Origin of the sequence: Streptomyces sp. NPDC048560, assembly GCF_040650955.1 — a bacterium.
GTDB lineage: Bacteria > Actinomycetota > Actinomycetes > Streptomycetales > Streptomycetaceae > Streptomyces.
This window is the reverse complement of record NZ_JBEZIJ010000005.1, coordinates 57,672-170,124: the sequence shown is the minus strand read 5'-3', so window position 1 is coordinate 170,124 and position 112,453 is coordinate 57,672. Positions and strand designations below refer to the sequence as shown.

99 protein-coding genes, 1 other RNA gene and 1 riboswitch (2 of these 101 only partly in view) are annotated in these 112,453 nt (G+C 72.3%); of the genes, 44 read left to right on the top strand and 56 right to left on the bottom strand.

Translation table 11 applies throughout. The annotated features are described in order from the left end of the window. The 5 genes from AB0C82_RS15765 to AB0C82_RS15745 form a co-directional block, all read right to left on the bottom strand. Positions 1 to 689, bottom strand: the start of a protein-coding gene (locus AB0C82_RS15765) for a condensation protein (protein WP_362841382.1). The gene continues 790 nt to the left of window position 1, outside the view; the window shows 689 of its 1,479 coding nt (coding positions 1-689); the start codon lies at positions 687 to 689; its stop codon lies beyond the left edge, outside the window. After that, positions 686 to 4,981 (bottom strand): alpha-(1->3)-arabinofuranosyltransferase family protein, encoded by a 4,296-nt coding sequence (locus AB0C82_RS15760; protein WP_362841379.1) that lies wholly within the window; start codon positions 4,979 to 4,981, stop codon positions 686 to 688. The genes AB0C82_RS15765 and AB0C82_RS15760 overlap by 4 nt, the downstream gene beginning before the upstream one ends. 22 nt (positions 4,982 to 5,003) lie before the next feature. After that, complete coding sequence (locus AB0C82_RS15755; protein ID WP_362842064.1) at positions 5,004 to 5,681, bottom strand: class I SAM-dependent methyltransferase; 678 nt, start codon at positions 5,679 to 5,681, stop codon at positions 5,004 to 5,006. A 78-nt stretch (positions 5,682 to 5,759) separates the two neighbouring features. Next, on the bottom strand, positions 5,760 to 6,968 hold the full coding sequence (locus AB0C82_RS15750) for a glycosyltransferase family 4 protein (RefSeq protein ID WP_362841376.1): 1,209 nt from the start codon (positions 6,966 to 6,968) through the stop codon (positions 5,760 to 5,762). A 202-nt stretch (positions 6,969 to 7,170) separates the two neighbouring features. Beyond that, positions 7,171 to 8,127, bottom strand: coding sequence for a DUF3068 domain-containing protein (locus tag AB0C82_RS15745; protein WP_362841373.1), 957 nt, complete (start codon positions 8,125 to 8,127; stop codon positions 7,171 to 7,173). Positions 8,128 to 8,387: 260 nt separating this feature from the next. Here AB0C82_RS15745 and AB0C82_RS15740 point away from each other — a divergent pair, with 260 nt between their 5' ends. Both AB0C82_RS15740 and AB0C82_RS15735 read left to right on the top strand, forming a co-directional pair. Then, positions 8,388 to 8,570: a hypothetical protein gene (locus tag AB0C82_RS15740; protein WP_362841371.1), complete on the top strand. Its 183-nt coding sequence runs from the start codon at positions 8,388 to 8,390 to the stop codon at positions 8,568 to 8,570. A 140-nt stretch (positions 8,571 to 8,710) separates the two neighbouring features. Then, complete coding sequence (locus AB0C82_RS15735) at positions 8,711 to 9,925, top strand: helix-turn-helix domain-containing protein (RefSeq protein ID WP_362841369.1); 1,215 nt, start codon at positions 8,711 to 8,713, stop codon at positions 9,923 to 9,925. Between the two features lie 15 nt (positions 9,926 to 9,940). Here the strand turns inward: AB0C82_RS15735 and AB0C82_RS15730 are convergent, their stop codons facing one another. From AB0C82_RS15730 to AB0C82_RS15705, 6 genes are all read right to left on the bottom strand, one after another. After that, positions 9,941 to 10,825 carry an ECF transporter S component gene (locus tag AB0C82_RS15730; RefSeq protein WP_362841366.1) on the bottom strand — a complete coding sequence of 295 codons (885 nt, stop codon included), beginning with the start codon at positions 10,823 to 10,825 and terminating at the stop codon, positions 9,941 to 9,943. After that, positions 10,822 to 12,561, bottom strand: coding sequence for an ATP-binding cassette domain-containing protein (locus AB0C82_RS15725; RefSeq protein WP_362841364.1), 1,740 nt, complete (start codon positions 12,559 to 12,561; stop codon positions 10,822 to 10,824). Before AB0C82_RS15725 ends, AB0C82_RS15730 begins: the two co-directional genes overlap by 4 nt. Next, positions 12,558 to 13,703, bottom strand: a complete 1,146-nt coding sequence (locus AB0C82_RS15720) for an energy-coupling factor transporter transmembrane protein EcfT (RefSeq protein ID WP_362841362.1) — start codon at positions 13,701 to 13,703, stop codon at positions 12,558 to 12,560. The genes AB0C82_RS15725 and AB0C82_RS15720 overlap by 4 nt, the downstream gene beginning before the upstream one ends. After that, entirely contained in the window at positions 13,700 to 14,383 is a 684-nt protein-coding gene (locus tag AB0C82_RS15715) for an SCO2322 family protein (RefSeq protein WP_362842061.1), read from the bottom strand. The genes AB0C82_RS15720 and AB0C82_RS15715 overlap by 4 nt, the downstream gene beginning before the upstream one ends. A 17-nt stretch (positions 14,384 to 14,400) precedes the next feature. Continuing rightward, positions 14,401 to 15,657: a prenyltransferase/squalene oxidase repeat-containing protein gene (locus AB0C82_RS15710; RefSeq protein WP_362841360.1), complete on the bottom strand. Its 1,257-nt coding sequence runs from the start codon at positions 15,655 to 15,657 to the stop codon at positions 14,401 to 14,403. A 127-nt stretch (positions 15,658 to 15,784) separates the two neighbouring features. Then, positions 15,785 to 15,857, bottom strand: a riboswitch (cobalamin riboswitch). A gap of 69 nt (positions 15,858 to 15,926) precedes the next feature. Further along, a complete protein-coding gene (locus tag AB0C82_RS15705; protein ID WP_362841357.1) occupies positions 15,927 to 16,961 on the bottom strand; it encodes an MBL fold metallo-hydrolase in 1,035 nt (344 codons plus the stop codon). A 159-nt stretch (positions 16,962 to 17,120) separates the two neighbouring features. On the opposite strand from AB0C82_RS15705, the gene AB0C82_RS15700 reads away from it, so the two are divergent. The 3 genes from AB0C82_RS15700 (at position 17,121) to AB0C82_RS15690 (ending at position 19,440) form a co-directional block, all read left to right on the top strand. After that, entirely contained in the window at positions 17,121 to 18,581 is a 1,461-nt protein-coding gene (locus AB0C82_RS15700) for an aldehyde dehydrogenase (RefSeq protein ID WP_362841354.1), read from the top strand. Beyond that, entirely contained in the window at positions 18,581 to 18,814 is a 234-nt protein-coding gene (locus tag AB0C82_RS15695) for a ferredoxin (protein ID WP_362841351.1), read from the top strand. Before AB0C82_RS15700 ends, AB0C82_RS15695 begins: the two co-directional genes overlap by 1 nt. 140 nt (positions 18,815 to 18,954) lie before the next feature. After that, on the top strand, positions 18,955 to 19,440 hold the full coding sequence (locus AB0C82_RS15690) for a hypothetical protein (protein ID WP_362841349.1): 486 nt from the start codon (positions 18,955 to 18,957) through the stop codon (positions 19,438 to 19,440). On the opposite strand, the gene AB0C82_RS15685 is transcribed toward AB0C82_RS15690, so the two are convergent. Further along, positions 19,410 to 20,927: a PHB depolymerase family esterase gene (locus AB0C82_RS15685; RefSeq protein ID WP_362841346.1), complete on the bottom strand. Its 1,518-nt coding sequence runs from the start codon at positions 20,925 to 20,927 to the stop codon at positions 19,410 to 19,412. The two genes, AB0C82_RS15690 and AB0C82_RS15685, sit on opposite strands and share 31 nt — an antisense overlap. A 274-nt stretch (positions 20,928 to 21,201) precedes the next feature. Between AB0C82_RS15685 and AB0C82_RS15680 the strand changes: the two genes are divergently transcribed. Both AB0C82_RS15680 and AB0C82_RS15675 read left to right on the top strand, forming a co-directional pair. Next, positions 21,202 to 22,017, top strand: a complete 816-nt coding sequence (locus tag AB0C82_RS15680) for a 3-hydroxybutyrate dehydrogenase (RefSeq protein WP_362841344.1) — start codon at positions 21,202 to 21,204, stop codon at positions 22,015 to 22,017. 120 nt (positions 22,018 to 22,137) lie between these two features. After that, a complete protein-coding gene (locus tag AB0C82_RS15675; protein ID WP_362841342.1) occupies positions 22,138 to 24,144 on the top strand; it encodes a GAF domain-containing protein in 2,007 nt (668 codons plus the stop codon). An 84-nt stretch (positions 24,145 to 24,228) separates the two neighbouring features. Here AB0C82_RS15675 and AB0C82_RS15670 read toward each other — a convergent pair whose 3' ends face one another. The 7 genes from AB0C82_RS15670 to AB0C82_RS15640 form a co-directional block, all read right to left on the bottom strand. Continuing rightward, on the bottom strand, positions 24,229 to 25,155 hold the full coding sequence (locus AB0C82_RS15670) for an alpha/beta hydrolase (protein ID WP_362841340.1): 927 nt from the start codon (positions 25,153 to 25,155) through the stop codon (positions 24,229 to 24,231). Next, on the bottom strand, positions 25,152 to 26,285 hold the full coding sequence (locus tag AB0C82_RS15665; RefSeq protein WP_362841338.1) for a branched-chain amino acid ABC transporter permease: 1,134 nt from the start codon (positions 26,283 to 26,285) through the stop codon (positions 25,152 to 25,154). The genes AB0C82_RS15670 and AB0C82_RS15665 overlap by 4 nt, the downstream gene beginning before the upstream one ends. Further along, complete coding sequence (locus AB0C82_RS15660) at positions 26,282 to 27,169, bottom strand: branched-chain amino acid ABC transporter permease (RefSeq protein ID WP_362841336.1); 888 nt, start codon at positions 27,167 to 27,169, stop codon at positions 26,282 to 26,284. Before AB0C82_RS15660 ends, AB0C82_RS15665 begins: the two co-directional genes overlap by 4 nt. Further along, positions 27,169 to 27,945: an ABC transporter ATP-binding protein gene (locus AB0C82_RS15655; protein WP_362841334.1), complete on the bottom strand. Its 777-nt coding sequence runs from the start codon at positions 27,943 to 27,945 to the stop codon at positions 27,169 to 27,171. Before AB0C82_RS15655 ends, AB0C82_RS15660 begins: the two co-directional genes overlap by 1 nt. Beyond that, entirely contained in the window at positions 27,942 to 28,733 is a 792-nt protein-coding gene (locus tag AB0C82_RS15650) for an ABC transporter ATP-binding protein (RefSeq protein ID WP_362841332.1), read from the bottom strand. The genes AB0C82_RS15655 and AB0C82_RS15650 overlap by 4 nt, the downstream gene beginning before the upstream one ends. A gap of 3 nt (positions 28,734 to 28,736) precedes the next feature. Then, a complete protein-coding gene (locus AB0C82_RS15645; RefSeq protein ID WP_362841330.1) occupies positions 28,737 to 29,975 on the bottom strand; it encodes a substrate-binding domain-containing protein in 1,239 nt (412 codons plus the stop codon). A gap of 160 nt (positions 29,976 to 30,135) precedes the next feature. Continuing rightward, positions 30,136 to 30,747 carry a TetR family transcriptional regulator gene (locus AB0C82_RS15640; protein WP_362841328.1) on the bottom strand — a complete coding sequence of 204 codons (612 nt, stop codon included), beginning with the start codon at positions 30,745 to 30,747 and terminating at the stop codon, positions 30,136 to 30,138. A gap of 229 nt (positions 30,748 to 30,976) precedes the next feature. Here AB0C82_RS15640 and AB0C82_RS15635 point away from each other — a divergent pair, with 229 nt between their 5' ends. Genes AB0C82_RS15635 through AB0C82_RS15625 form a run of 3 tightly spaced genes read left to right on the top strand, consistent with a single transcriptional unit; the run spans position 30,977 to position 34,144 of the window. Next, positions 30,977 to 32,290, top strand: a complete 1,314-nt coding sequence (locus AB0C82_RS15635; RefSeq protein WP_362841326.1) for a glycosyltransferase family 4 protein — start codon at positions 30,977 to 30,979, stop codon at positions 32,288 to 32,290. A gap of 52 nt (positions 32,291 to 32,342) precedes the next feature. Further along, entirely contained in the window at positions 32,343 to 33,074 is a 732-nt protein-coding gene (locus AB0C82_RS15630) for a class I SAM-dependent methyltransferase (protein ID WP_362841324.1), read from the top strand. Then, a complete protein-coding gene (locus AB0C82_RS15625; protein WP_362841322.1) occupies positions 33,071 to 34,144 on the top strand; it encodes a prenyltransferase in 1,074 nt (357 codons plus the stop codon). The genes AB0C82_RS15630 and AB0C82_RS15625 overlap by 4 nt, the downstream gene beginning before the upstream one ends. A 15-nt stretch (positions 34,145 to 34,159) precedes the next feature. Here AB0C82_RS15625 and AB0C82_RS15620 read toward each other — a convergent pair whose 3' ends face one another. Continuing rightward, positions 34,160 to 34,453 carry a hypothetical protein gene (locus tag AB0C82_RS15620; RefSeq protein ID WP_362841320.1) on the bottom strand — a complete coding sequence of 98 codons (294 nt, stop codon included), beginning with the start codon at positions 34,451 to 34,453 and terminating at the stop codon, positions 34,160 to 34,162. A gap of 139 nt (positions 34,454 to 34,592) precedes the next feature. Here AB0C82_RS15620 and AB0C82_RS15615 point away from each other — a divergent pair, with 139 nt between their 5' ends. Together AB0C82_RS15615 and AB0C82_RS15610 are read left to right on the top strand one after the other, a co-directional pair. Then, positions 34,593 to 35,165 (top strand): hypothetical protein, encoded by a 573-nt coding sequence (locus tag AB0C82_RS15615; protein WP_362841318.1) that lies wholly within the window; start codon positions 34,593 to 34,595, stop codon positions 35,163 to 35,165. Positions 35,166 to 35,205: 40 nt separating this feature from the next. Beyond that, the gene (locus AB0C82_RS15610; RefSeq protein WP_362841316.1) at positions 35,206 to 35,991 is read left to right on the top strand and encodes a maleylpyruvate isomerase family mycothiol-dependent enzyme; all 786 of its coding nucleotides are present in this window, start codon (positions 35,206 to 35,208) and stop codon (positions 35,989 to 35,991) included. Positions 35,992 to 36,014: 23 nt separating this feature from the next. Here AB0C82_RS15610 and AB0C82_RS15605 read toward each other — a convergent pair whose 3' ends face one another. From AB0C82_RS15605 to AB0C82_RS15585, 5 genes are all read right to left on the bottom strand, one after another. After that, complete coding sequence (locus tag AB0C82_RS15605) at positions 36,015 to 37,025, bottom strand: LLM class F420-dependent oxidoreductase (protein WP_362841314.1); 1,011 nt, start codon at positions 37,023 to 37,025, stop codon at positions 36,015 to 36,017. Between the two features lie 109 nt (positions 37,026 to 37,134). Further along, positions 37,135 to 37,986 carry a hypothetical protein gene (locus AB0C82_RS15600; protein ID WP_362841312.1) on the bottom strand — a complete coding sequence of 284 codons (852 nt, stop codon included), beginning with the start codon at positions 37,984 to 37,986 and terminating at the stop codon, positions 37,135 to 37,137. 186 nt (positions 37,987 to 38,172) lie between these two features. After that, on the bottom strand, positions 38,173 to 39,069 hold the full coding sequence (locus tag AB0C82_RS15595; protein ID WP_362841310.1) for an N-acetylmuramoyl-L-alanine amidase: 897 nt from the start codon (positions 39,067 to 39,069) through the stop codon (positions 38,173 to 38,175). Positions 39,070 to 39,091: 22 nt separating this feature from the next. Beyond that, positions 39,092 to 39,679: a class I SAM-dependent methyltransferase gene (locus AB0C82_RS15590; RefSeq protein WP_362842058.1), complete on the bottom strand. Its 588-nt coding sequence runs from the start codon at positions 39,677 to 39,679 to the stop codon at positions 39,092 to 39,094. 178 nt (positions 39,680 to 39,857) lie between these two features. Then, a complete protein-coding gene (locus AB0C82_RS15585) occupies positions 39,858 to 41,369 on the bottom strand; it encodes an MFS transporter (RefSeq protein ID WP_362841308.1) in 1,512 nt (503 codons plus the stop codon). Between the two features lie 202 nt (positions 41,370 to 41,571). Between AB0C82_RS15585 and AB0C82_RS15580 the strand changes: the two genes are divergently transcribed. The 3 genes from AB0C82_RS15580 to AB0C82_RS15570 are packed head-to-tail and all read left to right on the top strand — an operon-like array spanning position 41,572 to position 46,571. Then, positions 41,572 to 43,866: an acyl-CoA dehydrogenase gene (locus tag AB0C82_RS15580; RefSeq protein WP_362841305.1), complete on the top strand. Its 2,295-nt coding sequence runs from the start codon at positions 41,572 to 41,574 to the stop codon at positions 43,864 to 43,866. A gap of 16 nt (positions 43,867 to 43,882) precedes the next feature. Further along, the gene (locus tag AB0C82_RS15575) at positions 43,883 to 45,085 is read left to right on the top strand and encodes a lipid-transfer protein (RefSeq protein ID WP_362841302.1); all 1,203 of its coding nucleotides are present in this window, start codon (positions 43,883 to 43,885) and stop codon (positions 45,083 to 45,085) included. Positions 45,086 to 45,140: 55 nt separating this feature from the next. Then, the gene (locus AB0C82_RS15570; protein ID WP_362841299.1) at positions 45,141 to 46,571 is read left to right on the top strand and encodes an MFS transporter; all 1,431 of its coding nucleotides are present in this window, start codon (positions 45,141 to 45,143) and stop codon (positions 46,569 to 46,571) included. Between the two features lie 10 nt (positions 46,572 to 46,581). On the opposite strand, the gene AB0C82_RS15565 is transcribed toward AB0C82_RS15570, so the two are convergent. Next, positions 46,582 to 47,214: a response regulator transcription factor gene (locus tag AB0C82_RS15565; protein WP_362842056.1), complete on the bottom strand. Its 633-nt coding sequence runs from the start codon at positions 47,212 to 47,214 to the stop codon at positions 46,582 to 46,584. Between the two features lie 156 nt (positions 47,215 to 47,370). Between AB0C82_RS15565 and AB0C82_RS15560 the strand changes: the two genes are divergently transcribed. Beyond that, entirely contained in the window at positions 47,371 to 47,997 is a 627-nt protein-coding gene (locus tag AB0C82_RS15560; protein WP_362841296.1) for a class I SAM-dependent methyltransferase, read from the top strand. Between the two features lie 36 nt (positions 47,998 to 48,033). Here the strand turns inward: AB0C82_RS15560 and AB0C82_RS15555 are convergent, their stop codons facing one another. Genes AB0C82_RS15555 through AB0C82_RS15545 form a run of 3 tightly spaced genes read right to left on the bottom strand, consistent with a single transcriptional unit; the run spans position 48,034 to position 50,928 of the window. Further along, positions 48,034 to 49,254 carry a sensor histidine kinase gene (locus AB0C82_RS15555; protein WP_362841294.1) on the bottom strand — a complete coding sequence of 407 codons (1,221 nt, stop codon included), beginning with the start codon at positions 49,252 to 49,254 and terminating at the stop codon, positions 48,034 to 48,036. 19 nt (positions 49,255 to 49,273) lie between these two features. Beyond that, positions 49,274 to 49,999: an ABC transporter permease gene (locus AB0C82_RS15550; RefSeq protein WP_362841291.1), complete on the bottom strand. Its 726-nt coding sequence runs from the start codon at positions 49,997 to 49,999 to the stop codon at positions 49,274 to 49,276. Continuing rightward, the gene (locus AB0C82_RS15545; protein ID WP_362841288.1) at positions 49,999 to 50,928 is read right to left on the bottom strand and encodes an ABC transporter ATP-binding protein; all 930 of its coding nucleotides are present in this window, start codon (positions 50,926 to 50,928) and stop codon (positions 49,999 to 50,001) included. Before AB0C82_RS15545 ends, AB0C82_RS15550 begins: the two co-directional genes overlap by 1 nt. Positions 50,929 to 51,218: 290 nt before the next feature. Between AB0C82_RS15545 and AB0C82_RS15540 the strand changes: the two genes are divergently transcribed. Genes AB0C82_RS15540 through AB0C82_RS15530 form a run of 3 tightly spaced genes read left to right on the top strand, consistent with a single transcriptional unit; the run spans position 51,219 to position 54,178 of the window. Further along, positions 51,219 to 52,073, top strand: a complete 855-nt coding sequence (locus AB0C82_RS15540; protein ID WP_362841285.1) for a MaoC/PaaZ C-terminal domain-containing protein — start codon at positions 51,219 to 51,221, stop codon at positions 52,071 to 52,073. 25 nt (positions 52,074 to 52,098) lie between these two features. Beyond that, a complete protein-coding gene (locus tag AB0C82_RS15535; protein ID WP_362841282.1) occupies positions 52,099 to 53,175 on the top strand; it encodes a Zn-dependent alcohol dehydrogenase in 1,077 nt (358 codons plus the stop codon). Between the two features lie 55 nt (positions 53,176 to 53,230). Further along, positions 53,231 to 54,178, top strand: coding sequence for a 3-oxoacyl-ACP reductase (locus AB0C82_RS15530; RefSeq protein ID WP_362841279.1), 948 nt, complete (start codon positions 53,231 to 53,233; stop codon positions 54,176 to 54,178). Between the two features lie 371 nt (positions 54,179 to 54,549). Here AB0C82_RS15530 and AB0C82_RS15525 read toward each other — a convergent pair whose 3' ends face one another. Then, the gene (locus AB0C82_RS15525; protein WP_362841276.1) at positions 54,550 to 55,929 is read right to left on the bottom strand and encodes a hypothetical protein; all 1,380 of its coding nucleotides are present in this window, start codon (positions 55,927 to 55,929) and stop codon (positions 54,550 to 54,552) included. Positions 55,930 to 56,334: 405 nt separating this feature from the next. Between AB0C82_RS15525 and AB0C82_RS15520 the strand changes: the two genes are divergently transcribed. The 3 genes from AB0C82_RS15520 to AB0C82_RS15510 are packed head-to-tail and all read left to right on the top strand — an operon-like array spanning position 56,335 to position 59,170. Beyond that, complete coding sequence (locus AB0C82_RS15520) at positions 56,335 to 57,171, top strand: Nif3-like dinuclear metal center hexameric protein (RefSeq protein WP_362841275.1); 837 nt, start codon at positions 56,335 to 56,337, stop codon at positions 57,169 to 57,171. Next, positions 57,168 to 57,911, top strand: a complete 744-nt coding sequence (locus tag AB0C82_RS15515; RefSeq protein WP_362842053.1) for a C4-type zinc ribbon domain-containing protein — start codon at positions 57,168 to 57,170, stop codon at positions 57,909 to 57,911. The genes AB0C82_RS15520 and AB0C82_RS15515 overlap by 4 nt, the downstream gene beginning before the upstream one ends. Beyond that, on the top strand, positions 57,911 to 59,170 hold the full coding sequence (locus tag AB0C82_RS15510; protein WP_362841272.1) for a bifunctional RNase H/acid phosphatase: 1,260 nt from the start codon (positions 57,911 to 57,913) through the stop codon (positions 59,168 to 59,170). The genes AB0C82_RS15515 and AB0C82_RS15510 overlap by 1 nt, the downstream gene beginning before the upstream one ends. 12 nt (positions 59,171 to 59,182) lie before the next feature. On the opposite strand, the gene eda is transcribed toward AB0C82_RS15510, so the two are convergent. Continuing rightward, a complete protein-coding gene (gene eda / locus AB0C82_RS15505) occupies positions 59,183 to 59,821 on the bottom strand; it encodes a bifunctional 4-hydroxy-2-oxoglutarate aldolase/2-dehydro-3-deoxy-phosphogluconate aldolase (RefSeq protein WP_362841269.1) in 639 nt (212 codons plus the stop codon). Between the two features lie 58 nt (positions 59,822 to 59,879). Beyond that, complete coding sequence (gene yaaA / locus AB0C82_RS15500; protein WP_362841267.1) at positions 59,880 to 60,680, bottom strand: peroxide stress protein YaaA; 801 nt, start codon at positions 60,678 to 60,680, stop codon at positions 59,880 to 59,882. Between the two features lie 177 nt (positions 60,681 to 60,857). Between yaaA and AB0C82_RS15495 the strand changes: the two genes are divergently transcribed. The 3 genes from AB0C82_RS15495 (at position 60,858) to rnpB (ending at position 62,993) form a co-directional block, all read left to right on the top strand. Next, on the top strand, positions 60,858 to 62,300 hold the full coding sequence (locus AB0C82_RS15495) for an RNB domain-containing ribonuclease (protein ID WP_362841264.1): 1,443 nt from the start codon (positions 60,858 to 60,860) through the stop codon (positions 62,298 to 62,300). A gap of 31 nt (positions 62,301 to 62,331) precedes the next feature. Further along, positions 62,332 to 62,538 (top strand): hypothetical protein, encoded by a 207-nt coding sequence (locus AB0C82_RS15490; RefSeq protein ID WP_362841262.1) that lies wholly within the window; start codon positions 62,332 to 62,334, stop codon positions 62,536 to 62,538. A gap of 53 nt (positions 62,539 to 62,591) precedes the next feature. Next, an RNA gene (gene rnpB / locus AB0C82_RS15485) (RNase P RNA component class A) lies at positions 62,592 to 62,993 on the top strand. Positions 62,994 to 63,032: 39 nt separating this feature from the next. Here rnpB and AB0C82_RS15480 read toward each other — a convergent pair. After that, entirely contained in the window at positions 63,033 to 63,614 is a 582-nt protein-coding gene (locus tag AB0C82_RS15480; RefSeq protein ID WP_362841259.1) for an MSMEG_1061 family FMN-dependent PPOX-type flavoprotein, read from the bottom strand. Positions 63,615 to 63,725: 111 nt separating this feature from the next. Here AB0C82_RS15480 and AB0C82_RS15475 point away from each other — a divergent pair, with 111 nt between their 5' ends. The 4 genes from AB0C82_RS15475 to AB0C82_RS15460 are packed head-to-tail and all read left to right on the top strand — an operon-like array spanning position 63,726 to position 67,838. Beyond that, positions 63,726 to 64,850, top strand: a complete 1,125-nt coding sequence (locus AB0C82_RS15475) for an iron chelate uptake ABC transporter family permease subunit (protein WP_362841256.1) — start codon at positions 63,726 to 63,728, stop codon at positions 64,848 to 64,850. Further along, a complete protein-coding gene (locus tag AB0C82_RS15470; protein WP_362841254.1) occupies positions 64,847 to 65,920 on the top strand; it encodes an iron chelate uptake ABC transporter family permease subunit in 1,074 nt (357 codons plus the stop codon). The genes AB0C82_RS15475 and AB0C82_RS15470 overlap by 4 nt, the downstream gene beginning before the upstream one ends. Positions 65,921 to 65,966: 46 nt before the next feature. Beyond that, positions 65,967 to 66,767, top strand: coding sequence for an ABC transporter ATP-binding protein (locus AB0C82_RS15465; RefSeq protein ID WP_362841251.1), 801 nt, complete (start codon positions 65,967 to 65,969; stop codon positions 66,765 to 66,767). A 51-nt stretch (positions 66,768 to 66,818) separates the two neighbouring features. After that, positions 66,819 to 67,838, top strand: a complete 1,020-nt coding sequence (locus AB0C82_RS15460; RefSeq protein WP_362841248.1) for an iron-siderophore ABC transporter substrate-binding protein — start codon at positions 66,819 to 66,821, stop codon at positions 67,836 to 67,838. A 71-nt stretch (positions 67,839 to 67,909) separates the two neighbouring features. On the opposite strand, the gene AB0C82_RS15455 is transcribed toward AB0C82_RS15460, so the two are convergent. Next, positions 67,910 to 68,905 (bottom strand): NEW3 domain-containing protein, encoded by a 996-nt coding sequence (locus tag AB0C82_RS15455; RefSeq protein ID WP_362841245.1) that lies wholly within the window; start codon positions 68,903 to 68,905, stop codon positions 67,910 to 67,912. Positions 68,906 to 68,944: 39 nt separating this feature from the next. Next, a complete protein-coding gene (locus AB0C82_RS15450) occupies positions 68,945 to 70,390 on the bottom strand; it encodes a Gfo/Idh/MocA family oxidoreductase (RefSeq protein ID WP_362841243.1) in 1,446 nt (481 codons plus the stop codon). A gap of 369 nt (positions 70,391 to 70,759) precedes the next feature. Here AB0C82_RS15450 and AB0C82_RS15445 point away from each other — a divergent pair, with 369 nt between their 5' ends. Both AB0C82_RS15445 and AB0C82_RS15440 read left to right on the top strand, forming a co-directional pair. Then, positions 70,760 to 74,737, top strand: a complete 3,978-nt coding sequence (locus AB0C82_RS15445; RefSeq protein ID WP_362841240.1) for a hypothetical protein — start codon at positions 70,760 to 70,762, stop codon at positions 74,735 to 74,737. 1 nt (position 74,738) lies between these two features. Next, positions 74,739 to 75,182 carry a hypothetical protein gene (locus AB0C82_RS15440; RefSeq protein WP_362841237.1) on the top strand — a complete coding sequence of 148 codons (444 nt, stop codon included), beginning with the start codon at positions 74,739 to 74,741 and terminating at the stop codon, positions 75,180 to 75,182. Positions 75,183 to 75,210: 28 nt separating this feature from the next. Here the strand turns inward: AB0C82_RS15440 and AB0C82_RS15435 are convergent, their stop codons facing one another. The 3 genes from AB0C82_RS15435 to AB0C82_RS15425 form a co-directional block, all read right to left on the bottom strand. Then, positions 75,211 to 76,113: a glycosyltransferase gene (locus AB0C82_RS15435; RefSeq protein WP_362841234.1), complete on the bottom strand. Its 903-nt coding sequence runs from the start codon at positions 76,111 to 76,113 to the stop codon at positions 75,211 to 75,213. 62 nt (positions 76,114 to 76,175) lie between these two features. Beyond that, positions 76,176 to 76,757, bottom strand: a complete 582-nt coding sequence (locus AB0C82_RS15430) for a GNAT family protein (protein WP_362841232.1) — start codon at positions 76,755 to 76,757, stop codon at positions 76,176 to 76,178. Between the two features lie 73 nt (positions 76,758 to 76,830). Beyond that, positions 76,831 to 78,279, bottom strand: a complete 1,449-nt coding sequence (locus tag AB0C82_RS15425; RefSeq protein ID WP_362841230.1) for an MFS transporter — start codon at positions 78,277 to 78,279, stop codon at positions 76,831 to 76,833. Between the two features lie 103 nt (positions 78,280 to 78,382). On the opposite strand from AB0C82_RS15425, the gene AB0C82_RS15420 reads away from it, so the two are divergent. Continuing rightward, positions 78,383 to 78,994 (top strand): TetR/AcrR family transcriptional regulator, encoded by a 612-nt coding sequence (locus AB0C82_RS15420; protein ID WP_362841227.1) that lies wholly within the window; start codon positions 78,383 to 78,385, stop codon positions 78,992 to 78,994. A 46-nt stretch (positions 78,995 to 79,040) separates the two neighbouring features. Here AB0C82_RS15420 and AB0C82_RS15415 read toward each other — a convergent pair whose 3' ends face one another. After that, positions 79,041 to 79,922: a PhzF family phenazine biosynthesis isomerase gene (locus tag AB0C82_RS15415; RefSeq protein WP_362841225.1), complete on the bottom strand. Its 882-nt coding sequence runs from the start codon at positions 79,920 to 79,922 to the stop codon at positions 79,041 to 79,043. A 76-nt stretch (positions 79,923 to 79,998) separates the two neighbouring features. Further along, complete coding sequence (locus tag AB0C82_RS15410; RefSeq protein ID WP_362841222.1) at positions 79,999 to 80,754, bottom strand: SDR family oxidoreductase; 756 nt, start codon at positions 80,752 to 80,754, stop codon at positions 79,999 to 80,001. 142 nt (positions 80,755 to 80,896) lie between these two features. On the opposite strand from AB0C82_RS15410, the gene AB0C82_RS15405 reads away from it, so the two are divergent. Then, positions 80,897 to 82,564 carry an alkaline phosphatase D family protein gene (locus AB0C82_RS15405; RefSeq protein WP_362841219.1) on the top strand — a complete coding sequence of 556 codons (1,668 nt, stop codon included), beginning with the start codon at positions 80,897 to 80,899 and terminating at the stop codon, positions 82,562 to 82,564. Between the two features lie 3 nt (positions 82,565 to 82,567). Here the strand turns inward: AB0C82_RS15405 and AB0C82_RS15400 are convergent, their stop codons facing one another. After that, positions 82,568 to 83,566, bottom strand: a complete 999-nt coding sequence (locus tag AB0C82_RS15400; protein ID WP_362841216.1) for a Gfo/Idh/MocA family oxidoreductase — start codon at positions 83,564 to 83,566, stop codon at positions 82,568 to 82,570. 82 nt (positions 83,567 to 83,648) lie between these two features. Here AB0C82_RS15400 and AB0C82_RS15395 point away from each other — a divergent pair, with 82 nt between their 5' ends. Next, positions 83,649 to 84,962, top strand: coding sequence for a multidrug effflux MFS transporter (locus tag AB0C82_RS15395; protein ID WP_362842050.1), 1,314 nt, complete (start codon positions 83,649 to 83,651; stop codon positions 84,960 to 84,962). A gap of 52 nt (positions 84,963 to 85,014) precedes the next feature. Here the strand turns inward: AB0C82_RS15395 and AB0C82_RS15390 are convergent, their stop codons facing one another. Continuing rightward, positions 85,015 to 86,325, bottom strand: a complete 1,311-nt coding sequence (locus AB0C82_RS15390) for a hypothetical protein (RefSeq protein WP_362841213.1) — start codon at positions 86,323 to 86,325, stop codon at positions 85,015 to 85,017. 153 nt (positions 86,326 to 86,478) lie between these two features. Between AB0C82_RS15390 and AB0C82_RS15385 the strand changes: the two genes are divergently transcribed. Beyond that, positions 86,479 to 87,477 (top strand): small ribosomal subunit Rsm22 family protein, encoded by a 999-nt coding sequence (locus tag AB0C82_RS15385; protein WP_362841210.1) that lies wholly within the window; start codon positions 86,479 to 86,481, stop codon positions 87,475 to 87,477. Here AB0C82_RS15385 and ddaH read toward each other — a convergent pair. Further along, entirely contained in the window at positions 87,466 to 88,350 is an 885-nt protein-coding gene (gene ddaH / locus AB0C82_RS15380) for a dimethylargininase (RefSeq protein ID WP_362841207.1), read from the bottom strand. The two genes, AB0C82_RS15385 and ddaH, sit on opposite strands and share 12 nt — an antisense overlap. A gap of 136 nt (positions 88,351 to 88,486) precedes the next feature. Between ddaH and AB0C82_RS15375 the strand changes: the two genes are divergently transcribed. Then, on the top strand, positions 88,487 to 89,101 hold the full coding sequence (locus tag AB0C82_RS15375) for a TetR/AcrR family transcriptional regulator (protein ID WP_362841204.1): 615 nt from the start codon (positions 88,487 to 88,489) through the stop codon (positions 89,099 to 89,101). Between the two features lie 140 nt (positions 89,102 to 89,241). Beyond that, positions 89,242 to 89,988, top strand: coding sequence for a bifunctional DNA primase/polymerase (locus tag AB0C82_RS15370; protein ID WP_362841201.1), 747 nt, complete (start codon positions 89,242 to 89,244; stop codon positions 89,986 to 89,988). 27 nt (positions 89,989 to 90,015) lie between these two features. Here AB0C82_RS15370 and AB0C82_RS15365 read toward each other — a convergent pair whose 3' ends face one another. From AB0C82_RS15365 to efeO, 4 genes are read right to left on the bottom strand one after another with little or no spacing between them, the layout of a single operon-like run. After that, on the bottom strand, positions 90,016 to 90,936 hold the full coding sequence (locus tag AB0C82_RS15365; RefSeq protein WP_362841199.1) for a hypothetical protein: 921 nt from the start codon (positions 90,934 to 90,936) through the stop codon (positions 90,016 to 90,018). Next, the gene (efeU, locus tag AB0C82_RS15360; RefSeq protein ID WP_362841197.1) at positions 90,887 to 91,855 is read right to left on the bottom strand and encodes an iron uptake transporter permease EfeU; all 969 of its coding nucleotides are present in this window, start codon (positions 91,853 to 91,855) and stop codon (positions 90,887 to 90,889) included. The genes AB0C82_RS15365 and efeU overlap by 50 nt, the downstream gene beginning before the upstream one ends. A 37-nt stretch (positions 91,856 to 91,892) precedes the next feature. Beyond that, complete coding sequence (gene efeB / locus AB0C82_RS15355) at positions 91,893 to 93,179, bottom strand: iron uptake transporter deferrochelatase/peroxidase subunit (protein WP_362841194.1); 1,287 nt, start codon at positions 93,177 to 93,179, stop codon at positions 91,893 to 91,895. Between the two features lie 23 nt (positions 93,180 to 93,202). Beyond that, positions 93,203 to 94,339, bottom strand: a complete 1,137-nt coding sequence (gene efeO, locus AB0C82_RS15350) for an iron uptake system protein EfeO (RefSeq protein ID WP_362841192.1) — start codon at positions 94,337 to 94,339, stop codon at positions 93,203 to 93,205. A gap of 391 nt (positions 94,340 to 94,730) precedes the next feature. Between efeO and AB0C82_RS15345 the strand changes: the two genes are divergently transcribed. After that, a complete protein-coding gene (locus AB0C82_RS15345; RefSeq protein ID WP_362841189.1) occupies positions 94,731 to 95,414 on the top strand; it encodes a PhzF family phenazine biosynthesis protein in 684 nt (227 codons plus the stop codon). A 15-nt stretch (positions 95,415 to 95,429) separates the two neighbouring features. Here the strand turns inward: AB0C82_RS15345 and AB0C82_RS15340 are convergent, their stop codons facing one another. Both AB0C82_RS15340 and map read right to left on the bottom strand, forming a co-directional pair. Next, positions 95,430 to 96,095, bottom strand: a complete 666-nt coding sequence (locus AB0C82_RS15340) for a biliverdin-producing heme oxygenase (RefSeq protein ID WP_362841186.1) — start codon at positions 96,093 to 96,095, stop codon at positions 95,430 to 95,432. A gap of 181 nt (positions 96,096 to 96,276) precedes the next feature. Further along, complete coding sequence (gene map / locus AB0C82_RS15335; protein WP_362841183.1) at positions 96,277 to 97,134, bottom strand: type I methionyl aminopeptidase; 858 nt, start codon at positions 97,132 to 97,134, stop codon at positions 96,277 to 96,279. Between the two features lie 58 nt (positions 97,135 to 97,192). Here map and AB0C82_RS15330 point away from each other — a divergent pair, with 58 nt between their 5' ends. Continuing rightward, positions 97,193 to 97,423 carry a hypothetical protein gene (locus tag AB0C82_RS15330; protein ID WP_362841180.1) on the top strand — a complete coding sequence of 77 codons (231 nt, stop codon included), beginning with the start codon at positions 97,193 to 97,195 and terminating at the stop codon, positions 97,421 to 97,423. Between the two features lie 52 nt (positions 97,424 to 97,475). Here AB0C82_RS15330 and AB0C82_RS15325 read toward each other — a convergent pair whose 3' ends face one another. Both AB0C82_RS15325 and AB0C82_RS15320 read right to left on the bottom strand, forming a co-directional pair. Beyond that, positions 97,476 to 98,774: an MFS transporter gene (locus AB0C82_RS15325; RefSeq protein ID WP_362841177.1), complete on the bottom strand. Its 1,299-nt coding sequence runs from the start codon at positions 98,772 to 98,774 to the stop codon at positions 97,476 to 97,478. Between the two features lie 65 nt (positions 98,775 to 98,839). Further along, positions 98,840 to 99,442, bottom strand: a complete 603-nt coding sequence (locus AB0C82_RS15320) for a hypothetical protein (RefSeq protein ID WP_362841174.1) — start codon at positions 99,440 to 99,442, stop codon at positions 98,840 to 98,842. 139 nt (positions 99,443 to 99,581) lie between these two features. Between AB0C82_RS15320 and npdG the strand changes: the two genes are divergently transcribed. Together npdG and AB0C82_RS15310 are read left to right on the top strand one after the other, a co-directional pair. Further along, entirely contained in the window at positions 99,582 to 100,292 is a 711-nt protein-coding gene (gene npdG / locus AB0C82_RS15315) for an NADPH-dependent F420 reductase (protein WP_362841171.1), read from the top strand. 146 nt (positions 100,293 to 100,438) lie between these two features. Continuing rightward, the gene (locus tag AB0C82_RS15310; RefSeq protein ID WP_362841168.1) at positions 100,439 to 100,612 is read left to right on the top strand and encodes a hypothetical protein; all 174 of its coding nucleotides are present in this window, start codon (positions 100,439 to 100,441) and stop codon (positions 100,610 to 100,612) included. A 57-nt stretch (positions 100,613 to 100,669) separates the two neighbouring features. Here AB0C82_RS15310 and AB0C82_RS15305 read toward each other — a convergent pair whose 3' ends face one another. Beyond that, positions 100,670 to 101,482, bottom strand: a complete 813-nt coding sequence (locus AB0C82_RS15305) for a site-2 protease family protein (protein WP_362841165.1) — start codon at positions 101,480 to 101,482, stop codon at positions 100,670 to 100,672. 237 nt (positions 101,483 to 101,719) lie between these two features. Between AB0C82_RS15305 and AB0C82_RS15300 the strand changes: the two genes are divergently transcribed. Continuing rightward, positions 101,720 to 105,064, top strand: coding sequence for a BTAD domain-containing putative transcriptional regulator (locus AB0C82_RS15300; protein ID WP_362842047.1), 3,345 nt, complete (start codon positions 101,720 to 101,722; stop codon positions 105,062 to 105,064). Between the two features lie 27 nt (positions 105,065 to 105,091). Here the strand turns inward: AB0C82_RS15300 and AB0C82_RS15295 are convergent, their stop codons facing one another. The 3 genes from AB0C82_RS15295 to panB form a co-directional block, all read right to left on the bottom strand. Continuing rightward, positions 105,092 to 105,940: an ABC transporter permease gene (locus AB0C82_RS15295; RefSeq protein WP_362841162.1), complete on the bottom strand. Its 849-nt coding sequence runs from the start codon at positions 105,938 to 105,940 to the stop codon at positions 105,092 to 105,094. Further along, on the bottom strand, positions 105,937 to 106,950 hold the full coding sequence (locus AB0C82_RS15290; protein WP_362841159.1) for an ATP-binding cassette domain-containing protein: 1,014 nt from the start codon (positions 106,948 to 106,950) through the stop codon (positions 105,937 to 105,939). Before AB0C82_RS15290 ends, AB0C82_RS15295 begins: the two co-directional genes overlap by 4 nt. Before the next feature lie 184 nt (positions 106,951 to 107,134). After that, the gene (gene panB / locus AB0C82_RS15285) at positions 107,135 to 108,022 is read right to left on the bottom strand and encodes a 3-methyl-2-oxobutanoate hydroxymethyltransferase (RefSeq protein WP_362841157.1); all 888 of its coding nucleotides are present in this window, start codon (positions 108,020 to 108,022) and stop codon (positions 107,135 to 107,137) included. Positions 108,023 to 108,354: 332 nt separating this feature from the next. Here panB and AB0C82_RS15280 point away from each other — a divergent pair, with 332 nt between their 5' ends. Then, a complete protein-coding gene (locus AB0C82_RS15280) occupies positions 108,355 to 109,377 on the top strand; it encodes an endonuclease/exonuclease/phosphatase family protein (RefSeq protein WP_362841154.1) in 1,023 nt (340 codons plus the stop codon). A 191-nt stretch (positions 109,378 to 109,568) separates the two neighbouring features. Further along, positions 109,569 to 110,798 (top strand): MFS transporter, encoded by a 1,230-nt coding sequence (locus tag AB0C82_RS15275; RefSeq protein WP_362841152.1) that lies wholly within the window; start codon positions 109,569 to 109,571, stop codon positions 110,796 to 110,798. 284 nt (positions 110,799 to 111,082) lie between these two features. On the opposite strand, the gene AB0C82_RS15270 is transcribed toward AB0C82_RS15275, so the two are convergent. Beyond that, on the bottom strand, positions 111,083 to 112,453 hold the 3' portion of the coding sequence (locus AB0C82_RS15270; protein WP_362841149.1) for an NAD+ synthase. The gene runs 384 nt beyond the window's last position; the window shows 1,371 of its 1,755 coding nt (coding positions 385-1,755); its start codon lies beyond the right edge, outside the window — the gene reads right to left on this strand; it ends in the stop codon at positions 111,083 to 111,085.

Here is a 112,453-nt window from a genome sequence, read left to right as displayed (position 1 = left end):
TTTCCCACGGCGCGGGCGCGCACCGGCCCGGGGCGGGAGTCCGGTGCGACCCGCACGGGCCACGCGCGGCCCGTGCCACCGGTCGCGGCAGGACCCGAGGGGCCCATCCGGACCGGCCCGGCGACGGGCACGGCGGCCGAACCGCTGTACTGTTCGGCGGCCGTGGCGAGCACCCGCAGTCCGGACCCTGCGTCGAGGGCCGTGTGATGCATCGTCAGCAGCAGTACGGTCCGGGTCGCTCCCGGCCCTTCCGCCTCCGGCACCTCACCGACGGCGGATTCCCCGTCCCCCTCGATGACCTCCAGGCGCATCGGTGGCGACAGGGCCAACGACGGGCACTCCTCCAGGGCCCGTGCACGGGCGCGGGCCAGCGCGTCGGGTCCCGGCGGCGGGAATTCCACCGGATCGCAGTCCGGTTCGCCGGTGAGCTCCCACGCGAAGGACTGCCTGAGCCGGCGGCCCGGCACTTCCCGCACCAGTACCCGGGGGTGTGTCAGCAGTGCCTGGCGGAACGCGGTCCGCAACCGTTCCGGGTCCAGCCGTCCGGGCAGATGGACCTCGATGTGTACGGTCTCCGGCTCGTCGTCACCGAGGCAGTGCCGGGACACCTCATCGGTGACCGGAAAGGGAATCCGGACCCCGCCGGGCGGGGGTGAGTCCCCCCGCCCGGCGGTCCGCGACGAGGTCATGACGGGCCACCGCCTCCCTGGTGCCGGGGGAGCGGCTCGGTCCGGTCCCCGGCGTCCGTGTTCCCCGGCCGGGCCGTGACCACCGGTCCGGCTACGGGTGTGAGCGCACCGCCGTCGCCCTCCGGTGCGTCGGCACCGTCCTCGTCCCGGCGCCCGGCTTCCGTGGGCACCGGGCGTACCGCCGTCACCAGGGCGGCGGACAGGGCCACCAGTGCCAGTACCTGGGCGACGGCGCTGAACGCTCCCTGCCCGGCGGCGGCCGGCTCCCCGGCGCCGATGGCCGCGGTGATGCCCGCTCCGGCCATCGCCACCGCCGCGGTCGGTACCAGGACGGCCGGCCGGAACCGGGCCGCCACGGCGAGTACGGGCACCACGAGCGCGAGCGGACCCGCCGCCGCCGCGACCACTGCGGTCAGCGCCAGTGTCCCGAGCAGCATCCCGGGGGCCGCCGGTTCGGGCAGCTCCTTGTCGTTTCCACCGGCGTTGCGCCTGCGGCCCACGAAGGCCAGTGCGGCCAGCGCGGCGAGCGCGATCGCACCGCCGATCAGGGCGGCCCGGTAAGGACCGGAGGGCTCGAACTCCAGGTTCACCGTGCCGGACGCGCCGGCCGGGATCACCCAGGCCTGCTGCCAGCCGTCGAGCCGCACCGACTCCAGTTCCTGGCCGTCCAGAGTGGCCTTCCAGCCGTCGTTGGCGTTCTCGTAGGTCTGGAGGTACGCGGCCTCGCCGGAGCCGGCGGAAACCGAGACGGTCCTGCTGTCGTCGCTCCACTCGGTGACGGTGGCCTCGCGGCCCGCCGCTCCCGCGATCTCCTGCGGGGTGCCCCGGGTCAGCGTGACATCGGTGATCGCCAGCGGGCCCGCGTCGTCCGCCTCCACCTCGTGCTTCCCGGCCGGAAGGTCCAGGGTGCCGTCCGCCTCCTCTCCCGCGCAGAGTGCGACGGTGACGGGGCGGCGCTCGGTGAGGTCCCGGACGGATCCTGAGGCCTTCGTCTTGTGCAGGACACCGCCGACCGCGAGGTCCGGGCCCTCGCCGCACGGCAGCGAGAACCGCGCCGACGGCTTGGCGCGTGGCACCCGCAGTTCGGCCAGCGCGGGAACGTGGACCTCACTGAGGCCGACCGGCAGCTGCAACTCCTCCTCCGCCACCGGGTTGTGGACGGTGAGCGGGACGACCCGGCTGATGGTGATGTCGAGCCGGTCCGTCTCGATCTCCGGGAAACGGGCCCATCCGTTCTCGTCCACGTCTGCCGTCGCGGCGCCGTGCGGCGAGCTGATCAGCACCTGCTCGGGCCGGGTGGACACCCCGCCGGCCGGCGCGAGGACGATCTCGTCGATCTTCTTCTTCTTGGGCCAGCTCAGGTGGACGACCGGCCGGTCGCCGGCGATCCAGGCGGTCGTCAGGTCTCCGTCGACCAGGTTGCGGGCGCTCAGTGACATGCCGGTGCGGCTGGTGGAGTCCACGGATGCCGTCACCCGGTTCCTCGATCCCGGAGCCGAACGGTCCAGCAGTTCGTCCAGACGGCCGCCGGGTACGGCGACGGCCCGCGCCGACACCTCGTACTCCGCAGCTTCCTCGGTGCCGAACTGCCGGTGCAGTCCCACCTCGGCCGATACGGGCGACAGGCCGCCCGCGTCGGTACCGCGGTGCAGGGAGTACACGGTCGCCGCCGCCTCGGTGTTCTGCGCGTCGGCCGGCAGCGCTAGCATGCGCGTCACCTGCACCTCAGGGACCGACACCTCGGAGAAGCCGGCGCCGGCCAGGCCCGGCCGGCCCTCCTGCGCGGCAAGAACGGTGATCTTCATCCAGGAGGCCTCGCCGACGGGTGCCTTGACGGTCTGCGGCTGCCCGTTCGTCTGCAGCGGGCTGTCGGCCGAACCCTGGTCGGTCTCGATTCTCACCCGCGTGGGCGCGGATCGTGTGCCGTCGCCCCGCAGCGGTGTCAGCTGGATGGAGGACGGGATGTCGGTCGGCCCGGAGAAGCCCACCTTGAGCCACTGACCGGCCGGCTCGCCCGGACTGCCCTCGGCCCACGCCGTGTCCGGGTTGCCGTCGAAGGCGTTCACGGGGTCGTACTGCGGCTGGTGGAACAGCCAGTTGCCGCTGCTGGAGGCGGTCACGGACTTCGCGCCGCGCAGTTCGGCCGTCGTCTGGTGACCGGAGCCCTGCGACGGCAGGATCTGCTTGGGCTTCTCACCCGGGTTCTGCAGGCTGCCGGAGTGATTGCGCTCGTTCTCGGTGTACGTGTACGAGGTGTTGTTGTTGACCAGGCCGAAGCGGGTGTCGGCGCGGCGCAGTCCGTCCGCGACGGCCTTCACCGGCGCGGTGACACCCTTGGGAAGACGGTCCCCGGCCAGCACGGCCGGCCTGTCGGCCATGGAGGGATCGGCCGACAGCTGGAGCAGCGACTCCGGTCCGCCACTGACCACGGCCGTGTCGGATGCCGAGGACACACCGACCTTGCCCGGACGGTCGTCCCTGTCCTGCGGACGGTAGATCTCCACGGCCTGGAGCCGCGGAACGAGCCCCTGCACCTGTAGCGGAGTGCCGGCGGCGATGCGCCCGCCGGTCACCAGCGGGCCGAATCCGGCGACCTTGCGGTAGCCGGACGACTCCAGGGTCCGCTTCACCGTCTGCGGGGGGACGTAACCGATCTGGTCCGGGTCGAGGTCGTTGCGTACGACCACCTCGTGCAGACCGGCCCGTGCCAGGAACGCCTGGAGGCCCGGGACCTCGGTGCCGGACAGCAGCGCCTGCTCGACGGCGTCCGTCGCACGGCGTGAGCCGGGCTCACCGAAGGGGACGAAGTCACGCTGCGCCCAGGCCGTTTCGGCCAGCACGTCGAAGGGCTGGTCGATGGGGGAACCCCAGGTGTAGATGCCGTGCGCCGTCGCCGGCACGACCATCGCCCGGCTGTCCTGGGCGTTGTCCTTGAGCCAGCCGGCGGCCTTCTCCCAGTGGGTGGGCAGCTTGGCGAAGGCGCCCGGCTGCAGGATCGAGCCGTTGACGTACGGCAGGGCCAGGCCGGGCAGTACCAGGACCGCCGCCACCGCGGGCACCCAGCGGCGCCCGGGAAGCGCACGCGGAGCGCTGCTCGTGAAGAGCACCGCGGTCAGGTGGGCCAGACCGAGAGCGAGCGCGAGGGCCAGTCCCGGCTGGAACTTGTAGATGTTGCGGAAGGGCTTCAACGGCCCGTTCAGCCAGTCCTGCACGACACCGTGAACCGGACCGCCGAAGGCGCCGCCGTATCCGGCCAGGGCGATCAGGACGACGGCCAGCACGGTCATCAGCAGCCAGCGCCGCTCGGGCAGGTCCCGGCGGGCCAGGCCCGCAAGCCCCAGGGCCGCTGCGAACGCCGAACCCAGGATCGTGAGGACGGAGGCGGCGACGGTCCAGCCGGCCGGCAGCCAGGCCTCACCGAAGTTCAGATAGGCCACCCAGTTGCCGGCGCCGCGCAGCAGCTCGGTCGCGGACATGGTGGCGGTGGTGGTGTCGGCCTGCTCGACGTACGCCATGAAGTTCTCGCCGTGCATGCCGAGCAGGAGCAGCGGCACCACCCACCACAGGGTGGCGAGCAGCACGCCCGGTATCCACCAGCCCAGCAGTGCGCGCCGCCGTGGTCCGGCCGGGCGGCTGAGCAGGTACAGACCCACGGGCAGCAGCGAGGCCAGTGTCGACGCGGCGTTCACGCCACCCATGAAGGGGATGAGCAGGGCCGACCGTGCGGCGGCCATGCGGGGGCTCAGCACCGTCGAGGTCAGCGGCAGCAGCACCCAGGGCAGCAGGGCGCCGGGCAGCGCGGCGGCGGAGGTCGAGCCGATGACGATCGTGAAGGTGGGCCACAGCGCGTACACCACCGCACCGAGCAGCCGGGTCGTGGGCGTACCCACGCGCAGCCGTTCGGCGAGCCTGAGCGCACCCCAGAAGGCGGCGGTCACGATGACGGACAGCCAGAGCCGCTCGGCCAGCCACACCGGGACGTTCAGCACGTCCATGAGCGCGTAGTAGGGGAGCGCCGGGAACGCGTAGCCGACGTACTGGTTGGCGATGCCGCCGAAGCCCGCTTCGCCGTTCCACAGCGAACCGAGGTCGCCGAGGAAGCGCCAGGGGTCCAGGGCGACGCCGAGCTTCGTCTCGAACGTCATCTTCCCCGGTGACACCGCGAGGAAGGACACCAGCACGACGGCCCAGAAGCCGAACATCAGGCGTCGTCCGCGCGGGCCCCCTGGCGCCTCGGCCGGCGTCGGGCCGGGCTGCGGCGCCCGGGTGGGCGCCTGGACCGTACTGGTCATGACCGCTCCTCGCTTCGCTTGCTCATGGGCTTCGCCTGAGAATCAGCAGCAGATTCCAGGTGGCGATCTCGCGGAGTCCCGGCAGCCGGGTGATCGTGCTCGCGAGGAACGGCCAGTAACGGGACCGCGCCGTGACGACGTCCACGTCGTCACGGCCACGGACGTGCCGCAGGGTGGGACCGATATGGACGGGGAACAGGTTCTCGCCGACCGTGTGCTTGGCCTCGCGGCCGGTGCGCCGTTCGTAGCGCTTCCGGGCGCGGCCTGCCCCGAGGTAGTGCCAGGGCGCTGTCTCGTGACCTCCCCAGGGGGAGAGCCAGTTGGTGAACGACAGGTAGATCAGCCCGCCGGGACGGGTGACGCGTGCCATCTCGCTGATGAAGGTCTGCGGGTCCGCCACGTGCTCCAGCACATTGGAGGAGAAGCACACGTCCGCCGCGCCGTCGGCGAGCGGAAGCAGATAACCGTCGGCGAGCACCGCGTCCTCGATCGCCGGGCCGCGGGAGATCAGCTCCCGCGGGTCGGGCTCGAAGAGGTAGCTCTGGGCGCCGCGGCGGCGGAACTCCTGGGTGAAGTAGCCGCTGCCGCCGCCGATGTCGACGACGATCTTGCCCGGCAGGTCGATGTGACGCGCCACCTGTGCGACCGAGTCACGGGCCAGCAGGGTGTAGCACCGCTCGGGGTCGCTCTGTTCGCGCATGAACGCCCGGAAGAGGGTGGCCGATCGCCGGAACGACGGATCCTTGAAGGCGCGTTCGCCGGCCTCAGACACGGCCGCTCACCTGCCGTATCCGGGGGCGGCGGCGCGCGCCGCCGCCTCGGCGGCCACCGCCTGGAACTGCCGGACCGTCGAGCTCCAGCGGAAACGCTCGGCGCGACGCACGGCCGCGCGTCCCATGGCCGTGCGCCGCTCGGCGCTCAGGGACAGCGCGCACCACATGGCGGCGAACGAACTCTCCCCCCTGGCCAGCACGCCGGTCTCCCCGTCCTCGATGGAGTCGCACAGGCCAGGGATGTCGAAACCGACCGCGGGAGTGCCCCGTGCGGCGGCCTCGGTGACGACCAGCCCCCAGCCCTCGACGAGGGAGGGGTGCAACAGCAGCCACGCCTCGCACATCAGCCGGTGCTTCTCGGCCTCCGACACCCGGCCCGCGAACGTCACACCGGGGCCGGCCATGGCTTCCAGCCGCTCCCGTTCGGGGCCGTCGCCGACGATGACGAGCCGGCCGCCGGTGACAGGACGGACCCGCTCCCACAGCCGCAGGAGCAGATCGATGCGCTTGTACTCCACCAGCCGGCCGACGGCCAGGAACAGCGGTTCCTTCGCCTCCGGCAACAGCGGGCCCGGGTCTTCGACCCCGTTGTTCACGATCCGGATACGGTCCGCGGCCACCCCGATGCCTCGCAGCTCGGAGGCGGTCGACTCGGAGACGGCCACCATCAGGTTGTCGCGGTGGGTGCCTGCCAGCGCCCAGTGCTCCAGCCTGCGCCCGAGCCGGGCCGCCGGGCCCGGGTAGCGCAGCTGCCAAAGATCGCTGTGCACATGGTTGACCAGGCACAATGTCGGTCCTCGGTGCCAGAGAGGCGCGAGGTAGGGCATGCCGTTGCACACCTCGACCAGCAGGTCGCAGTCGCCGACCTCGCGGGCGAACGTCCGGCCGGCACGCAGGAAGTGCCCCACGTCTCCGCCCGCGGACACCACCCGGTAGTCGCGTGCGGCGGCAGGGCCGCCGCATACGAGGGTGACTTCATGGCCTTGGGCGGTCAGGCCGTCGGCTATCCGGTCGATGAGGAGTTCCGAACCGCCGGCGGCCTGGTTTCCCAGGTCGCGGCGGGCGAGGAACGTGATCCGGCGCGGCAGAGGTTCCACGGCGGGTGCGCTGTGCGGGTCGACGGCGGGCAAGTCGGTGACCTGGCTGCCGGTTCGGGCTCGAACGAGAACGGAATCCTCCTGGCCGGAGGCCGGGGCGGACGCGTGCTGGGGCATAGAGGTGCTCCAACTCGGTGGCTGCGGGAGCAGTCGGGTGGGGGATTGCCTGGCTTCCGGGGTGAAGCGCTGGGCGACTCGGTGTACGGGTGCTGCGGGTGCGCTGAGGCTTACTCAGGGGTAACCCAAGTGTTCGTACGAGCGATTCATCCCGCTACGCACGTGGGTGACAAGTTCGGGCTCCGCCGGGAGGCCGTTTTCATCACGCACCTGAGTGTTCCGGCTGCCGGCGACCGCGGATCAGAAGCACCACACCGCCCACGGTGAGCAGACCGCCCGCGATCCCGCCCCACAGGGGAACCGTCTCGCCGAGCAGCTCCAGCCGGCCGCCGTCGTCGGAAGCCAGTCCGGCCTGCTCGCGCCGTGTCGACTCGGTGAACTCCAGCCGCTTGCTGGACAGCAGGGTGACGGCGTCCTTCGTCGAACCGGGGGCCCGCAGCGTCTTGGTCGGTGCGATCACCGCGTTCATGATCCGGCCCGTGCGCGGCGCCACCGTCAGCTCGATCAGCGCGTTGGAGTACCACTCCTCGGCGAGTACCTGGCCCGGCTCCTTGCTGCCCACCAGCACGCCCGGCACCTGGCGGGTACCGGTGGCGGTGGCCTCCACGCTGCCGGTGAAGCGGTAGCCCTGCTGCCCGTGGATCTCGGTGGTGTCCTTGAACTCCAGCGGCACACCGGCGCCCAGGGTGCTGTCCCACCAGGTGTAGACGCGCTTCTCGACGTCGAAGGGGAACTTCAGGTAGGCCTCCCCCTCGAATACGGGCTTCTCCTCGCAGCAGTGCACCGGAAGGTTGGTCCGGCGGTCCGTGACCCAGCGTTCCGTGCTCCACTGCAGGGATTTGCGCGGGTCGGCCAGCGGCAGCGTCTTCGGGGTGTCGATCTGCGTTGACACGTCCCAGACCGCGTTCCCGCTCCGCTCGCTCTCCGGGACGTTGCCCAGCACCCGGCGGGTGATCGTGAGGATCTGGTCGTCCTCCGTGGAGACGGTTCCGGTGTCGAAGTAGCTGCCCTTGCCGGTGAAGACCGTCGTGGAGTTCACGTCGGTCGGTGTGCGTTTGGCGCGCGGTTCCACGTACCAGACGAGCAGCTGGGTGAGGACCAGCAGGAACACGCCGGCACCCAGCAGAAGCAGGGGCAGAAGTGATGTCGATCGGCGCATGCGGGTACTCCAATGCAGGCAGGAAGTGTGCGGATTCGTTCGCGGGCTGTGCGGAAGGGGTCGCACGCGCGGCCTTCGGCCTGTCGGGCCGAGAAAGGGGCGCACCGGGCGTGGAATGACGTACCCGGGAGTAACGGCGCTGTGAACCGCGAAATTAAGCGGCGCTTGACCACCTGTCAATGGGCTCGCATACTGACCGCGCCGGACCGGGCCGGCGCGCTGGGTGACAACCTCACACGACCGAGAGGCCGATCATCCTCATGCCCAGACTCCTCGCCGCTCTGCTGACCTGCGCCGCTTCCGCCGCACTGGCCACCGGTGCCGCCTTCGGAATCGTCGCCTCCCTCGATGCCACACCCGAGTCGCAGAACGTGCCGCTCGTCACGTTTCCCGACCCTCCCGCGGACGGTGCGTCCGGCGCACCGAGCCCGAGCGCGGGCTAGGCCTTTCGTCTGGATCACGCCGCGGATGCGCGTGCCGGACCCCGTGCCCCGGCGTAATCCGGACGAGAGACCCTAGGTTGTGAAGATCCATGCCGGCCGATCGAGCGGGCGCAAGGACCGAACGTCCAGGAGCAGGTGCTGTGGCAGCGTCGTCAGCGTGGCACGACGTGCCACGGGAACGGATCCAGCGGTTCGCCGCCCTCGCGCGGGAGCAGGTGCCCGAGCTCGCACAAGACGTACTCGCCGCGATCCGCAAGGAACATCCGCGTCTGACGTTCATCGCGGACGAGTCCGGGGAACCGAAGGCCCTGGTGGCGATCCGGCATTCCCTGGAGCTCTTCGTGGAGCAGATGACCACGGGGTCGGACCGGCCACGCGCCCTCCCCGAGATGTTCCAGGAGTTCGGACGCGGTGAGGTCACGCAGGGGCGCAGCCTGGACTCCTTGCAGGAGATCTACCGGCTGGGCGTACGTCTCTCCTGGCGGCGCATGGCGGCGATCGGCCAGCAGGTCGACATCCCGCCCGCGGCCATGTACGAACTCGCCGAGACCGCGTTCGAGTACCTCGACGTCATAGTGGCGCAGTCGGTACGCGGCTACGCCGAGGCCGTGGCCCGCCAGGCCGGGGAGCGGCTGCGCCTGCAACGGCTGCTTGTCGACCTTCTGCTCGCCGAGCACCGCACCGATCCGTCCGCCCTCCTCGCCGACCGCGCGGCCGGCATCGGCTGGCAGCTGCCCGAGAGGGTGGCGGTGGCCGTGCTGCTCCGCCCCACCGAGGACGCCGTCGCCCCCGCCGTGGGCGACGAGGTACTGCTCGACATGGAGGCCGAGCAGCCGCGCCTCGTGGTCCCGAACCCGGAATCCCCCGGGCGGGCGGAGCTGTTGCACCGGGCGATGGCCAACTGGTCCGGCGCGATCGGCCCGTCGGTTCCCCTGGCCGAGGCCCACACCTCGCTGCGCTGGGCGGAGGCCGCCGTCGGGATGATCGAGCAGAACCTGCTCCCGCAGGGGCGGTTACTGCACTGCGCCGAGCACGTCGAAGCCCTGGTGCTGCTGCCCGCGCGGGAGTTGCTCGACGATCTGGCGCGGCGGCGACTGGCCCAGCTGGGCGGGACCGGCGGCCCCGCCCACGCCCACCGTCTCGCCGAGACCCTGCTGGCCTGGCTGGAAACGCGTGGTGGCGCGCCGGAGGTGGCCGCCCGTCTCGGAGTCCACCCGCAGACGGTCCGTTACCGCCTGAGGCAGCTCCGTGAGGTGTGGGGCGATGACCTGGACGACCCGGACCGCCGGTTCGAGATGGGGCTGGTGCTGCGAGCGCGGCGGCTGCGCGGTGATCTGGTCCCGCCGCCCGACTGACGGGCCCTCACCGCTTCATGCCTTTTCCGGGGCCTCGATTGTGACCGGGTCCTCGAAAGTGACCGGGTCCTCGAAAGTGTCCGGGGCATCGAATGTGACCGGGGCGTCGAAGGCCGCGCGGCGGGTGGCCCGGCGCAGCGCCTTCAGCAGGGTGGGGCCCACGGCCACGGTCAGAGCCACGGTGAGCACGGCCCGTCCCAGGTCCCAGCCCAGTGAGGTGGCCACGCAGTACGCGACGAAGCGGACCAGGTTCTCGTGCACCGGATCGCCGGGGACGAAGGAGATTCCGGAACCGGACGGCGGCACGATGGTCCAGCCGTAGAGGTTCATCACCGTGCCGTACGCGAACGCCGCCGCGCACCCGTACGCAGCGAGCATCAGGATCTCCGCGCGGCCCCGCAGCCCTGCCTGGCCCGGCAGCAGGCCGGCGCCCATGGTGAACCAGGCCATCGACAGCATCTGGAACGGCATCCACGGCCCGACCCCGCCGGTGAGCAGCGCGGACGCGAACATCGTCACCGAACCGAGTACGAAGCCGAAGCCGGGCCCCAGCACCCGGCCGCTCAGCACCATCAGGAAGAACATCGGCTCCAGTCCCGCCGTGCCCGCGCCCAGGGGGCGCAGCGCCGCGCCGACCGCCGCGAGGACCCCCAGCATGGCCACCGCCTTCGCGTCCATCCCGGAGTCGGCGACGGTCGCCACGACCACCGCGACGAGCAGGGGCAGCAGCGCCGCGAACAGCCAGGGCGCGTCCTTCTCGTGGGCGACCCCGAACGACGGGTCCGCGAACAGCGGCCAGCCGAAGGCCGCCACGCCGATCGCGCTGATGAGGACCAGTGCGGCGATCGCCCGGGGGCCGAGGCGGATCGGGCGGGTCCGTCGGGCGGCGGGTTCATTCATGCCGTGGCCTCCAGAGCGGTGCGCACCTGGGACACGGTCAGCCACTGCTGCGGCGCGAGGATCTTCGCGGTCTGCGGGGCGAACGCAGGGGAGGAGACGACGACCTCCGCCGTCGGGCCGTCCGCCACGATCTCCCCGTCCGCGAGGATCACCACCCGGTGGGCCAGCTCCGCCGCCAGTTCCACGTCGTGCGTCGCCAGGACGATGGCGTGGCCCTGGTCGGCGAGCCCGCGCAGGATTCCCACCAGGCGGGTCTTGGCCGCGTAGTCGAGTCCCCGGGTCGGTTCGTCCAGGAGGAGCAGCGGGGGGCGGCCGGTGAGGACGACCGCCAGGGCGAGCGCGAGGCGCTGGCCCTCGGAGAGGTCGCGGGGGTGCGTGCCGTCGTCGATGCCGGGGAGGAGCTCGGCCACCAGGGCACGGCACGTGCCGGGCGCCGCGTGCGCGTCGGAGTCGGCCGCCGCGCATTCGGCGGCGACGGTGTCCGCGTACAGCAGGTCGCGCGGTTCCTGCGGGACCAGGCCGACCTGGCGGATCAGGTCGCGGGGGCTGGTGGCGCGAGGGGTGAGGCCGCCCACCGTGACGGTGCCCGTCGTGGGTTCGATCATGCCGACGAGGGTGGCGAGGAGGGTGGACTTGCCGGCGCCGTTGCGGCCCATGAGGGCGATGGTCTCCCCGGGGGTGACGCGCAGGTCGATGCGGCGGAGCGCCTCGACACGGCCGCGGCGTACTCCCAGGTTGACGGCCCTGGCGGTGTCGGCCCCCCGGGGCTCGGGGCTCGGGGCGCCGGGGCGGCGTCGCAGCAGACGGGCGAGCTGTCCCCCTGCCCGGCCCTTCCCCTGACCGGGGCTCAGCCCCGGATCCGGCTCCTCGATCGCCGGCGGGGCCGGAGTGTCCTCCCGGCCGGGGCAGGACACCGCCACGCCTTCCAGCCTCGCTCGCAGTGCCCCCGCCCCCCGCCTCGCGTCCCGTACGGACAAGGGCAGCGGGGACCAGCCAGCGAGGCGGCCCAGGGCCACCACCGGGGGTTGCACCGGGGAGACCGCCATCACGTCCTGGGGGCTGCCCGTCACCGGCGCCGCGCCGGGTGACGGCAGCAGGACGACCTGGTCCGCGTACTGCACCACGCGCTCCAGGCGGTGCTCGGCCATCAGGACGGTCGTCCCCAGGTCGTGCACGAGCCGCTGGAGCACCGACAGGACCTCTTCGGCTGCCGCCGGGTCCAGTGCGGACGTCGGCTCGTCGAGGACCAGCACCTTCGGGTGCGAGGTCAGGACCGAGCCGATCGCCACCCGCTGCTGCTGGCCGCCCGACAGCGTGGCGATCGGCCGGTCGCGCAGCTCCGCCAGACCCAGCAGGTCGAGCGTCTCCTCGACGCGCCGCCGCATGACGTCGGGTGCGAGGCCCAGCGACTCCATGCCGTACGCGAGCTCGTCCTCGACGGTGTCGGTGACGAAGTGCGCCAGCGGGTCCTGTCCCACCGTGCCGACGAGGTCGGCGAGCTCACGCGGCTTGTGCGTACGGGTGTCGCGGCCGTCGACCGTGACCCGGCCGCTCAGTGTGCCGCCGGTGAAGTGCGGTACGAGCCCGGACACCGCGCCCAGCAAGGTCGACTTCCCCACCCCCGACGGACCGACGAGGAGCACCAGCTCGCCCTCGGGGACGGTCAGGTCGATGCCGGAGAGGGTGGGCCGGTCCGTCCCCTCGTACCGTACCGAGACCTGCTCGAACCGGATCATGCCTGCTCCTTGAAGCCTGTGGGTGAGGGCGGCAGCGGCGCCACGGCCGCGGGCAGCAGTCCGATCAGGACCGCGGCCGCGGGCCACAGCGGCAGCACCGGAGCGGTCAGCGGTACGACTCCGGGGTGCAGGGCACGCGGATCGGCGCCGGACGCCCAGATCATCGCCGCGGCGACCGCCACGCCCGAGCCCGCCACCAGCCAGGCCCTGGCCCCCCACCGGTCGGGCCGGTAGCGGGTACGGACCGAGCGGCGGCCGCCCAGTCGCAGCCCGGCCATCGCGGCGGCCAGCCCGGCCACCAGCAGCGGCAGTCCGTACACCGCGCCCTGGGAGGCGAGCAGCCCGTAGGTGCCCGCGCACACCCCCAGCAGTCCGCCGAGCGTGAGGACGTTCGTGGTGCGCCGGACACCGGGCGGAACCTGCGCCGTGCGCCCGTAGCCGCGCGCGTCCATCGAGGCGGCCACCGCGACCGACCGTTCCAGGGCGCCTTCCAGGACCGGCAGTCCGATCTGGAGGACCGCCCCGATCCCGCCGGTCGGACGCCCCCGCAGCCGCCGGGCCGTACGCAGGCGTACGACGTCGGCCACCATGTTCGGCGCGAAGGTCATCGCCACGACGACGGCGACCCCCGCCTCGTACAGCGCGCCCGGCAGTGACTTCAGCAACCGCGCCGGGTTGGCCAGCGAGTTCGCCGCGCCGACGCAGATCAGGAGGGTGGCCAGCTTCGCCCCGTCGTACAGGGCGAACACCAGTTGTTCGGCCGACACCCGGCCGCCGATCCGCACGCCCTGCGCCCAGTCGGGCACCGGCACTTCGGGAAGCGTGAACAGCACGTGCGTACCGGGAATCGGCGAGCCGAGAAGGACGGAGAACACCAGCCGCACACCGACGACGAACAGCCCGAGCTTCACGAACGCCCCGTAAGAACGGGCCCACGGCGCATCCGTGCGCCGCGCCGCCACCACATAGCCCGCCACGCCGATCAGCAGTCCGAGCACCAGCGGGTTGGAGGTCCGGGAGGCGGCGGTGGCCAGGCCGAGCGCCCACAGCCACCACGCCCCGGCCGGCAGCGCGTTGCTGCGCGTGGCCTCGGGCGCGCGCAGGGCACGGTGGAGCCGGGCGGCACGGCCGGAGCGGGTCATCGGCGCCGGCGGGCCTGGAGGACGGCGGCGATACCCAGCAGGAGGACGGCGCCGAGGCCGACGAGCACACCGGCCGACGGGCCGCTGCCGTCGTCGTCGCCGGCTGCCGGGGAGCGTTCGGCGGGCTCGGAGCCGGCGGTCCCGGAGGGATCGGGCTGGGAGGCGGTGTCATCGGCGACCTGGTCCCCGCAGCCCGAGGCCGGGTAGCCGGAGATCGCGCAGAGCATCGCGTTGCTGTTGTAGCGGAGCGGCGTCGCCACCGAGGCGAGCGCCTCCGCCCCGCTGGCGTCCGGTTCCACCTGCGCGCACGCGGCGCGCGGTGCGGGCGGGGACTCGCCGTCGGGGGCGTCCGCCGCCGTGCCGGGGTCGATGACGACGCCGATCCGCTTCGTGCCCTCCCGGGCGGGCGTGCCCGCGCAGATCTCCTCGAAGTCCGGGGCGCGGCGCGGCTGCGCGGCGTCCTGGGAGTCCTGGCTCACGGCGAAGCGGAAGCCCTCCACCGTTCCGTCGGCGGGCCGGGTCAGGGACGGGCCCTGGGTTGCGTACGTCCAGCTCTTCCCGTCGCTCTCCCAGAACGACCAGTAGCGGTACCCGGCCGCCTGGGCGCTCCCCGCGCCCAGGGCGGCCAGGAGGCCGCCGACGACCAGCAGCAGGACCGCGGTTCCGCTCCGGCCCCGGATGATGCCCCCCGCTCGCTTCACAGCTGCTGGTTCTTCCGGCGGCTGCTGAGCAGGAAGCCGATGCCCGCGCCGAAGGCGAGGCCGACCCCGACGAGCCACCAGACGCCCATGTCGCCGTCGTCGCTGCTCCTGTCCTTCACCGGCTGCTGACCGGTGACGGTCGGGGAGGGGGCGGCCGTGGCGGCGGGCGCCGGGCCCGTCGCGTTGAGCTGCGCGACCAGGTCGACACCACCGAAGTCACGGGCGTCGGTGCCGGTGGCGTGCGCGGCGAGCACCAGCTGCGCGGTGGCCGCGGGCCCGCTCTGCTCGGCCCACGTCCTGGAGTTCTTCTCCAGCCACTTCACGGCTGCGGCCGCCTTGTCCTTGTGGCCGGAGGCGGCGAGCGCGACGACCGCGTCCGCGGTGTTGCCGAAGTCGGGCTGCGGGGCGGTGTCCTCGGCCCCCGGCATCGGCGGCAGGTTCAGGTACGGCTGCTCGGCGAGCGCGCCCGCGAGGTGGTGGGCGCCGTTCTGGGCGGTCTGCTCGGGCGTGAGGTCCGTGCCCTTCTGGCAGACGGGGGCCTTCGCCGCGTTCGAGTTGCCCGCGGCCAGCCCCTTGCCCATGGTGCCGAGCACGCCGGCCGCCGTGGCGTCCGCGTTGGCGACGAGCTTGCCGTCCTTGTCCGGCTGGTACGCGAACGCACCTCCCCCCTCGCCGCCGCACGGGATGGCGAACGTCTGGAGCGCCGCGTACGGCGTCTTCCCGCCGAGCGTGGTGATGTCGCCCAGCTTCTGGCCCGCCCTGGCGAGCGCGCCGATCACGATGGCGGTGGAGTTGGCGTCGCTCGGGCTGCCCGGGTTGTAGCCCCAGCCGCCGTCCTCGTTCTGCACGGTCTTCAGCCAGCGGACCCCGTTGTCGACGGTGTCCCGGCGCATGTCGAGCTCGACGAGCGCCTGGACCGCGGCGGCGGTGGCGTTGGTGTCCGCCACGGTCTTCGGGGTGCAGTTCTTCGTGGCGTCGCGGTACGAGGGGAACGCGCCGCTCGCGCACTGCTGGCCCGCCAGCCAGTCCACCGCCTTCGTGGACGGCGTCACGTACTCGATCTTCTGGGCGAGGAGGGCGAGCGACTGGCGCCAGACGCCGTCGTACGTCGGGTCCGACGTGCCGTACAGGCCGGGCGGCAGGGCGGTGGTCGGGGACGGCGACGGGCTCGGGGCGGCGACCGCGGCGGGAGCGGCGGTGGCACAGAGCACGGCGGTGGTCGCGAGCGCGGCCGCGCTGCGGCGTACGGACATGGCTGGCTGGGCCTCTCCTGCGGGGACCGGGCGCAGGCGCACGGAGGCACCGGGCTCCGGCCCCGTATACCTCGACGGTGCCGGCCACCGGGGTTCCGGTGGCACGAGCCGGTCACGACCGCGTACAGGGCATTCCGACTTCACCGCCGGGGCGGTTCACGGTTGCGTGGTCAGTGCCGGAGTCGCACCGGCTTTCCCCTGTACGGGCATGATGACGACGCGCTCACTGTACCGGCCCGCCCCGCTCCCTCCCCGGGCGGAGGGCCCGGTCACAGAGCGACGTACGTCACCGGATCGGTGCCCGCGGCCTCCGCCCGGCCGAGCTTCACCAGGCGCCGCAGATGGGCCTCGGCCTCGGAGACGGCGATGGACCGGGAGGTGTGGGGGATCTGTTCCCAGGGCCGGTTCCACACCATCCGCTCGGCGAGCTGCCACGGGGTGAGGGGTGCGGCGAGCAGGTCGAGCAGCCCGGTCAGCCGTTCCTCGTGGTGGTCCAGGAGCTCCCGTACGCGCCCGGCGGCGTCCGTGAACGCGTGCTGGTGCGCCGGCAGCACCTCGGCGGCTCCGAGGCGCCCGACGCGTTCCAGCGAGGCGAGGTAGTCGCCGAGCGGGTCCGTGACCGTCGTGTCGTCCGGGTCCTCGTACAGCCCGATGTGCGGGCTGATCCCCGGCAGCAGGTGGTCGCCGGAGAAGAGCCGGCCCCGGCCCGGCAGCCGCGCCGGGTGGTCCTCCTCCAGGTGCAGGCAGACGTGGCCGGGGGTGTGGCCGGGAGTCCATACGGCGCGCAGCCGGCGGCCCGCCAGGTCGAGCAGCTCGCCGGGGACGATCTCCCGGTCCGGGATCGCGGCGCGGAGTCCGGGCAGGGTGCGCATCCGGCCGCCCGCGCGGGCGGCCCTGAGCGGGGCGAGGTGTTCCTCGGGGGCGCCGGCAGCGGCGAGTTTCGCCGTGAGGTAGGCGAGCCAGGCCGCCGGTTCGGACGCGCGGGTGCGGCGGACGACCTCGGTGTCCGCCGCGTGCATCGCGATCCACGCGCCGGATGCCTCGCGGACCTGTCCCGAGAGGCCGTGGTGGTCGGGGTGGTGGTGGGTGATGACCATGCCGTGGATGTCGGTGACGGCCGTCCCGAGGGAGGCGAGTCCCGCGACGAGGGTGTCCCAGGACTCCGGGTCGTCCCAGCCGGTGTCGATGAGGACCGGGCCCCGGTCGGTGTCGAGGAGGTGGACGAGGGTGTGACCGAGCGGGTTGTCGGGGATCGGCACCTTGATGCTGTGGACGCCTCCGCCGTGGTCGGTCACCTGGCTCATGGGTTCCCCGTCTCTGACAAGAACTCGTTCCAGTAGTAGCCCCAGTCAATCACTCCTGGCGCCGCGGATCGATGCCGATGCGTGGACTCCTGCAAGCGGAGCTGGTATCAGTTCTGACACATAGTCAGGTACGTGCCGGGTTCGCGGGAGGCAGCAGCCATGACCGAGCTTGTGGAACACGGAAAACTGTTCATCGGCGGGGAGTTGACCGATCCGCTCGGCGACGCCGTCATCGAGGTGATCTCCCCCCACACCGAACAGGTCATCGGCCGGGTCCCGCACGCCTGCGAGGCCGACGTGGACCGGGCCGTCACCGCCGCCCGCCGCGCCTTCGACGAGGGTCCCTGGCCGCGCATGACCCTGGACGAGCGGATCGTGGTGATCACCAGGATCAAGGACGCCTTCGCCGTACGGTACGAGGAGATCGCCCGCGTCATCAGCTCCCAGAACGGCACCCCGTACACGTCGGGCGTCATGGTGCAGGCGCTCGCCGCGATGATGGTGTGGGACTCGGCGATCACGGTCGCCCGCACCTTCCCGTACGAGGAGCGGCGCGACGGAGTCCTCGGGCCGCTGCTCGTACGCCGTGAACCGGTCGGCGTGGTCGCGGCCGTCGTGCCGTGGAACGTCCCGCAGTTCACCGCGGCGGCCAAGCTGGCACCCGCACTCCTCGCGGGCTGCACCGCCGTCCTGAAGGTCTCGCCCGAAACGCCCCTTGACGCGTACATCCTGGCCGAGATCGCCGCCGAGTCCGGGCTTCCGGAAGGGGTCCTCTCGATCCTGCCCGCCGGGCGCGAGGTCAGCGAGTACCTGGTCGGACACCCGGGCGTCGACAAGGTGTCCTTCACCGGATCCGTCGCCGCGGGCCGCCGGGTCATGGAGGTCGCCTCCCGCAACCTCAGCCGCGTCACCCTCGAACTGGGCGGGAAGTCCGCGGCGGTCATCCTCCCGGACGCCGACCTGGAAGCGGCCGTCGCGGGCATCGTCCCCTTCGCCTGGATGATCAACGGCCAGGCATGCGTGGCCCAGACCCGCATCCTCGCCCCCCGCTCACGCTACGAGGAGACAGCCGAGGCGTTCGCCGCGGCGGCCGGGGCGCTGACTATCGGCGACCCGCTCGATCCCGCGACCGAACTCGGCCCGCTCGTCGCCCGGCGTCAGCAGCAGCGCTCCCTCGACTACATCCGGATCGGCCAGGAGGAAGGCGCCAAGGTCCTCACGGGCGGCGGCCGGCCGGCCTCGCAGGAACGCGGCTGGTACGTCGAGCCGACGCTCTTCGGAGACGTCGACAACTCCATGCGCATCGCCCGCGAGGAGATCTTCGGCCCGGTGATCTGCCTGCTCCCGTACGGGGACGAGGAGGAGGCCGTGAAGATCGCGAACGACTCCGAGTACGGGCTCAGCGGCAGCGTCTGGACGGCCGACACCGAGCGCGGCATCGACATCGCCCGCCGGGTCAGGACGGGCACGTACAGCGTGAACACCTTCAGCCTCGACATGCTCGGCCCCTTCGGCGGCTACAAGAACTCCGGGCTGGGCCGCGAGTTCGGGCCCGAGGGCTACGGGGAGTTCTTCGAGCACAAGATGATCCATCTGCCCGCCGGCTACCAGGGGGCGTGATGGGCGACCGCTGGCAGGTGGAGGTCGACCGGAGCGTCTGCATCGGCTCCGGGATGTGCCTGAACCACGCCCCGGACGGCTTCCGGCTGGACACGGCGAGGCAGTCGCATCCGGCCGCTCCGCAGAGCGACGCCGACGAGAGGATCCTCGCGGCGGCAGAGGGCTGCCCCGTCGAGGCGATCACGCTCACGCTCCTGGCCTCGGGCGACGTGGTGTTCCCGCCGGATGAGTAGCGGAAGAAAGGGCTTCCCGGCAGGTCAGAGCCCGTGCGAGACTCCGGCGGAGAGTCGCGCGGGCGCCCGCCCGTGAGGACGACGACCGGGCGGGGAAGCTACCTGTGGGTACGAGAAGAGCGGCAGCCGTAGCCGTAGCGGTGAGCACGATACTGACCGCCGTCGCCGGCTGCGGCCTCGGCGACGGCGGCACGGCGGACGGCGCGGCGAAGGCATCGCCCACGGCCACCGGCCCCTTCACGAAGGAGACGGTGGCCAACGAGGTGGGAGCCGCCGCGGACGCCTCCGGGCTCCCGCCGGGCGACGACTCGATGGCGGGGACGCCCGAGGGGGAGTGGCGGGACTGCGTCGCGCCGTGGCTGGCGGACGCGCCCGAGGCGGACGCGGCCGACGGGTTCGCCGCCACGGTCGACCGGCTCGAGAAACTGGGCTGGAAGATCACGACGAGCGGCGAGGAGCGGGACGTCACCCTCCGCACCCTCACCAAGCAGGGCTGGAGGGTGTACGCCCGGCACTTCGCGATGGACGGCTTCGGCGACCGGCAGCCGGTCTCCTTCACCGCGGTGAAGGACGGCTGCGCGCTGCCGGAGGAGGTTCAGGGGGACTTCACCGACGATCCCGCCTGACAGCCGGAGTCGGCGATCACGAAGTACCCGGCCGGTGACTCCTTGAGCGTGTGGGTGACGAACACGTTGTAGAGGCCCATGTTCTGATCGGAGCCGTTCGCGTACACGTACCCGCCCGAGGTGCGCGCCCGGCCCGCCGTCACGTGCGCGTAGTTGCTCGCGGTGAAGCACCGGACGGTGGACCCTCCCGTGGTCGTGGCGGTCACCGCCGGAGCCGTGGCACCGGCCACGCCCGCGGAGTCGACCGCCGCCACCGTGTAGCGGTAGGAGGTCCCGGCGGACAGCCCGGCGTCGGTGAACGTGGTCCCGGTGGGGGACGCCACCTTCGTACCGTCGCGGTGGACGACGTACGAGGACGCCCCCGGCACCGGACTCCAGGACAGCGAGGCCGATTCGGCGGTGACGCCCGTGACGCTCAGACCCGCCGGCGCGGGCAGCCCGTCGCCGCCGCCCGGCGCGTCCCGGTCAAGGCCCCAGAAGACGCCCGTGTAGTACGTGGAGCAGATGGTGTCCAGGAAGTACGCGGCCGTCGACCCGCACTGCGAGGAGCCCGTGCCAGGGTCCACGGCCAGACCGTGACCCATGCCGGCCATGGAGTACGTCTCGACGGCGGGCTTCCCGGAGGTGTCGTTGTAGACGGTACGGGTGGTGTTCCCGGGCAGGGTGCTGGTGCCGTCCGGGGTCTGGCCGATGCCCCACACGTCGGTCCACTGGTCGCGCAGCGCGGTGGCGTTGGCCGGGTAGACGGTGTAGTCCGACGTGCCTTGCCAGACGGCCACCCGGGGCCACGGCCCGGTGTAACCCGGGTAGGAGGCGCGGACCTTGTCGCCCCACTGGGCGGGGCTGAGCTTCTGCGGACCGGTCTGACAGCCGGAGGCGGCGGCCTGACTCGTCGCGCACTGTGCCGGCAGCCCGGAGGCCACGGACCCGCCCGCGAACACGTCCGGGTACGCGGCCAGCAGGTTCGCCGTCATACCGCCGCCCGCGGAGAGCCCGGTGACGTACACCCGGCGGCCGTCGGATCCGTACGTCCGCTGCGCGTACTCGGCCATCTGCACGATCGAGGCGGCCTCGCCCCGGCCCCGGGTGCTCTCGGCCGCGTCGAACCAGCCGAAGCAGGACAGCGCGTTGTTGGCCGACGTGGTCTGCGGGAAGACCACGTCGAAGCCCCAGGTGTCGGCCAGCTCCGGCCAGCCGGAGTTGGCGTAGTAGGCGTTCGCGCTCTGGGTGCAGCCGTGCAGGGCGACCACCAGGGGCGCCCCCGCCGGGGTGGTGGAGGGCGTGTACGCGAACATCTGGAGGTTGCCGGGGTTGGAACCGAATCCGGTGACCTGCTGCAGGGTGTCGGCTGCGGCGGTACCTGCGGAGGCTGAGGAGGAAGCGGCCGCGGGGGCGGCCGTCGCGGTGACGGGCATCGCCAGCAGGACGCCGAGGGCTGTTGTGGACACGACGCTCCGGAACAGGCGTCGCAAGGTCGATGGGCGCACGGTGGGGCCTCCCTGATCGGACGTGCGGACTGCTGCCGGAACCTATGAGCGGCGCCGGGGACTGCCCATGTGGCGCGCGGCCACCGGCACCGGCCGGGAGTGTGCGGTACGGCCCTTGCGCAGGTCAGGGGGGTACGCCGGGGCACCGCCGCCCCGTTCCCACGGCCGCCGGGGGCCTCACCCCGCACCATGTACGCCGCCACCATGTACGCGTACGAGGGTGTGTGCACCGGCCCCGTGTGATGCGGGCGGCGACCTCCTTACCGTGACGGCCATGCAGACTTCCCGGACACCGGACCACGCGCCAGCCCCTTCCCCCGCCGCCGTGCCCCAGGCGGCCGCCGACCGGTTCCTGGCCGGGCGCACCGCCCTGGTGACCGGTGCGGCGAGCGGCATCGGAATGGCCTGCGCACGGACGCTCGCCGCGGCCGGCGCGCATGTGCACATCGTCGACAGGACGGCCGAGGCCGCGAAGCGCCTGGCCGACGAGCTCGGCGCGACCGCCTGGGTCGTCGACCTCTCGGACCCGGAGGCCGTCGAGACGCTGCCCGCCGACGCGGACATCGTGGTCAACAACGCGGGGCTCCAGCACATCGCCCCCGTCCACGCCTTCCCGCCCGAGCGCTTCGCGCTGATCCAGCGCGTGATGGTCGAGGCACCGTTCCGCATCTTGCGCCGGACCCTGCCCGGCATGTACGAACGCGGCTGGGGGCGCGTCGTCAACATCTCGTCCGTCCACGGACTGCGCGCCAGTCCCTACAAAGCGGCCTATGTCACGGCCAAGCACGCACTGGAAGGACTCAGCAAGGTGGTCGCGCTCGAAGCGGCGGAGCACGGGGTGACGAGCAACTGCGTGAGCCCCGGCTACGTCCGCACGCCGCTGGTCGAGAACCAGATCGCCGCGCAGGCCCGCACGCACGGCATCTCGGAGGAGGAGGTGGTGGGACAGGTCATGCTGGAACGCAGCGCCGTCAAGAGCCTGATCGAACCGGTGGACGTGGCCGAGGCCGTGCTGTGGCTGTGCGGTCCGCGAACCGGGCACATCACCGGCACCTCGATCTCCATGGACGGAGGCTGGACCGCCAACTGACCCCGCTGCGCCCGCCCGCCGCCGTACCCGCGACCCTGGTTCCGTCCCCGCACACTGTCCCTCGCCCCCGGCGTCCAGCTCCCTGCCGCCTTCCGTACCCCCGACGAACGATGGCCGCCCATGTCTGAACCGTCCTCCTCCGCCGCGCCCCACCTGCGACGCCTCCTGGCGCTGCTGGCCGACGACGCCCCCGCCGAGGCGCTCGGCGCCGTCTCCTCGGCGGCCAGAGCGGCCGGGGTGCCCGCCCAGGACCTGGCCGAGGTGGAAGGGGCGGTCGCCACCGCCCTGCGGATCAGGGGCGCCCTTCGCCAGCACCGGCGCCGGGAGCTCCAGCTCACCGCGCTCTTCGACACGGCGGGCGACCTGGCCGCCTCGCGCGACCTGGACGACGTGCTGAAGGCCATCGTGCGGCGGGCCAGGATGCTGCTCGGCACCGACACCGCCTACCTCACGCTCCCGGACGAGGAGGCGGGCGACACCTACATGCGGGTGACCGACGGCTCCGTCTCCGTACTGTTCCAGCGGCTCCGGCTGGAGCTCGGCGAGGGGCTCGGCGGTCTCGTCGCGCAGACCGCCAGCCCGTACGCGACCCCCGACTACCGCACCGACGAACGCTTCCGCCACACCGAGAACATCAACGCCGGAGTGCTGGCCGAGGGTCTCGTCGCCATCCTCGGCGTCCCCCTCCTGCTCGGATCCAGCCGTGGCGGTACGGGCAAGGTCATCGGCGTCCTCTTCGCGGCCGACCGCTCCCCGCGCGTCTTCAGCCCGGACGAGGTCGCCCTGCTCTGCTCCCTCGCCGCGCACGCCGCCATCGCCATCGACACGGCGCGCGCCCTCGCCGACACCGGCGCGGCGCTGGCCGAGCTCGCCCAGGCCAACGCCGAGCTGGCCGAGGCGAACGCCGCCGTGCGCGAGCACTCCGCCGCCATGCAGCGCGCCGAGGAGGCCCACGACCGGCTCACGGACCTCGTGCTGCGCGGTGGCGACGTCACCGACGTCGCCACCTCGGTCGCCGGTCTCCTGGACAGCCCGCTGACCATCCACGACCCTGGCGGGCGCCCGCTGGCCGCCGTCCGGCCCGACGGGACGGCCTGCGCGGCCGACAGCACGGACGCGGTGTGGCTGGCCGAGACGGCGGAGGAGTCACGGGCCCAGGGACGCGCCGTGCACCGCGACGGGAGGTGGATCTGCGCCGTGCTCGCCGGGCAGGAGCTGCTGGCCAGCCTCGTGCTGCACCAGCGCCGGCGCCTCGACGACTCCGACCGGCGGCTCTTCGAACGGGCCGCCGTGGTCACCGGGTTGTTGCTGCTCCTGCGCAGGACGGTGGCCGAGACGGAGAACCGGATCCGCGGCGAACTGATCAGCGACCTGCTGGGCGACGCGGAACGGGACCCGGCCGGGCTGGCGGAGCGCGGCCGCCGGCTGGGCATCGACCTGGACCGGCCCCGGCTGCTGCTGGTCGCGGAGTCCGGTGCGCGGGAGAGGCTCGGCGCGGCCGCCATGCGGTATCTCTTCGGCGGGGACATCCACGGGGTGAGCGCCGAACACGCCGGGACCGTGGTGCTGTTGGTCGACCACGCCGGAGCCGACGACACCACGGGCGGCGGGCCCCTGTCCGGCCGGTCACCCGGAGAGGTGGCGAGGGCGGCGGCCGTCCAGCTCGGCCACCTCGTCCAGGCGCCCGTCACGGTCGCCGCGGCCGGCCCGGCGGGCGGGCCCCGGGAGCTGGCCGCCGCGTACGCGGAAGCGGCCCGGTGCCTCCGGGCGATGCGGGTGCTCGGGCGTGCCGGTGAGGGTGCCTGTGTGGACGAACTCGGCTTCCTGGGCGTGGTGCTGGGCAACGCGCAGGACGTCGACGGCTTCGTCCTGGCCACGCTGGGGCCGCTGCTGCGGTACGACGAGCGGCGCGGCACCCATCTGGTGCGGACGCTGAGCGCGTACTTCGGGGCGGGTGGCAGCCTGATCCGGGCCAAGGACGAACTGCACGTGCACGTGAACACGGTGGTGCAGCGCCTCGACCGGATCCAGGTGCTGCTGGGGCGGGACTGGAACGAGCCGGCCCGGGCGCTGGAGCTGCAACTCGCCCTGCGGCTGCATCTGCTGGGCGGCGGGCGCGAGGGGTGACCGGGTCCGGGCCGGAGGGGTGACCGGGGTGAGCGGGGTGACCGGGTGCCGCCGCCCCGGTCACGGACCGGCTCGAAGGCGTCCTCAGTCGCCGGAGGGGCCGGCCTCTGCCCGGCTCGGACGTGACGCCTTCAGCAGGTGGTGGGCGATCGCCTCCGCTCCCCTGTCGCCCGTCAGGACCGTGTAGTGGTTGACGTCCGGGACACGTACGGTCTCGACCGTTGCTCCGGGGAGGGCCGCCGCCTCCAGTCGGGACTCGTCGTACAGACCCTGGGGTTCGTTCATCAGGCCGCGCTCGGCCCACAGCAGCGTGGCCGCCATCGGCAGGTTCCGTACCGCCGACAGCACCTGCTCCGCGAAGAGGCCGGTGCCGTCGGCGCGTACCGCTTGGAGCCGGCAGGTGGAGCGCAGTGCCGGTTCCCGCCCCGTCAGGTCACGCTGGACGTAGGCGTCCACCTCCGCCGACCAGGCCCCCGCGAACGCGGGGTGTGCCTGCCAGAACGACCGGTAGGCGGCCCGGTCGGGGAACGTCATCGACAGCCGGTCCATCGCCGGACCGATGACGGCGGTCAGGAGTGCGTCGGGGGAGAGATGGGTGGGCGCGGGGAAACCCACTCCGCCGTCGACGAGGAGCAGTGGCCCGAACCGCTCCGGATGGCGTACGGCGGCCAGCGCCGCCACGAACGCGCCCATCGAGTGACCGGCCAGGACCACGCGGCCCCGCGCCGGGCACAGGGCTTCGGCCAGGGCCGCCGCGTCGTCCGCGTGCGCGGCGATCCCGTACGGGCCGGGCAGCCCCGAACTGGCCGCCCGGCCCCGCAGATCGGGGGCGATCAGCGTGACGCGGCCCGCCAGGGCCCGGGCCACCCTGCCCCAGGACAGGGCGTTGGCCGTGATGCCGTGCAGGGCCACGACGACCGGGGCGCCGGCTTCGTGGGCCGGCCAGCGCAGGGCCGCGAGTCCGCCCCCGGCGACGGGTACCCGCAGTTCTTCGTACGGGACGGTGGTCATGGGTTCCGGTTCTCCTTAGGGTTCCGGGACGCGCGGCTCCCCGCGCCCAGTCGGGCCGGCAGCCGCGCGAGGCCGCCGGGCAGCAGATGCACCACGGCCACGAACAGCACCCCGAGCAGGAACAGCGGCTGGGACAGCGGGACCCGCAGCACCGCCGGCAGATCGGCGACCGCACCGGAACCCGCGAGGTCGCCGAGACGGTGGTCGGCCCAGGTGTAGAGGATGCCGCCGACCATCGGGCCCCACCGGGTGCCCGAGCCGCCCAGGACCACCATCACCAGCAGCGACAGCGTGAAGTCCGACGTCGTCGTCTGCGGGGTGGAACCGCCGGTGAGCAGCAGGTGGACGAGCCCGCCCACCGCGGCCAGCGCTCCCGCCAGCACGAACGCCGTCAGCTTGAATCCGTACGGCTTCAGGCCCAGCACCTCCACCCGGCGCTCGTTCTCCTTGATCCCCTCCCAGACCCGCCCGGTGGGGGAGCGGACAGCCCGGTGGACGACGGCGAGGGTGAGGACGAGATAGGCCAGCGCGATCCAGTACAGATTCGCCGTGTTGTCGATGCCGACGAGTCCGGACGGCAGCAGACCGGCGGGGGCCGCGCGGCCCTCCTCGCCGCCGGTGAGGCCGCCGGGGTTGCGGGAGACGAGGATCGAGCCCGCCTGTGCGAACGCCAGCGTCACCATGGAGAAGCCGATGCCGGTGACCCGCAGGCTCACCGAACCGAGCACCAGGGCCAGGGCGATCCCGGAGCAGAGGCCGAGCACCGCGGCGAGCGCGAAGGGCAGCCCCGCTTCGAGCAGGAACATGTTGGTGGCGTAGCTGCCCGCCGCGAAGTACAGCGCGTGCCCGAAGGACAGCAGGCCGGTGCGGCCGAGCAGCAGGTCGTACCCGGTCGCCAGGGCGCCGAACAACAGGCAGGTGGCCAGGAGTTGCAGCGAGCCCGGACTGCCCACCGGCCCGTCCAGGAGTCCGGGCAGCGGCAGCGCGCTGAACGGGGCGACGACCAGGGCCACCAGCACGGCGGCGGGCCACCAGCGCAGCACCCGGGCCGGTGCCCCGGAGGCGGGCCCCGGCGGCACGGCGGCGGGCGCCCCGCCGGTACGGTCGTGTGTCTCGGTGGCGGTACTCACGCGAGCCTCCCGGTCAGTCCGCGCGGCCGGACGAGCAGCAGCGCGCCGAGCAGGACGACGACGGCCAGGTCGCCGAGGCCCGCTGCGGTGTAGTAGTTGGCGAACTGCTGGACCAGGCCGATGACGACGGCCGCCACGGCGGCCCCGGTCACCGAACCCATGCCGCCGGTGACCACCACCACGAAGGCGAAGATCAGCAGCGAGGTGCCCTGCCGGGGGTCGACCGAGCCGAAGTACAGCCCGCCCAGGGCCCCGCCGAGCGCGGCGACACAGCCGCCGATGGCGAAGACGAGCGTGAACGCCCGGCGGACGTCGATGCCCAGCGCGGTCACCATCGCCCGGTCCTCGACCCCCGCCCGTACGACGAGGCCGTGACGGGTCCTGCCGAGGAACAGCCGCAGCGCCACGAGGACGACGACCGCTGCCGCGATCAGGACCAGCCGGTTGACCGGGACGTGCGCGCCCAGCAGCCCGAAGGTGCCCGACAGTGCCTCGGGACCGGGGAACGTCAGCGCGTCCGGCCCCCAGATCCCCGAGAGGAGCGCGGGAACGGCGAGGCCCACCCCGACCGTGGCGAGCACCTGTTCGCGCGGCCGGGTGTAGAGCGGGCGGACCACGGCGAGTTCGAGCAGGACCGCGGCGGCGGTGCCCACCGCCGTACCGAACAGCACGGCCAGGGCGAAGCCCGCGCCGCCGGGTCCCGCCCCTGGCAGGTTCCCGGACGCCGCCCACCAGGTGCCGTACGCACCGATGGAGAGCAGGGCCCCGTGCGCGAAGTTGAGCACGTCCATCAGGCCGAAGATGAGGGAGAGGCCCGAGGCGATCAGGAAGTAGAGCGCCCCCAGACCGAGCCCGGTCATGGTGAGCAGAACGATCGTGGACATCAGGAATCCGCCTCCGCGGTCGGGGAAGAGGCCTGTGCGGCGGGGGAAGGGGTGCGGGCGGCCGGGCCGTGGCCCACGCCCAGGAGCCTGCGGGCCGCCTCCGCGTCGCCCAGCAGCGCCTCGGTGGGCCCGTGGTGCGCGGTGCGCCCGTCGGCGAGGACGACGCACCGGCCGGCCAGCCGGCGTACGACGGCGAGGTTCTGCTCCACGAGCAGCACCGGCACCGCCTCGGCGGCCCGTTCCAGCACCTGCGCGACCTCGGTGACGACGCGGGGCGCGAGTCCCTTGGTGGGTTCGTCGGCGATGACGAGCCGGTTGGTGTTGAGCAGGGTGCGCCCGATGGCCACCATCTGCTGCTGGCCCCCGGACAGCGTCCCGGCCAACTGCCGCGCCCGCTGCCTCAGTTCGGGAAACAGTTCGTGGACGAGTGCGTACGCGGGCTCGCCCGCCCCGCGCCGCTCGGCCAGCCGCAGGTTCTCCGCCACGGTGAGCCCGGCGAAGATCCCCCGGTCCTCGGGGGCGTAGCCGACGCCCCGCCCGACGACGGCGTGGGTGGGCAGCGCCACGGTCTCCTCCCCGTCGAGCAGCACACTGCCGGCGCGCGGGACCAGGCCGAGGATGCCGCGTACGGTCGTGGTCTTCCCGGCGCCGTTGCGGCCCAGGAGCGCGGTCACCCCGTGCCGGGCGACGTCCAGGTCCACGCCGTGCAGGATGTGCCGCCCGCCGATCAGGACCCGCAGGTCCCGTACGGCGAGCAGGATGTCGGGGTCCGTCACAGCCCCTCCCCGAGGTAGGCCCGCTGGACCTCCGGGTCGGCGGTCACGGCCTGCGGGGTGTCCAGCGCCAGGAGCCGGCCGTGGTGCATCACGGCGAGCCTGTCCGCGAGGCCCAGCAGGACGTCCATGTGGTGCTCGACCATGAGGACGGTGCGGCCCTCGTCACGGTGCAGGGTGCGGATCAGTTCGGTGAGCGCGGGGACCTCCTCCGCACTGACCCCGGCCATCGGCTCGTCGAGCAGCATCAGCCGGGGCTCCCCGACCAGCAGGACCGCCAGTTCGAGCTTGCGCTTCTCCCCGTGGGACAGCTCGGCCGCCGTTGTCCGCGCCCGGTGTCCGAGACCGGTGCGCTCCAGGACCCCGCGCACCTCGGCGGTGTACGGGGAAGCCCGCCGCCACAGCCGGTACGAGCCGCCCTTCGCCGCCTGCGCCGCCAGCCGCACGTGGTCGGCGACGCTCATCCCCGGCCAGAGGCTGGAGGTCTGGAACGTGCGGCCGATGCCCCGGCGGGCGCGGACGTGCGCGGGCTGCGCCGTCATGTCCGTACCGTCCAGCGCCAGCGTGCCGGCCGTGGGCGTGGTCAGCCCGCTGATCAGGTTGAACAGGGAGGTCTTGCCCGCCCCGTTGGGGCCGATGAAGGCCAGGAACTCGCCCTCGCGGACGCCTAGGGTGATGTCCTCGACGATGGTCGCCCCGCCGACGCTCCAGCCGAGCCCGTCGAGGCTCAGCACGGGGGCGCTCGCGCGCAGCCGTCCGTCGTGTTCCGTGGTGGTGCCCGGAGCCGTCATCGCTCAGCCCGCCGAGGGCGCGACCGGCGGGGCCACCGCGTCCATCGGCTCGGTGCTCACCAGCTCGGGGACGGCGCCTGCGCCCTTCCCCTTCAGCCGCGCCACGAACATCGGCTGGATCAGCGCGTGGTCCTCGGCGCGCACCTGCTCCTTGCCCTTCACCCCGTCGAACGTCCAGCCCTCCAGGGCCTTCACCATCCCGTCCGTGTCGGTGGGGCTGCCCTCCTCCACCGCGCGGACGATCATCTGGGCGGCCGTGAAACCGTCCGGGGTGAACAGGTCCGGGGCGCCGCCCGCCTTCTCGACCGTGTCGAGCATGGCCTGCTCGACCGCGTTGCCGCCGCCCGCGCCGGGGAAGTAGTGCGCCAGGAAGGACACCTTGGCGCCGGCCGCCCCGAAGACCGGGTACGAGGCCGTCCCGGCCAGTCCCGTGACCACCTTCCCCGCGTCCAGCACGCCCTGCTGGTCCAGCGCGGTCCACAGGGCCGGGGCGGTGGAACCGGCCCAGGCGACGAAGACCAGGTCGGTTCCCGCGGCCTTCACCTGGCGGGCGAACGGAGTCAGGTCCGTCGCCCCGGGCGGGGCCAGGACCGAGCCGACCTTCGCGCCCCCTGCGCCGAGCACCGCCTTCACGGCGGCCACGTTGGCCTGGCCGAACGTGGAGTCCTGGGCCAGCACCGTGACCTTCTTGCCCCTGGCGTCGCCGAGCATCGTGCCCGCGGTGAGGATGTCCTGGTAGGACTGGCGGCCCGACCGGAAGGTGTACGCGTTGATCCCGGTCACCGCGTCGGTCGCGGCGGGCCCGCTGACGTACAGCACCTTGTTCTGGGCGGCGAGCGGGGCCATCTGGAGGGCGACGCCGGAGTCGGTGGTGCCGGCCAGCACCTTGTAGCCCTTGCCGATCAGGTTCTTCGCCGCGGCGACCGCCTTGCCCGGGTCGCCCGCGTCGTCCTGCTCGGTCACCTCGATGCGGTGACCGCCGGCCTTGCCCGTGCCCTTGGTGGCGTGGTCGAGCCCCGCCATGAAGCCGTCGCGGTACTGCTTGCCGTACGCGGCGAGCAGCCCGGTCCGCGAGTAGACCAGCCCCACCTTGACGGTCTCGTCCTCGCCACCGCCGGCCGGGTCGGAGCCGCCCGCCTGGCCGGCGGCGGTGCAGCCGGCCAGGAGCAGCGCGGCGGCGCCGAGGGCGGCTGCGGTGAGGGATCTGTGCTGGACGGTGCCTACGGCTCTGCGACGGCGCATGGTGACCGGCTCCTCGGCGTGGTTCGGATGATGTCGGCCGAACCGTATGAACACCGTGGCGCCGTCGATATGGTGCAGGAGCCCCCACCTGACGGGGGCCCCATGTGGGTGCCCGACATGGGCACGGGACCTCGCCCAGGGCGTTTCGGAACCTGGGGCCCTAGGGCTTCCCGTCCGGACTCGTCAGGTCGATCAGCCTGCACACCGTCTCGATGTCTATCTTCACCTGTGCGATCGAGGCCCGTCCGGACAGCCAGGTGATCAGCGCGGAGTGCCAGGTGTGCTCGATGACCCGGACCGCCGACAGCTGCTGCGGCGTCGGGTGCTCAAGCCCCATCGCGTCCAGCACGATCTTCGTCGTGATGCGCGAGACGGTGTCCACCTCGGGGCTCACGCTCCGGTCGGCGAAGGTGAGCGCCCGCACCATGGCATCGGCCAGCTGCGGCTCCCGCTGGAGCGCCCTGAAGGCCCGCATCAGCGTCTCGGCGACCCGCTCCGCGGCGCTCTCCCCGGTCGGGGGGCGCTTACGGAGCGTGCCGTGCATGTGCTGGAGCTGGTCCTGCATGGTGGCGACCAGCAGATGGATCTTGGAGGGGAAATAGCGGTAGAGCGTCCCCAGCGCGACACCGGCGGCCTCGGCGACCTCGCGCATCTGCACGGCCTCGAAGCCGCCCCTGCTGGCAAGCTGGGCGCTGGCGTGGAGGATGCGGCGGCGGCGGGCCTCCTGGCGTTCCGTCAGGGGAGGCGATGCGGGTCTGGCTTCCGCTGTCATGTGTCCCAATCCATGGCTTCTGTCCGCAACCGGCGCGAGGGGAGCGTGATTCCGGGCGGGCACAGCATGGCAGGGCGCCTGCCGTGGCGCGAATCACCTGATCCGGCGGTCACGCCGAAGCTACCTGCCGGTAGATTCGATGCTTGTTGAACGATCCGGTCTGAAACTTGTTCTAGATTAGCGCGAGCGGTTACGCTCCGGCGAACACGCAGTGAGAAGGGGGCCGAGTGTGACCGCTGAGGCCATAGAGACGGGCCCCCGGGCGGGCACCGAAGCACCCGCCGCCGCCGACGACCGGCCGTTGCGCATCGCACTCCTCACGTACAAGGGCAATCCGTTCTGCGGAGGCCAGGGCGTCTACGTGCGCCACCTCGGCCGCGAGCTCGCCCGCCTCGGCCACAGCGTCGAGGTGATCGGCGCCCAGCCCTACCCGATGCTCGACGAGGGTGTCCCGCTCACCGAACTGCCGAGCCTGGACCTGTACCGCCAGCCCGACCCGTTCCGTACGCCGGGACGCGGCGAGTTCCGCGACTGGATCGACCTCGCCGAGGTCGCCACCATGTGGACCGGCGGCTTCCCCGAACCGCTCACTTTCAGCCTGCGTGCCCGGCGCCATCTCCAGGCCCGCCGCGGCGAATTCGACGTCATCCACGACAACCAGACCCTCGGCTACGGCCTGCTCGGCGACCTCGGTGCTCCGCTCGTCACCACGATCCACCATCCCATCACCGTCGACCGGCAGCTCGACCTGGACGCCGCGGGCAGCCGGCGCCGCCGGGCCTCCGTGCGCCGCTGGTACGCCTTCACCCGTATGCAGAAGCGGGTCGCCCGCCGCCTGCCGTCCGTCCTCACCGTCTCCGGCTCCTCCCAGCAGGAGATCGTCGAGCACCTCGGCGTACGGCAGGACCGCGTCAGCGTGGTGCACATCGGAGCCGACACCGACCTCTGGTCGCCCGATCCGTCCGTCGCGGAGGTGCCCGGCCGGATCGTCACCACCTCCAGCGCCGACGTCCCGCTCAAGGGGCTCGTCCACCTCGTCGAGGCGCTGGCCAAGCTCCGCACCGAGAAGCCGCAGGCGCACCTCGTGGTCGTCGGCAAGCGGGCCGAGGACGGACCCGTCGCCCAGGCCATCGAGCGGTACGCGCTCCAGGACGCCGTCCAGTTCGTCAAGGGAATCAGCGACATCGAGCTGGTCGACCTCGTGCGCGGAGCCCAGGTCGCCTGCGTCCCCTCGCTGTACGAGGGCTTCTCGCTGCCCGCCGCCGAGGCGATGGCCACCGGGACCCCGCTCGTCGCGACGACCGGCGGCGCGATCCCCGAGGTCACAGGACCTGACGGGGAGACCTGCCTCGCCGTACCGCCTGGCGACGCCGGCGCGCTGGCCGCCGCCCTCGGCCGGCTGCTCGACGACCCGGAGCTGCGGGCCCGCCTGGGCGCGGCCGGCCGCGACCGGGTGCTCGCACGCTTCACCTGGGCCAGGGCGGCCCTCGGTACGGCCGAGCTGTACCGTCAGGCGATGGTCTCCCGGGGAGCCCGCAGGTGACTGCCCCCGCCGCCCACGGAATCCGTACCTCCGACCTCGAAGGCAGGCCCTCGTGCTGACCGTCGACTTCACCCGCTTCCCGCTCGCCGCAGGCGACCGAGTGCTCGATCTGGGCTGCGGCGCCGGCCGGCACGCCTTCGAGTGCTACCGGCGCGGCGCCCAGGTCGTGGCGCTGGATCAGAACGCCGAGGAGATCCGCGAGGTCGCCAAGTGGTTCGCCGCCATGAAGGAGGCCGGTGAGGCCCCCGAGGGCGCCACCGCCACCGCGATGGAGGGCGACGCCCTCAACCTGCCCTTCCCCGACGACTCCTTCGACGTCGTGATCATCTCCGAGGTGATGGAGCACATCCCCGACGACAAGGGCGTGCTCGCGGAGATGGTCCGCGTCCTGCGGCCCGGCGGGCGGATCGCCATCACGGTGCCGCGCTACGGCCCCGAGAAGGTCTGCTGGTCGCTCTCCGACGCGTACCACGAGGTCGAGGGCGGCCACATCCGGATCTACAAGGCCGACGAACTGCTCCGCAAGATCCGCGAGGCCGGACTCAAGCCGTACGGCACGCATCACGCGCACGCGCTGCACAGCCCCTACTGGTGGCTCAAGTGCGCGTTCGGGGTGGACAACGACAAGGCGCTGCCGGTGCGGGCGTACCACAAGCTGCTGGTCTGGGACATCATGAAGAAGCCCGTTGTCACCCGCGTCGCCGAGCAGCTGCTCAACCCGGTCGTCGGCAAGAGCTTCGTGGCGTACGCGACGAAGCCGCACCTCCCCAAGGCCGAGGCGTGAGTACGCCCGAGCGGACCGAACACCTCGTACTGCCCGGGGTCCTCACCGCCGACCAGGCCGCGGAGACCGTCGCGGCGGTGCGCGCCGTCCAGCGCGAGGACGGGGCCCTGCCCTGGTTCCGCGGCCACCACCTCGACCCGTGGGACCACACCGAGGCCGCCATGGCACTCGACGCGTCGGGCGAGCACGAGGCGGCGGAGCGCGCCTACGACTGGCTGGCCCGTCATCAGAACGCGGACGGCTCCTGGTACGCCGCCTACCACGACGGCGACGCCGGACAGCCGACCGACCGCAGCCGCGAGACCAACTTCTGCGCGTACGTCGCGGTCGGCGTCTGGCACCACTACCTCGCCACGGGCGACGACGCGTTCGTCGACCGGATGTGGCCGACGGTCTACGCCGCCGTCGAGTTCGTCCTGCGCCTCCAGCAGCCCGGCGGTCAGATCGGCTGGAAGCGGGAGCCCGACGGCACCCCCGTCACCGACGCCCTGCTCACCGGCTCCTCCTCGATCCACCAGGCCCTGCGCTGCGCTCTCGCCATCGCCGAGGAACGCGAGGAGCCGCAGCCCGACTGGGAGCTGGCGACCGGGGCGCTCGGTCACGCGATTCGCAACCATCCGGAACGCTTCCTGGACAAGGACCGCTACTCGATGGACTGGTACTACCCGGTCCTCGGCGGCGCGGTCACCGGAGTCGCCGCGCAGAAGCGGATCGACAACGGCTGGGACCGGTTCGTGGTGCCCGGGCTCGGGGTGCGCTGCGTGCTCCCCAACCCGTGGGTCACCGGCGGCGAGAGCTGCGAACTGGCCCTGGCGCTCTGGGTGATGGGCGAGTCCGACCGGGCCCTGGAGATCCTCCAGTCCGTCCAGCACCTGCGCGCCGATGGCGGCCTGTACTGGACGGGGTACGTCTTCGAGGGCAACCGGGCTTTCTGGCCCGAGGAGCTGACCACCTGGACGGCGGGTTCCCTGCTGCTGGCGGTGGCCGCGCTCGGGGGGGACGAGGCGACCACCGCGGTCTTCGGCGGCGAGCGGCTGCCCAAGGGGCTGGAGCCCGACTGCTGCCGCTGATCGCTCGCTGATCACTCAGAGGCGGCGGACACGGCCCGCCGCGGCGTGGCCGATGAGGAGGTACACGGCGGCGGCGAGGCCGTATCCGGCGACCACCCGGGCCCACTCGGCGTCGAAGGTGAACAGGTCGTACGACCAGCCGGCCAGCCACCTGGCGGCCTCACGGACGAACTCGACCAGTTCGTTGCCCGGGTTGGCGTCGAGCAGGTACATCAGAATCCACAAGCCGATGATGAAGGCCATGACGTCGGCCACGGCGGCTATGACACGTGCGGCGGTACTGCTTCCTGTGCCGGTTCTGGGAGACATGGACTGCGGATTGCCGTTTTACGCGGGGTGAAACCCGGACGGCCCCTCCGGATGGCGGCCGCGCTCCCGCCGGGCGAACCTGACCTGGAGTGCCGAGCGCCGTGCGCTCCCCGTGGAAGCCCCGGTCAGGAGGCCCGCCGTGCCCCGCCCCCGCCCCCGTTCCGTCCACCGCCTTGCCCTGGCGTTGCTGCTGTCCTGCGCCGTGCTGGTGAGCGCCACCGGGTGCGGGGACGGCGACGACTCCACGAGCACCGCGTCGAGCGGCAGCCCGAGCGCGAGCCCGAGCCCCTCCGCCTCCGTCGCGAAGCAGAAGCTCGCCAAGACCCGGTTCGTGGCCAACGCGGGGCTGGCGGCCGGTGCGACGTACCAGTGGATCGTGAAGCCGTACCGCGCGGGTTCCTTCAAGAAGGGTGCGGACGGCCGCACGTTCGCCCTCGTCAAGGCGGGGCTCGCCGGCGGGTTCGCGTACAACCGGCTGAAGGCGGCGGCCGAGAACGCCAAGGGTGACCCCCTCCTCTCGAAGGCCGTCGCGCCCCTGACGGCCGCCATCGACTCGCTCAAGGGGCTGGGAACCAAGCTCCGCGACGGCGAGGCGGGGGCCGGTGACATCAGCACCTTCGAGAGCGTCATCAACAGCATCAAGGAAGCGGGCGCGAGTGCCGGCGCCGAGGTGCGGAACAAGATCCCCTCCACCTCCGATCTGAGCGGATAACCGCGTGTCACCCCCGCAACGCCCGCACTAAGGTGCGGACATGACCCTCCCCCTGCTCCCGTACGACCGCTACTGCGACGAGATCCTGGTCCAGACCGACGCCCTGCGAGCGGTGCTCAAGGACGCGGACCTCACCGCGCGGGTCCCCACCTGCCCCGAGTGGAGTCTCGGCGACCTGGCCGTCCACGTCGGCGGCGCCCACCGCTGGTGTGCCGAGATCGTCGGCACCCGGGCCACCGAGGACGTCCCCGACGAACGGGTGCCGGGCATCGCGGGACCGGAGGGCGAGGAGCCCGGAGCGCTGGACGCCTGGCTCGCCGAGGGGGCCGAAGGCCTTGTGGCAGCCCTGCGCGAGGCGGGCCCCGACGCGGAGGTCTGGAGCTGGGCGACGGATCAGCGGCCGGCGTTCTGGGCCCGGCGCATGGCGCACGAGACCGTCGTGCACCGTGCGGACGCCGCCCTCGCCGCACAGGCCGCCTACGAGGTGGCCCCCGAGCTGGCGGCCGACACCGTCGAGGAGTGGCTGGAGCTCGTCGCCGCCGCCCAGCGCGACGGTGATCCGGAAGCCGCCGAACTGCGCGGCGCGGGACGCTCCCTGCACCTCCACGCCACCGACGTACCCGGCGCCGAATGGCTGATCACCTTCGGGGACGACGCCTTCACCTGGACCCACGCCCACGCTAAGGCGACGGTCGCCGTGCGCGGCACGCTCACCGACCTCATGCTCGTCTTCCACCGCCGGCTGAGCCCCACCAGCACCCGGGTGGAACTGCTGGGGGACGCGGAGCTGCTCGACTTCTGGCTGGAGCGCGCGTCTTTCGGCTGAGCAGGGCCGCCGGACCCGCCGGGTCAGGAGTTGAGCTCCGCCAGGACCCGGAGCGTGTGCGGGTCCGGTGCTGTGACCAGGAGGTCGGTCACCGGGCCACCGCGCCACAACTCCAGCCGCTCCGCGATCCGTTCGCGCGGGCCGACCAAGGAGATCTCGTCGGCGAAGGCGTCCGGCACCGCGAGCACCGCCTCCTCCCTGCGGCCCTCCTGGAACAGCCGTTGGATGCGGCGGGCCTCCTCCTCGTATCCCATCCTGGCCATCAGGTCCGCGTGGAAGTTGCGGGTCGTGTGCCCCATGCCGCCGATGTAGAACCCCAGCATCGCCTTCACCGGCAACAGGCCGTCGGCCACGTCCTCGCACACCTGGGCCCGTGCCATCGGCGCGACCATGAACCCCTCGGGGAGGTCGGCGGTCCTCACGTCGTACACCTCGGGGCGGGTGGGCGACCAGTACAGCGGGAGCCAGCCGTCCGCGATCCTGGTCGTCTGGGCGACGTTCTTCGGGCCCTCCGCGCCGAGCAGCAGGGGGAGCCGGGCGCGCAGCGGGTGGGTGATCGGCTTCAGGGGTCTGCCCAGCCCGGTGCCGTCCTGGCCGGCGTACGGAAGGGAGTGGAAGCGTCCCGCGAGCCGGACGGGCCCTTCCCGTGCCAGTACCTGCCGGATCACCTCGACGTACTCGCGGGTCGCGGTCAGCGGGCTGCTGGGGAACGGCCGCCCGTACCAGCCCTCCACCACCTGGGGTCCGGACAGGCCGAGCCCCAGCATCATCCGGCCGCCCGAGAGATGGTCGAGGGTCAGCGCGTGCATGGCCGTCGCGGTGGGCGTGCGGGCCGCCATCTGCGCGAGCGCGGTGCCGAGCCGGATACGGGAGGTGTGGGCCGCGATCCACGTCAGCGGGGTGAACGCGTCGGAGCCCCAGGCCTCCGCCGTCCACACGGAGTCGTAGCCGAGGTCCTCGGCGCTGCGGGCCAGGGCGAGGTGGCCGGGATTCGGGCCGCGGCCCCAGTATCCGAGAGCGAGTCCGAGTCGCATGTCCGTCCCTCCGGCCCTATATGACGGTGCGTCAGGTAACGATGCGAGGGACTGTACGACAACGGCCCCCCGCCCGGAAGGGCGAGGGGCCGCGAGGTATGTGTCCGGATCAGCCGCGCTGGATGCCCGTGGTGTCCTGGAGGACTCCACGACGGCCGTCCTGCGTCTGGGCGATGAGGCCCGGACCGCGCTGCTCGACCGCGAGGTACCAGGTGCCCGGAGCCAGTTCGGCGATCGGGTTCGGAGAACCGTCCTCGCCGTACAGGGGACGGGCCACCGGGACGGCGAACCAGAACGGGGTGAAGTCGCCGGCCGGCGCTCCCGCGTCCTGCGGGGACTGCTGCGCCTGCGGGGCCTGCATGGCGTGCGCCTGGGCCGGGTCGGCCTGACCGGGCTGCGCGCCGTACGGCTGGGGCTGACCCTGCTGCGTGCCGTAGGGCTGCTGCTGGGCGCCGGGGTAGCCGTAGCCCTGGCCGGGCTGCTGCTGCTGCGCACCGTACGGCGCCTGCACACCCTGCTGCGCCGGACGCGGGGCGCCCATCAGCGGGGCCTTGAGGGCCGGAACCATCGGGGTGGCGATCGCACCGGCCGCCAGCACGATGGTCGCGAGAAGGCCGAGGATCAGGCCGGCGCCCGCGTCGGTGGCGTCGATGGTCGTCCAGAACGCCGCCCACAGGGAGAAGACGGTGAACGCGACACCGAACTGACCGAGGTCCAGCCCCACGACCTTGCGGCCCGGCATGGAACGGCCCACGACCACCAGCGCCGCGCCGATGACACCGGCGAGGAAGATGCTCATCAGGAACGAGAGCGAGTCCCAGGCGTTCGGGCTGTCGAAGCTGGAACAGTTGACGCCCGCAGGGCAGTCGAAGCCGGAGAGGTCGAGGAAAGAGGCGATGAACAGCACCACCGCTGCTCCGATCACCACCCCGTCGCCTCGAGTGAGGGAGCGGATATTCACGTGAAGGTCCTTAGTCGGTCGTCTCGTCGGGGCGGTCGTCGATGCCGCCTGTTCGGCGGGTACGGCGCGAAGCTCGGGGCGGCTCCCCATCGTACGGATGAATCTATCGTCTGCCCGGCCGGGTTGTGCCCCGCCCCGGACCTTGGGCTGTTATCCGCCCAATTCCTTCGCAGACCCGTGCGTGTCTTACCCGTTGAGGTAGCCGCTGATGCCGTCGGCAATGCCACGGGCCGCCTTCTGGCGCCATTCCGCGCTCGTGAGCAGGGCCGCGTCCTTCGGATCACGCATATTGCCGCATTCGACGAAGACCTTCGGCACGGTCGACAGATTCAGTCCGCCGAGATCCTTGCGGGTGTCGATACCTGTGTTGTCGCCGACGTAATTGGAAGGCGCGCTTCCGGTGACGCGGTGGAACTGTGCGGCGATACGGATGCCGAGTTCGCGCGAGGGTCCGACGATTTTCGTGGTGTCCGCGGCGCCGTCGCTCACCCGTCCGGGGAGGATCACGTGGAACCCGCGGTTGCCGGCCGCCGAACCGTCCGCGTGGACGGAGACGACCGCGTCGGCCCCGGCCGCGTTGCCGGTCCGGGCCCGCTCGTCGATGCACGGGCCGAAGGGGCGGTCGTCGTCGTGCGTCAGTACGACCTTCGCGCCCTGCGACTCCAGCAGGGTGCGCAGCCGGTGCGAGACGTCGCGTGTGAACTGCGCTTCCGCGTAACCGGCGTCGGTCGCGGTCCCGGTGGTGTCGCACTCCTTGAGGCCCGTGCCGATGTCCACCTTGCGGTTGATCTCGCGGGCGTGGTCACGGTTGCGGGGGTTGTGCCCTGGGTCGATCACCACGGTCTTGCCGGTCAGTGGCCCGTCCGCCAGGGGCTTCGCCGACGAGGGGGTGCCCGTCGGTGTCGTGGCGGCCGGCGTGGAAGGCGCGGCTGTCCCCGCGCTGCTGCCGGGACGTGGCTGCGTCACGCCGGCGCTGCCGCCGCCTCCGCACCCCGCGAGGGTCAGGGACAGGGAGACCACGGCGGCGGCGACGAGCACGGGCCGGCCGTGGCGGGTGGGGGGAGTTCTGTCGTCGTACGGCACGCGGCGACCCTATCCGGGCGGCTCAGATTCCCGGCCCCGTGCGCCGCAGGACGCGCAGCGAGTCCGTCACCGAGATCTCGGTGAACGCGCCGGAGGCCAGCGCCCGCTGATGAACGCGGTACGGGGCCTGGCCGCCGTCCGCGGGGTCGGGGAACACGTCGTGGATCACCAGGAGCCCGCCGTCGGCTACGTGCGGCGCCCAGCCCTCGTAGTCGCCGTTCGCGTGCTCGTCGGTGTGGCCGCCGTCGATGAAGACGAAGCCGAGCTTCCCGCCCCAGACCGCCGCCACCTGGGGCGACCTGCCGACGAGCGCCACGACGTGCTCCTCCAGACCGGCCCCGCGCAGGGTGCGCCGGAAGGTGGGGAGCGTGTCCATCAGGCCGACCTCGGGGTCGACGACGCTCGGGTCGTGGTACTCCCAGCCCGGCTGCTGCTCCTCGCTGCCCCGGTGGTGGTCGACGGTGAGCGCGGTGACCCCCGCAGAGCGGGCGGCGTCCGCGAGCAGGATCGTGGAGCGCCCGCAGTAGGTGCCCACCTCCAGGAGCGGGAGCCCGAGCGTGGCGGCGTCGGCCGCCGCCGCGTACAGGGCGAGTCCTTCGCGTACCGGCATGAAGCCCTTGGCCGCCTCGAACGCGGCAAGGATCTCCGGCTCGGGCCGGGCGGCGGGCTCGACGGCGGGCTCGGCGGCCACGGCGTTCCTCCTGGTGGGTCGGGCGATCGACGGCGCCCCATCGTGCCGCACGCCCCGGCCGAGGAGGACGGCGGGGGGCGCGCATCCGCACCCGGTGTCAGGCCCGGGTGGGGGCGGAGGCCGGCTCCGCGGAGGCCGTGGCGAGCGCGTCGTCCGCGCTGCTCGCCAGCAGCACCGGCCGCGGCGGCCGCTGGGCGGGCAGGCACGCGGCCAGCACCAGACCGACCAGCACGGCTCCCGTCGCGATGACGAACGAGATCCGGAACCCCTCCATGCTGGGCACCTGGACCGGCCCCATCGCCACCGAGGTGTTCGCCAGCACCATGCCGATCACCGCGCTCGACACCGAGGTGCCGATCGACCGCATCAGAGTGTTGAGCCCGTTGGCCGCGCCCGTCTCCGACGGATCGACCGCGCCGATGATGAGCGCGGGCAGCGAGGAGTACGCGAGCCCGATACCGGCCCCGAGCACGACCGCGATCACCACGGTCTGCCACGCGGCGCTCATCAGGCCCAGCCCGGCCCCGTACCCGATCGCCATGACCAGCATCCCGAGCATCAGGGTCGCCTTCGGTCCGCGGCGGACCGAGATGCGGGCGTACACCGGGGCCACGAACATCATCGTCAGGCCCAGCGGCGCGACGCACAGCCCCGCCGTGACCATCGACTGTCCCAGCCCGTAGCCGGTCGACGCGGGCAGCTGGAGCAGCTGCGGCAGGACCAGCGAGACGGCGTAGAAGGCGACGCCCAGCATGATCGATGCGAGGTTGGTGAGCAGCACCTCGCGCCGGACCGTGGTGCGCAGATCGACGAGCGGCGCGGGGGTGCGCAGTTCGAACAGGCCCCACAGGACGAGGATCAGCAGGGACGCGCCGATCAGTCCGAGAGTGGTGGGAGAGGTCCAGCCCCAGTCGCTGCCCTTCGTGACGGGGAGCAGCAGGCAGACCAGCCCGAGCGAGAGTCCTAGCGCGCCGATGACGTCGAAGCTTCCGGGCGCGCGCAGCGGAGGCTCGGGCACGACCAGGACGGTGAGCACCATGGCGACCACGCCGAGCCCGGCCGATCCGAGGAAGAGCGCGTGCCAGTCCGTGTGCTGGGCGATCAGCGCGGCGGCGGGCAGGGCGAGTCCTCCGCCCACGCCGATCGACGAACTCATCAGCCCCATCGCCGAGCCGAGGCGCTCGCGCGGCAGCTCGTCGCGCATGATCCCGATGCCGAGCGGTATGGCGCCCATGGCGAAGCCCTGGAGGGCCCGGCCGACGATCATCACGACGAGATCGTCGGTGAAGGCGCAGACCAGCGAACCGAGGACCATCACGGCGAGGCTGGCGAGCAGCATCCGCCTCTTGCCGTAGAGGTCGCCGAGCCGCCCCATGATGGGCGTGGACACGGCCCCCGCCAGCAACGTCGCGGTCATCACCCAGGTGGCGTTCGACGGTGTGGTGTCGAGGAGGGCGGGGAGGTCCTTGATGACGGGGACGAGCAGGGTCTGCATCACCGCGACGGTGATGCCCGCGAAGGCCAGGACGGGGACGATCCCCCGGCCCGCCCTGCTCCTCCCCGGATCGGGGAGGTCCCCGGCGAGCTGTTCGTTCGTCGTCCGTCGCATACGTGCGGCCTCCGGGCAGCGGTCAACCACCCGGGCTCCCCCCAAGTGCGTGCATCGTGAACGCTTCAGTGCGCCCGGGGTATTCCGGTGAACGGACGCGAACCCCTGGCGGATCGGAACGAGCGGCCTTCCGGCCTTCCTTCGGAATGGAACGTGTTCTACTCTTGCGCCGTTCCAGTGGCTGCGACCGGCGAGGAACCGCATGGGTATCGGCATCACCGAAGAGCACCGCGCCCTGGCGCGGGCCGTACGGGGCGGCCTGGCCCGCGCCGTCCCGCCCCAGGAGGCGCGGGCACTCCTGGACGTGCAACACCCGTGGGTCCCGGGCACCCGGCCCGCGCACTGGGACGCGCTGGCCGGGCAGGGGCTCCTGGGCGTCCACCTGCCCGAGGAGTACGGGGGAGGGGGCGGCGCCCTCCTCGACCTCGCCGTGGTCCTGGAAGAGGCGGCGCACGCCTCGCTCCCCGGCCCGTACACGGCCTCCGTCCTGACCTCGGCGATCCTGCACCGGGCGGACATCCGGAGCCGTGGGAACGCCCCGGGCCCGGCGGACGTGGAGGACCGGGCGGACGTCGTGGGCCGGACGGACGCCGAGGACAGGGCGGGCGTCGTGGACCCCGGGGGCCTCGCGGGGCTCGTCGAGGCGCTCGCGGCCGGAGACCTCGTCGGAGCCGCGGCACTCGGCGCCGGAACGCTCGCCGCGGTGGAGACCGAGGGCGGCCATCTCCTCGAAGGCGTGGCCCCGCCCGTCCTCGGCGGCGCCGAGGCCGATCTGCTGCTGCTCGCCGCGACCTCGGCCGCCGGCACCCTGTGGTTCGCCGTGGACGCCACCGCGGACGGGCTGACCGTACGCCCGCACCGCAGCGTCGATCCGACGCGCCCCACCGCCGAGGTGCATGCGACGGGAGTCCGCGTCCCCGCCCACCGGCTCGTCGCCACCGACACGGCATCCGTCCGCGACATCGCGGCCGTCCTCCTGGCCGCCGACGCCTGCGGCACCGCCGCCCTGTCCCTGCGTACGGCCACCGAACACGCCAAGGTCCGCGAACAGTTCGGCCGCCCCATCGGACGGTTCCAGGCCGTCAAGCACCTCTGCGCCGACATGCTCGTCCGGCTCGAACAGGCCCGTGCCCTCACCTGGGACGCCGCCCGGGCCGCCGACGGGACACCGCCCGAGGCCCCCGGCGTACGAGGGCTGACCGCCGCACTCGCGGCCGCCACCGCGCTCGACGCCGCGTACAGCTGCGCCAAGGACTGCATCCAGATCCTCGGCGGCATCGGCTTCACCTGGGAACACGACGCCCACCTCCAGCTGCGCCGCGCCGTGGTCGCCCGCCAGCTGCTCGGTGCCGCGGACGCCCACCGGCTCCGCGCCGTCCGGCTCGCCGAGGGCGGCGCCCGCCGCGAACTCACCCTGGAACTCCCCGCCGAGGCGGCCGGTCACCGGGCCGGGGCCCGGCAGGCCGTCGCAGCCGCCCGCGGCCTCGACCCCCGGGCGGCCCGCCGCGCCCTCGCCCCGTCCGGCTATGCCGCCCCTTACCTTCCCGCCCCGTACGGGCTCGGCGCCGGACCCGTGCAGCAGCTCGCCGTACAGCAGGAGTTGAAGGCTCAGGGCATCAAGGTCAGCGACCTCGGGATCGCCACCTGGGTGGTGCCCTCCCTTCTCGCGTACGGAACCAAGGCCCAGCAGGAGCGCTTCCTGATGCCGACCCTGCGGGGCGAACTCCTCTGGTGCCAGCTCTTCTCCGAGCCCGACGCCGGGTCCGACCTCGCCTCGCTGCGTACCAGGGCCGTACGGACCGAGGAGGGCTGGCGCGTCACCGGCCAGAAGGTCTGGACGAGCGCCGCCAGGTCCGCCGACTACGGCATCCTGCTCGCCCGCACGGACCCCGAAGCGCCCAGGCACCGGGGTCTCACCTACTTCCTGGTGGACATGAGGACCGCCCGGGGCATCGACATCCGGCCGCTGAAGGAGATCACCGGGGACTCCCTCTTCAACGAGGTGTACTTCGACGACGTGCTCCTGCCCGCCGACGCCGTCGTCGGCGAGGTGGACGACGGCTGGCGGGTCGCCCGCAACACCCTGGGCAACGAACGCGTCCACATGGCCGACCAGATGACCTTCGACTCCGGACTCGAAGCACTGATCGCCCGCGCCGCCGGACTCGACGGAGCGGCCCGCGGCCGCCTCGGCGCGCTCGTCGCCGAGGCCCACGCCCTGGCGTGCATCGGACTGCGGACCACGCTCCAGCAGGTCTCGGGCCTGGAGCCCGGCGCCGGCGCCTCCGTGCGCAAGCTCGTGCAGACCACCCACCAGCAGAAGGTCGCCGAACTCACCCTGGAACTCCTGGGTCCCGCGGGCGCGACCGGCGAGGGAGCGGCGCGGCGGGCCGTGCACGGCTTCCTGATGTCGCGCTGCCTGACCATCGCGGGCGGCACCACGCAGGTCCAGCTCAACGTCGTCGCCGAGCGCATCCTCGGCCTCCCGCGTGACTGAAGGGACGTACCCGCCCATGACCACGAAGGCCTACATCGCCGGCGTCGGGATGACGAGGTTCGAGAAGCCGGAGACCCGCGACTGGCAGTACTGGGACATGGCCCAGGAGGCAGGCACCAAGGCGCTCGACGACGCGGGCATCCGGTACGAGCAGGTCGAGCAGGTCCCCGTCGGCTACTGCTTCCAGCCCTCCACCGCGGGTCAGCGCGCCGTCTACGAACTCGGCCTGACGGGGGTGCCCGTCTACAACGTCAACAACAACTGCGCGACCGGCGCCACCGCGCTGATGATGGCCCGCCAGTTCGTCGAGGGCGGCCACGCCGACTGCGTACTCGCCCTCGGCTTCGAGAAGATGACGCGCGGCTCGCTCGGCGGCGGGGGAGCGGACGGCGGCGCCGCGGACTTCGCGACCTCGCCGGTCGCCCGGCACTACGGGATCATGGCCGCCGCCCACGGCTTCGAGATGTCCCCGCCCACCGCCCAGATCTTCGGCGACGCGGCGCGCGAGCACATGGAGCGGTACGGGACGACGCCGGCGCAGCTCGCCGCTGTCGGGGCCAAGAACCACCGGCACTCGGTGAACAACCCCTACGCCCAGTTCCAGGATCCGTACACCGTCGAGGAGGTCCTCGCCGCCCGGACCGTCCACCGGCCCCTCACCAAGCTCCAGTGCTCACCCACGTCGGACGGCTCCGCCGCCGCCGTCGTCGTTTCGGAACGCTTCGTCGAGCGGCACGGACTGGGGCACAGGGCCGTCGAGATCGCCGCCCAGGCCATGACCACCGACACCGGCGACTCCTTCGCGTCCGGGACGTGCGTCGACGCGGTCGGTGCACCCATGTCCCGGGCCGCCGCCGAGCAGGTCTACGCGGCCTCGGGGCTCAGCGCCGCGGACCTCGACGTCATCGAGCTGCACGACTGCTTCTCCATCAACGAACTCCTCACGTACGAGGCCCTCGGCCTGTGCGCGGAGGGCGAGTCCGGCAAGCTCGTCGAGTCCGGGGCCACCACGTACGGCGGCCGATGGGTCGTCAACCCCTCCGGCGGTCTGATCTCCAAGGGCCATCCCCTCGGTGCCACGGGCCTCGCACAGGTCGCCGAACTGACCTGGCAGTTACGGGGCGAGGCAGGCGCCCGCCAGGTCCCCGGCGCACGCACCGGGCTCGCCCACAACATCGGACTGGGCGGTGCCGCCGTCATCACGGTCCTACGCCGCTAGACCGAGTCCGGCCGGGCCCGCAAACCGATGTACGGACCACCGGCCGCCTGGGACCATGACACCCATGGCTGACGTCTCGACACCCACGCGCATACCCGCCCGAAGAGCCACCAGCACGTGGGCCGTGGTGCTCGCCGCCTGCACCGGCCAGTTCCTCGTCGTCCTCGACATGTCCGTCGTCAACGTCGCCCTGCCGTCCATGCGCACCGACCTGGCGCTGAGCGCCGCCGCGCTCCAATGGGTCATCAACGCCTACGCGATCGCGTTCGCCGGATTCCTGCTCCTCGGCGGACGAGCGGCCGACATATACGGCCGTAAGCGGATGTTCCTCGTCGGGCTCGGCATGTTCACCGCCGCATCGCTGGCCGGCGGACTCGCCCAGGAGGGCTGGCAGTTGCTCGCCGCCCGCGCGGCACAGGGGCTCGGCGCCGCCGTGCTGTCCCCGGCCACCCTCACCATCCTCACCGCCGCCGTCCCCGACGGCCCCGCCAGGACCAGGGCCATCGGCACCTGGATGGCTGTCGGCGCCGGCGGCGGCGCGGCAGGCGGGCTGATCGGCGGGGCGCTCACCGAAGCCCTGTCCTGGCGCTGGGTGCTGCTGATCAACGTGCCCATCGGCGCCCTCGTCCTCATCGGCGCCACGCTCAAGCTCGCCGAGGGCCGGGCGGGTGTCCGGCGGCGCGTCGACCTGCCCGGCGCCGTCCTCGTCACGGCCGGCCTCGCCACGGTCGCGTACGGCATCGCGCAGACCGAGGCGGAAGGCTGGACCGCCGCCGCCACCCTCGTGCCCCTGCTGTCCGGGCTCGCCCTGCTCGCCGTGTTCGTCCTGGTCGAGGCCCGGACTGCGGCCCCGCTGATGCCTCTGCGGGTGCTCGGCGTGCGGGCGGTGTCATCGGCGAACGTGGCCATGTTCATGATGGGGTCCGCGACGCTCTGCATGTGGTACTTCGTGACGATATACGCGCAGAACGTGCTCGGGTACAGCCCGCTCCAGGCCGGACTCGCCCTGATGCCCACGTCCGCTGCCGTCGTCATCGGCTCCAAACTCGCCCCACGCCTCATGATGCGCACGGGCGCGAAGAGCCTGGCCGTGATCGGCGTGCTGATCACCGCCGCGGGCTTCGGCTGGCAGTCGACGATGAGCGTCGACGGCTCGTACCTCACCGCGATCTGCCTCCCCGGCCTCCTGATGATGGGCGGCGCGGGCCTCGCCTCCACCCCACTGGCCACCCTCGCCACATCGGGCGCGGAGCCGGGGGACGCCGGACTCGTCTCAGGACTGGTCAACACCTCACGCACGATGGGCGGCGCGCTCGGCCTCGCCGTACTGTCCACCGTCGCCGCCGCCCGCACCGGAGGCTCCACGGCGACGGCCGAGATCACCGCCGGCTACGCCCTGGCCTTCCGGGCCGCCTGCGCGGTGCTGCTCGCCGGGGTGGTGCTCATGCTCCTGTGGCTGCCGAGCCACCGGCCCCGGAAGCGTTGAGACCCCGTTCCTACAGCCACCCCTGCTGCCGGGCCGCCCGCATCGCCTCCATGCGGTTGCGGGTTCCGGTCTTGCCGATCGCGGACGACAGGTAGTTGCGGACGGTCGACTCGGACAGCCGCAGCCTCACCGCGATGTCCGCGACCGTCGCCCCGTCCACGGCCGCGTTCAGCGCGTCCCGCTCACGTGCCGTGAGCGGGCTTGGCCCCGCCCCCAGGGCCGCCGCCGCGAGCGCCGGATCGATCACGGTCTCGCCGCGCAGCACCTTCCGGATCGCCTCGGCGAGCTCCTCGACGGGCCCGTCCTTGACCAGGAACCCGGTGGCGCCGGCCTCCATGGCCCGCCGCAGATACCCGGGACGCCCGAACGTCGTGAGGATCAGCACCCGGCAGTCCGGCACCTCCTCCCGCAACAGGGCGGCGGCGTCCAGTCCGCTCATCCCCGGCATCTCGATATCCAGCAGCGCCACGTCGGGCCGCGCCAGCAGCGCCGCCCCCACGACCTCGTCACCGGCCCCCACCTGCGCGACGACCTCGATGTCCGCCTCCATGCCCAGCAACAGGGCGAGAGCGCCCCGCATCATGCCCTGGTCCTCGGCGAGAAGAACACGTACAGACCGCGCGGGGCGGTGATCCTGCGGCATCTCGTTCACGGGGACAGGTTATGGCCGGGCCTTGACCCGGCGCCCTGCCGTGCGTTCGCGGCAGCCGACGAGGTGTACACCGGCGGCCGAACATAGTGTGGTGGAGCACCGCCTCCGCCCCTGCCGGGCGAGGCCGACCGGAAGGCACGTTCGAACATGACTGGGCAACCTGACCGCTGGGCGGAACTGACCGGCGGACAAGCGGGGGAGGAGTACGCGCGGCGCTTCGCGCGGCTCGCCGAATCAGGTCACGACATCCACGGCGAGGCCACCTTCTGCGCCACGTTGCTGAAGCCCTCCGCCCGGGTACTCGACGCCGGCTGCGGCACCGGCCGCATCGCGATCCGGCTCGCGGAACTGGGACACCACTGCACCGGCGTGGACGTCGACTCCTCGATGCTCGCCGTGGCACGCCGGGAAGCCCCCGCGCAGGAATGGCTCCTCGGTGACCTGGCCCGCCTGGACACCCTCGGCCTGGATCCGGGATTCGACCTGGTACTCGCCGCCGGAAACGTCATCCCCCTGCTGTCCCCCGGCACCGAACCGGTCGTCGTGCGGCAACTGGCCGACGCACTGCGCCCCGGCGGTCTGCTGGTCACGGGCATGGGGCTGGACGCGGCACACCTGCCGCTGCCGGAGCCGACGGTGACCCTCACGGAGTTCGACCACTGGTGCGCGCAGGCCGGGCTGACCCTGGTGCGTCGCTACGCCACCTGGAGCGCCGATCCCTTCCAGGAGGACCGCGGCTACGCCGTGAGCGTGCACTCCCGGCCGGCCACGTGAGCCGGGCGCCTCTCGCACGGCTGATGGACCACCCCGTCAGGTGAGGGCTTCGAGGTCTCCCGGTTCCGCCGCCTCGGGCACGGGGAGTTCCGCGGTCACCTGGAATCCTCCGCGCTCCGCCGGCCCCGCCTCCAGGGAGCCGCCCGCCTGGGCCAGGCGCTCCGTGAGGCCCTTGAGGCCGGTGCCGGAGCGGGCTCCGCGCTCCTCGCCCGACGGGACGCCGCGGCCGTTGTCGGTGACCTTCAGGCGTACGCCTCCGGGCGAGCCCGCCACGTCGATCTCGCAGCGCGAGGCTCCGCTGTGCCGGACGGCGTTGGTCACTGATTCCCGTACCACCCAGCCCAGCAGCGCCTCTGTCCGCGCGGTGAGCGGGGGTCCCGACCGGCGGACGACCGGGTCCATGCCGGCGGCGGAGAGCGCCGAGCGGGCCCGGTCAAGTTCCGTGGCCAGGCTGCCCTCCCGGTAGCCGGTGACGGCCTCGCGGATCTCCGTGAGGGCCTGGCGGCCGACCGATTCGATGTCGGATACCTGGGCCAGCGCGGCGTCCACGTCATGCGGGGCGAGCCTGCGCGCGGCCTCGGACTTCACCACGATCACCGAGAGCGTGTGGCCCAGCAGATCGTGCAGATCGCGGGAGAAGCGCAGCCGTTCCCGTTCCACCGCCGTGCGGGCCAGCTCCTCCCTCGTCTCCCGGAGTTCCTTGACCGTCTCGGAGAGCGCGAGGATCGCCGCCGTCACCATCGCGGAGATGAACGTCCCGTAGGCGACGTTGATCGCGCCCCAGCCGTCACGGAGTCCCGCTGTCAGTCCGGCCAGTGCGCTCAGGCCGAGGACGACGGGCCCGAGGTACCTGCCGCGCATGATCGAGCCGGTCGCGAGGCCGAGCAGCATGAAGAAGAGCAGCCAGCTGCCGCCGTACGTGAGGGCGAGGGCGCAGGTGACCACGCCCAGCGCGACCAGGGCCCAGCGGGTGCGCGGCGCCTCCCGGGCCCGTTTGTCGAAGGCCCTGAACACCACATAGATGTAGAGGCTGTTGAAGGTGATGATGCCGATGCCGCCGACCCAGGGGTTGGGGGTCCTGCCCTGGAGGAGGTTGGAGAAGGCACCCATTCCCATCAGCAGCCACGGCAGGAGGGCGAAACCGTTGGGCGGTCCCATGTGTCCGGGCCCCCGGGCGGTCCTCCTGGCCACCTTCCGGTCCGCCGTCGCCCGCTTCGCCCGGAAGTCGGCCTTCCACGCGGCGCACTGCTTGCTCATCACCGGCATCGTCACTCCCTCAAGCGGTCCGCGCGGCCCTGCGGTACGAGGCCACAGCGTACGAGCCGAATATCACCAGCCAGCCCGTGAGCACGGCGAGCGTGGCCGGCCCCGGCGCCGAACCCTCCGTCACCGCCCAGCCGAGATCCGCGAACCGGTTGGCCGGGGTGTAGGCCGCCACGGAGGCCAGCCACCCGGGGAACAGTTCCAGCGGGAACCAGAGGCCGCCGACGAGGGAGAGCCCCATCAGGCCGACCGTATTGGCCACGCCCATGGTCTGGGGGCTCAGCCGGTAGCCGTTGCCCAGCCCGAGCAGGGTGAAGGGGAGCGCCCCCACCCACAGCAGGAGCGTCAGTGCCGTCCACTGCCAGGCCTCCAGCCGTACGCCGTTGACCAGCGCGCCCGCTGCGAGCACCGCGACGATTCCCGGCAGTACCGTCACCGACCCGCTGACGGCCCGCCCTGTCACCACCCGGGAGGGGGCGAGCGGGGTGACGCGCAGCTGTCGCAGCCAGCCGGTCGACCGGTCGGTGGAGACCCCGATACCGGCGCTCAGTGCGGAACCCAGCGCGCCGTACGCCGCCATGCCGACCATCGCCGTGACCCGCCACGGCGCCGAATCCCCTTCGTCCGTACCGATGTTGGTGAAGAGCAGGTACATCACCACCGGCATTCCGATGCCGAAGATCACGAACATCGTGTCACGCAGCGTGCGCCGCGTCTCGAGCTTGATGTACTCCAGCATCAGACCTTCTCGCTTTCGTCGGCATGCGTGCTCTCGTGTGCGGTGAGGGAGAGGAAGGCGTCCTCCAGGCTCGCGGGGGAGACCTCCAGCCGCCGGAGGGGGCCGCGCGCGACCAGGGCCGTGACCGTGGCGTCCGGATCGTCGGTGCGCAGCCGTGCCCGGTCCCCGCGGATCTCGACCGACGTGACGCCGGGCAGCCGGGCGAGTCCCTCCGTACCGCCGCCCGCCAGGTCGATGGCGACCAGGCCGCCGCCCACCGACTGCCTGATGTGCTCGCCGCTGCCGTCCGCGACGATCCGGCCCCGGTCGAGCACGACGACGCGGTCGGCGTTCTCGTCGGCCTCCGACAGATAGTGCGTGGAGAAGAGCACCGTGTTGCCCCGGGCGGCGTACGCGCGCATCGACCCCCAGAACGCCCGCCGGGCCTCCACGTCGAGCGCGGCGGTCGGCTCGTCGAGGACGAGCAGCCCGGGATTGCCCGCCAGCGCGACCGCGAAGCGCACCCGCTGCGTCTGGCCGCCGGAGAGCTTGTCGACGCGCCGTCCGGCGAACTCCGTCAGCCCGGCCAGCGCCAGCGCCTCCGCGACCGGCATCGGCCGCGGATAGGTGGAGGCGACGAACGCGACCAGTTCCCGCACGGTGACCCGCGGGACCCCCGAGCCGTCCTGGAGCATCGCCCCGACCCGTCCGGCCCGCACCGCCCGCGCGGGGGTGTCGCCGAAGAGGCGCACCTCGCCGGCGTCGGGCTCGTCCAGGCCGAGGAGGAGGCCGATGGCGGAGGACTTGCCCGCCCCGTTGCGGCCGAGCAGGGCAACGGTCTCTCCACGCCCCACGGCGAGGTCGATGCCGTCCACGGCCCGTACGGCGCCGTAGTTCCTGACCACCCCGTCGAAGCTCACCGCGGGTGCGAAATCCGGTGTCTGCGTCATGCCGATGACGCTACGGAGGGGGCGGCCACCTCCGGCAGATGCGGATGTACGGACTCGGCCGTGACAAATGTACCGGCCCGGCGCGGGACGTATCTGACGTGACGTCAGCGGTATTCACAAGTGCTGGGGCTTGCGTTATACATAGGGCCACCGGCCCTAGAACACGTTCTAGAACGTTCCGCAGGAAGGCGGGGCCGGTCCGCACGCGACCTCGGTGCGGCCGACGGTGCGGACGGCCGCGCCGGGGTCTCCCCGTCCGCAGGACCCGTCCATCAAGGAGCAGGAATCCCATGCCCATTGATGCCGTGAAGGCGGTCGCCGCCGAACCCAGGACCGCCGGGATCCGGTGGGACCGCAAGGACGTCCAGCTCTACCACCTCGGCCTCGGCGCGGGCGTCCCCGCCACGGACCCGGGCGAGCTGCGCTACACCCTGGAGTCCCGGCTCCACGTGCTGCCCACCTTCGCCACCGTCGCGGGCGCGGGCAAGGCGGTGGCCGGCGTGGTGTCTCTGACCGGCATCGACATCGCACTCGCGTCCGTGCTGCACGGCGCCCAGTCCGTACGCGTCCACCGGCCGATCCCCGTCGAGGGGCGCGCGGTGCAGAGCGGCAGGGTCGCTGCGGTGTACGACAAGGGCAGCGCGGCCGTCATCGTGCTGCGCACCGAGGCGGCGGACGACGACGGCCCCCTGTGGACCAACGAGTCCCAGATCTTCGTGCGCGGCGAAGGGGGCTTCGGAGGCGAACGCGGCCCCTCCACCGGGTTCGCCCTGCCGGCCGTGGCACCCGACCACACGGTGGAGCGTCACGTCCGGGAGGACCAGGCGCTCCTGTACCGGCTCTCCGGGGACTGGAACCCCCTCCACGCCGACCCCGACTTCGCCGCGCAGGCCGGTTTCGACCGGCCGATCCTGCACGGACTGTGCACCTACGGCATGACGGTCAAGGCCGTCGCCGACACGGTGCTCGACGGCGACGTCTCCAGGATCCGCGCCTGCAGCACCCGCTTCGCCGGCGTCGCGTTCCCCGGCGAGACCCTCCGCATCGACATGTGGGCCGCGGACACGCGCGCCGTGGTGACGGTGAGCGCCGTCGAACGCGGTGGTGCACCGGTCCTCGACAGCACGCTCGTCGAATACTCCTGAACCACTCCATGAGGGGAGCCGCACCATGCGCGCAGCCGTACTGCACGAGATAGGCCAGGACAAGCTGGAGGTCCTCGACGACGTCGAGGCGGTGGGCTTCGGCCCCGGCAAGGTCAAGCTCCGCATCCGGGCCACCGGGCTCTGCCACTCCGACGTATCCGCGATGAGCGGGGTGCTGCCGCAGCCCGCCCCCTTCATCCCAGGACACGAGGGCGCGGGCGAGGTCATCGACGTCGGCGACGGAGTGAGCGGGCTCGCCCAGGGCGACCGCGTCCTCGTCTGCTGGCTGCCCGCCTGCGGCGCCTGCCCCTCGTGCCGGCGCGGACAGACCCACCTGTGCCTCGCCGGATTCATGAACGCGGGCACCCCCAACTTCAAGCGCCCCGGCGGTGACGTCTTCGGCTTCGCGGGGACCGGCACCTTCACCGAGGAGGTCGTCGTCGGCGCGGGATGCGCGGTACCGATCCCCGACGACGTGCCCTTCGACATCGCCGCGCTGATCGGCTGCGGCGTCACCACCGGGCTCGGCGCCGCCATCAACACCGCCCAGGTGGACGCCGGTTCGTCGGTCGCCGTGATCGGCTGCGGAGGCGTCGGCATCTCCACGATCCAGGGCGCGCGCGTCCAGGGCGCCGCCCAGATCGTCGCCGTCGACCCGGTCGCCTCACGGCGTGAGGCGGCGCTGCGGTTCGGAGCGACCGAGGCGGTCCCACCGGACGGACTCACCGACGCCCGGCAGCGGATCACCGGGGGCGAGGGCTTCGACTACGTCTTCGAGGTCGTGGGCAAGTCGGCGACGGCCCGCACCGCGTACGAGAACACCCGGCGCGGCGGCACGCTCTGTGTCGTCGGGGCGGGCGCGATGGACGACAACTTCCAGGCCAACATGTTCGAGCTGTTCTTCGACGAGAAGCGGATCCTCCCCTCCATGTACGGCGGCGGGGACGTGCTCCGGTCCTACGAGCGGGCCATCGCCCTGTGGCGCGCGGGCCGCATCGACCTCGAATCGATGATCACCCACCGGGTGCGGCTCGACGGGGTCAACGACGCCCTGGACCAGATGAGGACCGGCGAGTCGCTGCGTACCTGCATCGAGCTCTGACCCGCGCCATCTCCTTGCCCACCACGGATCTACGAGAAGGACGCCGAGGACCGCGATGTCACATCCCCTTCCCCTGGACGGCCTGGCCGCGATCGTCACCGGCGCCGGCCGCGGCCTCGGGCGCGCCGAGGCACTGGAACTGGCGCGGCTCGGCGCGGCCGTCGTCGTCAACGACTACGGACAGCCCGGCCGCGACGGCTCGGGCGAGGCGTCGGCGGCCCCGGCCGAGGAGGTCGCCGCCGAGATCCGGGCGGCGGGCGGCCGGGCAGTCGCGCACCTCGGTGACGTCTCCGACCACGGGCAGGCGCGCGCGCTGGTGGACGTGGCCGTGAGCACGTACGGAAAGCTCGACATCCTCGTCAACAACGCGGGCATCCTGCGCGACCGGATGATCTTCTCGATGACGGAGGACGAGTGGGACTCCGTCATCCGGGTTCACCTCAAGGGCCACTTCAACACCACGCACTTCGCCGCCTCCCACTGGCGCACCCGCTCCAAGGCGGCCGGAGGTCCTGTGTACGGGCGGATCGTCAACACCTCGTCCGAGGCGTTCCTCGCGGGCTCGGCCGGCCAGCCGAACTACGCGGCGGCCAAGGGCGGCATCGTCGGCCTCACCACCTCCACCGCCCAGGCCCTGGCCCGCTACGGCGTCACGGCCAACGCCATCTGCCCGCGCGCCCGTACCCGGATGACGGAGGACGTCTTCGCCGGCTTCCAGGAGCCGGCGGACGGCAGCCTGGACGCACTGGCCCCCGAGCATGTGTCACCGCTCGTCGGCTACCTGGCGTCCAGGGAGGCGGGCAGGGTCAACGGCCAGCTCTTCGTCGTCCATGGGGGAATGGTCGCGATCGTCGAACGGCCCAGGGTGGCCGCCAAGTTCGACTCCGCGAAGGAGGCGTTCACCTTCGACGAACTCGACGGGCTGATCACCCCCCACTACCGGGACCGCCCGCCGAACGAGACCTTCGCCGCGGTCGAAGTCCTCGGACTGAAGCGCGGTTGACCACCGACGAGGGAGGGCCGCCACAGCCGTCACGGCTGTGGCGGCCCTCCCTCGTATCCGTCGGATCCTGTTCTGCGGCGTGGCTCAGACCGACGCTCCGGTACCCCCTTCGGAGGGGCGGCGGTGGCGGCCGTGCGGTTGCGCGGCCGAGCTCTCCATCGACGCACCCCCTCGGTGCTTTCCGGAGCCGCCGGCTCCGGCCCGTTGCGCGTCCGCCCCCGGCGGGCGCGTCTGGGTCGTGTCGGTTCGGGCTTCAGACATGTGGGAAGTCACCCCGTTGTGATCGCTTACTTGTTCGTCGTAAGCCCCGCCACCGCCATCCGGCGCGGTCACCGTCGGCGACCGCGGGGGACAGCCGCGTGGCCCGGGCCTCACCCGGGCATACGCCCCAGAAGAGGCGCCTGCCCCAGCGGAACCGGCTTACACACCACAGGAAGCACTGGAGCCGCGGATGGTTCCGCTCCACTTCCGGCCAGGTCAAACGGGTTGCCGGGGTGGCACTCCGCCTCGTCCGCCGGAGCCTGGACCAGTGCGACCGCGCACGAGGCGATGTCGTTCGCGTACGGGAGATGCAGTACGCCGTCCCGGCCGAAGAAGCCCGAACCGGCCTGCCAGCCCTCGGGCGCCGCGAGCTGGTGCAGCCGGCGGCCCGCCGGACGCCAGACCCCCACCCAGCTGCCCGCGGCCCCGTCGATCCGCAGCGCCACCGCACAGCTCTCCGGCATCAGCATCTGCCCCGGCTGAACGGCGAAGGGCGTCACCGCGACATCGGCCGGACGCAGGCACTCCGGGAACCGCACCGGCAGGAAGCTGCCGAGCACGCCCCAGCCGAGCCGGTCGTGGCCCGGTGCGTCGGAGCGGACGAGCAGGAGCCCGCTGTCCGGGTCGGCCAGCAGCAGCCGGTCGTTGCTCTCCGGGGCGATCTGGAGCAGCGGCGTCACCTCTCCGCCGCGTTCCAGATCGACCGCGACCGCCTTCACCGGCCCGCCGCCCGGCAGTTGCCTGTCCAGCGCCAGCAGTCGTCCGGCCCGGTCCAGCCAGACCCCGCCGGAACAGCTCCCCGGGATCTCGGCGACGTGTTCGGGGCCGAAGGCGCCGCCCGCCACCAGCCAGACGGCGGTGGAGTGCTCACCGGGCACCAGGGCGAGGACGCTGCCGCCGTCCGGTGACGGCGGCAGCAGCGTCAGACCGTTGCATTCGAGCGCGCCCAGCGGCAGCTCACCGGTGCGGGGGCCGGTGGGGTAGAGCAGTGAGAAGGCGTGGCGGTCGGCGACCAGCCGCCGGATGAGGACCCGTCCGTCGGCGAGCGGCACGACGTCGGAGTCGGCCTCCTCGGGCTGGTCAAGGGGGAGCGGCACGGCGTAGGGCTCGGGTCCGTCCAGCGTCCAGCGCTCCGGATACCAGGCGCGGTCCTCGCCGGGCACTCCCGGAGCGGCCGTGAGCCGGGCCGCGTACGAACCGTCCGCGGTGATCGTGAACGGCGGAGGCACCTGGAGGGCGGCGGGTAAGGGCTGCTCGCCCGGCCCGGCCCCGGCGGGCGGGCCGTCCCACGACGCGGGGTCACCCGCCACGACGGCTCCCGGCCCCGCGGGGTCCGACGGACGCGCGGAGTCCGTCCGGTCTCCGCTCCCCGGGGGCTCGGCGGACCCCGCCGGGCGGGCCGGGTCCGATGGTTCTCCGGGCTCCTCGGGCAGGGGCTCCACCGTGGCGGTGGCCCCGGCGGTCTCTCCCTCGGTGGCACAGGCAGTCATGAAGCATCACCTCCGGTGACCGAAGCTAGTTTTCGCACTTCCTGCCGAACAACGCCACCACGCGCGCTTCACACATAAGGGTGGCGATGTCCGTAATCGCCTGAGCGGCAGGGGGTGGGTGTGCTGGGGGTGATGGGCGTGGAGAGGAGAGGTGCTCCTGAGAAGTGCCTGTGTGACCTGCGACCGGCCCGCCGCTGCCGCGGCCACCGGCGCCGGGTCCCGGGAGGCAACGGGACAGCAAGGACCGAGGGGACGGGATGAGCCGCCGGTGAACGGGGTCGTATCCCCTGGGCGACCTGCGCTCCGACCTCGTGAAGTAACGATTCGTGACCGGCTGCCGGTCCGCCCTCCCGGGTCTCGGCAGCCATGGGCGGCGGGGCACGGACGGAAGGTAGCCTTTCCTTCGTGCCCCGTCTGTCTGAAGTCATCGCCGAGCTCGACGCCCTCTGGCCGCCCGAGCGGGCCGAAGGATGGGACGCGGTCGGCACCGTCTGCGGAGATCCGGACGCCCACGTCGACCGGGTCCTGTTCGCGGTGGACCCCGTCCAGGCCGTCGCGGACGAGGCCCTTACCCTCGGCGCCCAGCTGATCGTCACCCACCACCCGCTCTACCTGCGCGGTACGACGACGGTCGCGGCCACCACCTTCAAGGGCCGGGTCGTGCACGGCCTCATCAGCAACGGCGTCGCGCTGCACGTCGCGCACACCAACGCCGACACCGCCGACCCCGGCGTGTCCGACGCCCTCGCCGGCGCCCTCGACCTGCGCGTCACGGGCCCCCTCGTACCGGACCCCACCGACCCCAGGGGCAACCGCGGCCTCGGCCGCATCTGCGAGCTGGACCACCCCGAGACCCTCCGCGAGTTCGCCGCACGGGCCGCCGCCCGGCTCCCCGCCACCGCGCAGGGCATCCGGCTCGCGGGCGACCCGGACGCGCTCGTGCGCACCGTCGCCGTGAGCGGCGGATCCGGCGACAGCCTCTTCGACGCCGTCCGGGCCGCGGGCGTCGACGCGTACCTCACCGCCGACCTGCGCCACCACCCGGCCTCCGAGGCCGTTCAGCACTCGCCGCTCGGCCTGGTCGATGCCGCACACTGGGCCACCGAGTGGCCCTGGTGCGAGCAGGCCGCCGCGCAGCTCGACGCGATTTCCGACCGCCACGGATGGGACCTGCGGGTCCATGTCTCGAAGCAGGTCACCGACCCCTGGACCACCCACCACTCTTCTGGAGCCCCCAACTGAACGCCGCGCCCGCCGACCAGATCCGACTCCTCGAAGTCCAGGCCCTCGACGTACGTCTGTCGCAGGCGTCCCACAAGGCCAGGTCGCTGCCCGAGCACGCCGAGATCGACGCGCTCAACCACGACCTCGCCCAGCTGCGTGACCTGCTGGTCGCCTCCCAGACCGAGGAGAGCGACACCACCCGCGAGCAGACCAAGGCGGAGCAGGACGTCGACCAGGTGCGCCAGCGCGCCGTCCGCGACCAGCAGCGCCTCGACTCCGGCGCGGTCTCCTCGCCCAAGGACCTGGAGAGCCTGCAGCGCGAGCTCGTCTCGCTCGCCAAGCGCCAGGGTGACCTGGAGGACGTCGTCCTGGAGATCATGGAGCGCCGCGAAGGTGCCCAGGAGCGGGTCGTCGAGCTGACCGCGCGCGTCTCCGCGGTCCAGGCCAAGCTGGACGACGCCGTGGCCCGCCGCGACGCCGCGATCCGTGAGCTGGACTCCGAGGCGGCGAGCCTCACCAAGGACCGCGAGGTCGTCGCCGGCGCCGTGCCCGCGGACCTGCTCAAGCTGTACGACAAGCTGCGCGCCCAGCAGGGCGGCGTCGGCGCGGCCCGTCTCTACCAGCGCCGCTGCGAGGGCTGCCGCCTGGAGCTGAACATCACCGAGGTCAACGACGTGAAGGCGGCGTCCCCGGACACCGTCCTGCGCTGCGAGAACTGCCACCGCATCCTGGTCCGTACCTCGGAGTCGGGCCTGTAATGCCCGCTTCCCACCAGCTGGTCGTCGAGGCCGACGGCGGCTCCCGGGGCAACCCGGGGCCCGCCGGCTACGGCGCCGTCGTCATCGATCCGGAGACGGGCGAACCGCTCGCCGAGGCCGCCGAGTACATCGGTGTCGCGACGAACAACGTGGCCGAGTACAAGGGCCTCATCGCCGGTCTCAAGGCCGCGAAGGCGCTTTTCCCGTCGGACGACGCCCTGCGGGTGCACGTCCGGATGGACTCCAAGCTGGTGGTCGAGCAGATGTCGGGCCGCTGGAAGATCAAGCACCCGGACATGAAGCCTCTGGCGGCGGAGGCCGCCCGGATCCTTCCCCCGGCCGCCGTCACCTACGAGTGGATCCCGCGCGCCGAGAACAAGCACGCGGACCGTCTCGCCAACGAGGCGATGGACGCGGGCAAGCGGGGCAGGCAGTGGGAGCCCTCGTCCTCGACGGCGGCCCTCGACTCCGCCTCCCCGGCGGTCCCCCTGGACCTCCCGCCCGTCGCCGGCCCGCCGGGCGACGCGGTGGCCGGGGCGGCGAAGGCCCGCGCCGCCATGGCCTCCCGTACGACCGCGGCGCCCGCCGCACCCTCCTCCACGCCGCAGACCGGCTGGGGAACGGCGCCCGACCTGGGCGCCCCCGCCACCTTCGTACTGCTGCGGCACGGGGAGACCGTCCTCACTCCCGAGAAGCGCTTCTCCGGCAGCGGCGGCACCGACCCCGAACTCTCGGCCGTGGGCCGGGCCCAGGCGCGCCACGCCGCACACGCCTTCGCCGAGCGGGGCACCATCCAGGAGATCGTCAGCTCACCGCTGCGCCGCTGCCGCGAGACCGCGGCCGCCGTGGAGGGGCGCCTCGGCCTCGACGTGCGCATCGACGAAGGTCTGCGCGAGACGGACTTCGGCGCCTGGGAGGGCATGACGTTCGGCGAGGTGCGCGAGCGGTACGGCGCCGACCTCACCGCCTGGCTGGCCTCCCCGGACGTGGCCCCCACGGGCGGCGGCGAGAGCTTCGCAGAGGTCGCCGAACGCGTCTCGGCGACCCGCGACCGCCTCATCGCCCGCCACCGGGGCCGTACCGTGCTGCTGGTCACCCACGTCACCCCGATCAAGACCCTGGTCAGGCTGGCGCTCGGCGCCCCGCCGGAGTCCCTGTTCCGCATGGAGCTCTCGGCGGCGTCCGTCTCGTCCGTGGCCTACTACGCGGACGGCAACGCCTCCGTACGCCTCCTGAACGACACCTCGCACCTGCGGTAGAGGAGTTCCGGCTCAGCCGCGCGACTCCGACGCCGCACGCGCCAGCCGCTCCACCCGGGCCCAGTCCTTCGCCGCCACGGCGTCGCCCGGCAGCATCCAACTGCCGCCCACACAGCCGACGTTCGGCAGGGCCAGATAGGCGGGCGCCGACGCGGGCGTGATGCCGCCCGTGGGGCAGAACCTGGCCTGCGGGAGCGGCGCCGAGAGCGCCTTCAGGTATGCGGTGCCGCCCGCCGCCTCCGCCGGGAAGAACTTCATCTCCGTGACCCCGCGCTCCAGCAGCGCGACCACCTCGGAGGTCGTGGAGACGCCCGGCAGGAACGGCACCCCCGACGCCTTCATCGCGTCCAGCAGCGCGTCCGTCCAGCCCGGGCTCACCAGGAAGCGGGCGCCCGCGGCCACGGAGTCCTCGACGTTCCGTACGGATATCACGGTGCCCGCGCCGACCACCGCCTCCGGGACCTCCGCCGAGATCGCCCGGATCGCGTCGAGGGCCGCAGCCGTGCGCAGCGTCACCTCGATCGCCGGAAGCCCGCCCGCGACCAGGGCCCGGGCCAGCGGCACCGCGTCGGCCGCGTCCTCCAGGACGACGACGGGGACGACGGGTGCGAGATCCAGGACGGAGGGTGCGGCGGGAGCAGGAGAGGTCATGGCCTCATCCTGCCGTGACGCCACACTCTGCGCAACGAGCGTTGCGTATGCTGCAACGTCAGTGGATCTCGGTGACCACCACGTCGAGCGCCCACGGCCGTCCGGCCCGCCCGGGCGCCTGCGCCTCCACCACGAACCCGAGCTGCCGCAGCACGTCCACCAGTTCCGCGGGGCCCTTCGGCCGGGCCCCGGCCATGAGGAGCTCCCGCACCATCCGGCCCTTGGTCGCCTTGTTGAAGTGGCTGACCACGGAACGCTTCTCGACCCCGTCCACCATCTGTGACTGCAGCACCCGCACGCTCGCCGTGCGCTCGGCGACGGCGCCCTTCGGCTTCCACGCGGCGGTGTACGCCGAGGACCGCAGGTCCAGCACGAGGCCGTCCCCGGCGGCCTCCGGCATGACCTCCGCCATCGGGGCCCGCCAGTACGCGCCGAGCGCGCCGAGGCCGGGGAGCTTCACACCCATCGAGCAGCGGTACGAAGGAATCCGGTCGCCCACCCGCACCGCGCCCCAGAGCCCGGAGAAGACCAGCAGCGACTTGTGGGCCAGCCTGCGTGCCGCGGTGTCCAGCGAGGCCAGGTCCAGGGCGTCGTACAGGACGCCGGTGTAGATCTCCCCGGCCGGACGTGTCCCCGCGGTCCGCAGCTCCACGTTCTTGGCGATCTCGCCGCGCAGCCCCTCGCTGAGCCCGAGCACGTGCTGGGCCTTCTCCTCGTCCGCGACGCACAGCTCGACGAGCTCGCCGAGGATCGCCTCCCGCGCGGCGGCCAGCCCCGGCAGGGAAAGGTTCTCGGCCTTCAGCGGGGCGCCACGCCCCGAGGCGGCCTTTCCTTCGGAGGGCGGCAACAGCACGAGCACGGTGTCTCCTTCATACGCGGACGGGCCCTGCAAGGGTACGGGGGAGCGCGGCCGGGCCCGCCGTCCGGCCGATGGGTGCCCGGGTCCCCCGGCGCCGGACCGAACCCGGGCTCCACGCAGGGTGACGAGCGGGAAACCCGGGATGCCTCACCCCCGCCCCGGACCTACGCTCGGGACATGCCCCGCCGTCCTGTCCACGTGACCGGCCCACCGGACACCCCGCTGCGCGAGGCCCTGCGCGGCCTGCGTGCCGAGCTGGGAACGCCCGGCGGGTTCCCGCCCGACGTACTCGCCGAGGCCCAGGACGTCGCGAGGGCCCCGGACCTCTCGGCCCACCTGGACGCCACGGAGGTGCCGTTCTTCACCATCGACCCGCCCGCCTCCACCGACCTGGACCAGGCGATGCACCTGGAACGGCGCCCGAACGGTTTCCGGGTGCGGTACGCGATCGCCGACGTCGCCGCCTTCGTCCGGCCGGGCGGGGCACTGGACGCCGAGGCACACCGCCGGGTGACGACCCTGTACTTCCCCGACGGCAAGGTCCCGCTGCACCCGCCCCCGCTCTCGGAGGACGCCGCAAGCCTGCTCCCCGGCCGGACACGGCCGGCCGTGCACTGGCAGATCGACCTGGACGAGGAGGGCCGTGCGGTCACCACGGACGTGCGCCGCGCCCTCGTACGCAGCCGGGCCAAGCTCGACCACGCCGAGGTCCAGCGGCGGATCGACGCCGGCACGGCCGAAGAGCCCCTGGCGCTGCTCCGGGACATCGGGCGGCTCCGCGAGGCGCAGGAGGTCGCCCGCGGCGGCGTCTCGCTGAACGTGCCCGAACAGGAGATCGTCGAGCAGGACTCCACATACACCCTCGCCTACCGCGCCCCCCTGCCGGCCGAAGGCTGGAACGCCCAGATCTCCCTGCTCACCGGCATGGCCGCGGCCCGGCTGATGGCGGACGCGGGCACCGGCATCCTGCGTACGCTGCCCATCGCCCCGGACGGCGCCGTCGCCCTGCTGAGGCGCTCCGCGCAGGCCCTGCGCATCGACTGGCCGCACCACGTGCCGTACGCGCGCCTGATCCGTTCGCTCGACCCGGAGCGCGGCAGCCATGCGGCGTTCCTCCAGGAGTGCACCACCCTGCTGCGCGGGGCCGGGTACACGGTCTTCGGGAACGGCGCCCTGCCCACCCCTGCCGTGCACGCCGCCGTCGCGGACCTCTACACGCACTGCACGGCCCCGCTGCGCCGCCTCGTCGACCGTTACGCGTCCGAGCTCTGCCTCGCGGCCGTCGCGGGCCGCCAGGCACCGCAGTGGGTGGGGGAGGCGCTTTCGGCGCTGCCGGACGAGATGGCCGACGGCACGCGCCGCGCGAACACGGCGGAGCGGGAATCGGTGGACCTGGTGGAGGCGGCGCTGCTCAAGGACCGGGTGGGCGAGGTGTTCGACGGGTTCGTGGTCGACATCGAGGACGCCGCCTCAAGCGTCGGCACCGTCCACATCGAGGACCCGGCGGTCATCGCCCGGATCGAGGGGCCCGCGCCCGGGCTCCCGCTGGGGGAGCGGCTGCGGGTGCGGCTCATGCAGGCGGAACCGGGCTCGGCGAAGGTGCTGTTCGTGCCCGCGTGAGGGCGGCGACCGCGGCCCGTGGGTCGTCGGCGTGGAAGCGGACGGTACGGGCCAGGCCGGGCCTGCCCAGCGGACGTACGAACCCGACGGGCGCGGTCAGTTCCACGGTCACCGTCGTCTGGCTGCCCACCGCGAGGTCGAGCACCCCGTCCGGGCCCAGCTGGACCAGCCTGCCCTCGGGATAGCGCCGGTCGACCCGCCCTTCTCCTTCGGCCTGGAGTCAGGTGCCCTCATCTGAAGGCGCCGTCCGGTGGCCCGCGGTCCGGCGGGTAGCATGGGCGGCACGGCAGACGAGCCGGGCGGACGGCCGCGTGGGGATCTCCGGATTCTCCCGAGGAACGTCCGGGCTCCACAGGGCAGGGTGGTGGCTAACGGCCACCCGAGGTGACTCGCGGGACAGTGCCACAGAAAACAGACCGCCCGGGACTCCGGTCCTGGGTAAGGGTGAAACGGTGGTGTAAGAGACCACCAGCGCCTGAGGTGACTCAGGCGGCTAGGTAAACCCCACCCGGAGCAAGGTCAAGAGGAGCCGTCGCAAGACGGTTCTGCGTGAACGTTCGAGGGCTGCCCGCCCGAGTTCACGGGTAGACCGCACGAGACCGGCAGCAATGCCGGTCCTAGATGGATGGCCGTCTCCCCGGCCGCCGCGAGGCGACCGGGCGACAGAACCCGGCGTACAGCCCGACTCGTCTGCCTCACCCCCGCCCCGCCCCTTCGCGGCGGCCGTGCGCGTCAGTTCTCCTGTGCGGCCTGTTCCCAGGTCTCCGGGGTCCAGATGCCCGAGCGGCGCAGGGAAGCCGGGCAGTGGAGGTAGATCTCGTCGATCTCGACGACCAGGGCCAGGTCAGGGCGGCGGCCCTTGACCGTCATCGCGTCGAAGAACGGGGCGTCCGTGAGGATCCGGGCGCGGCCGTTGATCCGCAGGACCGTCTGGGCGCCGGGTATGAGGTAGAGCAGTCCGACGTGCGGGTTGCTCAGGATGTTGTGGAAGGTGTCGCCCCGCCGGTTGCCCGGCATTTCGGGGAGTGCGAGTGTGCCCGCGTCCAGGACCAGGGTGAAGCCGGGCTCTCCGCCGCGCGGGGACGTGTCGCAGTTGCCGTCGGCGTCGGAGGTGGACACGGCGCAGAACGGGGCCCGGGCCAGCAGGTCCAGGTCGTCGTCCGTGAGGCGGTCGTGGACCTTGTCGATGACGAGGGGGTGCGGGGTGCCGAGGATCGTGCGCAACTGCTCCGCCGATCGCAGGGGGACGGCTCCGGCCAGCGGGCCCGTGGTGAGGTCCGGGGCGGGCGCGGCCGCGGGTGCGGCGTACGACAAGGGGTTCTCCGTAGCTTCGGGGGGCGCGGCAGCGGCTCGCTGACCTGGCGCTGTTAGGGTTACCTTACTTATCCTCCGGTGTGCGCCATGTCCCGGGGGCGACGAGCGAGGATGGGGAACAGTGCACCACCGCAAGCCTGCCGCCCGGGAGACCGGGCTGTGAGCGGCCCGGCCGTCAGGAGCGCGGAAGGACCGAAGACCGCCGCCGCCGGAGCGCCGCGGCCACGCCCCGGACGCGGGCGCCCGGTCCTCGTCCTCGGGTTCGTCGCCGCTCTCGCCGTACTCCTGCTGACCGTGACGGCGAGCCTCGCCGTCGGTTCGGGCGACGTGCCGTTCCACGACGTGGTGCAGGGCGTCCTCGACCCGGACCTCGGGGTCAAGGGCCAGCTCATCGTCCAGGAGGTCCGCGTACCCCGCACCGTGGCCGGGCTGCTGGCCGGAGCGGCGCTCGGACTCGCCGGCACGGTGATGCAGGGGGTGGCGCGCAACCCGCTGGCCGACCCCCAGCTCCTCGGCATCAACGCGGGCGCGTCCGTGGCAGTGGTGTGCTCGATCAGCCTCTTCGGGTTCACCGTCGCCTCGCAGTACATCTGGTTCGGCTTCCTCGGCGCGCTGCTCGCCGCCCTGCTGGTGTACGGGGTGGGGTCGCTCGGCCGCGAGGGCGCGACCCCGGTGAAGCTCGCACTGGCGGGCGCGGCGACCAGCGCCGTGCTCACCTCCGCGACCAGCGCCGTCCTCCTCCAGGACCGGGAGACGTACGACCGGTTCCGCTTCTGGCAGCTCGGTGCGCTGAACGCCCGGGACGCCGAAGTGCTCTGGCAGGCGGCCCCCTTCATCGCGGCGGGCGTGATCCTCGCGCTGCTCCTGGGGCCCCAGCTCAACGCTCTTTCCCTCATCGACGACCTGGCGCTCGGCCTCGGCCAGCGGGTGGGTCTCGCCCGGATCGTCTCCGCCCTCGCCGTGGTCCTGCTGTGCGGTGCTGCGACCGTCGTCGCCGGCCCGATCGGCTTCGTCGGGCTGGTCGTACCGCACGCCGCCCGCCTCATCACCGGCCCCGACTACCGGTGGGTCCTGCCGTACAGCATGGTGCTGGCCCCGGTCCTGCTGCTCGTCGCCGACATCGTCGGCCGGGTCGTCGCCCCTCCCGGCGAGGTGCAGGTGGGCGTCGTCACCGCGGCGATCGGCTGCATACCCTTCATCTGGCTCGTCCGGCGCAGAAAGCTGGTGGAACTGTGACCGGGGCCCCTCTCCAGGAGGCGCCCGGCGCCCGCCTGGCCGACGCCGTCCGTACCGTCGCGCGGGTACGGGGACGGGGCCGCCGGCGCTCCGTGCTGGTGGCCTCCGCGCTGGCCGTCTGCGTGGCCGCCGTGTTCGCCCTCTCGCTCAGCGTCGGCGACATGGTGATGCCGCTGGGCACGGTCGTGGAGACCCTGCTCGGTGGCGGCGACGGCGGCTCGCAGTTCGTCGTACTGGAACTGCGACTGCCCCGCGCCCTGCTCGCGATCCTCGTCGGTACCGGCTTCGGGCTCTCCGGAGCGGTGTTCCAGACGCTGCTGCGCAACCCGCTGGCCAGCCCCGACGTCATCGGCATCAGTGCCGGGGCGAGCGCCGTGGCCGTCACCGCCGCGCTGCTCTTCCAGGTCAGCGGTCTGGCGCTCTCCGCGAGCGCCCTGGTCGGGGCGATCGGCGCCGGCGGCGCCATCTACCTCCTCGCCTGGCGGCAGGGCGTCGCGGGACAGCGGCTCGTCCTGATCGGTGTGGGCCTGGGAACCGGACTGACCAGTGTGGTCTGGTACGTGATGGCGCGCTCCGACACCGCCGACGCCCAGGCGGCCTTCCTCTGGCTGACGGGCAGCCTCAACGGCCGTTCCTGGAAGCAGGTGTGGCCCCTGCTGGCCGCACTCGCCGTCCTCGCGCCGCTGACCGTTCTCGCCGCCCGCGCGCTGCGCCCCCTTCAGCTGGGGGACGACACGGCGGCCGGACTCGGCGCCCGGGTCGAGCCCAGCCGGCTGGCCCTGCTCGGCTGCGCGACGGCGCTGGCGGGTGTGGCGACCGCGGCGGCCGGACCCGTCGGCTTCGTCGCCTTCGTGTCCGCGCCGATCGCCCGCCGTCTGGTGCCCGGCCGGGGCGCCGCACTGCCGCACGCGGCGCTGACCGGGGCGCTGCTGGTCCTGGTCGCCGACTTCGCCGCCCAGCACATGCTGCTGTCGGTCCAACTGCCGGTGGGTGTGGTGACCAGCCTCATCGGCGCCCCCTATCTGCTGCTGCTCCTGGCCCGCGCCAACCGCGTGGGCGCCGGGGGCTGACGTGGCGACGTACGAGATCGACGACAAGGAAAGGCGTGGCCCCGTCGTGGCTGAGCACACTCTTGGAGCGCGGGACGTCCGGCTCGGTTACGGCGACCGCGAGATCGTCGCCGGTCTCAGCGTGGACATCCCGCCGGGGAAGGTGACCGTCATCGTGGGCCCGAACGCCTGCGGCAAGTCCACCCTGCTGCGGGCGATGGCCCGGCTGCTGCCGCCCTCGTCGGGCTCGGTGCTGCTGGACGGGCGGAGCATCCAGGAGATGCCGACGAAGGAGGTCGCCGCCGTGCTCGGCATCCTCCCGCAGAGCCCGTCCGCACCCGAGGGAATCACGGTCTCCGACCTGGTGGGGCGTGGCCGGTACCCGCACCAGGGCTGGTTCCGGCGCTGGAGCACCGAGGACGACGAGGCCGTGGCGCAGGCGCTGCTCTCCACGGACGTGCTGGAACTCGCCGACCGTCCCGTGGACGAGCTGTCGGGCGGTCAGCGCCAGCGTGTGTGGATAGCCATGGCGCTGTCGCAGCGCACGGACATCCTGCTGCTCGACGAGCCGACGACCTTCCTCGACGCCAGTCATCAGCTGGACGTCCTGGACCTGCTCACCGACCTCAACCGGGAGCGCGGGGTCACCATGGTCGCCGTCCTGCACGATCTCAACCTGGCCTGCCGGTACGCGGATCACATGATCGCCATGAGGGACGGGCGGATCGTCGCCGAGGGCCGGCCCTCCGACATCGTCACGGAGTCGCTGGTCTCCGAGGTGTTCGGGATGCGCTGCGCGGTGATGGACGACCCCGCGTCGGGGACGCCGATGGTCGTGCCGCTCGGCCGCCACCACGTGAAGGTCTGACAGGGAGGGGCCGGTGCCGAGCCCAGTTAAGGGCAGGCTAACCTAATCGGCATGAACGATTCCGCTTCTCGTCCCCGCACCCGCCGCACCCCGGCCCTCATGGCCGCGGCGGTCGCCGCCCTGCTCCTCGGCCTGTCCGCCTGTGGCTCCTCGGACGACTCCGGCAGCTCGGCCACCGCTTCGGGCGGCGGCGACACCGGCGCCTTCCCCGCGAAGGTCGCGACGAAGTTCGGTGAGGTCACCGTCGACGAGAAGCCCAAGCGCGTCGTCGCACTCGGCTGGGGCGACGCCGAGACCGTCCTCGCGCTCGGCGGGCAGCCGGTCGGGGCCAGCGACTGGCTGGCGTTCGGCGGCGAGGGTGTCGGCCCGTGGGCCAAGGGCCGGTACGACAAGAGCCCGCAGCTCATAGGCACCATGGAGCCCGAGTACGAGAAGATCGCGGCTCTCCGGCCCGACCTGATCCTCGACACCAAGTCCAGCGGGGACCAGACGCGTTACGACACCCTGAGCAAGATCGCCCCGACCGTCGGTGTGCCCAAGGGCGGTGACCAGTACATGATCTCCTGGGAGAAGCAGACCGAGATGGTCGCCGCCGCACTCGGCGTCCCGGACAAGGGCGAGAAGCTGATCGCGGACACCGAGAAGAAGTTCGCGGCGGCCGTGAAGGCGAACCCCGGATTCAAGGGCAGCACCATCACGCTCGGCTCGCGCACCTCCGAGGGGTACGGCGCCTACGTCGGTGGCACCGGGCGGGTCGACTTCGTCGAGCGCCTCGGCTTCGAGAACAACCCGGCCGTCGAGGCCGAGGCCGGGGATTCGTTCTCCGTACCGGTGTCCAAGGAGAACCTCGACCTCCTCGACGCAGGCCTGGTCGTGATGGCGCCCATCGGTGTCCCCGCCGCCTCGATCAGCGACGACCCGCTGTACCGGGCCGTCCCCGCCGTGAAGGCCGGCCACTCCCTGGTCTTCGACGACCAGGGCATCAGCCAGGCCTTCGCCACCGACTCCGTCCTGTCGGTCTCCTACGCCCTGGACAAGGTGGTTCCGCTGTTCGCGGAGAAGCTCAAGTGACACGCTGAGCGGGATGACGGGAGGGGCGGCGCCGGTGGCGCCGCCCCTCCCGTGTATCCGTGCCCGACCGCTCAGGGGGCGATCGCCATGTCGAAGACGTGGACGCCGGCGTTCGCCGGCAGGACCACGAAATCAACCGTCTTCGAGGGGTCGAGCGGCACCGAGTGGGCGAACACCCGGTACTTCACGGTGGCGTTCCCGTAGCCGTCCGGGCGGTTGCGGCCGTCCGTCGATTTCACCAGGGTCGCGCCGTGCGCGGTGACCGGGTCGAAGGACCAGTTGGGGAAGCCGAAGGAGCCCGTACCGGTCGTGCCGTCGGTGTAGTACACCGTGGCGCTGCCCGTGGCGGAGCTCCCGACGCCCGAGCCGAGGAACACCAGCTTGCTGCCCTTGCCGCTCAGCGTGACGGCCTGTCCCGCGCTCGCCACGTTGTCCTTCGTGCCGGCCGCGACATCCGGCCAGGTCAGGGTGGCGCCGAGGGCGTCGACAGCCGCTCCGGGTGTCAGGCCGACCGCGGCGAGCTTCTGCGCCGAGAAGCTGTTGCCCTCACCGTCGTAGTTCCCGGCCGTCGTGGCGGACTCGTCCGTGATGCCCACGTTGTTGTAGGCGGCCGCGAGGTTCGCCTGCGGCGAGCCGCTGCGCTCCGAGCGGGTGCCGGTGGCGGAGCCCAGGCCGTCCCCGCCCGTGTACGTCGCGGTCGCGGTGAACGTACGGATGACGAACCCGGACCGCTTCTCCGGGACCTGGATGCGGAACGTCGTGGTGGCCGATGCGCCCGTGGCCAGCGAGCCGTCCACGCTGTTCAGCGACGGCTGGACCGCCCACCCCGCGGGCCCGGCGAACGTGACCTTCAGCGAACGCAGCCGCTGTGCGCCGGTGTTCCTCACGGTGACGTCCACCGACGAGATGGCGGGGCCGTCGAGGTCGACGGGCGAGATGGTCACCTCGGTCCTCGGTGCGTCGGCCGCCGGCGCGGCCGGTGCGGCGACGGCCGCCTGGGCGGGGATCAGCATGACCGTTGCCACGGCCAGGGCCCTGAGCGGGTTGATCAGTCGGACGGGTCTCATGGGTTTCTCCTTCGACGGGGATGCCTGGGACGGACTGCGCTACGCGACCGGGGGCATGTCCGTCTCCCGTGAGTCCAGACCGGTACGCAGGTTGACCCAGGAGCCCCGGGTGAAGTCGGGTACGGCGACCGGACGGCCCTTGTCGGCCAGGGACATGACGCTCAGCGGGACGGGCGCGCACCATGCGGCCGAGTCGTACACGTCGATGTCGGGGACCAGCCCCGCCCGCATCAGCTGGATCGTGCGCCACTGCAGGACGTAGTCCATGCCGCCGTGGCCGCCGTTGTTCGCGGCGTCGTCACCGATCTTCTTCCACAGCCAGTGGTCGAACTCCTTGCGGTACGTGTCGAAGTCGCGCCAGGAGTGCCCGCCGTGGTCCGGTTCCACGTAGATGCGTCCGCCGGTCGTCGAGGTGCCCGCGTAGTCCTCGAAGATGCCGCGGCTTCCGGCGAGGGTGTTGATCCTGCTGTACGGGCGGGGAGAGCTCACATCGTGCTCGGCCCGGATGGTCCTGCCGTTCGCGGTCTCGATGGCGCAGCTCACGAGGTCGCCGTTGACGTACGTCTCGTTCCACGAAGGGTGGGACCTGGGGACGAAGCGCTCCCGGTAGTCGGCCAGGCCCTTCGGCGCGGTCGCGGTGGCCTTCAGCGTGGTCATCCGGTCGCCCCGGTTGATGTCCATGGCCGCCGCGATCGGGGCGAGGCCGTGCATGGCGTAGAAGGAGGCGGTGGAGCGGGTGTGCCACAGCCGGCGCCAGGAGTCGGTGTAGTACGTGCTGGAGAACAACAGGGCGCGCAGGTCGTGCAGATAGCCGCCGTGTCCGTTGGTGATGTCGCCGAACAGGCCCTCGTGGGCCATCTTCAGCATGGCCAGCTCGTTGCGGCCGTAGTTGCAGTTCTCGGCGAGCATCAGGTTCCTGCGGGTGCGCTCCGAGGTGTCGACGAGGTCCCACAGCTCGTCCAGCTCGGTGGCGATGGGGAGTTCGACGATCACGTGCTTGCCGGCGAGGAGAGCCGCCTTGCCCTGCTCGTGGTGGAACTCCCAAGGGGTGGCGATGTAGACGAGGTCGATGTCGTCGCGTTCGAGCATCTCCGCGTACGAGCCGGCGGAGCCGCCGAACTCCGCGGGACGCGGCTTTCCGTTCGTCACCAGCCCGTCGGCGGTGCGCTTCACGCGGTCGGCGCGGATGTCGCACACCGCCGTGACGGTGCAGCCGGGGACGACGGACCAGCCCGTGGTCATCCCGGAGCCCCGGTTGCCGAGTCCGATCACCCCGACGCGGACGGTCGCGTACGGCTCGAACGGCACGTTGATCATCGACTTCTGTCCGGCCGCGCGGCGCGGCGTACCGGCTCCCGCCGGTGCGGGGGCGGCGGCCGGCGCGGCCGCGGCGCCCCCGGCCGAGCCGATCCCGGCGGCGATCGCCCCCGTGGCCAGCGTCCCTCCCAGGACCAGACGGCGTGAGACTGCGGGTATTTCAGACATGGCGACAACGCTCCTGTCATGTGACCGGCATCACTGGCGGCAACGACTCTCGCGGGAATGTCGGTCACATGTCAATAGCTGCTCGCAGAAGGCCTGTTGCGAACAAAATCAAGCATCCATCAAGGGCTGGGGGTGCGAGGCGGGCAGGTCGGCGCCCCGGGAGACGGTGGCGAGAGCGCGGCGAGAGGAGTGACTCCCAGGCTTGGCCGGTGCTGACACCCGGCGGCCCCGGCAGCGGGAGCGCTCCCAGCAGTTCCGACGGCACTCCGCACGTCAGGCACCAGCGCGCGCGTCGTGCGCACCGAGGCGGCACACGCGAGCAGGACCACCGCACGGCCCACTCTCCGCCGACCCGACAGGAGCCCCTCCATGGCATCGACCGAGCGACCAGGGCGGCGGAGATCCGCCGCCCTGGTCACTGGCACGGCGCTCGCTCTGTGCGCATCACTTCTCGGGCTGGCGCAACCCGCGTCGGCCCAGGACCCGGACGGCCGCAAGCCGATCGGCGCCGCTCTGCCCGGTCCCACGGACACGCCCGCCGACGATCCCTCGGCGATCCCCGAGCGGGACCGCGCGAAGATCATCGGCAAGGGCTGGAAGACCTCGGGAGACCGGGCCTGGACCACCACCAGTGACTCGGAGGGCTTCCACCTCCTGGTCGCCGACGCCAAGTCCGGCTACGCCTGGCGCACGGCGGCCTCGCTCAGTGAGCCCGGCTTCGACACCGACATGTGGATCGGCAACGCCTGTGTGACCGGCTCCGGGCAGCGGGCCGTCGTCGTGTACGGTCCGCGGACCTTCACCAACAAGGGCGAACTGTTCACCCGTGGCGGGTTCTCCGCCGTCGTCGACCTCACCACCGGCGCGGTCCGCAAGCTCCCGGTGCAGACCTCCCTCGCGTACTACAACCCCGGATGCGGCAACGGCGAGAGTGCCGCGCTCACCCAGGGCGGCGTCGAGGACAAGAAGCAGACCCGGCTGATCCGGCTGGACACCGCCACCGGCAAGCTGGGCAAGCCCGTCACGCTCGCGGGCCAGGTCACCTCCGCCATCCCCCTGAAGGAGGGCGGATTCGCCGCCGCCGACGCCGCGCGGGTCGTACGCGTCACGGACAAGGGCGCACGGTCCACGCTGGCACCGGCGGGCAGGATTCCGCTGCGGCTCAGCCAGGACGCCGAGGGCGCGGTCGTCTTCATGGACCGCGGCAAGGACGGCAAGGCGAAGGTCTCCCGGGTCGCCTCGGGTGAGAAGAAGGCGCGGACGCTGGCCACCGGCGCCTGGGGTGAACTCGGCCTCGTGCGGGGCGCGCAGGGCCGCAGCTTCATCACCGGCGCCGCGGACTCCGTCGCCGCCGGCCTCCCCGCGACGGTGGAGCGGCTGAAGGGAGCGCCCAAGGACGCACGGGTCTCGACCCGTGGTGCGGCCGTGGTCGCGGGCACCGTGTGGGCGGACGGCAAGGACGCCCGCGCAGTCGAGCCCGACCGGTCGGGCAACCGTGCGGTCGCGGTGGGCTTCACCGTGCGTACGACGGGCAAGAAGGCCTCGTTCACCGTCGAACCGGGGGCCAGGCCCGCCAAGTTCGAGGCGCAGGGCAGGTCCCTGTCGCCCGCCATCGGCGCTCCGGCCCCCGAGAAGCTGTCGGCCGCCGTCGCCTCGGGCTCTCCCACCGACCCGGTGGAGGCCGAGCGCTACTGCTCGGTCCCGCGCAACGACCCCCACAACCAGGCCATGCAGCCCAAGCCCCGGCAGGTGGAATGGGCGGTCGACCAGGCCATCATGGGCACCCTGAACAACCACATCAGCCGCCCGGCGGGCTGGAAGAACCTCGGCATGCCCGCGTACCAGCCGCAGACGCTCTTCCCCAAGCGCACGCTGACCGGCGGCGGGCACGTTCCCGCGCAGGTGATGCTCGGCATCACCGCGCAGGAGTCGAACATGTGGCAGACCTCCCGTGTCGCGGTGCCCGGTGTCACCGGCAACCCGCTGATCGGCAACTACTACGGCCGTGACATCTACAACGACAACGCGGGCGACGACTGGGACATCAACTGGGCGGACGCGGACTGCGGTTACGGCGTCACCCAGATCACCGACGGGATGCGGCTCGCCGGCCGCGAGAAGCCCGGCGAGACGGCGTACGCGTACAACACCCAGCGCGCGATCGCCCTGGACTACACCGTGAACGTGGCGGTCGGCGTCCAGAAGCTCAGCGACAAGTGGAACGAGGTCGCCGCCGCCGGAATGCAGGTCAACAACGGCGACTGGTCCAAGCTGGAGAACTGGTACTTCGCCATCTGGGCGTACAACTCCGGCTTCCACCCCAACCTCGGCTGCTGCGAGCCCTGGGGCGTGGGCTGGCTGAACAACCCGGCCAACCCGGAGTACGTCGCAGACCGGCCGTCCTTCATGGACCTGAGCTACGCCGACGCCGCCCACCCGCAGGACTGGCCCTACACGGAGAAGGTCCTCGGCTTCGCCGGTCACCCGCCGGAGCTGATGGAGTCCCCGGGCACGATGGTCGCCGGCTTCCGCGCGGCGTGGTGGAACGGTGACGTGACCACCGGGCCGATGAACCGCACCCGGGTCAAGGCGCCCGAGAGCACCTTCTGCACCGCGGCCAACTGGTGCGATCCCAGCAAGATCAACAACAGCAACGGCAACGACGCCAGCGGGCCGTGCACCCACACGGACTCCGCGGGCAAGCTGGACTTCAAGTGCTGGTGGACGTCCGACGTCACCTGGAAGTCGGACTGCAGCTACAGCTGCGGCAATGAGCTCGTACGGTTCGACTCGACGTACGCGGAACAGGCCGACGGCAACCCGTACAAGCCCAACTGCAGCCGTTCCGCGACCGCTTCGGGCAACGCTCTGCCCTCCAACGCGCTGGTCGTGGACAACACCACCCATGCCTCGGCGAGACCCGCCGACTGTGCTGCCCGTGTGGCCACCACCGGCAGCTTCACCTTCAACTTCTCCTCCGACAGCAGTGGGAACCACACCTCCAAGGTGGACCTCCACCAGCTGGGTGCCGGGTTCAACGGCCACTTCTACTTCGGCCACAGCCGCACCTCGTCCGACTCCAAGCTGGAGTTCGACGGCACCTGGAGCCTGGGCGCCTCCCGCACGGACTGGCAGCGGGTGCTCGTCCATCTGCCCGACCACGGCGCCCACACCCAGCAGGCCAAGTACGAGATCGACACCGGCAGCGGCACGTTCACCAAGACGCGCTACGTCAACCAGAAGCGGTACGCCAACAACTGGGTCTCGCTCGGTGTCTACAAGATGAGCGGTGTGCCCCGGGTGCGGCTCACCACCCAGACCGACGACGGCGTCGGCGACGACGACGTGGCCTTCGACGCGGTCGCCTTCCAGCCCCTGCCGGGCAAGCCCAAGCACATCGTGGCCGTCCTCGGCGACTCCTACGCCTCGGGTGAGGGCGCGGGCAGCTACCTGGCCGAGAGCGACAACGACCACGGCAGCGAGCGATGGAACGCCTGCCGCCGCAGCAAGGACGCCTGGGGCCGCAAGATCACGCTCCCGGGCACGTCCGGTTCGCTGGGCTCCCTCTCCGACAACTGGAGCACCGACGCGGAACTGGGCTTCGTGGCCTGCTCCGGCGCCATGACGCACAACGTCTGGGACACCGCCTGGGGCAACAACTGGCAGTCCTACAAGGAAGGCCAGTTCCATGAGCAGGCCCAGGCGCGGTCCGGGGTGCTCACCGCCGACACGACACTCGTGATGCTCACCCTCGGCGGCAACGACGGAGGCGGCTTCACCGGCGCCATGATGGAGTGCTCCGACCTCGGCAACTGCGCGAACGACGACAACTTCCTGCCCAAGTACAAGGGCAAGGTCGACACGATGATCCCGGACCTGCGGACCACGCTGTCGGACATCAGGTACAAGGCGCCCAACGCCCAGATCGTCCTGATGGGGTATCCGGAACTGCTCAGCCGGACCGTCAAGTGCGCGGGCTCCTGGTACATCGACATGACGGAGGTGGACGCGCTCGCCGAGCTCGTCAACTACGCCGACGGCAAGCAGCAGACGCTCGTCAACGAGATGAAGGCGACCGGCGTCAAGATCGACTACGCGAACCCGGTCAGTGCCTTCGTCGGGCACGGCGGCTGCGACGATCCCGAGTGGATCAACAAGGTCGTCATCGGCCCGAACGGCGACGGCGACTTCCATCCGGACGACACGGCCAGCCCCTTCTGCACCTGGTCGTGGCTGGGCGGCGACTGCCTCAGCCGTGAGTCCTTCCACCCCAAGTCGGCCGGAACCACCGGGTACGCGGGCGTCATGCAGACCCGTCTCGGCCAGATCGGGTATCTAGGGTCCTGACATGACCCCTGGAACCCACAGCGACACGCGGCGCTCCTGGACAGCTCGGCTGTCCGGGGGCGCCGCCCTGCTGCTCCTCGTCGCCCTGCTCACAGCGGCGGGGCTGACGTTCTACGTCGTCGAGTTCGCCCTGCCCGGCCACCGGGAGGAGACCGCGGCGAACGAACAGGACAACGTCCGGCGACAGATCGGGAGCACCGCCGGCGCCCTCGGCCGTGCCGCGGGGGACGGTGAACTGACGGACGCCGAGATCGGCGCCGCGGCGCCCAGACACTGGGCCGCGCACCGGAGTTCGGACGCGGTCCGGGTCGTCGCACGCTTCGGTGGGGGTGAGGCGCTCACCTGCGGGACGTTCACGCTGCCGCTCCCGCTGGGGCCCACGACGGCCGTACGTGTGAGTGAGCGGCCAGGCGGTTGCCCGGAGGCCACAGCCCACCCGTCGTGAAGCCCCGGCGACAGGGGCCGGCGCTCGGTCAGATCACCGGAGGGCGGCCCAGCATCGTCATGCGCCACACCGTGCGCCAGCTCATCGGGCTGCGGGTGCCGCACGGGGTCCGCACCCCCTCGGCGAAGCCGCCCGCCCACGCCCGCAGGCCCTTCGGCGAACGGGTCCTGGCCACGGTGAGAAGGGTCCAGGTGCCCAGGTACGCGGGGACCAGCGGCAGGGGCAGATTGCGGCGGGCCAGCCAGACCCGGTTACGGGCCGTCATCCGGTAGTAGACCGCGTGGCGTGCCGGGGAGGTCTTCGGGTGCTGGAGGAGCAGGTCGGGTTCGTAGAGGATCTTCCAGCCCGCGTCGAGCGCGCGCCAGGACAGATCGGTCTCCTCGTGCGTGAAGAAGAACTCGGCGGGCCAGGTGCCGGTCTCCGCGAGCATCTTCATGGACAAGGCGTGACCGCCGCCGAGGAACGCCGTCACCGGGCCGCGCCGCATCGGGTCCGTGGCGCGCAGCCGTGGCACGTGGCGGCGCTGCGTCTCACCGTGCTCGTCGGCGATACGGAACCCGACGATGCCGAGCCGGGGATCGGCGGCGTACAGCTCCCGCACCCGGCGGAACACCCCGCTGTCGACGAGCAGTCCGTCGTCGTCCAGCTCGACGACCACGTCCACGTCGCCCAGCTCGGCCAGCCGGCTCAGGGCCACGTTGCGCCCGCCGGGGCAGCCGAGATTCTCGTCGAGCTCGATCGTGGTGACGCCGCCCTCCAGCGCGGACAGGCCGGGCAGGGCGCTGAAGTCGGGCAGCGGTGAGCCGTTGCCGACGACGACGACCCGGGCGGGCCGGACGTCCTGCATGGCCACGGACGCGAGGAGCGCCTCGACCTGCCGCGGCCGGTCTCCCATGGTCACGATGGATACGCCGATGCGAGGTTCGGTCAAGGGTCGGCACTCCTGGGTTCGTCGACGGTGCTGCGGTGCGCGTGATCGTAACGTCCGGGGGTTCACCTGGCCGTGGCCGCCGGGTCATCGGAAGGGCGTTCGTCGTTCAGGACGGCGTACATGAGCATGTCCCGGCGCCGGTCCCCCACCTGCTGCCAGCTCCGCAGCAGCCCCTCGCGCCGGAATCCGGCGGCCTCGGCGGTACGCGCCGACGCGGTGTTCCAGGGTTCGACGAGGAGCTGGACCCGGGGGATGCCCAGCTCGTGCAGGGCCCAGGTGCTCACCGTGCGCAGGGCCGCTCCGGCCACTCCCTGTCCGCGCGCCGGGGCCACCAGCCAGTAGCCCACCGATGCCCGGCCCTCGGGCAGGTCCCTCAGCCACAGGCCGATCGAGCCGACCGGCCGCCGGTCGCGGGTACGGGCGACGACGAAGGGGTATCCGGCGCCGGTGGCCGCCCGGTCCCACTGCCTGCGGACGAAGGCCTCGGCGGCCCCGTCCGAGTACGGGGCGGGAATGGTGGTGATCAGGGGGATGTAGTCGTCCGCCGCGGCCTCCCGTACGAGGGTGAGGTCACTGAGCTCCCAGGGGCGCAGGACGAAGTCGGGGCCCGCGGTCATGCTCGGAACGGTCAGCGGCTGAGCCATGTCCGTATCCTGCCGCGACGCGCCCGGCCGGCGGGTGCCGACGCGGGCGCGTCCCGGCCGGCCGGTGACCGGCTCACCCGGCCGGGCTCCGCACCTCGCGCCGCCCGAGGAGGAACCAGGCGGCCAGGGCGCCGGCCAGGACGAGCGCGGAGTTCACCAGTACGGCGAGCGCGACACCGGACAGCACCGCGTCAGGACCCGTGGCTCCTGCCATGCGGGCGGTGACGACGGCGCTCATGACCGGGATGCCCAGGGTGATGCCGACCTGCTGGGTCATGGTCGCCAGTCCGGTGGCGAGACCCTGCTCCTCGTCGGGGAGGCCCGAGGTGGCGGTGACCATGAAGCCGACGATCATCAGCATGTTGCCGATACCGCCGATGAAGGTGGCTGCCAGCACGAGCTGGATCCAGCCGCCGGAGGTGCCGAGCGCCACCAGGGAGAGGGTGGCGGCGGCCTGCACGATGCCGCCGAAGACGATGGTGCGCCGGGTGCCGAAGCGGCCGACCGCGCGTCCGCCGAGGGTGCCGCCGATCACCGTACCGATGCCCAGGACACCGAAGGCGAGGCCGGTGGCGAGCGGCGAGTAACCGAGGACCTCCTGGAGGTAGAGCGTGAGGAGGAAGACCAGCGAGGTCTCGGTGACGAAGGCGATGAGACCGGTGGCGTTGCCCCAGATGACGCTGCGGCGCTTCAGGATGTGTACGGGGACGAGGGGCGCCGCCGCCCGCTTCTCGACGAACCAGAAGCCGACGAGGAGCGCGGCGCCCGCCGACAGGGCGGCGAGGGTGGCGGGTGCGGTCCAGCCGGTCTCGCCCGCCTGGGTCAGTCCGTACACGAGGAGCAGGAGTCCGCCGGTGACCGTGACGGCGCCGGGAACGTCGAGCTTCGGGCGGACGGCGGGCCGTGAGTCGGTGATGACGGACGGGGCGAGGGCGACGACGAGGGCGGCGACCGGCACGTTGACGAAGAAGGCCCAGCGCCAGGAGAGCAGGTCGGTCAGCAGCCCGCCGAGGATCGCGCCGGCGGTGAACCCGGCGGACATCAGAGCGCCGTTGAGCCCGAGGGCGCGTTCGCGCAGCCTGCCCTCCTTGAACGAGGTGGTGAGCAGGGCGAGCCCGGCCGGGGTGACGGCCGCGGTGGCGAGGCCCTGCAGCACCCGTGCGGTGAGGAGCACTTCGGGCGAGTCGGCGAGGCCGCCGAGTGCGGAGGAGAGGCCGAGGACGACCATGCCGCCGATGAAGAGGCGCTTGCGGCCGACGAGATCGGCGACGCGGCCGAGCAGGAGGGTGAAACCGGCCGCGGCGAGGGCGAAGGAGGTGGCGATCCACTGGAGGTGGGAGAGGGAGAACCCGAGTCCCTCGCCGACCACCGGGAGTGCGACGTTCAGGATCGAGAAGTCCACGGCGATCATGAACTGGGCGCCGAGGAGGAGCGTGAGGACGAGCTTCTGCCGTCCCGACATGCGGGGGTCGGCCGCTTGCGGGGCCGGGGGCGCGAGCGGTGCCGTGCTGGATGTGGACATGGGTGCCCTTTCCTGGGACGGGACGCCTTAATGGTTCTGTGGTTCCATTAAGATGGAGTCACCGTAACAGGAACGAGCGAGCTAATGGAACTGGAGACCCGTTATGGATGTTGAGGGTGGCGAGCCGGGCATGGTCCGGCCCGGTGGACGGACGGCCCGGGTGCGGGACGCGGTTCTGCGGGCGGCGGGCGACGCGCTGGCCGAACACGGCTTCGGCGGGCTCGACCTCGCCGACGTCGCACGGCGCGCGGAGGTCGGCAAGACGACCGTCTACCGGCGCTGGTCCACCCCGGCGGGCCTGGTCGCCGACCTGCTGGCGGACATGGCCGACCAGTCCGTACCGCGTACGGACCTCGGTTCACTGGAGCAGGACCTCACGGCCAACGCCCGCCTGGTCGTCAGGACGCTGACCGACCCGCGTCAGGGCGCCCTCTTCACGTCCGTGATCGCGGCCGCGACCTGCGACGCCCGTACGGCGGAGGCGCTGCACCGCTTCTACGAGGTGCGTGTCACGGAGTGGGCCGGCTGCGTCCGGGCGGCGATCGGGCGCGGCGAGCTGCCCGCCGGTACCGACGCGTCGGAGGTGATCCGGGCCGTCTCGGCGCCGCTCTACTACCGGCTGCTGACCGGCGGGGGCGCGCTCGACGAAGCCGCCGCCGACCGGGCGGCCGAAGCCGCCGCGGTGGCGGCGAGGGCGGGTGTGTACGTGAGCTGAGGGCCGGAGCGGGCACGGCGTCCCGCGCCGCGGCCCCGTCGTACGGTCAGCCGATGCGCGTGCCCGTGCCGGTCACCCGGACGCGGCTGTCGCCGGCGCGCAGCTCCACGGTCAGCGTGCCCGGGCGGCCCATGTCCTCGCCCTGGTGCAGGGTCAGGACCGCGGCCTCCGGGACGACCGCCAGTTCACGCGCGTACGCGCCGAAGGCCGCCGCGGCGGCGCCGGTCGCCGGGTCCTCGACCACCCCGCCGACCGGGAAGGGGTCGCGCACGTGGAAGACGGCCGGCCCCTCGCGCCACACGAGCTGGACCGTCGTCAGGTCGATGCGGTGCATGAGCGCTTCGAGGCGCGCGAAGTCGTACGCCAGGTCCGCGAGCCGCTCGCGGGTCGCGGCGGCCAGCACCAGGTGCCGGGCGCCCGCGTAGGAGATCCGGGGCGGAAGGGACGGGTCCAGGTCGGCGGCCGGCCAGTCCAGCGCCGCGAGGGCCTCGGCCAGATCGTCCGGGGCGATCTCCGTGACCTGCGGCTCGACGCTGGTGAGCGTGGCGCGCAGCTCGTCGCCCCGGCGGGCGACGGTGACCGGGACCGTACCCGCCCGGGTCGAGAACACCAGGTCGCCCGGGCCGTCGCGTTCCGCCAGGGCGATCGCCGTCGCGACGGTGGCGTGACCGCAGAACGGCACCTCGGCCTTGGGGCTGAAGTAGCGGATCGTGTAGGCCCGGCCGTCCGCCTCGGTGAGGAAGGCCGTCTCGCTGTAGCCGAGTTCGGCGGCCACGGCGAGCATCGCCTCGTCGTCGAGGCCGGAGGCGTCCAGGACGACGCCCGCCGGGTTGCCGCCCTCAGGGTCGCCCGAGAAGGCGGTGTACCGGAGCACGTCGGACGGGGAGGCGGGAGCGGAGGAGCCGGGGGTGCCGGATTGCTGACTCATGTCGCAGCTCAACCCCGGTCGCGCCGGGGGCATTCCCGGAACCGGACCTGCGCCCGGACCGGGCGGCCGCAAACCCTCAGCCCCGGCCCACGTACGGCATCGTCGTCGCCATGACCGTGGTGAACTGCACGTTCGCCTCCAGCGGCAGTTCCGCCATGTGCAGCACCGTCCGCGCCACGTCCGACGCGGCCATCACCGGCTCCACCATCACGTCGCCGCCGGCCTGCAGGATGCCGGTCCGCATCCGCTCCGTCATCTCCGTCGCCGCGTTGCCGATGTCGATCTGCCCGCAGGCGATCCGGTACGGACGCCCGTCCAGGGAAAGCGACTTCGTCAGCCCCGTCATGGCGTGCTTCGTCGCCGTGTACGCGATCGAGTGCGGGCGCGGCGCGTGCGCGGAGATCGAGCCGTTGTTGATGATCCGGCCGCCCTGCGGGTCCTGCTCCTTCATCCGCCGGTACGCCGCCTGCGCGCACAGGAACGCGCCCGTGAGGTTGACGTCCACCACCGCCCGCCAGTCCTCGTACGCGATGTCCTCGACCGGGACGGAGCGCGGCCCGAACGTGCCCGCGTTGTTGAAGAGCAGGTCCAGCCTGCCGAACCGCTCGTGCACGGCGGCGAAGAGGGCGTTCACCTCGCCCGGGTCGGTCACGTCCGTCCGCACGCACAGGGAGCTCGCGGCCCCCGCCTCCCGCGCGGTCGCCTCCAGTGCCTCCGGCCGCCGCCCGGCCAGGGCCACCGACCAGCCCGCACCGGCCAGGGCCAGTGCCACGGCCTTCCCGATCCCCGATCCGGCACCCGTGACGACAGCGATTCTCTGCTCAGCGTTCATGCCCCGGCAGCGTACGGGAGGTGTGGGGGCGGCCGGCACGCGGTGCTCATCGGGTCGCCATCGGAATGTCGTGCACGCGACGACGGGGGGTCGTCGCCCCGCACTCCAATTCCCCTGACAGCAGTCGTCAGGGGAGGGGCACATGACACCCGCACAGATCGCCGGAACGCCCGCGCAGCCGGGCCATTCGACCGAACTCCGCGCCGCCGCCCAGCATCTGGGCGCCGGACTCGGACGCCGCCGCTTCCTCACCGTCACCGGCGCCGCGGCGGCACTGGCCTTCGCCGTCAACCTGCCCGCCGCCGGCGCCGCGAGCGCCGCCGAGCTCGACCCGCGGCAGATCACCGAGGACCCCTTCACCCTGGGCGTCGGCTCGGGTGACCCGCTGCCCGGCTCCGTCCTGCTCTGGACGAGACTCGCCCCGCGTCCGTACGAGCCCGACAGCGGTATGCCCGCGGCCCGCGTCAGGGTCCGCTGGGAGATCGCCCGCGACGAGCGTTTCCGCCGCGTCGTCCGGCGCGGATGGGCCACCGCGCACCCGGAGTTCGCCCACAGCGTCCACGTGGACGCCGGCGGCCTGGACTCCGACCGGGTCTTCTACTACCGCTTCCGCGCCGGCTCCTGGATCAGCCCGGCAGGCCGGACCCGCACGGCCCCCGCCCCCGGCGCGGCCATCAGCTCGCTGAGCATCGCCGCCGTCTCCTGCCAGGCGTACCACGACGGCTACTTCACCCCGTACGGGCACCTCGCCGAGGAGGACGTCGACGTGGTCTTCCACCTCGGCGACTACCTGTACGAGTACGCCGTGAACGCCACCGGCGGCGCCCGCGCCTACACCGACCGCACGCTCCCGGCCCACTACAACCGCGAGACGGTCACGCTGGAGGACTACCGGCTGCGGTACGCCCTCTACAAGTCCGACCCGGACCTGCGGGCCGCCCACGCCGCACACCCCTTCGTCGTCACCTGGGACGACCACGAGACGGAGAACAACTACGCGGGCGGCACCCCCGAGAACAGCGTTCCGCCGGAGGAGTTCCTGCTCCGCAGGGCCGCCGCCTACCGCGCGTACTGGGAGAACCAGCCGCTGCGCGCGCCGCAGCGGCCAACCGGCCCCGACATGCGGCTCTACCGGCGCATCGGCTTCGGGCGGCTCGCCCAGTTCGACATCCTCGACACCCGCCAGTACCGCAGCAACCAGGCGTTCGGCGACGGCTGGAAGGTGCCGGGCCCCGAATCCGAGGACCCCGCGCGCACCATGACGGGCGCCGAGCAGGAGCGCTGGCTGATCGACGGCTGGCGCGCCTCGCGGGCCCGGTGGAACGTCGTACCCCAGCAGGTCGTCTTCGCCCAGCGGCGTGACGTACCGACCGACGCCTTCAAGCTGTCCATGGACTCCTGGGACGGCTACCCGGCCTCCCGGCAGCGGATCCTGAACGGTGCGGAGGCCGCCGGGGTCGAGAACCTCATGGTGCTCACCGGCGATGTGCACGTCGGCTACGGCCTCGACCTGAAGAAGGACTTCGACGACCCGTCCTCCCGCACCATCGGTACGGAGATCGTCGCCACGTCCATCAGCAGCGGCAAGGACGGTGCGGAGCGGCCCGCGAACTGGAACAACCTGACGCAGGCCAACCCGCACATGAGGTTCTACGACGGCCGCCGGGGCTACGCGCTCGTCACCCTCGGCACGAAGGAGGCCCGCGCCGACTTCCGTACGGTGGCGGCGGTCACGACGCCCGGTGCTCCCGTCACGACGGCGGCCTCCTTCGTGACCGAGGCGGGAAACCCCGGCCTCACGCCCGCCTGAGGGCTATCCGTCGGCCGGGTAGCGGACGCCGACGCGCTCACGCACCGCGTCGAGCGTCCGCATCACCGCGAGTGTGCCGTCCAGGGGTACGAGCGGGGACTCCGTCTCGCCCGCCCGTATCGCGCGCATCACCTCGGCCGCCTCGTACTGCATCCCCGAGAGGCCCTGCGGGCCCGGACCCGAGTCGAACTCCTCCGGCTCACGGCCCGGCCGGTGCAGCACGAACCGCTCCGGGTGGAAGAAGCCGTGCGGGAAGTCGATCCGGCCGGCGGTCCCGGTGACCGACGCGGTCGTCGGGTGGTCGCCGACGAGCGAGCAGGCGAGCAGCGCGGTGGCACCCGTGGCGGACCAGCCCAGCAGCATCCCGGTGTTCAGGTCGGTGCCCCCGGGGGAGAGCAGCGCGTCGGCCTGCACCCGGTCCGGCTCACCGAGCAGCAGGTGCGCGAACGAGACCGGGTAGACCCCGAGGTCCAGCAGCGCGCCGCCGCCCAGTGCCGGATCGAGCAGCCGGTGCCCGGCGTCGAACGCGCCCGCGAACCCGAAGTCGGCCTGGACGGTGCGGATATCGCCGATCGCGCCGTCCCGTACGAGCTCCGTCATCCGCCGGATGACCGGGTTGCAGTACGTCCACATCGCTTCCATCAGGAACAGCCCGCGCTTGCGCGCCAGCGCCACGAGCTCCTCGGCCTCCCGGGAGTTGAGCGTGAACGCCTTCTCGCACAGCACGTGCTTCCCGGCTTCGAGTGCGAGCCCGGCGGCCTCCCGGTGCGCGGAGTGCGGTGTGGCCACGTACACCACGTCGACCTCGTCGTCGGCGAGGAGCCCGGCCCAGCTCCCGTACGCCCGCCCGATCCCGAAGCGTTCGGCGAACGCCTTCGCGGAGGCGTCCGTACGGGAGGCCACCGCCACCACCTCGGCATCCGGCATCCCGAGGAGGTCCTCGGTGAACCGCGCGGCTATACCGCCCGTGGCCAGCACGCCCCATCGCACAGTTCTGCTCATGTCCGCCCCCATAAGTAAACGGTTCCAACCATCGTGGCTGAGCTGAGAGCATAGATGCGGATTCAACGATGCGGAGATGAGAATGCCGGACAGCGGCGGAAGCCGGGCCCAGAAAGAGCACATACCCACGACAGGGGCCGGCGCCGTACCCGGCATCGCCCCGATCACGTCCACCCCCGCCGCCCGGCGGACCGGACTGCTGGTCACCCTGGTTCTCGGCGGACTGACCGCGCTGCCGCCCCTCTCCATGGACATGTACCTCCCGGCGCTTCCGGAGGTCACTGACGTCCTGCACGCCCCCGCGTCGACCGTCCAGCTCACCCTGACCGCCTGTCTGGCGGGCATGGCGCTCGGACAGCTCGTCGTCGGACCCATGAGCGACCGGTGGGGCCGGCGCAGACCGCTGCTCCTCGGCATGATCGTCTACGTGATCGCCACCGCGATCTGCGCGTTCGCACCCACCGCCGAACTCCTCATCGGCTTCCGCCTCCTGCAGGGGCTGGCGGGCGCTGCGGGCATCGTGATCTCCCGGGCCGTGGTCCGTGACCTCTACGACGGGGTGGAGATGGCCAAGTTCTTCTCCACCCTGATGCTCATCTCCGGGGTCGCCCCCGTCATCGCTCCGGTGATCGGCGGACAGGTCCTCCGCTTCACCGACTGGCGGGGCATCTTCGTCGTGCTCACCGGCGTCGGCATCGTGCTGACCCTGGTCGTGTGGAAGTGGCTGCACGAGACGCTGCCGCCCGAGGAACGCCACACCGGCGGGGTCGGCGAGGCGCTGCGCACCATGCGCGGGCTGCTCGCCGACCGGGTGTTCACCGGCTACATGATCGCGGGCAGCCTCGCCTTCGCCGCGCTCTTCGCCTACGTGAGCGCCTCCCCGTTCGTCGTCCAGGAGATCTACGGCGCCTCGCCGCAGACGTTCAGCCTGCTCTTCGGCATCAACTCGATCGGCCTGATCACCGTCGGACAGATCAACGGCAAGGTGCTGGTGGGACGGGTCAGCCTGGACAAGGCGCTCGGCTTCGGACTCGGCGTCATCTCGCTGGCGGCCCTCGCGCTCCTGCTGATGACGTCCGGCGTGTTCGGTGACGTCGGCCTGGTGCCGGTGGCGGCCGGGCTCTTCGTGCTGATGTCGGCGATGGGCCTCGCCATGCCCAACACCAACGCCCAGGCGCTGATGCGTACGAAGCACGCGGCCGGTTCGGCCTCGGCGCTGCTCGGTACGTCGTCGTTCCTGATCGGCGCGATCGCCTCGCCCCTGGTCGGGATCGCGGGGGAGCGGACGGCCGTGCCGATGGCCGTGGTGCAGGTGGTCTGCGCGCTGGGAGCGGTGGTGTGCTTCCTGGCGCTGTGCAGGCCGTGGCAGCAGGCCCGCACGGTGGGCGGGCTCTGACGTCCGACGTGAGAAGGAAGGGGCGGGGGCACGGGCGCCCGCCCCTTCCCGGTCAGCCGCTGCGGGGGTAGCCGATCAGATGGAGCCGGTCCCTGCGGTCCATCCAGCGGAACAGCCCGACGCCCGCCGCCTCCATCCCCGGCAGCCGCACATTCGGTGACAGCGGCGAGATCGTCCCGTTCGTCAGTTCCATCTCGACCGGTTCGCCCCCGCCGTCCAGGGCGTCCGAGGCGTCGCGCACGTTCCTGGCGCCGTAGGCCACGCCCCGGTCCGTCACCGAGGCGAGCATCACCGAGGCCGAGCCGTCCTCGTCCTCCAGGCAGAATCCCTTCGCCGCCCCCAGGTCGAAGCCGAGGTTCCCGGCGACGAGATAGCCGTCCGACGGCGCCACGACGGCCTCCGGATACCGCCCCGGCTCGATCGCCGGCTTGTGGCACTCCACCGAGACCACCGGCTTACCCGTCGCCGCTTCGTGGACCGCCCACAGCTCATGGCTCGCGACCCGCTTCGCGCCCTTGGCCAGCTGCCATTTCGCCAGGATCCAGCCCGGCGCCACCGACGTCGGCACGCCGCTCCGGCGGTCGGCGCCCTTGGGGGCCACGTTCCGGCTGAACCAGCCCCCGCGCACCCAGAACTCCCGCGCCCCGCTCACGAGCAGCCCCCGCTCCGTCTGGCCACGGACCTCGGTGAGCTGCTTGCATGCCGGACAGCCCTTGGGGTAATTCAGCGCGGTGGCGGCGACCCGGGACACCTCACCGGTGGCCGGGTCGATCACCGCGCTGTTCGCACGCCCGTCACTGATCAGGATGGCGGGACCCGTGGCGGTGACCTTGGGCGCTCCGTTCCACGGCACCTCGACACGGCGGCGGGTGCCGTCGGCCGCGTCGTACACGTCCAGGGAGACGAAGGTGTCCGTGGCGGAGAGGCCTTCGCCGACCTTCCCGTACGCCCAGGTCACGAAGTACTGGCGGTCCGCCGTGGACACGGCGAGCAGCTTCGGGAAGTGCAGCGGGTCCGGCGGACGCCAGGCCGTGCCGCTCCACGCCAGTTTTCCGGACTCCGCGTCTATGGTCCGCAGCCGGTAGCGGTTCCCGGAGGCTGTCACCAGGAAGGCCAGCCGGCCCGTCGGGCGCGAGAGCGCGAACTCGGGCGCCGCGCCGATGATCTCCCAGCCGTGGGTCGTCGAGTACTCCGGCGGGACGGTCAGCCGCGTCGAGGGACCCGCGCTCTTCTTCGCCGGCTTCCCGGGTTTCCCGCCGTTCCTGTCGCCGCCGCTGTCACCCCCGCAGGTCGCCAGCAGGAGCAGCAGGGCCAGGACCAGCACCCCTCCGGCCAGAGCCAGGCGCACGATCCTCTGTCTCATGGTCCCCCCGATGAGCGATCCCCGTACCTCGCGCCGGTCAGCGTAGCAACAGGCCACAGGGGAAAAGCAGTTCGGTTCCGTCGCCGTTCCGTCCCGGTTCCGTACCGGCGTACGGGCTGCCGGAGCCCGGCCGCCTGCGCCTACAATTCGGCGGTGAACGCCTCCACCCCCACCGCGGAATCCCTGCGCAAGGCCCTGGCCGAGCTGCTCGACGGGCTGCCGCCCAAGCAGGCCGCCCAGGCCGTCGACCGGCTGATCGCCAGCTACCGCGGGACGACCCCCACGGCCGCTCCGATCCTGCGGGACCGGTCCGACGTCGTCGCGTACGCCGCGTACCGGATGCCCGCGACCTTCGAAGCGGTACGGTCCGCGCTCGACGCGCTCCGCGAGGCGGCCCCGCACTGGACGCCGGCCACGCACACCGATGTCGGGGGCGGCACGGGCGCGGCGAGCTGGGCGGTCGCCGGAGCCTGGCAGGGAGCGGCGACCACGGTCCTGGACTGGGCCGAGCCGGCCCTCGTCCTGGGTCGCGAACTGGCCGCCGTTTCCGGCCTCCCCGGGCTGCGCGACGCCCGGTGGCAGCAGGCCAGGATCGGGGCCGCGGTGGAGCTGGCGCCGACGGACCTGGTGACCGTCTCGTACGTGCTCAAGGAACTCACCCCGCAGGCCAGGGGCGAGCTGGTCGACGCGGCGGCGGGCGCCGCACAGGCCGTGGTGATCGTCGAGCCGGGCACCCCCGACGGATACGAGCGCGTCATCGAGGCCCGCACCCGGCTGATCGCCGCCGGGTTCACCGTCGCCGCGCCCTGCCCGCACGACGACGCGTGCCCGATCGAACCGGGCACCGACTGGTGCCACTTCTCCGCCCGGGTGAGCCGGTCCTCCCTGCACCGGCAGGTGAAGGGCGGCTCCCTGAGCCACGAGGACGAGAAGTTCAGCTACGTCGTCGCGACCCGTTTCCCCGTGACGCCGGCCACGGCCCGGGTCACCCGCAGACCGCAGATCCGCAAGGGGCAGGTGCTCCTCGAACTCTGCACCCGCGAGGAGGCACTCCAGCGCTCCACGGTCACCAAGCGGCACGGCGGGCTGTACCGGGCGGCCAGGGACACCGCATGGGGTGACGCCTGGCCGCCCGACAGCTCACAGGCGTAGCTCCTGGGTGCAGCACTTCACGCTGCCACCGCCCTTCAGCAGCTCGCCCAGATCCATCGGCACCGGATCGAAGCCCCGGTCGCGCAGCGGGTCGAAGAGGCCCGTCGCGGCCTGCGGCAGCAGGACGTGGAGCCCGTCGCTCACCGCGTTGAGCCCGAACGCCGCGGCGTCCGGCTCCCGGGCGATCAGCGCGTCGGGGAAGAGCCGGGCCAGCACGGACCGGCTGCCCGGCGAGAAGGCGCCCGGGTAGTACATGATCTCGTCGGCCGCCTCGTCGAGGACGCACAGGGCCGTGTCCAGGTGGTAGTACCGCGGGTCCACCAGGTCGAGGCCGATGACCGGACGGCCGAAGAACTCCTGGGCCTCGTCGTGCGAGAGCGGACTGGAACGGAACCCCCGCCCCGCCAGGAGGTACGTGGAGGTGACCGCGAAGTCCCCCTCGCCCTCGTTGACGTGATCGGGCTCCCGGATCTCCGTGAAGCCGTTCGCACGGAACCAGTCGCGGTGCTCCCCGGCCTCCGCGTACCGCTCCTGGTAGGCGAACAGGGCGCCCAGCACGCGGCCGTCGATCACGGTGGCCCCGTTGGCGGCGAAGACCATGTCCGGCAGGTCGGGCCTGGGCGTCAGCAGCTCGACGGTGTGCCCGAGCGCGCGGTAGCGGTCGCGCAGATCCTCCCACTGGGTCATGGCCAGCGGCAGGTCGACCGGTTTCGACGGGTCCATCCACGGGTTGATGGAGTACGTGACCCTGAAGTGGTCCGGGGCGCACATCAGATAGCGACGAGGGGTGGCGTCACGAGTCAATGCGGGCTCCTCTCGAACGGCAGCCTCGGCTGCGGAACGGTGGAACGCACGGTCAGTGCGTGAGCTCATGGTGCGCCGTGCCGGGCCGATCCGCAGTGCACCGATCGGGTGGTTCGCGGGAGTGGCCCGTACGCGCCGTTCCCGGCCCCGTGATCCGGTGAACCGAGACGAGACGTATCGGCTGCCGGGCGCTAGATTGGCGTACATGTCACCCGCCAGGACCCCCGACTCCAGCCGCCGCAGCGACCGCTCCCGCCGCGCCATCCACGACGCCGCTCTCGCCCTGGTCGTGGAGGTCGGCTACGGGAAGACGACGATCGAGGGGATCGCCGCCCGGGCGGGGGTCGGCAAGCAGACGATCTACCGCTGGTGGCCGTCGAAGGCGGCCGTACTCCTGGAGGCGTTCACCGACCTCGGGGAACGGGCGGCGGAGGCCGCGGGCGAGTTCCAGGGGCTGCCGGACACCGGGGATCTCGCGGCCGACCTCAAGCGCGTCCTGCGGGCCACCGTCGACGAACTGAACGACCCGGCCATCGAGGCGCCGACCCGCGCGCTCACGGCCGAGGGGATCGTCGATCCGAAGCTGGGTGCCGAATTCGCCGAGAAACTGCTCGAACCCCAGCTCCAGTTCTATGTCACACGCCTGCGCGCCGCACAGGAGGCCGGACAGCTGCGGGCCGGCATCGACCCCCGTGTCGCCCTGGAGCTGCTGATCGCCCCACTGACCCACCGCTGGCTGCTCCGGACCCTCCCGCTGACGCACGCGTACGCCGACACCGTGGTCGATTACGCACTCCGGGGACTCGCGGCGGATCACTGACGCATACCCGGTATGTCATGACATCGGGCGTGACTGTACTCACCTCGGCGCATCTCACCCCGTACCCGCTTGAGAACTCTGGCCACCTGGGGCGCAGGATGGTGGGACGATGGAGAGGCAACGCTGAGGTGAGGGGATAGATGGGCGCCGATTCCGGCCGTTATCGCGGCACAGAGAACAGGATTTCCCAGTGGCTGCGGCGACGACCCAAACCGCAGCGGGCCGAAGCCGATGACGCGGCCCGCCTGGAGCTGCTGCTGGCCGTCGCCGACGCGGGTATGCCGATCTCGCCCGCCGCGCATCCGAACGGCTACCGATGTTCGTGCGATCGCATCGGCTGTCCCACCCCCGCGCGCCACCCCATCTCCTTCGCCTGGCAGACGCAGTCGACGACCGACCGCGCGCAGATCGAGCGATGGGCCGAAGGCCAGCCGCTGGCCAACTTCATCACCGCGACGGGCATGATCCACGACGTGCTGGACGTCCCCCTGACCGCCGGGGCGGGAGCCCTGGAACGGCTCCTCGCCGCGGGCATCGACGTCGGCCCCGTCGCCCGGTCCGGCCAGGACCGGATGCTCTTCTTCACCGCCACCCGCGGGACCCCCGAGGACGAGGACGAGTGGTGGCCCTGCGAGCTGGACTGCCACCCCGAGACCATGGACGAGCACCCGGGGCTGCGCTGGCACTGCCGAGGCAGCTACGTGCTCCTGCCGCCGGCCCGCCTGCCGGGTGAGCTGGACGTGCACTGGCTGCGGGGCCCCGAGCACCCGCTGCCGGATCCGCTGACCCTGCTGGAGACGCTGACCGACGCGTGCGCGCAGTACGCGGACTCCGCCGAGCAGAGCGATCTGGACCACGACTCCGTGGCCTGGCCGCTCAGCCGTTAGTCTCCGGACGCGGACCCGGGGCCGTACCTACGAACCCTGCGCGGCCGTCAGGCCGGGCAGGCGGTTCAGTACGCGCACCTTGCCGCCCCCGTCCGTCGCGCCCCGCGCAGGGACGTACACGAGCTGGCTGGAGACCCGCTCCTTCGTGAGCGAGCTCTTCACCTCGCCCGTCAGCAGCGCCTCCACGTCCGGGTTGAGCGCCGGCTTGAGGCCCGGGGCCGCGGTCTGCCGCTCGAAGTGCTTGCTGCTGAAGAAGACCAGCGCCCCGCCGTCCTCCGTCGTGAGACCGAGCGGCGCGAACGTGCCCGTGTCCAGGGCCTGGTCGATGTACTGGTACGAGAAACCGGCCACCCGCGTGTTCTTGCGCGTGTCCCGCCACACCGAGGTGGAAGGCCCCGGGGCGAACACGTCCGGCACGCCGTCCTTGAGGTAGCCGGTGTACGTCGTGCCCAGGTCGGCGGGCTTCACGGCCAGTCCTGCAGCCCCGGGATCCACCGGCTCCGCCCAGCCGTCGCCGTCCAGCCGGAAGCCGGGGAGCTGGGCAGGGGTGACGACCGCCAGATAGGCGGCCCTCCACAGCGCGTCGGGGCCGGTCCGTACGAAGACCAGCAGCCAGCGGGTGTCCAGCTTCCCCGCGTCCTGGTCACGGTTGGAGTCGGTGTCCGCCACGAACCAGCGGGGCCAGCCGGCCTTCTTCGGGATGGTGTACGAGGCATCGGTCAGCTCCAGCGGCCGGTGGGCCGTGTTGCCTTCCGGACTGTTCTTCTGCCGCGCCTTGAGGCCCGCCTGGTTGATCGCGCCCAGCGAACCGGTCACCCGGTCCTCGTCCAGCGCCGGATCGTATGCCTTGTCCGCCTCGTTGTAGGCGGCCGTGAAGTCCTCCAGGGCCTGTGCGGCCTCAGACTTCGTCGCTCCCGGTACGACTTCCAGCTCGCCGTGTACCGTCATGCAGCCGCTCGCCGTCACGCTCAGCACTGTCGCCGTCGCGAGCCCCGCCGCCAGTCGCCCCAGCCTTGTCATCCGTTGCTTTCTGCGCCTTCTGATCCGTCGCCCGCACTGACCGTCCGAACCCTACCGGGGTGAGGAACAGGGCGAGCGTGGGGATCAGATACAGCGCCCACACCGTGACCTGAAGAACGGTCGGATCCGGCTGGAAGTTGAACACGCCCTTCAGCAGCGTGCCGTACCAGCTGTCGGGCGGGATCGTGGCGCTGACGTCGAAGGCCTTGTTCCCGAGACCGGCCAGGAACTCCGCCTCCTGGAGGTCGTGCACGCCGTACGCCAGCACACCGGCCGCCACCACGACGAGCATCCCGCCCGTCCAGGTGAAGAACTTCGCGAGGTTGATCCGCAGCGCCCCGCGGTAGAACAGCCACCCCAGCACGACGGCCGTGGCGATCCCGAGCAGGACCCCGATCAGTGGCGATGAGGACCCCTCACCGCTCGCCCGCACCGACGCCCACACGAACAGCGCGGTCTCCAGGCCCTCGCGGCCCACCGCCAGGAAGGCCGTCGCCACGAGTGCGCCCGTCCCCATCGCCAGCGCGGCGTCGAGCTTGCCGTGCAGCTCAGCCTTCAGGTGCCGCGCGGTGCGCCGCATCCAGAAGACCATCCACGTCACGAGGCAGACCGCGATGATCGACAGCGAACCGCCCAGCGCCTCCTGCGCCTTGAACGTCATCTCCTGCGAACCGAACTCCAGCGCGGCGCCGAAGGCGAGCGAGATCGCGCAGGCGATCCCGATGCCCGTCCACACCGGGCGCAGCGCGTCACGGCGTTCCGTCCTGACCAGGTAGGCGACAAGGATGCAGACGACGAGGCTGGCCTCCAGCCCTTCGCGCAGGCCGATCAGATAGTTGCCGAACATGCCGGTCCTTCCGCGGTGCCGATCAAGAGAAGGCGGTTCATGAGAACAGGGCCCGGCCCCACCAGTCGTCCTTGTCACGGACGCCGGGCGGGACGGCGAAGACGGCCGAACCCACGTGCTGGATGTACTCGTTGAGCGCGTCGTGCGCCGCCAGGCTCCGCTGCACGGGGATGAAGCCGGTGCGGACGTCACGCTGGTACGCCAGGAAGAACAGTCCCGCGTCGAGCCGCCCGAGACCGTCCGTACCGTCGGTGAAGGAGTAGCCGCGGCGCAGGATCGTCGCCCCGCCGTTGGTGTCGGGGTGCGCGAGGCGTACGTGCGCGCTCGGCAGCATCGCCTTCAGGAAGGGCTCGTCGCGCTCCTTCGACTTCCCGACCGGGGCGCCCTCACCCTTGTCCCGGCCGAAGATGTCCTCCTGCTCCTGGAGCCCGGTCCGGTCCCAGGTCTCGATGTGCATCCGGATGCGCCGGGCCACGAGGTACGAACCACCCGCCATCCAGCCGGAGTCGTCGCTCCCGGAGACCCATACGTGCTTCTTCAGGGCCGCCCTGTCGGTGCCGGCGATGTTCCGGGTGCCGTCCTTGAAGCCGAGCATGTTGCGCGGGGTCTGCTCCTCGGGCGTGGTCGAGGAGGTCTTGCCGAAGCCGAGCTGCGACCAGCGGATCGCCGTACGTCCCATGCCGATCCTGGCGAGGTTACGGATGGCGTGCACCGCGACCTGCGGGTCGTCCGCGCATGCCTGCACGCACAGGTCGCCGTCGCTGCGGCTCGCGTCGAGGTTGTCGAAGGGGAACTTCGGCAGCTCGACGAGTGCCTCCGGGCGCCGGTCCTCCAGCCCGAACCGGCCCTTCGCGAAGAGGGACGGGCCGAAGCCGATGGTGAGGGTCAGGCGGGAGGGCTTGAGGCCCAGCGCCTCGCCCGTGTCGTCCGGCGGAGCCTCGGGCAGACCGCCGAACGCCCCCTCACCCACGGGATGCCCGGCCGTCATGAGCTCCGCGGCCCGCGTCCACTCCTGGAGCAGGGCGGCCAGTTCGGCCCGGTCCTTCGTCGTGACGTCGAACGCGGCGAAGTGCAGCCGGTCCTGTACGGCGGTGGCGATCCCGGCCTGGTGCGCACCGTGGAAGGGCACCGCGGCGCCGCTCAGCCCGACGGGCGCCGTGCCCCCGTCGGACCGCACCGCGGCGACCGCGCCGCCGGCCGCGACGGCGCCGAGCGCGAGCCCGGAGCCGCCCCAGCCGAGCAGGGCACGGCGCGACGGCCCGTGGTGCTCGTCCGTGAGGGACGGGTCCGGCGTTCCGGGTGACTTCTGCGCGTCCTGGGACATGAGTGGGGGCCTCCTCGCCGGTGTTACTTCGTCACCGCGGCGGCGAGCCTGGACAGCGGCTCGGCGAGCGCGTTGACCGCGTCCGAGAGCTCCTTGCGGTCCGCCTTGCCGACCTTGTCGTACGAGGTGAACTCGTAGGAGTCCTTGTCCTCGCGGTACTTGTCAAGCAGCGTGTTCAGCGCGGCGAACTGCGTGTCCAGGGAGGCGGTCAGCGCGGCGTCGTTCTTCGACGCGATCGGCTTCAGCAGCGCGTACGACTTCTCCGCGCCCTCGACGTTCGCCTTGAAGTCGACGAGGTCGGTGTGGCTGTAGCGCTCCTCCTCACCGGTGACCTTGCCGGTGGCGACCTCGTCGAGCAGTTCCTTGGCGCCGTTGGCCATCGAGGTCGGGGTGATGTCCGCCTTGCCGACGCGGTTCTGCCAGTCGACGAGGTCCTTGTAGAGGACGGGCGCGAGGGCCTTCTCCTCGGCGCCCAGCTTCCCGTCCTCCCACAGCGCCTTCTCCAGGCGGTGCCAGCCGGTCCACTTCTGGCCCTCTTCCAGGCCGTCGGCGCGGACGTCGACCTTCGGGTCGATGTCACCGAAGGACTCCGCGACCGGCTCGGTGCGCTCCCAGCCGATACGGGAGTCGGCGTACGCCTTCTTGGCGGCCTCGATGTCACCGGCGGCGACGGCGTCGGTGAAGACCTTCACCTTGGGGAGCGTCTCGTCGGCCTGCGCCTGCACGTAGGTGCGGTACTCGGCGACGGCCTTGTCCATCTCCGGGCTGCGCTTCGCCGCCGAGGCGCCGGTCACCTCGATCTTCTGCCGGATGCCGTGCCCCTTCATGCCGGGCTTGCAGGCGATCTCGTACGAACCGGCCTTCACCTCGGCGGTGATCTTCGCCTTGGTGCCGGGGCCGATGTTCTCGCGCTCGGTGACGATGCGGTCGTCGGGGAAGAGGACGTAGACCTCGGTGACCTTCGATCCCTTGTTCTCGACGGCCAGTTCGACATGGCCGGCGGGGATCTTCGTCTTCGAGACCTCGCAGGAGTCGTCCTTCGCGACGACCTGGACCGCGCCGTCGCCCTTGCCGTCACTCTTCTCGGCGCAGCCGGTGACGGCGGTCAGTGCGGCCACGGTCGCGGCAGCGGTGACGACGGAGAAACGAACGGCTCGCATACGGGCTCCACGGAAAGGGTTCGAAGGGGACGGAACACTCGGGCAAAGCCGGGTGAGGCGGACCTAACTTAACCGAGCCTTACCTGACCCGTACCCCCTCGTGCGGTGATTCAGCTCTCACCTCCCGCCGTGGAGAACGGCCTGGTCACAGTCGACCCACCAGCGACCCACGGACCGGTCAAGCGCTGGTCAAGAAGCCCTTGTCGGTACGACGGGTGGCCCCCGGTCCGCGGGCGCGGGATGACGTCCACCGGCTGCCGGCAGACCGCGCCGGGCAGCGCGCCGCCTTACCTCCCGATCCGGTCCGAGGACCCGTCAGGGCCGCACCGGCAATGCGTGCCCGGTGCGGCCTCTCTCGTCCCGGGGCTCCGTGCGGTGCTTGAATGCGGGTGTGAACGACTTCGACGTACCCGACGGCATCGACGTACTGCGTGTGTTCTGCGGCCCGGACGGCCGGCACGGCAACGCGCTGGGGGTCGTGCGTGAGGGAGGGGCGTACCCCGACGAGGCGTCCCGGCAGACGCTCGCGCGCACACTCGGCTTCAGCGAGACCGTGTTCGTCGACGATCCGGAGCGCGGACGCGTCGACATCTACACCCCCGGGCTGCGCCTGCCGTTCGCCGGGCATCCGCTCGTCGGCGCGGCCTGGCTGCTCGACCTGGAACTCCTGGAGCTGCCGGTCGGAGACGTGTTCGCGCGCCAGGACGGTGAGTTCACCTGGATCAGCGCACGCCCCGAGTGGGCGCCGCCGAGGATGTTGGAGCGCTACGCGTCGGCCGCCGAGGTCGACGCGCTGACCGGACCCCCGCCCGGCGAGGGATGGCTCTACGCGTGGGCCTGGGAGGACGAGGCCGCGGGGCGTGTCAGGGCGCGTGCCTTCCCCCGGCGGGACGACGGCATCGGGGAGGACGAGGCGACCGGCGCCGCGGCCCTGCTGCTCAGTGCCGCGCTGGGCCGTGCCCTGAACATCAGACAGGGACGCGGCTCCCAGATCCTCACAGCGCCCGCGCCGGACGGCACGGTGGAGGTGGGGGGCCGCGTCCTTCTGCTGAACGCGGTTCCGGCCGGGGTGTGACCCCGGCCGTGTGCGTCACGCGCTGAGGGGGAACACCTCGCCCAGCTCGCGGAAGACGGCGGTGTTCAGCGCGAAGGCGCGCTTGCACTCGTCGATGATGCGCTGCTTCTCCAGGTCGTCCGCGTCCACCGCGTCCAGCAGCTCCCGGTAACCCCGCTTGAACGCGGCAGGGTTGGCGATCTCCTCGAAGACGTAGAACCGCACTCCGTCACCCTTGCGCGCGAAGCCCCAGGTCCGCTCCGCCTTGTCGCGGATGATCTGGCCGCCGGAGAGGTCTCCGAGGTAGCGCGTGTAGTGGTGCGCGATGTAGCCGGCCGGCCACGTGCGGGCGCACTCGGCGACCCGTTCCGCGTACGCGGCGGTGGCGGGCAGCGGCTCCAGGTCCTCGCGCCAGCCGGGACCGCGCAGATGGGCCAGATCACGCTCCAGCTCGCTGCCGCGCATCAGCTCGGGCTGTATGAAGGGCCCGGCGACCGGGTCGTTCCGCAGGGTCTCCGCGCCGTCCTCCAGCGCCCGGTACACGAACCACAGCTGCTCCGTGTAGCGCGTGTACGCGTCCACTCCCAGGCGTCCGCCGAGCAGGTCGCCCATGAATGTCGACGTCTCCGCCTCGGTGTGCTGCTCGTGCGACGCGGTGCGGATGAGCGTGGAGAAGGGGGCGGCGGTGCCGGGTGCGTCCAAGGCGGGCCTCCGAAGACCAAGGGGACGGGAAGTCCGGTAGAGACGGACGGATCGCAGTCCGCTGCCATGGGGGCAGCGGGGCTTGCCATACATCGATCTTCTTACTTAGGCTTACCTAAGTCAACTGGTTCCCGACTGGCTGTCGGTAAAAAGATACGCCCGGACGCACCCGCGTGAGGGGTTACGGGAGAGTGAGGATCTCCGATCCCGTCTCGGTCACCACCAGCGTGTGCTCGAACTGGGCAGTCCGCTTGCGGTCCTTCGTCACGACCGTCCAGCCGTCGTCCCACATGTCGTGCTCATGGGTGCCGAGCGTCAGCATCGGCTCGATCGTGAAGGTCATCCCGGGCTGCATCACGGTGGTGGCATGAGGGCTGTCGTAATGGGGAACGATGAGACCGGAGTGGAACGAGGAATTGATTCCGTGCCCGGTGAAGTCCCGCACCACCCCGTAACCGAAGCGCTTCGCGTACGACTCGATGACCCGGCCGATCACATTGATCTGACGGCCCGGACGCACGGCCTTGATGGCCCGGCTCAGTGCCTCCCGGGTGCGCTCGACGAGCAGCCGCGACTCCTCGTCGACGTCACCGCAGAGGTACGTGGCGTTGTTGTCGCCGTGCACCCCGTTGATGTACGCCGTGACGTCGAGGTTCACGATGTCGCCGTCCCGCAGCACGGTGGAGTCCGGGATGCCGTGACAGATGACCTCGTTGAGCGAGGAGCAGAGCGACTTGGGGAAACCGCGGTATCCGAGAGTCGAGGGGTACGCGCCGTGGTCGACCATGAAGTCGTGGGCGACCCGGTCGAGCTCGTCGGTGGTGACGCCCGGAGCGATGTGCTTCGCGGCCTCCTCCATCGCCCGGGCGGCGATACGGCCCGCGATCCGCATCCGTTCGACGGTGTCGGCGTCCTGGATCTCGGGGCCCGTGTAGGGCGCCGGAGCCGGTTTGCCCACATACTCGGGGCGCCGGATGTTTCCGGGGACGGAACGAATGGGAGTGATCTCCCCTGGTACGAGCAGCGACTGGCCAGACATGGCAGCGAGTCTAACCAGCGGGCTCGGGGCAGCATGATCATAAGGAAAGGAAGTGGCGATGGCCCTGTTCAAGAAGCGCACCGTCGGCAAGCCGGGCGAGTGGTACTACTGCCTGGAGCACAAGAAGGTCGAGGAAGGCCCGGAGTGCCCGGCGAAGGACCGTTTCGGCCCCTACGCGACGCCGGAGGAGGCCCGCCACGCCATGGAGACCGCCCAGGAGCGCAACCTGGAGTGGGAGACCGACCCCAAGTGGCACGACAAGTCGCCCGAAGCCCCTTCCGGCGACTGACCGCGCACCGTCCCCGGCACACCCTCCGCCCCGCCGCCGGTACCCCTCCTCCTCAGACGCCGGAGGGGTCTGCGTGCTGCGCCCGCCGCCTGGCCGCGTCCTCGTCCGTCCCGGAGTCGTACGACACGAGTTTCGGCAGCGCCGCCGCCAGCAGTGCGACCGAGACCACGCACGCCACCCCGCCGCTCCAGACGGCAGGCCGTGTGCCCGTCCAGCCTGCCATCGCACCGGCCCTGACCTGCCCCAGCTGCGGGCCGACGCTGTAGGACAGCACCTCGATGCCCGCGAGCCGGCCCCGCAGCTCCTCCGGAATGGTCTGGTTCCAGATGGTCGACCGGCCCAGACCGCTCAGCATGTCGCCGGCGCCGGCCACCGCCAGGCACACCAGCACCAGCCACACCTCGCCGAACCAGCCCGCCGCCGCGATCGCCAGCCCCCAGACCCCCGCGCCGAACACCACGAACAGCCCGTGGCGCCGCACCCGGGAGGTCCAGCCGCTCGTCAGCCCCAGCACCAGGGAGCCGACCGAGCCCGCCGCGTACATCAGGCCGAGCGACCACTCCGCGTCCAGCTCGTCCGCCAGGAACGGGAAGATCGCGTTCGGGAAGGCGAAGAGCATCGCCGCCAGGTCGATCGCGTACGTCCCCAGCAGCACCGGTCTGCTCCACGCGTACCGCGCGCCCTCGGCGATCCCGCGCAGCGACGGCTTCGGCGCGTCGTGGGCCGGTGGCGCGGGGGCGAGCCGCAGACAGAGCAGGACGGAGACCGCGAAGGTGAGGACCGTGACCGCGTACGCCGTGGCGTGCCCGGCGTAGGCCACCACGAGTCCCGCCAGCGCCGGACCGGCGATGGCGCCGATCTGCCAGCGCAGGGAGTTCAGCGCCGCCGCGGCGGTCTGCCTGTCGTGCGGCACGATACGGGCGATCAGCGAGTCCAGCGCCGGCCGCTGGAGCCCCGCCAGTGCGGCGACCCCCGCGGCCACCAGGTACAGCGGCCACAGCGCCGGCTCCGGCATCAGAGCGTTCACCAGCAGGATCAGAGCGAGCAGGCCGAGTCCCGCCTCCGTGCCCAGGATGACCTTGCGGCGGTCCACCGCGTCGGCCAGCGCCCCGCCGTACAGCCCGAACACGATCAGCGGCACCAGTTCCACCGCGCCCATCGCGCCGACGGCCAGGGGCGACCCCGTGAGGTGCTTGATCTGCAACGGCAGCGCGATCAGCGCCATGAAACTGCCGAAGTACGTGATCAGCCCCTGGCTCCACAACAGCCTGAAGTCGGCCGAGGAGTGCCAGGGCGAAAGATCGGGAAGAAGCGCGGCAAGCCTGGCCCGCCAGGGGATCGGAGACGTCACGAGGGGTCATGGTCCGGCCGCCCGCGCACCCGGCGCAACCGGATTTGGCGCGGCGGGCTGCGCGTTCACCAGCGGGCGGGAGGCGGCGCCGTCAGATGGTCGGCCAGCCGCGAGAGCCGGTCACGGAACGAGCGGCGGCCGCGCGGCGCGGGCCTGCTGTTCTCGCCGGCCGCCGCACTCACCAGGTGCTGCACGGTGTCGAGGTCCACGTCGTCCTCGCCGGTGACCGAGAGCGCCTCGTGTGCGAGCCCCCGTACCTCCGGGTCCCCGCCGTCCAGCGCCAGTACGGTCGCCCCGGCCCGCCGCGCGTCGTGCACCCGCTCGAGCAGCCCGCCGTCCGGCCGCTCCGGGGCCACGACGAGCAGGGTCTCGCCCCGGCGCGCCGCCTCGATCCGGCCCAGGCCGACGGCCAGATGCACCGGGTCCCCGGCCTCCACCCGGTGGCGCACCAGGGTCGGGCGCAGCTCCGGCAGCCCGGACCAGGTGGACTCGTCGACCAGGTGCGCGGCCAGGTGCCACGGCTCGTACGCCTCCGTGCCCACCAGCAGCAGCCCGCCGCCGTGCGGGACCACGGACGAGCGCAGCGTCCTGGCGAACCGCCGGGCCGCCGCGGGCCACTCCGTCCCGGCGAGCACTTCCCGCAGCAGCGCTACTCGTACGGCGTCCATGGTCCGGCATGATGCCCCAAGAGCCGCCGCCCCGCCCGGCGTTGGCGGTGAATCCACCCGAACGGGAGCGCCCGGAAGCCGGGCCGTCCCGGCCGGTTCCGCCGCGTTCAGGGCTGTGGCTGGCAGTAGTGTCGGGGCCATGACTACCCATGACAGTGGCAGCGCGCCCAAGCCCCCCGCCAAGGACCCCTGGGACCTCCCGGACGTCTCCGGACTGACCGTCGGAGTGCTCGGCGGGACCGGCCCGCAGGGCCGCGGCCTCGCCTACCGCCTCGCCCGCGCGGGCCAGAAGGTGATCATCGGCTCCCGGGACGCCGGACGAGCGGGAACGGCCGCCGACGAACTCGGCCTCGGCGTCGAGGGCGCGGACAACGCGGACTGCGCACGGCGCAGCGACATCGTGATCGTCGCCGTGCCGTGGGACGGCCACGCCAAGACCCTTGAGTCCCTGCGCGAGGAACTCGCAGGGAAGCTCGTCATCGACTGCGTCAACCCGCTCGGCTTCGACAAGAAGGGCGCCTACGCCCTCAAGCCCGAGGAGGGCAGCGCCGCCGAGCAGGCCGCCGCCCTGCTGCCGGACTCCCGCGTCACGGCGGCCTTCCACCACCTCTCGGCGGTCCTGCTCCAGGACGAGGCGATCGAGGAGATCGACACCGACGTGATGGTCCTGGGGGAGGTCCGCGCTGACACCGACCTCGTCCAGGCCCTCGCCGGGCGCATCCCCGGAATGCGCGGGATCTTCGCCGGGCGACTGCGCAACGCGCACCAGGTCGAGTCGCTGGTCGCCAACCTCATCTCGGTCAACCGCCGCTACAAGGCCCACGCGGGACTGCGCACCACCGACGTGTGACAAGGGCTCCGGGGCCGCCCACCGCCGTGCGGCCCCGGGACCGCTCCCGTCGCCCGCCGTCCGGAGGCCCCGGACCGGACAACGAGCGGAATCGGGCATGAGGGACACTGGACGGGATCGCGCACCACCCCGGACAGGAGCCCCCCATGCCCCGCCTCGCCCTCTACGCCCTCGTCGTCTGCGTACTCGCCGTCAGCGCGGCGGTCGTCTCCTTCGTCCAGGGCAGCTGGCTCGGGATCGTCTGGGTGCTGCTGGCCGGGCTGTCCTCCAACATGGCGTGGTTCTACCTCCGCCGGCACCGGGTGCGGGCCGGGGACTGAAACCTGCCGTCCGGATCGGGCCGGGCTCGCGGGTCCGTGCCTGATCCGGACGGAAGATCAGCGGTTCACCGAGCAGACCGGGTTCTGTTCGTCCCAGAACTCCTGCCAGAACCGGTAGGTGTCCTGTCCGCAGTAGGACTCGAGCTCACTGACGCCGAGCCCGCCCAGGAGCCCGTCGACCGCCTCGAAGAAGGCGATGTTCACCTCGGGGATCCACAGGACGCCGAAGACCGCGATCAGCCCGAACGGCGCGAACGGCTCCACCTGGCGGCGGATCCGGTGGGACAGCCACGGCTCGATGACCCCATAGCCGTCGAGGCCCGGGACCGGCACGAAGTTCAGGATCGCGGCCGTGACCTGGAGCAGCGCGAGGAACGCCAGCGCGTCACGGAAGGCGGTCGGAACCCCGTCCAGGGCGTCCAGCCAGAACGGCGCCGTGCAGACGACCGCGAACAGCACGTTGGTCAGCGGTCCGGCCGCGGAGATCAGACTGTGCCGCCAGCGGCCGCTGATCCGGCCCCGCTCGATGTAGACCGCACCGCCCGGCAGCCCGATCCCGCCCATGATCACGAAGAGCACGGGCAGCACGATGCTCAGCAGGGCGTGCGTGTACTTCAGGGGATTGAGGGTGAGATAGCCCTTCGCCCCGACGGAGATGTCCCCGCTGTGCAGCGCGGTGCGGGCGTGGGCGTACTCGTGCAGACAGAGCGAGACGATCCAGGCCGCCGTGACGAAGAGGAAGACCGCGAAGCCGGTCTGTCCGGCGAAGTCCGTCCACACCGCCCACCCCGTGACCGCCATGACGGCGACGATCGCGAGGAAGATCGGGCTGATCCTGCGGTCGCTGCGAGCGGTGGCTGCGGTGGTCATCGGTGGAACTCCTGGTGGCTGGACGGAATGCGGCGAGCCCCGACAGTACGGCGCGATACGCCGAGAACGTCTCGCGCCGGGAGGTTGGTTCCGCGGTCCGGCGGGCGGGCGGCGGCGCTGGCGGACGGAAGTGGGGTGCGGCGGCCGGCCCCGCCGCCCGGCGCATCCGCGAGACGCGCCGACGCGCACATCGAGGGCGCGGTGCGGTGACCGGCCGTGTTCACGGACAATGGGCGGGTGCTCTACAGCGTCCTCGGCACCACCCGGGCCCTCCGCCCCGACGGCACGGCCGTCACCCTCGGCGGGGCGCGGCTGCGTACCCTGCTGACCGTCCTGGCCCTGCGCCCGGGCCGTACGGTCGGGGCCGCCGCACTCGTCGACGAGGTGTGGGACGGCGACCCGCCCGCGGACGCGGTGGGCGCCCTGCAGGCACTCGTGGCACGGCTGAGGCGGGTGCTCGGCCGGGCGGCGGTCGAGCACGTCGAGGGCGGCTACCGGCTGGCCGCCGACCCGGACGACGTGGACCTGCACCGTTTCGAGCGGCTGACGGGGGAGGGGGTACGAGCCCTCGCCGACGGGGACGCGGACCGGGCCGTCGCCGTGCTCGACGACGCCCTGGCCCTGTGGCATGAGCCCGTACTCCCCGACCTGCCCGACCGCGCCGCCGCCGCGACCGGACTGGAGGCCAGGCGGCTGGACGCCCGCCGCGCCCGGCTCGCCGCGCTCCTGGCACTCGGCCGATCCGGAGACGCCCTGCCCGAGCTCACCGGGCTCGCCGCGGCCCACCCGATCGACGAACCCCTCCAGGCGCTGCGCATCCGCGCGCTGCGCGACGCCGGGCGCACGGCGCAGGCCCTCGCGGCGTACGAGGAGGTCCGCGTCGTACTCGCCGACCGTCTGGGCACGGTTCCGGGCACCGAACTCCGCGACCTGCACGCCGAACTGCTCCGCCTGGACCACCCGGCCCCCGCCCCGGCCGCCGCTCCCACCGCCTCCGGCGTCCCGCCCCGGGGGAACCTGCGGGCCAGGCTCACCAGCTTCGTCGGACGGGAAGGCGACATCGCCGGCCTGCGCGAAGACCTCACCCGGGCGCGGCTGGTCACCCTCCTCGGCCCCGGCGGGGCGGGCAAGACACGGCTGTCCCAGGAGGTCGCCGAGACACTCGCCGCGAGCTGGCCCGACGGTGTCTGGCTGGCGGAACTCGCCCCCGTCGACGATCCCGAGGCGCTGGCCGAGGCCGTGCTGGGCGCGCTAGGTGCACGCGAGACCGTGCTGAGAGGTGCGGGTGCCGAGGAACTGCGCGCCGTCGAGCGGGGCGCGGGCGACCCGCTCGTACGCCTCACCGAGCACTGCTCGCGGCGCCGGATGCTGCTGCTCCTGGACAACTGCGAGCACGTGATCGACGCCGCGGCCTCGCTCGCCGACCACCTGCTCACCCACTGCCCCGAGCTCACGGTCCTGGCCACCAGCCGCGAACCCCTGGGTGTCCCCGGGGAGTTCGTGCGACCGGTCGGCCCGCTCCCCGACCCGATGGCGCTGCGGCTGCTCGCGGACCGCGGGGCCGCCGCGAACCCCGGCTTCCGGATCGACGCGGACGAGGGGACGGCGGCCGCTGCGGCGGAGATCTGCCGGCGGCTCGACGGCCTGCCGCTCGCCATCGAACTCGCCGCCGCCCGGCTGCGGATGCTCGGCCCGCGCCAGATCGCCGACCGGCTCGACGACCGCTTCCGGCTGCTCACCAACGGCAGCCGTACCGTCCTGCCGCGCCAGCAGACCCTGCGGGCGGTCGTCGACTGGTCCTGGGAGCTGCTGGAGACCGCGGAGCGCGCGGTACTGCGCCGCCTGTCCGTGTTCGCGGGCGGCTGCGCCCTGGACGCCGCCGAAGCGGTGTGCTCCGCCGCCGCCACGGACCTGCCGGCCGGAGCCGACGCCACCGACGCGGTCGACGCCCTCGATGTCGCCGCGCTGCTGGGCGCCCTGGTCGACAAGTCCCTCGTCGTCGCGGCCCCCGGCGACGAGGGCGAGATGCGCTACCGGCTGCTGGAGACCGTCGGCGAGTACGCCGCGGAACGACTGGACGAGGCGGGGGAGCGGGCGGCCGTCGAACGGCGGCACCTCGTGCACTTCCGGGAGCTGGCCCGCACCACCGGCCCGGAACTGCGTGGTGCGGGCCAGCGGGCGGCGATCGCCCGGTTCCAGCGCGAGTACGAGAACCTGCGCACCGCGCTGCGGCACGCCGCCGCCGCCGGGGACGAGCAGGAGGTCCTCTGCCTCGTCCTCTCCCTTTCCTGGTACTGGATGATGCGCGATCTGCGGACCGACGCCCGCCGGTGGGCCGACGAGGCCGCGGCCCTGGGCCCCGACCCGTTCGCTCCGCCCGCCTCCCCGGCGCCCTCGCTCCAGGACCGGTGCACCGACCTGCCGCCCCCCTGGGTCCCCGAGCAGCTGGAGGAGGCCCGGCGCGGGGTTCGGCTCATCCAGCTGGCCAGCATGGACCACCATCTGGACACCTGGATGACCGAGGAGAGCCTGGAGCGGCTGCGCGTGGTCGTCGACACCTACCAGATGGGCCAGCCGCAGACCTGCCGGACGCCGGGCTCCCTCTGGCTGTTCGCGGTCCTGCTGACCGGCGAGACCGACCAGCTCCGCGAGCTGATGGACGAAACGGTGCGCGCGTGCCGGGAGTTCGGCTACGAGTGGGAGCTGGCGTCCGCCCTCCAGATGCGGGCCAACATCCTGGCCAACCGTCCCGACTGGGCGGGCGAGGCGAGGGTGGACGCCGACGAGAGCCTGGAGATCTTCGTCCGGCTGGGCGACGACTGGGGGGCCGCGGAATCGCTGTCCTCACGCGGCGAGGCCAACGAGCGGGCGGGCGCGTACGCCCTGGCCGCCGAGGACTACCGGGCCGCCATCGACTGCGCCGAACAGCTCGGCGCCAACGCCCAGGTGGCGGTGCTGCGTTCGCGGTACGCGAGCGCGCTCACCGAGCTGGGCCGCGGCGAGGAGGCCGAGCACATCCTGCGGGACATCCTCGACAACGGCCCGCAGGCCGGGCACGAGGCGATGCCGGCGGCACGCATGCACCTGGGACTGCTGCTGGGGCGCACCGGCCGCATCGCCGAGGCGCGGGAGACGTTCGCCATGCTGCGGCAGGAGTTCGGCTCGGAGACGGTGGCGATCTTCGACGGATTCGTCCTGGGGGCGCTCGCCTGGCTGGACAACCTGGAGGGCGACCACGTCACCGCGCTGGACCGCTCCCTGCGTGCCGTCGACCGGTCCCGGGACCGGTTGTCGCTGATGGTGGCGCCCCACATGACGTCGGTCCAGCTGATCACGGTCGCCTGGGCGCTCGGTGGGCTGGGAGGCGAGGGCGCGGGCAGGGACGCGGCGCGGGTGCTGGGGCTGCGGGCCGGGCTGGCGCTGAAGGGGCACGTGCCGACGGAGCTGGAGCTGGAGAACCTGGCGCGGGCGGAGGAGGCGGCCCGTGCGCAGATCGGGGACGCGGCCTTCGCGGCGGCGTACGCCGAGGGCGGTGACCTCACCCTGGATGAGGCCACCGCCCTGGCCGGGACGTACCTGTAGACGCCGCTCGGTGCGGGCCGCGACCCGTCAGGTCTTCTTGCGGAACTTGCTGACCGCGAGCGGCGCCGTCACGACGGTGATGCCGACGGCCCAGGCGAGCGTCGTCCACACGGAGTGCGCGACCGGTCCGCCCAGCATCAGCCCGCGTGCCGCGTCCGCGAGGTTGGACAGCGGGTTGTAGTCGGTGAAGGTCTGCAGCCAGCCGGGCATCGTCGTCGGCGGGGCGAAGATCGAGGAGCCGAACTGGAGGGGCATCAGCACCAGGAACCCCATTCCCTGGACCGCCTGAGCCGTCTTCAGCGACAGCCCGAGCAGGATGAAGATCCACATGATGGCGGCGCCGAACACGGCCGCCAGCGCGACCGCCGCGAGCAGCCCGAACACCGAGGTCTTGAGCTGCATACCGAGGATGAAGCCCATGCCCAGCAGGATCGCCGTGGCGACCATCATCCGGCCGAGCTCGACGACGATCTTGGCGATCAGGACGGACGAGCGGGCGATGGGCATGGTCCGGAACCGGTCCATGATCCCCTTGCGGAAATCGTCGTTGACGCCGGTGCCGACGGCCATGGCGATGTTCATGCCCATCATCGCCATCAGCCCGGGGACCACGTAGTTGATGTAGGTCTGCCGGTCGCCGCCGAGGCTCGCGCCGACGGAGCCGCCGAACACGTACACGAACAGGAGCGTGAAGACGATCGGCATGAGGACCGCGTCGAACATCGACTCCGGGTCCCGCTTGATCTGGAGGAGATTGCGCCGGACCAGGGCCCCGATGTGCCGGAGGTTGCCCCGCAGCCCGATCCTCCCCTCCCCGGGGACGGTCCGTGCCGGTGCCGCGTCGGTGGGGGTGGGTGTCAGAGTCGCCGTGCTCACGCCGCGACCTCCTCGGGGATCGTGTCGGTCGCGTGCGAGGTCTTCTCACCGGTGATGGCGAGGAACACCTCGTCCAGGCTGGGCAGTGCGGTGGCGACGTGGGCGAGCGAGAAGCCCCGCGTGCCGAGGAGGCCGATGACGGCGGTCAGCTGCTCGTCACTGAGGATGGGCACATAGAGCAGTCCCTCGTCGGGGACGGCCTGCGCGCCCGCGATCCCGTCGAGACCCGCTTCCCTGAGCGCCTGGGCCATGGCGGAGAGCTGGGCCGGGTCGGAGGGCCGGATGTGCAGGGTGCGGCCGCCGACCTTCGCCTTGAGCTCGTCGACGCCGCCGCGGGCGATGATCTTTCCCTTGTCGATGACCGTCAGCTCGTTCGCGAGCTGTTCGGCCTCCTCCATGTACTGGGTGGTGAGCAGGACGGTCGCCCCCTCCGCGACCATCCGCTGCACCTCGTCCCAGACCTCGTTGCGCGTGCGGGGGTCGAGTCCCGTCGTCGGTTCGTCCAGGTAGAGGACGGCCGGGCTGCCGATCATGGAGGCGGCGAGGTCGAGCCGGCGGCGCATACCGCCGGAGTAGTCCATCGCCGGGCGCTTGGCCGCCTCGGTGAGCGAGAACCGCTCAAGGAGCTCGTCGGCGCGGGTGCGCGCGGCCTTGCGGGAGAGGTCGAGGAGCCGGCCGATCATGTAGAGGTTCTCCCAGCCGGAGAGCTTCTCGTCGACCGAGGCGTACTGCCCGGTCAGACCGATGGTGCGGCGCAGCTGCCGGGGCTGCTTCACCACGTCGAAGCCGGCGACGGTGGCGTGTCCGGAGTCCGGGAGGACCAGGGTGGAGAGGATGCGGACGAGGGTGGTCTTGCCCGCGCCGTTGGGGCCGAGTACGCCGAGGACGGTGCCTTCGCGGACGTCGAGGTCCACACCGTCCAGTGCTTTGGTCTCGCCGTAGTGCTTGACCAGTCCCCGTACCTCGACGGCGTTCCCGCCGCGGCCGGGGTTCTTGTCGATTCGCGTCATGGCCTCATGGGACCATCCGCCACTGACAACGCGCCGATATTTTCCCGACAGCGGGCCGACAGCGGGCCGACAGCGGGCCGACAGCGGGCCGACAGCGGGACCGTCGCGGGCCGTGAGCAGGCGACAGCCCGCCGGAGGGGGAAGCCGGCGGGCTGTCGGTGGTGCGGGAAATGGTCCGTGACGGTCAGTGGAACGTGTGCTCCGCCTGCGGGAACGTCCCGCCGACGACCTCGTCCGCGAACTCCTTCGCCGCGTCGCCGAGGACCTTGCGCAGGTTCGCGTACTGCTTGGTGAAGCGCGGCACCTTGCCGCCGGTCAGCCCGACCATGTCCGTGTAGACGAGCACCTGGGCGTTCGTCTCGGGCCCTGCGCCGATGCCGACGGTCGGGATGTGCAGGGTGCGGGTGACCTCGGCGGCCAGTTCGGCCGGTACGAGCTCCAGGACGACGGCGAACGCCCCGGCGTCCTGCACGGCCTTGGCGTCGCGCAGCAACTGCTGCGCGGACTCCTCGCTGCGGCCCTGGACCCGGTAGCCCATCGCGTTGACGGACTGGGGGGTCAGGCCGATGTGGCCCATGACCGGGATGCCGGAGTCGACCAGGAGGCGGATCTGCTCGTGGGAACGCTCGCCGCCTTCCAGCTTCACCGCGCCGACGCCGGCCTCCTTGATCAGCCGGGTGGCGCTGCGGAGGGCCTGGACGGGTCCCTCCTGGTAGGAGCCGAACGGCAGGTCGGCGACGACCAGGGCGCGCTTGGTGCCGCGGACGACGGCGGCGGAGAGCATCGCGATCTCGTCCATCGTGACGGGCACGGTGGTCTCGTAACCGAGGTGACAGTTGCCCATGGAGTCGCCGACGAGCATGACCGGGATTCCGGCCTCGTCGAACACGGACGCGGTCATCGCGTCGTACGCGGTGAGCATGGGCCACTTCTCGCCGCGCTCGGTGGCGGCGGCGATGTCGTGGACGGTGATGCGGCGGGTGGACTTGCCTCCGTACAGCGCCTTGCTGCTGTCGGCGGACCCCGAGGGGGGAGTGGGGGTGGACTGGTCGTGCGCAGCCTGAAGCGACATTGCCAACGGCTCCTTCGTCATCTCGAGGCGCCCTGACGGCGTCCCCGGATCCCTTCCATGGTGGCATCCCGTGCCGCCTCCCGTGAAGTGGCCCCGCACGGGACCTTCCCCGGATGCCCCGTAACCGCAGGTCACAGCAGACGCGCCGGGGATACCGGCGAGTGTGCCCGTTGTGTCACAAGGCCGCCCGGCCGTGTCCTGAGCGGAACCCGCGCCACCGCGACAGTCGTCCTGTGAGGAGTACGGCCGTCGTCGACGGCGGGAAAACGCCACTCATCGCCTAGGGTCGTGGGGCGCGGCGATGTGTAGGGCAAGGCAGTGAGGACAGCACGATGGTGCAGGCGTACGGAACGGACACCGGCAGCGGCAGCATGGAGCCGCCCCGGACCGGAAACCGCTTCCAGGGCCTGCGTGAGAGATGGACGGCGGACCGCGGTATGTGGCGGCGTGGAATCCTGCTCGCCGCCTGTTCGGTCCTCATCACCCTCCTGATGGTCCTCCACGCGCAGGTCCCGAACGTCATCGGCAACCTGGGCAGCCTCACCGAGACGTTCCTGCCGTGGCTCGCGGTCTTCATCCCGCTGCTGCTGGTCCTGGGGCTCCTACGGCGCTCGGCGACCGCGCTGGTGGCGCTGCTGCTGCCGGTCGTGGTCTGGCTCAACGTCTTCGGCGGCCTCCTCACCGACAAGTCCGGCGAAGGCGGCGACCTCACCGTCGCCACCCACAACGTCAACGCGGGCAACCCCGACCCCGCGGGCACCGCACAGCAGGTGGCGGGCTCGGGCGCGGACGTGGTGGCCCTCCAGGAACTGCCGGGCGGCCAGGTCGCGACGTACGAGAAGTCGCTGGCCGCCCGCTATCCGCACCACGCGGTGCAGGGCACCGTCGGCCTGTGGAGCAAGTACCCGATCAGCGACACGCGGCCCGTCGACATCAAGATGGGGTGGACCCGGGCGATGCGCACCACGGTCGCGACGCCCGAGGGCGGGATCGCGGTGTACGTGGCCCACCTGCCGTCCGTACGGGTCAAGGTGAACGCCGGCTTCACGGCCAACCAGCGGGACAACAGCGCCGACGCGCTGGGCGAGGCCATCGCGGACGAACCGCTGGACCGCGTCTTCCTGCTCGGCGACCTGAACGGCACGATGAACGACCGCTCGCTGAACGCCGTCACCTCGCAGATGCGGTCCACGCAGGGCGCGGCCGGTGACGGCTTCGGCTTCAGCTGGCCCGCCACGTTCCCGATGGCGCGCATCGACCAGATCATGGTGAAGGGCGTGGAGCCCCTGTCGTCGTGGACGCTCCCCGCCACGGACAGCGACCATCTTCCGATCGCCGCCCGGGTCGGACTCTGACGCAACGGCCCGTTCACCTCCGGGCATAAAACGTCTGCGACACTTTGTTCCGGGAACATACTTAAGTGCGTGCCGGTGGTGAAACCGGCACGCACTCCCGTACGCGTCACGGCACGCACCCCGCACGCCGCACCCACCGCCGGGCCTCCACGGGCCGGGCCGCGCACCCCTGCCCCGAAAGGTTCATCACCATGCCCCTGGCCCTGCTCGCGCTGGCTGTGAGCGCCTTCGGCATCGGAACGACAGAGTTCGTGATGATGGGCCTCCTGCCCAACGTCGCCGACGACCTGGGAACGTCCGTGCCCACCGCCGGCTACCTCGTATCGGCGTACGCGATCGGAGTCGTCCTCGGCGCTCCGCTGCTCACCGGCCTCGGCTCCCGGGTCCCGCGCAAGCGGATGCTCCTGCTGCTGATGGCCCTCTTCACCGTCGGCAACCTGGCCTCGGCCCTCGCCCCGGACTTCGGCTGGCTCCTCGCGGGCCGGCTGCTGGCCGGGCTCCCGCACGGCGCCTTCTTCGGCGTCGGCGCGGTCGTCGCCGCCACGCTGGTGGCGGAGGGGCGCCGGGCGCGGGCCGTCGCGACGATGTTCCTCGGCCTCACGGTCGCCAACATCATCGGCGTACCGGCGGCCACGCTGCTCGGCCAGCACCTGGGCTGGCGGGCGACGTTCCTGGTCGTCGCGGTGATCGGCCTGGGTGCGATGGCGGCGCTGGCCCGCCTCGTTCCGCAGATCCCGCTCGACGCACAGCAGAACGTCCGCCGCGAACTGCGGGCGCTCGGCAACCGCCAGGTGCTCCTGGGGCTGCTGACCGCGGTCTTCGGGTTCGCCGGAGTCTTCGCCGTCTACTCCTACCTCTCGGCCATGACGACCGAGGCCATGGGCTTCGGCGAATCCTCGGTGACGCTGGTGCTGGCCCTGTTCGGCATCGGGATGACCCTGGGCGCGCTCGCGGCGGGACCGCTCACGGACCGCGCCCTGCGGCCCACGCTGTACGGGTCGCTGGCGGCGCTCGCCGTGGTGCTGGTCGTCTTCCCGTTCACCGTGCATGTGCAGTGGGCGGCGCTCGTGATGGTCGTGCTGCTGGGCGGCATCGGGTTCATGACGACCACACCGCTGCAGATGCTGGTCATGAACAAGGCCAAGGACGCGCCCACGCTCGCGTCCGCCTCCAACCACTCGGCCTTCAACCTCGCCAACGCCGGCGGCGCGTGGCTGGGCGGCGTGGCGATCGCGGCCGGCTGGGGCTGGACCTCACCGGCCCTGGTGGGCGCGGTGCTGGCGGTGGTGGGTCTGGCGATCGCGGCGACGGCCGGCGTCCTGGACCGTGACCGCAAGCCGGGTGCGTCGAGGGTCGTCGCGGGCGGCGACGGCTACCCGGCCCACGAGGCGGAGTCCGGCACCCGCGCGGAAGCGCGCTGACGGACCGCGCGGAAGCGCGCTGAAGGGGCACGCACGGAGGCGCGCTGAGGTCACCCGCGGGGAAGGGCGCTGACGGGCACGCGCAGATGGCGCGCTGACGTCACCCGCGCGGAAGGGCACGGACGGCACCCGCGCAGAAGCTCGCTCATGGGACCGCGCGGAAGCGCACCCACGGGACGGCGCCCGGCACCGGCTCGGTCAAGGACGGACCGGCGCCGGGGCGGGGGCGCCTCCGGTGGCGGTCCCGTCCACCCCGCCCCTGCCCGTCCCGCGCGCCCCGTCCGTCACCCCGACTCGCGCCACCGGTTCGTGACCGGCAGCCGCCGGTCCTTCCCGAACCCCTTCGGCGAGATCTTCGTACCCGGCGGATACTGCCGGCGCTTGTATTCCGCGGTGTCCACCATCCGCAACGTCTTCACCACGAGCGCGTCGTCGAACCCCGCGGCCACGATCGCGTCGCGCCCCTGGTCCCGGTCCACGTACAGCTCCAGGAGCCGGTCCAGTACGTCGTAGTCGGGCAGCGAGTCCGTGTCCACCTGTCCCGGTCGCAGCTCCGCGCTCGGCGGCTTCGTGATCGACGCCTCCGGGATCGGCGGCACCTGCCCCCGCGCCTCCGCAGCACGGTTGCGCCACTTCGCGAGCCGGAAGACCGACGTCTTGTACACGTCCTTGATCGGCCCGTACGCACCGACGGAGTCCCCGTACAGCGTCGAGTACCCCACCGCCAGCTCGGACTTGTTGCCCGGCGCGAGGACGATCTGGCCCTCCTGGTTGGAGACCGCCATCAGCATCGTGCCGCGCAGCCGGGACTGCAGGTTCTCCTCGGCCAGGCCGGTCAGTTCCAGCGACCCCATGTACGCGTCGAACATCGGCTCGATCGGCACGGTGCGGAAGTTCAGCCCCGTACGCCGCGCCAGCTCGGCCGCGTCACCCCTGGAGTGGTCCGAGCTGTACTTCGACGGCATCGAGATGCCGTACACGTTCTGCGCCCCGAGCGCATCGCACGCGATCGCCGCGACGAGCGCTGAGTCGATGCCGCCGGACAGCCCGATCAGCACACTGCTGAAACCGTTCTTCGCGGCATACGCGCGCAGTCCCACGACCAGGGCCGAGTACAGCTCCTCGTCGCCGTCGAGCCGCTCCGCGTAACCGCCCGTCAGCTCCGGTTCGTACGCCGGGAGGGGCTCGTCGGAGAGCACCACGTGATCGATGCGCAGCCCGTCGTCCACGGTTCCGGACGGCGGCTCGGCCGCGGCGGCGGGCAGCTCCAGGTCGAGGATCATGCTGCCCTCGGAGAACTGCGGTGCGCGGGCGATCACTTCGCCGTGCCGGTCGACGACGATCGAGTCACCGTCGAAGACCAGCTCGTCCTGGCCGCCGATCATCGCGAGGTACGCCGTCGTGCACCCGGCCTCCTGCGCCCGCTTGCGCACCAGTTCGAGCCGCGTGTCGTCCTTGTCCCGCTCGTACGGTGAGGCGTTGACCGACAGGAGCAGCCCTGCCCCGGCGGAACGCGCGGCGGGCACCCGGCCGCCGTCCTGCCAGAGGTCCTCGCAGATCGCGAGCGCGACATCGATGCCGTGCACCCGCACGACGGGCATCGAGTCGCCCGGAACGAAGTACCGGAACTCGTCGAAGACGCCGTAGTTGGGCAG

Excerpts from the sequence above, each read along its gene's own strand:
- map (WP_362841183.1), bottom strand. The coding sequence starts at position 97,134 with ATGTCTGGCCAGTCGCTGCTCGTACCAGGGGAGATCACTCCCATTCGT.
- AB0C82_RS15700 (WP_362841354.1), top strand. The coding sequence starts at position 17,121 with ATGACCGAGCTTGTGGAACACGGAAAACTGTTCATCGGCGGGGAGTTG.
- AB0C82_RS15425 (WP_362841230.1), bottom strand. The coding sequence starts at position 78,279 with ATGTCCACATCCAGCACGGCACCGCTCGCGCCCCCGGCCCCGCAAGCG.
- AB0C82_RS15375 (WP_362841204.1), top strand. The coding sequence starts at position 88,487 with ATGTCACCCGCCAGGACCCCCGACTCCAGCCGCCGCAGCGACCGCTCC.
- AB0C82_RS15305 (WP_362841165.1), bottom strand. The coding sequence starts at position 101,482 with ATGACCACCGCAGCCACCGCTCGCAGCGACCGCAGGATCAGCCCGATC.
- AB0C82_RS15290 (WP_362841159.1), bottom strand. The coding sequence starts at position 106,950 with ATGACGCGAATCGACAAGAACCCCGGCCGCGGCGGGAACGCCGTCGAG.
- AB0C82_RS15475 (WP_362841256.1), top strand. The coding sequence starts at position 63,726 with ATGGGGAACAGTGCACCACCGCAAGCCTGCCGCCCGGGAGACCGGGCT.
- AB0C82_RS15545 (WP_362841288.1), bottom strand. The coding sequence starts at position 50,928 with ATGACGCAGACACCGGATTTCGCACCCGCGGTGAGCTTCGACGGGGTG.
- AB0C82_RS15760 (WP_362841379.1), bottom strand. The coding sequence starts at position 4,981 with ATGACCAGTACGGTCCAGGCGCCCACCCGGGCGCCGCAGCCCGGCCCG.
- AB0C82_RS15610 (WP_362841316.1), top strand. The coding sequence starts at position 35,206 with ATGACCCTCCCCCTGCTCCCGTACGACCGCTACTGCGACGAGATCCTG.
- AB0C82_RS15540 (WP_362841285.1), top strand. The coding sequence starts at position 51,219 with ATGCCCATTGATGCCGTGAAGGCGGTCGCCGCCGAACCCAGGACCGCC.
- AB0C82_RS15590 (WP_362842058.1), bottom strand. The coding sequence starts at position 39,679 with ATGCCGGTACGCGAAGGACTCGCCCTGTACGCGGCGGCGGCCGACGCC.
- efeB (WP_362841194.1), bottom strand. The coding sequence starts at position 93,179 with ATGTCCCAGGACGCGCAGAAGTCACCCGGAACGCCGGACCCGTCCCTC.
- AB0C82_RS15660 (WP_362841336.1), bottom strand. The coding sequence starts at position 27,169 with ATGTCCACGATCGTTCTGCTCACCATGACCGGGCTCGGTCTGGGGGCG.
- efeO (WP_362841192.1), bottom strand. The coding sequence starts at position 94,339 with ATGCGAGCCGTTCGTTTCTCCGTCGTCACCGCTGCCGCGACCGTGGCC.
- AB0C82_RS15705 (WP_362841357.1), bottom strand. The coding sequence starts at position 16,961 with ATGAGCCAGGTGACCGACCACGGCGGAGGCGTCCACAGCATCAAGGTG.
- AB0C82_RS15395 (WP_362842050.1), top strand. The coding sequence starts at position 83,649 with ATGCCGGACAGCGGCGGAAGCCGGGCCCAGAAAGAGCACATACCCACG.
- AB0C82_RS15650 (WP_362841332.1), bottom strand. The coding sequence starts at position 28,733 with ATGACGGCTCCGGGCACCACCACGGAACACGACGGACGGCTGCGCGCG.
- AB0C82_RS15370 (WP_362841201.1), top strand. The coding sequence starts at position 89,242 with ATGGGCGCCGATTCCGGCCGTTATCGCGGCACAGAGAACAGGATTTCC.
- AB0C82_RS15405 (WP_362841219.1), top strand. The coding sequence starts at position 80,897 with ATGACACCCGCACAGATCGCCGGAACGCCCGCGCAGCCGGGCCATTCG.
- AB0C82_RS15745 (WP_362841373.1), bottom strand. The coding sequence starts at position 8,127 with ATGCGCCGATCGACATCACTTCTGCCCCTGCTTCTGCTGGGTGCCGGC.
- AB0C82_RS15525 (WP_362841276.1), bottom strand. The coding sequence starts at position 55,929 with ATGACTGCCTGTGCCACCGAGGGAGAGACCGCCGGGGCCACCGCCACG.
- AB0C82_RS15510 (WP_362841272.1), top strand. The coding sequence starts at position 57,911 with ATGCCCGCTTCCCACCAGCTGGTCGTCGAGGCCGACGGCGGCTCCCGG.
- AB0C82_RS15720 (WP_362841362.1), bottom strand. The coding sequence starts at position 13,703 with ATGACCCGCTCCGGCCGTGCCGCCCGGCTCCACCGTGCCCTGCGCGCG.
- panB (WP_362841157.1), bottom strand. The coding sequence starts at position 108,022 with ATGTCGCTTCAGGCTGCGCACGACCAGTCCACCCCCACTCCCCCCTCG.
- AB0C82_RS15695 (WP_362841351.1), top strand. The coding sequence starts at position 18,581 with ATGGGCGACCGCTGGCAGGTGGAGGTCGACCGGAGCGTCTGCATCGGC.
- AB0C82_RS15530 (WP_362841279.1), top strand. The coding sequence starts at position 53,231 with ATGTCACATCCCCTTCCCCTGGACGGCCTGGCCGCGATCGTCACCGGC.
- AB0C82_RS15640 (WP_362841328.1), bottom strand. The coding sequence starts at position 30,747 with ATGACAGCGGAAGCCAGACCCGCATCGCCTCCCCTGACGGAACGCCAG.
- AB0C82_RS15495 (WP_362841264.1), top strand. The coding sequence starts at position 60,858 with ATGCCCCGCCGTCCTGTCCACGTGACCGGCCCACCGGACACCCCGCTG.
- AB0C82_RS15750 (WP_362841376.1), bottom strand. The coding sequence starts at position 6,968 with ATGCCCCAGCACGCGTCCGCCCCGGCCTCCGGCCAGGAGGATTCCGTT.
- AB0C82_RS15680 (WP_362841344.1), top strand. The coding sequence starts at position 21,202 with ATGCAGACTTCCCGGACACCGGACCACGCGCCAGCCCCTTCCCCCGCC.
- AB0C82_RS15550 (WP_362841291.1), bottom strand. The coding sequence starts at position 49,999 with ATGCTGGAGTACATCAAGCTCGAGACGCGGCGCACGCTGCGTGACACG.
- AB0C82_RS15740 (WP_362841371.1), top strand. The coding sequence starts at position 8,388 with ATGCCCAGACTCCTCGCCGCTCTGCTGACCTGCGCCGCTTCCGCCGCA.
- ddaH (WP_362841207.1), bottom strand. The coding sequence starts at position 88,350 with ATGAGCTCACGCACTGACCGTGCGTTCCACCGTTCCGCAGCCGAGGCT.
- AB0C82_RS15275 (WP_362841152.1), top strand. The coding sequence starts at position 109,569 with ATGCCCCTGGCCCTGCTCGCGCTGGCTGTGAGCGCCTTCGGCATCGGA.
- AB0C82_RS15280 (WP_362841154.1), top strand. The coding sequence starts at position 108,355 with ATGGTGCAGGCGTACGGAACGGACACCGGCAGCGGCAGCATGGAGCCG.
- AB0C82_RS15565 (WP_362842056.1), bottom strand. The coding sequence starts at position 47,214 with ATGCCGCAGGATCACCGCCCCGCGCGGTCTGTACGTGTTCTTCTCGCC.
- AB0C82_RS15390 (WP_362841213.1), bottom strand. The coding sequence starts at position 86,325 with ATGAGACAGAGGATCGTGCGCCTGGCTCTGGCCGGAGGGGTGCTGGTC.
- AB0C82_RS15535 (WP_362841282.1), top strand. The coding sequence starts at position 52,099 with ATGCGCGCAGCCGTACTGCACGAGATAGGCCAGGACAAGCTGGAGGTC.
- AB0C82_RS15620 (WP_362841320.1), bottom strand. The coding sequence starts at position 34,453 with ATGTCTCCCAGAACCGGCACAGGAAGCAGTACCGCCGCACGTGTCATA.
- eda (WP_362841269.1), bottom strand. The coding sequence starts at position 59,821 with ATGACCTCTCCTGCTCCCGCCGCACCCTCCGTCCTGGATCTCGCACCC.
- AB0C82_RS15710 (WP_362841360.1), bottom strand. The coding sequence starts at position 15,657 with ATGTCCGTACGCCGCAGCGCGGCCGCGCTCGCGACCACCGCCGTGCTC.
- AB0C82_RS15580 (WP_362841305.1), top strand. The coding sequence starts at position 41,572 with ATGGGTATCGGCATCACCGAAGAGCACCGCGCCCTGGCGCGGGCCGTA.
- AB0C82_RS15330 (WP_362841180.1), top strand. The coding sequence starts at position 97,193 with ATGGCCCTGTTCAAGAAGCGCACCGTCGGCAAGCCGGGCGAGTGGTAC.
- AB0C82_RS15410 (WP_362841222.1), bottom strand. The coding sequence starts at position 80,754 with ATGAACGCTGAGCAGAGAATCGCTGTCGTCACGGGTGCCGGATCGGGG.
- AB0C82_RS15575 (WP_362841302.1), top strand. The coding sequence starts at position 43,883 with ATGACCACGAAGGCCTACATCGCCGGCGTCGGGATGACGAGGTTCGAG.
- AB0C82_RS15440 (WP_362841237.1), top strand. The coding sequence starts at position 74,739 with ATGACCCCTGGAACCCACAGCGACACGCGGCGCTCCTGGACAGCTCGG.
- AB0C82_RS15755 (WP_362842064.1), bottom strand. The coding sequence starts at position 5,681 with ATGCGCGAACAGAGCGACCCCGAGCGGTGCTACACCCTGCTGGCCCGT.
- AB0C82_RS15675 (WP_362841342.1), top strand. The coding sequence starts at position 22,138 with ATGTCTGAACCGTCCTCCTCCGCCGCGCCCCACCTGCGACGCCTCCTG.
- AB0C82_RS15400 (WP_362841216.1), bottom strand. The coding sequence starts at position 83,566 with ATGAGCAGAACTGTGCGATGGGGCGTGCTGGCCACGGGCGGTATAGCC.
- AB0C82_RS15445 (WP_362841240.1), top strand. The coding sequence starts at position 70,760 with ATGGCATCGACCGAGCGACCAGGGCGGCGGAGATCCGCCGCCCTGGTC.
- AB0C82_RS15560 (WP_362841296.1), top strand. The coding sequence starts at position 47,371 with ATGACTGGGCAACCTGACCGCTGGGCGGAACTGACCGGCGGACAAGCG.
- AB0C82_RS15320 (WP_362841174.1), bottom strand. The coding sequence starts at position 99,442 with ATGGACGCCGTACGAGTAGCGCTGCTGCGGGAAGTGCTCGCCGGGACG.
- AB0C82_RS15725 (WP_362841364.1), bottom strand. The coding sequence starts at position 12,561 with ATGATCCGGTTCGAGCAGGTCTCGGTACGGTACGAGGGGACGGACCGG.
- AB0C82_RS15645 (WP_362841330.1), bottom strand. The coding sequence starts at position 29,975 with ATGCGCCGTCGCAGAGCCGTAGGCACCGTCCAGCACAGATCCCTCACC.
- AB0C82_RS15310 (WP_362841168.1), top strand. The coding sequence starts at position 100,439 with ATGCCCCGCCTCGCCCTCTACGCCCTCGTCGTCTGCGTACTCGCCGTC.
- AB0C82_RS15460 (WP_362841248.1), top strand. The coding sequence starts at position 66,819 with ATGAACGATTCCGCTTCTCGTCCCCGCACCCGCCGCACCCCGGCCCTC.
- AB0C82_RS15585 (WP_362841308.1), bottom strand. The coding sequence starts at position 41,369 with ATGCGACGGACGACGAACGAACAGCTCGCCGGGGACCTCCCCGATCCG.
- AB0C82_RS15570 (WP_362841299.1), top strand. The coding sequence starts at position 45,141 with ATGACACCCATGGCTGACGTCTCGACACCCACGCGCATACCCGCCCGA.
- AB0C82_RS15455 (WP_362841245.1), bottom strand. The coding sequence starts at position 68,905 with ATGAGACCCGTCCGACTGATCAACCCGCTCAGGGCCCTGGCCGTGGCA.
- AB0C82_RS15420 (WP_362841227.1), top strand. The coding sequence starts at position 78,383 with ATGGATGTTGAGGGTGGCGAGCCGGGCATGGTCCGGCCCGGTGGACGG.
- AB0C82_RS15605 (WP_362841314.1), bottom strand. The coding sequence starts at position 37,025 with ATGCGACTCGGACTCGCTCTCGGATACTGGGGCCGCGGCCCGAATCCC.
- AB0C82_RS15430 (WP_362841232.1), bottom strand. The coding sequence starts at position 76,757 with ATGGCTCAGCCGCTGACCGTTCCGAGCATGACCGCGGGCCCCGACTTC.
- AB0C82_RS15365 (WP_362841199.1), bottom strand. The coding sequence starts at position 90,936 with ATGACGGTACACGGCGAGCTGGAAGTCGTACCGGGAGCGACGAAGTCT.
- AB0C82_RS15450 (WP_362841243.1), bottom strand. The coding sequence starts at position 70,390 with ATGTCTGAAATACCCGCAGTCTCACGCCGTCTGGTCCTGGGAGGGACG.
- AB0C82_RS15730 (WP_362841366.1), bottom strand. The coding sequence starts at position 10,825 with ATGAATGAACCCGCCGCCCGACGGACCCGCCCGATCCGCCTCGGCCCC.
- npdG (WP_362841171.1), top strand. The coding sequence starts at position 99,582 with ATGACTACCCATGACAGTGGCAGCGCGCCCAAGCCCCCCGCCAAGGAC.
- AB0C82_RS15555 (WP_362841294.1), bottom strand. The coding sequence starts at position 49,254 with ATGAGCAAGCAGTGCGCCGCGTGGAAGGCCGACTTCCGGGCGAAGCGG.
- AB0C82_RS15670 (WP_362841340.1), bottom strand. The coding sequence starts at position 25,155 with ATGACCACCGTCCCGTACGAAGAACTGCGGGTACCCGTCGCCGGGGGC.
- AB0C82_RS15415 (WP_362841225.1), bottom strand. The coding sequence starts at position 79,922 with ATGAGTCAGCAATCCGGCACCCCCGGCTCCTCCGCTCCCGCCTCCCCG.
- efeU (WP_362841197.1), bottom strand. The coding sequence starts at position 91,855 with ATGTTCGGCAACTATCTGATCGGCCTGCGCGAAGGGCTGGAGGCCAGC.